Raw genomic sequence first — 115,343 nt, 5'->3', positions numbered from 1 at the left:
GAAGTGTGTTCTGTGCGTCGCCGTAAGCAGGATTAGCGCCAGTTGCACCAGCATACTCAAGTGCTTTGTTGTTTTCTGATGTTCCTGGGGTCTTTGAGGGCAATACGAGATCTAATACTCCACCAAGTAAGTCTCCTAAAAGTCCCGCTCTTGATGTGACGGCTCCAACTTGTGCTGCGGTTGGAGTTTTCCAAAGTCCAGCAGGATATACAAGTGCACAAGGATCTTTTTGCTTTTTAGGATCGTTAGACGCTAATGTCATTGGAAGATGTCCTTTAAAACTAAAATATGCTCTTGGATCTGCAATAGTGTTGAAATCGTTCGTAGGATTGAAACGATAAGGTGTCGCATCGCCCGCTTTATAATAGAGGTTCGATCTTGACCATTGTACACCATCGCGTGTCAATGCAGACTCTGTAAGTCCTAATAAAAGACGATGGTTTTTACCACGCTCAGGAGAGATTGCTTGCGTTTGACTTAATGTTGATGTTGTAAACACACGGTTTGTACCGTTATCAAGCTTAATGTTCAGGTCTTTAACAACAACTTTAATAGCCTGAGGAGTCTCGTCTGCAGTGTAATAATAAGCTATCTTTTGACTCGCGTCCCCTTCACTTGTATTGATAAATGAAGCAAAAGAAATTTCTGGAGTATGAGCGGCTTGTGCCAAAACTAAAGCTCCTGTTGTTAAATCAACTGTCGCCGTTTTTGTGCTATGACCAGTCACTGTCACTGTCGCAGAGTTCATTGGTCCGAACATACCTTTTGTGTTCAACTCGATGCCAATACGTGAAAATAAACGATTGAAAGTAATGTTAATTGGACTTGTGTTATCACCGATTGTTAAATCTGCTGTTGAAGAAGCAAAAAGAACATCTTTATTCTCTGGTAATAAAAGTTGATCGTCTGCTCCACGGTCTGCTACTACTTCTTTGTTGTTATAAGATAAAGCTACCCACTTATAGGAAACACCTTTTTTTACCTGAATTGGCGTTTCTTGCCCTACTGTAAACTCGTAAGAATTATCGTAAGTATATGTTGCCCCTTCTTTCTTATATAAGAATAATCGATAATTCGTACCTGCGGCCATGTTTGATGAGACTGATGTTCCGTTGGCGGCTCTTAAAGATGGAGTTTTGCTTGTTGAAGGAACTTGGTTATCAACGGCAACTACGGCGTCAAAACCATTTCCTGAAACCAATTCTATTGATTTTTCTGAAGAAGTTTTGTGATTTGAAGTGCTTGATTTTGATCCTTTTGAAGTATTGTTTTCGCCATCGCTAATGCCTGCAATGCGAACGATAATTTGACTGTTGCCGGCTGGAAGTTCTTGTCCAGATTCATTGTTGTCTTTGTTACAGCTTGTAACGGCTAGGGCGCCTAATGCAAAAAATGCAGCTAAGGCGAACTTACTAGCTAAGTTGTTCGTTTTTTTCATGATTTCTTTAATGTGGCTGATTTTGAAATTAAAAGCTATTTGTATCCCAACCAGAACTACCCTGGCCTTCTTCATACTCATTGACGCCGGGAGCGCCTGGTTGTGCGTTTCCTACTGAGGCCGCTGCGATACCTTGTTCTAATTCAATTACGTGTTCCATAATGCTGGGAGCCACATACATTTTTTTTTGTTTGTTATTCATTAATTTTAATTTAAATAATACTTATTTGTAATAATGTGTTATTGTTTTTTTTATTGCTCAATAGTTATCCGTCCTCCATTATTTTTTCTTATGGAAGATTATGAATGATTAATGTGTTGTTTAATGCTATTAGATAATAATTAGTTTATTATTTGTATTTTATTAGTTTAATTTTATTTGAAAAATTTGTGATTTTCTGATGCGTTAGTCGTGAATAGTGTACTGTAACAATTTTTTTAATTGTTATAAGATTAAGTATTTTTATTTTATTATTTAATTTGTGTCTATTTTATCTGTTGTTTGAAACTTTGGTCTTGTAATTATGTAACTTTTAGTTTAGTTGTGCAAATGTATGTCAAAAATTATTGTTTAGCAATATTTATATAAAATAGTGTTGTTATTTTGACATTAAGGAAATTTTTTTCTTTTACAATTTTTTGTTTTTTTATTTTTTTACGAGGTTTATTTTGTTGTTTTTCAATTTTTTGGACTATTTATATAGAGTGGAGGTGGATATGTGTGATGGTGGTAAAAATCTCTTCTTTATGGAGTTTCTTTTTTTTGTTTTGATTTTACTTTTTGGCGAGTATTGTGTGGAGGTAGTGATTATTGTTAGTTTTTTATTCGGTTGATTCTGGACATTTAAATTCATATTTTCTTACTTTAAAAAAGTAAGAAAATATGAATTTAAATGTGTGCTTTAATTATGTATTTCATTAGTTTTAAAAATTTTTGATCTATGCGGTGTTTGTTTGGAGCATATTGTAAAGGTAGTGTAAAAGGGCCTTCCTTGATTGGAAGGTCCTTTTGTGTTCGGAGAGGGCTTCGTGATTATAATAAAGAAACGTATTTTTGGTCTTATAATACTGGGTAGGGGTTGTAGTTTGCAGATGTGCTAGCTACAGCCCAGGATTCATCGCGTACACATCGGACATTCATAAATCCTGAAGCAACTAGGCCTGACCCTAAAAGATCAATATTTAAAAGGCCTGCACCTTTAGTTGCAATTCCTCTTTGAGGTTGGAAGAGGGACATTGATTTTGTTGAGCCTAAATATCCCCATGCTCCGACGCCAGTACTCAATTGATCTAATAATCCACCATCTAGTACGCGGTCGCTGGACCATATTCCTGCGGTGGCTCCCGCTTCTACTATATTCATGTTGATTAGTCCATTTGCTAAGATGACGCTGTTTTGTATGCCATTGTAATAAAACCGTAATCTATTTGTTCGCGACGTGGTGCCCCCGTAAGCTGGATTAAAACCCGCTGTAACGGGGTATTCAATATAAATGGTGCCGTAATTTGATCCTGGTGTTGCTGGCATAGTGCCCAGTAGGTCAAGGACGCTGCCAAGTGCACCGTCAAGTAATCCGCGGTTGGATGTTAGTGGGGTGATCTGGGCTTCGCTCGGTGTTTTCCAAAGTCCTGCTGGGTAAACAAGTGAACAGGGATCTTTTTGGTTAGCGGGATTTGCTGATGCTAATCTGCCGGGAAGGTGTCCTTTGAATGAAAAGAAGCTTTCTTGTTGATTGGGTAGGTAGGGGTTGTTGGCATAAAAGCGGTATGGGGTTGTTGCTCCTAATGCATCAGAAGTTCTATAGAAGAGGTTAGACCGTGCCCATTTCGTTGTGCCGAGTGTTAATGCGGATTCTGCAATGCCGACCAAGAAACGGTGGTTTTTGCCACGCTCTGGAGTGATAGGTTTGGTCTGTGTCAGTGTGCTGAGAAAGAAATTCCGTGTTGTGCCGTCGTCGAGTTTGATAATAAGGTCGGATAAGGTTATTGTCAGATCTTTAGTAGGTTGGCCGGCGGTGTAAAAATAAGCGACTTTTTGATAGGTTTGACCTGCTACTGGATTGATATCGGTAAAATCGTTCTGGGTTAGCGCTAAATCAGTTCCGGTGGTTAGGTTTCCTATAAATTCACCTGTTGTTAGGTCGATTGTTCCTGATTTAAGTAATTTATCTCCCGTGACAGTGATGGTCGGGGTGCTTGTCATTGGGCCGAAAAGGCCTATTGTGTTAATCTCAACGGCGACACGTGCGAAAACGCGGTTGAAATTGATTGCAATTGGGGTGTTAGCTCCTGTGATAATCAAGTCTGTGCTGGATGTGGCGTAGAGTACATCCTTATTTTCTGGTAAGGTAAAATTATTGTCAGAGCCGCGTTCTGGTACCTGATCTGTTTTTGAGTTGTAGGATACTGCTACCCATTTGTAGGTGCCATTGCTGAGTTGGATTGGGCTTTCAGTACCTGTGATAAGTTCAACGGATTTTGAATAATTGTAGGTGTTGTTATTTTTTTTGTATAAAAATAGGCGGTATAGTGTGCCAGCTTCCATTGGAGTTGCTGCTGCTCGGGTGTTATTTGCGGCTTTTACTGCTGTTTCTCTTGTTGCTGGGCTTTTGTTGTCTATAGCGATGACGGCATCAAAACCGTTCCCCTCTACTATATTGATGGTCTGTTTCTGGGGTATTGTGGGTTTGGAGGAGGTGGATTTTGTTCCGTTAATAATATTCAGATCCCCTTCGTTAATACTAGCGATGCGAACGGTAATCTGACTTTGGCCATTAGGGATTTCCTGCTCGGTTTGATTATTGTTTTTGTTGCAACTGCTGGTTGTGATTAGTGTGCAGTAGGTTAGCAACGATAGGAGTGTGCAATTGCTGATGCAGTTATTCTTGAATATCTTCATAAGATCGTAGTTAGGGTAAAACAAGAGCCGCTCCAGTTGGGGCGGCTCTTGTTGTTTTAATTGTAGTTTAACTAAACAAATTGTTGTTAAGCTGATATATTAGCTTCTTTATTAGTTCGGGTAAACTGGCATTGGATTGTAACTTGCTTGAGCGCTTTTTGCTGCCCAAGTTGCATCACGTACACAACGTATGTTCATTAATGGAGAGTTGATGACACTTACTGCGCCAAGAAGACCTGCGCTTAAAAGACTTGTTGTTCTGTAGGCTTTGTAATTACCACCTGTAGTATGTCCTAAGTGATATTTTACTCCAAGATTAATTAGCGGTGTGCCGATTAGGTTTTCGCTTGTCCAGAACGCATTGTAGCTACCGTAAGTATTTCCTAAATTAAGAGTGATTAAATTATTTAATGCTCCTAATGTGTTCATGTAACCATTATAGTTGAAGCGCAGTCTGTTTACAGATGAAGTCGCTGCGCCATATGCGCTGTTATTACCTGTAGTAGGAGTAAATTCAGAATACGTAGCAGTTGCTGTTGAGTTTACTACTCTTGCAGCTAATGCATCCTGAACAATAACTAGTGCATCAATTCCAGCAACGTTTGTTAAGCCAAGATCACCTAATAAACCGCCTAATAGGCCGACAGAGGTTACATTATTTAATTGTGCTCCAGTCGGTATTTTCCATAATCCCGCTGGATAAACCAACGCACAAGCATCTACCGCTGCATTTGCGCTTGCTAGTACGCGTGGGCGATGTGCTCCAAAGGAGAAGAAACTGTTAGGATCATTTGTCTGAGGATTGGTGTGGTAGAAGCGGTATGGTGTCGCATCATTTGGTTTGTAGTATAGATTTGATCTAGACCATTGTGCTGCGCCAGTGCCAGAGCCAAAAGATAAAGCTGATTCCGTAATACCTACTAAGAAACGGTGATTTTTACCGCGCTCAGGTGTGATTACTTTGCTTTGCGTGAGTGCTGTTGCACCAAAGTTTCGTTCTGTGCCGTTGTCCAGTTGGATTTTTAAATTTGATACAGAAACAGTTAAGCTCTGAGCTGTTTGGTCTGCAGTATAGTAATATGCTACCTTTCTGCTTGCGTTTCCATCAAGATCGGTGAAATTCACCTCTGTTAAGGCGGGTGTACCTCCAGATCCTGCTAGTGTAATTGCGCCGGATGTAAGATTAAAAGTTGCTGCTTTTGCATTTTGTCCTGTAACTGCTATTGTAGCCGAGTTTATTGGGGCAAACATACCTAGCGTGTTAATTTCAATGGCAATGCGGGCGTAAAGACGGTTAAAAGTTATGCTGAGTGGAGCTGTATTGCTATTAATAACAATGTCAGTAGCGCCTGAAGTTGCATAAAGTACATCTTTATTCTCAGGTAATACAAGGTTGTTTGATGCATCTGCCTCTGGTATGGCGTCTGTGTTGTTATATGATAATGCTACCCATTTGTACGATCCGTTTGGTATTTGGATCGGTGCTTCTGTTCCGGGTGTAAATTGCATTGATTTTGTGAAAGTATATGCACCGCCCTCATTTTTATATAAATATAAACGATAGGTCGTAGTTGATGTTAGCGGTGTAGATGCAGCCTTTAATCCGTTAGATGCTCTTAGACCTGCCTGAGAAAGTGGCGAAGCGTCTGCTGAAGGTGCGTTATTGTCTATTGCAACAACAGCATCGAAGCCGTTAGATTGAACTAGTTCTATGGAATTATTGCTGGATTTACTGGAAGATGTGCTGCTTTTGCTTGATTTTATAGCATTGCTTTCTCCGTCGCTGATGCCTGCGACACGGACGACTAGCTGGCTTTGGTCAGCAGGAGTTTCCTGTCCCTGGCTTTTGTCTTTGTTACAGCTCGTGACAGCTAAAGTGCCTAGTGCTAAGAATGCAGCAAGAGCAAACTTACTTGCTAAATTGTTATTGATTGTTTTCATAATGTTTTAATTGTTAGTTAGGATAAGTGATTAAAAGCCATCAACGTTCCAGCCGCTACCACCGGCACCTTCTTCTTCGTTAATAGCAGGTGCACCTGGTGATGCATTTCCTGATCCGGCAGCAATCCCTTGCTCTAGTTCAATTACGAGCTCCTCAATAGTTGGAGCAATGTACATTTTTTTGTTGTTCTTGTTCATAATGTTATTTATTTTAAAATACCATACTGTTGCCAGTGTAGTTGTTAAACTTTTTAGATAATTAAGTAATTTTTTTATTTAATATGTTGTAACATAGATTTTAAAAAGAGGGCAATTTGTTTTAATCACACATCCTGTTATAAATCAGTATTTTAAACAATGTTGATGATTTGTAATTAATTAATATATTTATTTCTGTATTGTGGTAACATATTTTCTTTTCGCGTTGTAATAATAAGAATTAATATCAACTTTAGCAAAATAAATGTTCAGGATATTTTGATTCTCCCAGTTTTAAAAATTGAAAATCAATTACCTAATTGTTTGTTGCAACACGTGTCTTTGCTATTTTTAGTAAAATAGTTGTTTAACTTATTTTATTTTTAAGGTTTTATGTAACTCTTTCTGTTTCTATTCAATAATAATGGCTTGTTAACTGTTGTTTAAGATAAAAATATAATGTTTCAACTGTAATTCCTATATGGTTCTTTCGAATTAATGAAAATTTAACAATTAGTTTTTATGTCTACTTGTTTTTGTTGTTGGTTATTAAATTAGTCTGTCTCACTTAACAAGTGTGATAGACTAATTGTTTTTAATAATTTAAATTTTTACATTTCTATTTACTTCGTAACTTAAAAATTCTAGTATTATTTATTCTCAATATGCTCTTGGGTAAAATTAGTCTATGTGGGCTTTTTTGTAATTTATGTATCACTGAGGTGATCAGTTGTATAGAAAATAAATAATTATGAAATATTTTGATTTCAAAATATGGATCAAAGTTTCTCCTCTAAAAATAAAGCCGCCGAACTCAATTTTTTAACGCATAAGTGCTAGCGGAGTAAAAACAATTTTATTGGTTGCGAATTATGAAAAGTTCGTAACAGGTCTTTTATTTTTTACAGAGAGTGGCTTCATGACGTTTGCTAAATAAAATTCGTCTTAATTTTTATACTGATTGGGCTTACTATATGATAATATCATCATCTATTTAAGTCTCACGTAAGATGATGTGGTGATCTGTCTACATAAAATAAAATTGCGACTCAATTAATTTGTTATTGCTTAGGTTAGCTATATCTTCGTTGCCATTATGTTGTGTAGCAAACTATTAAGATGTTTTAGGAAAAGACATTAAATGCTACGCTAAAAGAAAAATTTATAGCATATCGTTTTTTAACAATTTTAATGTAATGATTTCAAAAATGTATCAAAAATCAAGAAGTAAGGTTCTTCTAGCGATTGTCGCTTTCGTATGTATGACCGCTTATTCCTGTAAAGAAACTCAAGATAGTGTCGCGAATGGCGAAACTGTTGTAAAAGTAAATCTTCTTGGCGTAGCTAATCCTACTATAAGTAATGATAATGCAGTTTCCAAAAAAGGAAAGGTTGGGCAAGAGGCGACACAAAGTAAACAAGTGGGTACTGTGCCCTTTTCTAGTAGTGGTTCCTTTGAGGTGACATTAACTACAGATCCTCAATCACCTGCGTCTGATGAGTTGCAGTTGTCAGCTTCAAACCGAGCAACAACAACTACTGATCGTTCTCCGCTGGATGAAAATATTAAATATAAAGTATTGGTATATGATGTGGATGGTAATTATATAACAGAAAAGCTGTATACCAACGGAGTCGGTGATCAAGATGGTATCGCGTTAGATGCGGGAAAGACCTATTCATTTATTGCCTATTCGGTTAATAGTACAACGTCAGTACCTGCTGTAGTTGATGGAAGTAAACTGACTGAGGCTAGTCTAAAAGGAATTGATAGTGATCTGATGTATTTTTCAGGGAAAATGACTCTTACAGCCGGTGAGAATAACTTGGATGTGATTTTAAAACATCAATATAGCCAGATTGTCACCCGTATTAAAATGAGTCCGAATACAACTGGATCGATTACAAGTATTGTTACTCCGATAATAAATCCAACTCATGTAAGTGCAAACCTGAAACTTGCAGATGGTAGTTTGACCTATAATGGTTTAAACAAATCGGGTGTTAATGTTGTGTTTCCTGCTTTAGGGAAAGGTTTGCGTGAAGTGACAAGTCTTCCAACAATGCTGATTCATCCTAATGAATCTGCTGGGACATTAAAATTTGGAAGTATCACGATTGATGGTGAAACAAAATCAAATATTGTAGTACCGGATTTGAAAGTTATCCCGGGACAGCGTTACTATCTAGATCTTGAATTTAAAACTTGTACACAGAATGTGGAAGGTGGCTCCGGTATGAATTGGTCGTTTGCTGAAAGAAAGCAAGATGGAGTAGTGGGTATTGTTGCTGATGGTGTTTTTATCCCGAACGGAAAAGCGCTTGAGAAAACTTTTACAGCTCCAGGTGCTGATTACGGTTTTGTCTTCGATATTTTACAGTTAGACAATTCCTTTAATATGGAAGTTAACGGTGTGAAACTCGCCAAACAGGAAATTCAATTTCAAGTGGATGCAATTTCATCTCGTCAAAATATCAAGTTTGCTGATGGTAGTAGTTTTAGTGGAAAAAATACGGAAAATGGAGCGACTTTGTCTAGTATTTATGGCTTGAAAGGTACAGCGTTAGCTCCGCTTGTTAAGGTGGTTATTAGTCGTACAGGTGAGGTGACGATGTTTGCAAGTAAAAAATCGGGCGGTGCTTTATATCCATTGGTATTAAGCAATGGCAATTCATTTAATACTTTCCTTTGGGATGGTGCAAAAACAAATGTGGTTAAAGTTACGCAGTTAGTAGATGGTGAAACCATCATAAAAGGTGCAGGAAGCGGTGTGAAAAAAGTTTCTTGTAACCTGGTGAAATAGATAGTCTTTAATATATATAAAGTTGATAAAATGAGAACGGAATTGAAAAAAACATATTTAAGTCCACGAGTTGAAGCAACTCAAGTGGAATTAGAACAAGGTATCGCAGCAGGATCTGCTTGTGCTAATCCTGGAGATAATAGTAATACGGTACAACAGGAATGGACCGACGGTCCTAATGATTCCCGTACCCTAGATTGGTAATGTTATTTTATAAGTAAAGCACGCTCCCGACCATAAATCGGGAGCTTTTTTTATTTATCAATTATTTTTATATTTTTTTAAAAATTAAATTTTAAATCTGTAATTATTTATAATTACCAAATATATAAGTATTGTAGATGTTTGTCTACAAAATTATTGATTGTCATCTTTTTAATTTTTTAGTGGTTTTAAAGTCCCTACTTTCGCAATTGAATTTTATCACAAATGGGAAAATTTATTCTAAAAAGGGAAGTGTTGACAAAAATGGAATACGTCTTTTATCAACTTGATGGTAAATAAATCAATAAGGGGAACCTTTTTAAAGAGCTTTAATACTATATTTTTAATAATTAAATAAAATGATTTCACAATTTTATCAAAATTCTAGAACTAAAGTTCTAGTGGCGATTGTTGCGCTTTTCTGTTTAGTGTCTTATTCTTGTAAGGAGACTAAAGACAGTATTGATAGTAATAAGACTGTTGTAAAAGTAAATCTTTTGGGTGTTGCTAACCCTATTGCAGATGAGCCTGCGAAAAAAGGTAAAGCTACTGCGGGTTCTGATCAATCCGTACAGGTGAGTACTGTGCCTTTTTCAAACAGCGGCTCTTTCAAAGTAACTTTGACAGCTGCAGGCAATTCGTCAAATGGGTTACGTGCTTCGGGATCTAATCGTGCGGCAACAGGTGCTGTACATACTCCTTTGGATCAGAATGTACAATATAAAGTATTGGTTTATGATAGCAATGGCGATTATGTAACTGAAAAAGTTTATACTAATGGTGCTGATAACAGTATGGGTATTGAGCTGGATGCGGGTAAAACCTATTCATTTATTGCTTATTCGGTAAACAGTACAACAGCAGTGCCTGCGGTATCTGGAGCTAGTAAATTGTCGACAGCTACTTTAGCGAGTATTGATAGCGACTTGATGTACTTTTTTGGTACATTGAAACTTGCTGCAGGTGATAATAATCTCAATGTGATTTTGAAACATCAATATAGCCAGATTATAACACGTATTAAAATGAATCCGACAACTACGGGTTCAATCACCAATATCACTGCTTCTGTTATTAAACCTTCACATATCAGTGCAAACCTGAAACTTTCAGATGGTACACTGACATATAATGGTTTAAACCAAGCTGGTGTAAATGTTGTATTTCCAGCATTGGGTGCTGGACTTCGTGAAGTAACAAGTACACCAACAATGCTGATTCATGAAAAGGCGACATCTGGCGAACTTACTATAGGAAGTATAACCATTGATGGTGTTACTAAAAGTAATCTTAAAATTCCACAATTGAATATTATACCAGGACAACGCTACGTGCTTGATTTAGACTTTAATACCTGTACACAAGATGTGGTAGGTGGTGCAGACATGGATTGGAACTATCAAAATGTATCTCCAGGTGGTATTAACGTAAATGGAGTATTTAAGCCTAATGGAAGTATTCTTGAGACAAGTTTTACTGCTCCCGGAGCAGACTATGGTTTCGTTTTTGATATTCTGAAATTAGATAACTCTTTCAATATGGAGGTTAACGGAGTTAAGCTTGCTCAAAAAGAAATTCAATTTCAATCTGGTAACGCAACTTTGCCTCAAAATATCAAATTTGAAGATGGTAGTGAATTCAGCGGTAATAATACGCAAGGTGGAACTGTAACCCATATCTACAGTATGACTGGTACGGCTGCTGCACCACTAGTTAAAGTGGTGATAAGCCGTTTGGGTGAAGTGAAGATGTACGCGAGTAAAGTATCTGGCGGTCCATTATTTCCATTGGTTTTAAGCAATGGTAATGCTTTTAATAAATTTACATGGAATGGTGGGGCACAAAACAATGCGGTTAAATTAACACAGATGGTAATTGGAACTACTGCTTTAAAAGGATCAGGTAGTGGTGTAAAGAAGGTGTCTTGTAACCTAGTGAAATAATTAATTCAAAATAATCTATTAATAAAATGACAACTGATATAAGAAAAGCATATATAAGTCCAAGAGTTGAAGCAACTCAAGTGGAATTGGAGCAAGGTATCGCGGCGGGATCTGCTAGCACTCTTCCTGGAGATAATAGTAATTCGGTACAGCAAGAATGGACAAACGGTCCTGATGATTCACGTACCATAGACTGGTAATATTATCTTAATAGTTTAACAACTCCCGACTTCAAATCGGGAGTTTTTTTTTGCTTAAAATCTTCCTGTTTAGGTGAAAATTTTATGTTTGAATATCTTTTGTAGGTGCTCAGCTACAAAAGTCATTGTGCTTGTAATTGATCATCTACAAGATTAACTATTTAGATCAAAATCTGAGTTATGTAATTGATTATTATCTAGTTTTGCTCAAATTAAAATCTGAATATGCGTTTGTAATTGTCTCATAAACAGTGTTGTATTGTTCGTGTTGTCATTTCAGATTATGGATTTGTACTTAAAAATAAAGATAATAAAAATGAAAACTAACAATGTATTTTTGGCTAACTCTAAAGGCCAATTGAATTATGAATCTCCTCGTGTTGACATGCTGAAAGTTGAACTTGAGCATAGTATTGCAGCCGCTTCGGTAAATGGTGAAACCAATAATTCCATCAAAGAATCTTGGGGTACTGAAACGCAAGAACACGAAGTGGAGTGGTAATAACAAACCCTATTTTTTTAACATATTTAACATTTATAAATGAAAAATTTTAAAATTAAATTGGGCTTGGCTACTACATTGGCTCTTGCGCTATTTATATCTTCTTGTAGTAAAGAAGCAAATGAAGCGGTAACTGACGGTTCAACAATCCGTTTAAATATTGGTCAAACTTATGCTAAAGCAGCTCCAGCTAAAGTAGGTTCTGTAGGTCGTACTTTTACTGCAGGAGCACAGACTGTTGAAGTTGCCTATAATAATGAGTATACGTTAGTCGCAACATTAACACCTGTAACATCAGGTTCAAGCAATGATGTTTTGAAAGCATCTAATCGTGCGGCTACTACTAGTACGGGTAATTCTGAACAAGTTCTGAAGCAAGGAACGGTTTATTATGTTGCTATTTTTGATGCTACAGGCAAATATAAGGAAACAAAATCTTTTACTCAAGGGGCTGGTGCGCAGGATTTCGCGATTGATAAGGGTAAATATACCTTTGTGGTTTATGCTTCTGGTACAAATAAGTCTTTACCTACAATTGCCCCAAACGCAACTTTGAGTACTGTAAATTTTACAGGTCTTACAGCTGACAAAGATTTTATGTTAGATCAAGTTGAGTTTGAAGTAAAAGCAGGTCAAAACATTCTTAATGCAGATCTAGATCATTTATTTACACAAGTTACATTAAAATTTGATTCTTCTAAGATTGGTGCTGTTACTGCAATAGCGGGTGCAAATATCTCTCCTTCGAATACAAATGCAGATGTGATATTGTCTACAGCTGCTGTAACATATACAGGTAGTGCAACTGCTCCAGTGGCATTTAATTTGAAAAATACGACAGGTACAGTAATCGTGTCTGACTCTACATTCATTACAACCGCGCCAACAACAACCGGTATCGTAGAGTTAACGGGGCTTTCCATAAATAATAGTGTTGCAAAAGCCCTATCATTTAAAAACCTAACCTTGAATCCAGGGATTAAATATAACTTAGAACTTAAGGTGAAAGCGCCAACAACTGTGGAACTTGGTGGTAAAGTTTGGGCTTTAGGTAACTTAACGTATAGTAATGGTGTATATGGTTTTGCACAAACGAATGATTCATATGGTAATTATTGGTTTGCTGGATTCCAAATTCCCAAAGTATTAGATGGCAGTGTTAACAATCAAAAACCTTCAACAGCTATTAATGGTGGCGCTACAGATCCTTGCTCTTTGGTATTACCATTAAATACATGGAGATTACCTACCGCACAGGAGTTCAATACATTGATTACAAATACAAATGCAGGTGGTGTTGATAACCCTCAAAACATCAATAACTGGGATCCGGCACGTTGGGTGGATACTTATGATGGGACTGCAGGTACAAACTTAGGTATGTTCTTTGGTTCACAAGTGAATCCTGGTGCAGACCGCTATAAAGAATTTTATTTACCATACGGAGGTTCATATAATGACAATAATACAGGGGATTCATTTGGATCTCAAGGTTTATATTTATTAGCAAATAACCAACGTTTGCAAATGACAGGTTCTAAAAATACGCAGGGCTGGTCAATTAATACGGCTGCGGCGGATCCAAACTTTGCAATGCAGATCCGTTGTATTAAGAAAGGATTATAATAAATAAAAATTTTTAATCTACCTCTTTTTAAGAGCGCTTTCTATAGAAAGCGCTCTTTTTTTTAATCAGCTTATTTTTATAAATTTAGTGCATCCATCAAATTGGATGTTAACCTAAATGACGTTTCGTTATGATATTGGCCTTTTGCGGGCAATTGCAGTTTGTTTTGTTTTACTCTATCATTATAATTTTCCATTTTTTGAGGGAGGATATATAGGGGTTGACATATTTTTCGTGATATCAGGATTTTTGATGACTAAAATTATCTTAACAGAGATTAAAGGAGATCGTTTTTCTTATTTTTCATTTATTGAAAGAAGAATGAGGCGGATTGTGCCTGCACTGTTAGGTGTTTCGGTGATAATGTTGCTATTATTGCCTCTTTTGTATTTTGATGTCGATCTGAAACTTAATGCGAAGTATATTGCATTGAGTCTCGCATTTATGTCTAATATTTATTATGGAAGTTTATCTGGCGATTATTTTTCACCCGATGTCCAGGATAATTTGTTTTTACATAGCTGGTCCTTAGCTGTTGAATGGCAATTTTATATGATCTATCCACTTGCTTTATGGACACTTAAGGATCGGTACTTACATCATTTAAAACAATTTCGCTTCATTTTAATTGTTTTAACGGTACTTTCCCTTTCTCTTTGGCTTGGTATGGGAAGTCGTAACAGTTGGGCTTTTTATTTGATGCCGACGCGGATTTGGGAATTTTTAATTGGAGGTTTGGCTTTTTTGTACAGTCAAGAATTAAAAGTTAGGTTGAAACCATTCTTAACAGCATTAACCATTATGAGCTTAGTACTAATGCTTGTTTCCGCTCTATTTATTCGCGCAAATCATACATGGTCTTCGACATTAGTTGTAATTCCTGTTTTAGCAACTGCTGTTTTATTAGCTATAGATCATCAATTGGTATGGTTTCAAAATAGCGGAATTCAATTTTTAGGAAAAATTTCTTATTCATTGTATCTGTGGCATTGGCCATTTTATGTGCTCTATCGAAAATTTGATTTTATAATGCAATGGCGTTATAGCATTCTTATTCCTTTTTTTCTTTCTTTTATTTTTGCTATCCTATCTTTTTATCTGTTTGAGCGAAATAAAAATATAATTGGCGCTAAGATTTTAACAATTTCTGGATGTGTGGTTGCTTTACTAGCAACAATGCTCTTTGTAATTCCCAAGCATACATTCTGGGATAAAATTCGCCTTATTAATAATCAATATGTCAATTATTTTCAACAGGATGAACATCGGCATTTGAATCCATGTAATTGCTATATCACAAGAAGCCCGAATTATAATACCTATGATAAAGAAGAATGTTTGAAAATCGATGTGGGAAAAGAAAATATCTTACTGATCGGGGACAGTCATGCGGCGCAGCTTTCTACGGCTTTTAGAAATGCCTTGAAAGAAGATCAGCATCTGCTTGAGATGAGTCTAAGCCTAACTTTTCCTTTTCTAGAATCAAAAGGTTACGATAAGTCAGTTCAGTTATGGAAATATTTTTATACCGAGTTCCTGCCTAAAAATGAGAATAAAATCAATAAAGTGTTTATTTCTGTTCATTGGTTAATGAATACATATGAGGAAATGAACTATACACCTAAAGAAATAAAGCAAGGTTTAAGTCAGATGACTGCGCTCTTTGATAGTTATGGGCTACAGTATTATTTCATCGGACAAACCGAACTTTATCGGGTTCCTTACCGACAGGTTGCATTAAAGAAAATGTTTAACCCTGTTCTAGATGAGCAGCAATTTATTCTAGACGAAGGGAAACAAGTTAATGAATTTCTTAAACGAATTATCCCGGAGCAACATTATATTGATATTTATAAACATGGGGAAATAGAGCACAATTCTCAGGAAATGGGGATGTCTTATATGTTTGATAAACATCATCTTAGTGCATTTGGGGCCAGTCAGGTTGTGGATTATCTGAGGCGGAAGGAATATCTTTGATCGCATAAACCCTGTTAAGTAAAAGGAGCTTTATACACGTTAGTATAAAGCTCCTTTTTTATATGTTATTCAGATTATTTATCCGGCGATGATATGTTGCCCTTTGCCTGCATTGATATGATCAAGTAAGGTCGGATTTAAAATTGTACAGGTTTTCAACATTTCTCGTACAGGATATTTTTCAACAATATCTTTTAATGAACGGAGATGCTTATCATGGTGCAGGTCTGTTCCGACAAAATCGTACATACCCGATTTAACAAGTGTCATGGCAATGGCTTTTACATCGACACCATAATATCTGCTCAGAGATAAGAGGTTTAATTGCAAAAAACATCCAGCATCTTTTATCTGTTTGTAAATGTTGAAATTGCTGTGATAATAATTATAGCGTTCGGGATGTGCCAATATAGGTTTGTAACCTAATTTTTGAATATTCAATATCGTTTGAAATAAAGCCTTCGATTCGGAAAGGTATGACATTTCAATCAAAACATATCCTCCAGGCATTAAGCATAAATCATTGCTCTCAACCAGTGCATGAAGACCGTCGTCGATCATGTGTTCTGCGGCTGCAAAAATTTCCACATCGCTTCCTGAATTTTTTAACCCTTCGCTTAGCGCATGGTGAGCTTGTCCAATACTAAATTTAGTATTAGGATGTACACCCTCCATAATATGGGGAGTACAAATAAATTTTTTGAAACCAAGGCTGCTTAATTCCTTAATATAGCCTAATGATTGCTGCACTGATGTGCTACCATCATCAATGCCCGGTAGTAAATGATTATGCATGTCAACTTCAAGAAAATCCAATTGTGATATGGATCGAACCGAAGCGGCATTTTTATTTTTTGTGAATAGATTGCTAAAAAAAGACATCTGTGATTTTAGTAATAATTGTTTTTCGATAGTATAGATTAAAGTGCGCTGTGATCTGACAAATATTCATATATTAAGCAAAATTGAAATATGAGCTTAATGCCTGTTTTCACAACGTTATTTCCGCCAATTTATTGTAAATAAATGTTCTCAATTAGTGTGCCAACATTACTTGTGAGGAAATGTGTTTGAAAGGATGATAATATAACTGTTTAAACAGTTAAGGCCTTGATAAAGAAATTTTTTAGAATTTTATTTAGTAAAGTTTTTAAGTCAAAAACCTTTTTGTAAGATTTTTGTTATTAACCCTGCCACTTCGCTAGAAAGCATATTAAAAGTGAACCGGTTTTTATTAATAATTAATAAATATATGAAAATTTATATACTAGGATTGCCAATTTTTAAGTAAATTGGTGTTGTGAATTATAATATTGAATAGGAGCCATTTAAGGGTCGTCCAAATACCCCTTACTAACCATATCCTATTAATAAGAGTGAACTGTTAGCAATAATATTATGATAAGTTTTTTTGGAGATTTAAAAAGACATTTATATCGAGACCATCCGCGTTGGATTATTTTGATGATCGATATGTTTATTGTATTTGTCAGTTATATACTGTCTATTTATGTACTCTATGACTTGAAAGGGTTTGCTGATGTTTCGATGATGTTGAAAAAGCTAATCATTATTCTTTTCATATATTTTACTTTTTTTGTTAGCAACAGTACTTTTAAAGGGATTGTACGCCAGACGGGTATTCAAGATGCAATTAAAATATTTAAAACTACAGCAACTGCTTATATTGTGCTGATGCTATTTATGATTATCGTTAGGTCAGTTGTAGAGCGTGGAAGTGTGGTGTCAGATTACCTAAGATTGCCTTATGGACTGTTGACCATGCAGTTCTGTATGTTACTGGTATTCATGATCGGCTCTCGTGTGGTTTACCGTACGGTATTTGAATATCTCTCATTATCTGCCAGAAAGTTGGAAAACGTCTTGATTTTTGGTGCTTCTCGTCCCGGACTCTCAACTTACTCTCTTTTGAAAGAAGACCCTCAAGTGAAGTATCATGTAATTGCATTCGTAGAAGATCAGTTAAATCGTGTCGGTAAACGGCTTGCGGGCTTAAAAATCCTGGATATAACTGAAATTACATCAGATTTTATTAAAAGAAACCGTATTACGGATGTGATCATTGCAGTAGAAAATAATGATCCCGAACGTTTACAATATGTTTCGGACTGGTTCCATCAGCTTGGTCTTGAACTTAAAATAATGTCTCCTGCGCGTATTCTACCTAATTCAAGAGTGAATCGGGAGATTAGACCTTTACAAATTGATGATTTATTGGGACGTAAGCCTATCAAACTGGATCACCAGGAGATAGAAGCCGAGATGGAAGGTAAAGTAATTTTGGTGACAGGTGCAGCAGGATCAATTGGCTCAGAGCTTGCTCGGCAAATTGCCCGACGCTCTTATAAAAAATTGATTTTATTAGATCAAGCTGAATCTCCTTTGTATGATATACAACAATCAATAAAATGCAGCTATCCTGAACATTTACATTGTGTTGTTGGAGATGTGCGTAATTATTTTTTCATGCAAAAGATATTTGAAGAGTATCATCCGGATTTAGTATTTCATGCGGCGGCCTATAAACATGTGCCTTTGATGGAGGCTAATCCATACGAATCAATACAGACAAATGTATTAGGGAGTAAAAATGTTGTAGACCTCTCGATGAAATATGGGGTAAAAAAAATGGTCATGGTATCCACGGATAAAGCGGTCAACCCGACGAACATTATGGGAGCAACAAAGCGCATGGCTGAAATATATGTGAGCAGTTGCAGTGGAAAATCCGATACCCAATTTATCATTACCCGATTTGGTAATGTGCTAGGTTCTAATGGATCGGTAATTCCACTTTTTGAGAAACAGATGGAGCAAGGAGGGCCATTGACATTGACTCATCCTGATATCACCCGATTTTTTATGACGATTCCAGAAGCTTGTCAATTGGTCCAAGAAGCTGGAGTGATGGGAAAAGGGGGAGAGATTTTTGTGTTTGATATGGGTAAATCAATTCGTATCATCGATCTGGCAAAACGTATGATTAATTTGAAAGGTTATCGTTATCCAGAAGATATTGATATCAAAATCGTTGGGTTACGCCCCGGAGAGAAGATCTATGAAGAGCTTCTTGCGAATAATGAGAATACAATAAAGACTCACCATCCCAAAATAATGATAGCGAAGGTAAATCATGACGATTTGCATCAAAAAGTGGAGCGGATTAATTATTTGTGTCAACATATTGTAGGTCCGCATGCTATTTTACCCGATTTTATGAATCTCGTGAGACATATGAAAAAAATAGTTCCTGAATTTAAGTCGCAGAATTCAGAATTTGAAATACTGGATAATGAAGTTTTGGATATGGAAATTATGGATAAAATAGTACCAGAAGTACCGATCTATCCTATAGCTAGAAATGCTTAACGGGATATTCTTAATAAATAATTTCCTTGTTTAGGAGTACTATATTCCTTAATTAGAAAATTATTATTCGAAATTTAGATTGATGTAGCGAAGTAGCTACAAATTTATAAACAATCTATTTTTTATCTAACGATCTTCATAGGTGTACAGTTATAATAGTTATTATTGTTACTATTTTAATGCTCACATAATTTGATGTCAGCAAAATATGCTGCATGGAGTATCGATGCCTGCACTTGCCATACATCTGAAGAAAATATACGGAACTCTTGTCAACACTAAAAAATAAAAAAACATTTCTCCTTCGAGCTTTATTGATCGGAGCACTTATTGCTTCTTTTATATACTTAGGTGTTATTTTTATTTACCAGTATTATGAACAGCAAAAGGTAAAGGAACGTCTCGATGCTGCATATGCATCTTCATATCAAAAATCCTCTGGACTTGATCGATTATTCTCCGCATATAGTGAAGCCGAAAACCTTTTTAGGTTGTATACGGTGAATTTTGACAAGAATACTTTTCTTGCATACAAAAATAAATTGGATACGATTAGGTATTCCGTAGATTCATTGTCGAAATTGCCTTTGAAGGAAAATTTAATGCAGGTGAGTACAGAAGATATGGAGCAAAAGAAGGTGCTTTCACAAGAATTTGCAGTATTAAAGCAGACAGTAGATCAACTCATATTCTTTACAAAGGACTCCTTGTCGGTTTTATCTTCCTCCAGTAAAACATTATTAAGGGATCCGAAGTTTGAGCAGGTAGATTCTATTGTGAATAGGATAATGAGTGACACTTCCTTTAATACATTAACAAAAGATACGACGATCCGAAAAAAAGAAAATCTCTTTAAACGTATTTTTAAAGCTAAAAATGATACGCTTGTCGCTAAGACGATTACCCAGGATTTTAATACGTTGCAAAAAGATGTAATTTCCCGAAATATAGCCTACCTGATACAGCAAAATAAAAAAGTTTACCGTCAAAATTTAAAGAATCTTCAGGAAAAGTTTGTTGCTCTTCAAGAAAAAGAAAAGCAACTGGTGCTGACTAATAGAAGTTTACTGGATAATCTGAGGAAAGGAATTGATGTTATTAAAAGTCAGGAGTTAACGCTACTGCGAAAAGCAGAAGAAAAAGACTTGGCATTATACAAAGTTAGTTCACATAATTTTAGAAATCAGCTTATTGGGTCCTTTATCATTATTGGACTGTCAATTATTTTCATTTTCTTCTATCAATCGAATGCCGTTTCTTATGAACGCAAACTGCAAGAGGAGAAGGATTACGCATCACAGGTAGCGGCTGAGAAAACGACAATTTTAGCTAGTGTAAGTCATGAGGTACGATCGCCAATCAATGCATTGCAGGGTATAATCAATATATTAAGAAAGAATAACAGTGGTAATGTGATCCATCCTGAATACCTTAACTCTGCTTCGCACGAAATTGATGTAATCAATAGTACTGTAAATGACATATTAAATCTGAGTAAACTGGAAGCAGGGGCAATGGATGTGCAATATGATTATTTTGCACCGCACCAATTATTACTAAATATCCTCAATTTACACAATCATCAAGCCCAAAATAAAAATATTACTATTGTTAAAAAAATAGAGATAGACCCTACATTATTAATTTATAGCAGTGAGTTTAGAATGAAGCAGATCGTTTCTAATCTGATCAGTAATGCCATTAAATATACTTCTCAAGGGGAAGTCAGTATCACTGCTTCTCTGAAACTGAAAAATGGAAAAACAACGCTGTTTGTGGCTGTTCAGGATAGTGGTATTGGTATTCTAGAAGAAGAACAGGCGCTGGTATTTCGTCAGTACTATATGGCCGGAGCGAAGAAGCAAACAAGTAGTTTTGGGCTGGGGTTATATATATCAAAATTATTTGCCCAACAAATGGAGGGCAATATTGATTTGGTCAGCACATTAGGTAAAGGATCTACATTTACTCTGGTACTTCCTGTCGAAAAAACGAAGATATTGGAAACCACCGCTATACAGTATACATTGGAAGATCTTCCTCAAGAAATGAAGATTGTGATCATTGATGATAATAGGATCAATGTTCTTTACTTGAATCACTATTTTAAAGATTTTCCTAATGTACATATTTTTGAGCAAGGTCATGTTGCTCTTGCATATATGGATGAAAATGACGTTGATGTCGTAATCACAGATTTAAGGATGGCTGATCTTGACGGTTGGGGAATTTTAAATAAGATACGAGCAAAAAAAGAATGGGAACTAGTTAGGGTATTTGTTTTTACGGCAGATAGTATGTATCTCGAAGCTGCTGAACAAAAGCAGGTAAATCTTTTTGATGCAAAATTGAAAAAACCACTGGATGCTCATGACCTAATTTCCTCTATTAAGAGGTCAATGGGATAACTAATGATAATACAATCAGTGTGGCCAGTTAACTTCTAAAATAATATATAACGAAAGCTTATGTATTTCCCATCACATAAAGTTGTGTCAAATTTGGTGTTGGATTTCCACCCTTTGTTTCTAAAGTTATAGCAAAAGCTTGTGCTTTAGGTATTTGATTCATACTGGTGATGCGATCAGTATGATCCAAAGGAAATACACCAGCATCTACTGGTTTACCATCAACGATTGCCCAAAGTTGATACTGCATACCTTCTGGAGCAGGAGGTAAATTTTCTAGACTTAGATAAACATCTGTTGTATTGGTGTTCCAGAAAACATGTGCTTTGAGTTTTGGATGTTGCTCTACTCCGGCTAAAGTGATCGTTTTAATCGCAGGATCTTGCAACATAGCCCATTTTTCCTCTAAACTCAGCAATGCTTTTTGAGTAGATTCTTGTTTTGAAACTGATTGTTCCAGCAGATTTTGATTAACAGTAGTTTTATTGTGAAAATAGATATTAGCACCTATACTTAAAGCTAATAAGATAGACGCGGCAATACTCCAGTTTGACGTACTAAATTTGCGCACAGGGGACGGTAGAGCGGACTGTGGAATCAACTCTTCTGTCTTTTCAGCAGATACGATAGGATGATTAGCTTGATCGGATATTTTATTCCAGATTATCGATTTAAGCTCGGTGGGAGGAGACATAGCTTGGACAGTAGCAAAATCTTCTAAAGTTTCTTGTGCCTCTAGAATCGCTTGCTGTACTTCAGTGTTATGTTTACTTATGCACATCAAAACACTCACCTCTTCTTCGCTGGCGAGATTTAGCACATAAGCTTCGATAATTCCTGACGATATGTATTCTTTAATATCCACTAGTATTGGTATTCTTTAAGTATTTTTTTTAATTCTAAAAGTGCTCCTCGTGTACGAGTTTTTACTGTACCTAAAGGAATATTTAGTTTTTCTGCAATTTCCTGTTGTGTGTATCCTTCATAGTAGGCCATTTCAATAAGCTCTTTCCATTCTGCACGAAGTTCATTCAATACGTTTTTAAAACCAATATGATCTACCTGTGTAGAAACACTAAAATTATGTTTTTCTTTAGCATCTACGATATCTGGAAGAGATTGGTTTTTTTGTTCATTTTGGACGCCTTTTGATTTGATGTAATCAAGTGCAGCATTACGGGCTATATTAATGATCCAAGTGTACAGTTTGCCTCGAGCAGCATCGAATGAATCAATATGTTTCCATATTTTGATAAAAACATTTTGAAGTACTTCGTCAGCATATTCCTTGAGTGTAACGATACGAAGAACTAGACCATACAGTGCTCCCGCATAATGATCATAAAGATAATTAAAGGCGCGCTGATCCTTTTTCTGTAATAAGGAAATTAATGTATCTTCTTCTAAGTGGTGTATCGGGCTCAATTAATTAGTCTTTGAGTTCAAAGATATACAATAGGATTAAGAAATTCTATATTTATTTGAATTTTAATTGATTGTACTGGATTTATTGCACACAAACCTATTATTCATTTCTTAAATGAGTGCTCTTGACATAAAGTTGAGGTGACTTATGTTTTGAAATATTTTAATTAAATCAGCTCAGGACCAAGTTTTTTTTAATGATGTAGCATAAAATGGCGGTGAGATATTTTTAATTTCAAAACGCAATCCAATTGAAGCATTATTTCGTAAGTGATATAAATAGGGTAAATAAAATGATAACCACTAAAAAAAATAGGAAATGAAAAAGAAATTCACTTTTATGACACTCGGATTATTATTGATGGGTGTTATCTTTTGCGGAAATGTTGTAGCACAACATGCAAATAAAACTGTAATCGTAGGTGGAGCTGCAATGTATCCAACTAAAAATATTATTGAGAATGCGGTTAACTCAAAAGATCATACTACTTTGGTCGCTGCAGTGAAGGCTGCAGGTTTAGTAGAGACATTGTCTTCTAAAGGACCTTTTACTGTATTAGCTCCAACAAATGAAGCGTTTAATTTATTACCGAAGGGCACGGTTGAGAAATTATTAAAGCCTGAAAATAAAGGTATGTTAACGAAGGTGCTGACCTATCATGTATTGGCTGGAAAATTTGATGCCGCATCGATCTTAAAATCTGTTAAGGAAATGGGCGGTAAAGCTGATATGACTACAATAGAAGGTGGGAAGATTACTTTTTGGACGAAGGGTAAGGATCTTTATGTACGTGATGCTAAAGGAAAAGATGCAAAGGTTACGATTTCGGATGTTGTACAATCAAATGGTATAATTCATGTTATTGACCATGTATTGATGCCTTAGGTACTTTTTTAGATTGCTAAATGTTTTTGTAATCTTAAGTCTTTTCTGAAAATAAATTTTACGCTTTTTCAGTGATCTTGAGACTTTTGAATATCATTTTAAAAAAGGTGTTTCTAAATAAAAAACTGTAAATCTATTTTAATAGTAGTTTTACAGTTTTTTTTTTATTGAGGCCAATTTTGTACTATTGGTTTTAAAAGGGAATTAATTTTTGAAAAATTATTCCTTAAAACAACTTTGTTAGGGTAAAGTTTTAAAATATATTATCTGAGAATTTAAACAATATCAAAAAAATATTTAGAGTAATAATCAACTATATTTCAATATTAAATTTTAAAAATGTAAATTTATGAAAATAAATAGAATATTTTTATTCTATTTATTTATTCAATGTATAAATCATGAATTACAATTTATTAAGAGATACTATTGAACTACTTGAAAAGTTTGAAAAAAATAAGCAAGAAAGTGGAAAGTATAGTGAAGATAGTGCAGGCTTTCAGCAATTTATAGTTGATCATTACAAAGGTATAGTTCCTGCTGAGCCGGATTGGGAGGGAAAGGAAAACGGGCGAAATCCTGAGAGTGTTATTAATACACTGATCGTGCAGATGAACAGATTTGCAAAAAATTATTCTAAATCGGCCATCCACGAATCAAGTTTTTCTACACAAGAAGATTTTATTTATTTGATTAATCTGAAAGTTTTTGGACCAATGATAAAAATGGAACTTATAAAACGTAATATCCATGATAAACCTTTTGGTATGCAGATTATCAATAGGTTGATTCATCAAAAATGGGTATGCCAGGTCGACTCGATGGATGACAAAAGGAGTAAAGTCATTTCAATAACAGATGAGGGGCTACGTGTTCTCGAGAATCAAATGGATAAAATTAGGCAAGCAAGTCAAATTGTTACGGGGGATTTGACTCGTCCGGAAAAAATGGAATTGATACGTCTATTGCAAAAATTGGAAAAATTTCATCAACCAATTTATGATCAAAATATTGACGTTGCAGATTTACTTACTTCTGTTGCTGAAAACTATCCACTGTTGAACAATTAAGTGGGTGAATATTATTTTAAATAAGGAGAAAAATTTAAGATGTATTTTTAAATAAAAGTCTCTTATTACATTATATCCACAAATTTAAATGACCTTTTGGGACGCACATAATTTCGAGATGTTGATATGACCGTCCTTAACAATATGATGAAAGCTGCAATTGAATTGGATATCGAAAGTGAATTTAAGAAGGCGTTATTAGGAATAGAAAAGTTACCTAGTTCTTCCAAATTTGGAGTTTTTTTAGCATATAAGTATTATTGGCTATTATTGAGAAAGATAAATCAGGTACCAGCTCAGCGTATGTTAAAAGAACGTATCCGTATCCCGAATAGTCAGAAACTATCATTAATGATAAATAGGTACTTGCAATCTAAAATAGAGGTTGCGAGACCGTTTCGCATATTTGGTTTTTAATGAGGATATAAATATGAAAGCATCAATAAATCTAACTTAATAAAACGAAGTGTAAATAATTAAAAACTCATTAATATGATCTATTTATTGCAAAGCGAGCAGCAATTGAATTGTGATATGGAAACGGCATGGAACTTTTTTTCTTCGCCTCATAATCTGGCTAAAATTACACCGGATGATATGAATTTTATAATTGTCAATGAAATTCTAGATGTACCGATATATGAAGGTATGATCATTGATTATAAGATTTCGCCTTTATTTGGAATTACCATGAAATGGCGAACGAAAATAAAAAAGGTTAGACACCATTTAAGTTTTACTGATCAGCAATTAAAAGGCCCTTATAAACAATGGAGTCATTTTCATGAATTTATTCCTAATGAGCATGGTATTTTAATGAAAGATATTGTACGATATGAAATGCCTTTCGGTTTTTTTGGTAGACTTGTGCATAGATTGATCATACACAAAAAATTGGAGCACATTTTTAATTATCGCTATCAAGTTTTAGAAAAAGTGTTTAATACTGAAAAGAAATGATGGTGAATGTATAATTGTATTGTCTATCTTTTTTATAATGGAAGGAGCTACTTGGTTGATTCATAAGTATGTTGTGCATGGGTTTTTATGGATTTTGCATAGAGATCATCATGATCATAGTACTTAGGGGAATATGGGAAAAAATGATTATTTCTTTATTATTTTCGCTATTCCTGCGATTATTTTAATGTATTTCGGTGGTAGGCAGTGATTTAATTATTTTTTCACATTGATTTAGAAGTCACTCTATAATGGTATGGCATCCTTTTTTATACATAATATTTTTATACATCAACGCATTGGTTTTCTGAGTGTTACTAAGAATCCATATTTGTTGGCAATTAGAAGGGTACATAGACAACATAATAAACATTTAGGAAGAGAGAAGGGTGAATGTTTCGGATTCCTTTGAGTTCCGGTCAAGTATTTTAAATAGAATTATGCATGCAAAAATACACTTATGTACTGATCAATTTTCTGACAATTATTATTTGCTTTATTTTTTCTTTTGATCATCGAATACAGTTTTATAAACATTTTGCCACATTTTTTAAGGGAAGTATAGTAGTTGCTTATAAATACTATATCACTAAAGTGAGCTGGATTGGTAAGGGGTCTTTTGTTTATCTGTGCTTAATGCCTGGTTTTTTATGGTAAACGGTGTACTGATAGGAAACGGATTGGAGTCTCCAATAGTGAATTATAATATGGATCAAATACTCAATATTCGTATACTGACCATTCTAGTAGAAGATGCGGTGTATGGTTATACCCAGTTTATGCTCAATATCTATTTTTTTAAACAATTTCAAAAGGTAAATGATCGCAATTTAGATAATGATCGTCTTATCAGTGATAAAATAAAACAAATATGAAGGATAAAGTTGTTATATTTTGGTTTAGACGTGACCTACGTCTAGAAGATAATGTGGGCTTGCAACAGGCCATAATATCTGGCTATCCTGTACTTCCTATATTTATTTTTGATAGAGATATACTGGAAAAGCTGGAAGTAAAGGAAGACAGGCGGGTGGATTATATTCACCAAGCTTTGAGTTCGCTAAACAGAACCTTGCATAATTATGGGTCAACGTTGCGGACTTATCACGGTAAACCACTGGAGATTTTTGAGATTATTACTAAAATTTATGATATTCAAGGTGTATATTGTAATAGGGATTATGAACCACAGGCAATAAAAAGAGATGAGCTGATAGATTCGTACCTAAGAGAGCGAGGCATTCAATTTAATACTTATAAAGACCAGGTCATATTTGAAAAATCGGATATTGTTAAAGATGATAGTACGCCATACACTGTATACACGCCCTATTCGAAAAAATGGAAGAGCGTATTAGCTCCAGCAAATTATGCTCCTGTAAGAGTTCCTTTAGAACAATTTTATAAATCTAATCCGGTGAAAATTAAAGATTTGGAGGAGTTTGGCTTTCAAAAAACCGATATAGTATTTAAACAACCCAATTTAGATCTCGCGATTATAAAGGATTATGATAAAAAACGTGATTTTCCAGGACTAGACCATACTACACATCTGGGTATTGCATTAAGATTTGGAACAATATCAATAAGGTCTTGCGTAGCATTTGCTTTGAAACATAATGAAATTTGGCTTTCAGAATTAATTTGGCGAGAGTTTTTTATGCAAATCCTCTACCACTATCCACGCGTTGTAGCCGATAGCTTTAAAACAAAATATAATTCCATCGCTTGGCGCAATAACGAAACTGAATTTCAATTATGGTGTCTAGGTAAAACCGGTTATCCAATTGTCGATGCAGGAATGAGGCAACTTAATGAAACAGGGTTTATGCATAATAGGGTTCGGATGATTACAGCTAGTTTTCTTTGTAAACATTTACTAATTGACTGGCGGTGGGGTGAGGCTTATTTTGCGCAAAAATTATTAGATTATGATCTGGCGGCCAATAATGGCAACTGGCAGTGGGTGGCTGGATGTGGTTGTGATGCAGCCCCCTATTTCCGTATTTTTAATCCCACAGCGCAAACTTTAAAATTTGATGCTGATCTTTCTTATGTTAAAACCTGGAATCCTGATTATGAAAAAAATATTCAAATACCGATAGTGTCGCACGAGGAAGCACGTGAAAGAGCACTCAGAGTATATAAGCAAGCATTGTAAATTTATTGTCGGTAAAAAATATGAAAAGAAATAAAGTTATATTGGTAGATGAACAGGATCACGTATTAGGTGAAATGGACAAAATGGAGGCGCATGAAAAGGGAATTTTGCATCGCGCATTTTCTATTTTCATTTTTAACAGCAAAGGACAGATGCTAATTCATCAACGAGCGAATGAAAAATATCATGGTGGCGGATTGTGGACGAATGCATGTTGCTCGCATCCACAATTAGATGAAGATATTAAAGAGAGTGCCGAACAGCGCTTACAATTTGAAATGGGTCTGCAATGTGATCTAAAAAGAGTATTTGCATTTATTTACCATACTCCTGTTGAAAATGAACTTATCGAACACGAATATGACCATGTATTAGTAGGATATACCGATCAACAGCCTGTGCCGAATACTAATGAGGTACAGGCCTTTAAATGGATTGATAAGTTAGAATTGCTCCAAAAGATAAATGATCAACCAGATATTTTTACGTATTGGTTTAGAATGGCTTTACCTCAGCTTATCGGACAAATATAATTGGATCTCATTCTCATTTTTTTGAAAGTGAAACGCTTACTACAAGTTTATTTACGAATAAATAATGTTTTAATATACGAGAGTTAAATTATAAGTAACTATTAGATGTTGTGATTACTAATTTATTTAGATATCTAACATTTTGATGTGTAATATTACCTTTTTCACTTAAGATTCTCATTCAATAATTTTCCCTTGTGCGGTATAATATTGAGATTATACCGCATTTGTTTTGCATGTTCGTGCAAAATATATTTGACCCATATCTTTTCTACATCGTTTTCGTATGCAGTGCAATCGATTGCTTGATTTGAGCGATAGTATACGTGTTTTTTTTTTGTTTAGACTTGTTTCACTATAACCAAAAGTTACACGAATAAAAACCTAATACATTGAATATGGTTAAAAACAATTACTTAAAGAAGAAAGGCTGGTCACAATTATACTGTCATCTTGCACTTTTAACACCACTTTCACTTAGTGTATTGCCTAATCAGGCAACAGCAAGTATACTTTTCCCGGAAAGCCTGGTGTATGCTAAATTACGAACGCAACAAAACATTTCTGGTAAAGTGGTTGATGCAACTGGTAAAGCTGTCAGCGGCGTTACAGTAAGAGAAAAAGGTGGTAAAAACTCGACTTCAACAGATATTAATGGAAATTATAATTTAGCTGTAAGTACTCCCGACCCTATTTTAGTTTTTAGTTCAATTGGTTATATTGGCCAAGAAGTACTAGCTTCTGGTGCTGCAAAAGTAATTTTAAAGCAAACTGAAGATGTTCTTGATGAGGTTGTGGTAGTTGGATATGGTAATCAAAAGAAAACCAATTTAACAAGTGCAGTGTCACAGGTCGATGCAAAAGTATTAAAAGATAGACCATCACCTACTGTAGTCAATATGCTTCAGGGTGCAGCTCCTGGTTTAGTAATTAGTCGAAACTCGGGAAGACCAGGTGCCCAAGGTTTAAATATGGAAGTTCGTGGAGCTACTTCAGCGAATGGTGGCGTTGCGCCTTTGGTTGTTATCGATGGAGTTATAAGTTCTGAAGGTACATTCATGGCTTTAAATCCTAATGATATTGAGAATATTAGTATTCTGAAAGATGGTGGAGCTACAGCTATCTATGGAGCACAATCTGCAGGAGGAGTTCTCTTGGTTACCACGAAAAAGGGTGAAAAGGGTAAATCACGAATTTCATTGATGAGTAATATGGCCTGGCAAATGCCGGCTAATATTCCTGAAAGACTGTCTTTGATCGATGAAATGAACTATGTTAATACAGCAAGAGCAAATGCCGGATTAGCGCCAGAGTATAATGAAGAAGATCTGAATTATGCTATCAATGGTCCAACGTTTGTTCTAGGCTCTAACGGTCAGTGGAGAACATACAATCAGGAAAATTTGATTGATAAGGTGGTTAAAAAGTCTTATACAATGAATAATACGAATCTGCAGTTTTCCGGAGGAAATGAAAATGTAACTTATATGGCGTCATTGGGAAATATGAGCCAGGCAGGTATGTTTAAGATTGGAGAAGATCATTTTACGAGATGGAATGCACGTGCAAATATTTCTGCAAAAGTAAACGAATATATCAAGTTGGATATTGGTAGTGCATTTATCGATCAAGCTACAGATAATCCGCAGGATGGTGGATATGGTTTAGATGGAGGTGGAAATGGAATACTACGTCAATTTTTTTCTTCACGAATGCGGTTCCCTATTTTTAATGAAGACGGAACATATTATCGTAGCGGTACTTCATCTGCTTTTGGTTATGCTTTGTTGAAAGACGGAGGATTCAACCGAGATCGTAGCAGTACTTATTTTAACAATGCAACTGCAACGATACACAAGTTAGTAAAAGGGCTTGAAGTCAAATTAATGTATAGTCGAGAAGATATTACTAAGCAAAATCGAAACTTCAGACGTACCGTAACCTTCTATTCTGGACCTGAAGCTAATACTGCCAGTCAATTGAATAATCCAAATAATTATTCAATAATGGACTATAAAACCCTGAGTCAGAATTATCAGGCTGTAGCAGATTATGATTTTAAACTTGGTTCAGATCATAATTTCCATATCATGGGTGGATATCAGTTGTACTCATATGACTATCAAACTTTGGGAGCAACAACCAAAAATCTATATGTTAATGATAATCCGAGTTTGAATTTCACTTCAGATCCAGTGAATAAGTCAAATTCACAATCAGCTTTAACAGAGAAGATGCAATCATACTTCGGTCGTTTCAACTATAATTATAAAGAGAAATACTTATTTGAAGCAACGATAAGAAGTGATGAAAGCTCTCGATTAACTCCTGGACAACGAGTGAAGGTATTTCCATCATTTTCTGCAGGATGGAATATGTCTAAAGAATCTTGGTTTGATGGTATTTCCACTGTTGTTAATGAGCTAAAACCACGTATTTCTTGGGGTAAAGTTGGCTCGAAGGTAGGAATTGGATATTATGATTTTATAGCGCAATTACAAACAGGGTCCAATGTCTTATTAGGTGATAGTAGACAGACATATTTATATCAAAGTATGATTCCTGCTGTTAACCTTTCATGGGAAACAATAGAGACACAAAACTTTGGTTTGGATTTTAGCTTTTTGAATAGAAAGCTGAAAGGATCATTTGATTATTATAATAAATATAATAACAATATGCTTGTAAGAGTAAGTTTGCCCGCAACGATCGGGATTGATGTTCCCAAATCTAATGTTGGAAAAATGAAGACCTGGGGATGGGAACTGGCTTTAGGATATCAAGATAAGATCGGTGACGATATTACTTTTGGAGCATCATTTAATCTTGCAGATAATCAAAATAAGCTTCTGAAATATGGTGGCGCGGATAATATTATTTATTCTGGTGTTAATAATTTGGTAGAAGGGTATGCGCTTAATTCAATTTGGGCGTATAAAACCAACGGTTATTTTCAGACAGAAGAGGATCTAAAAAATGCACCAAGCTATGCTAAGTTGATAAATAAAGCGGGCGTACCTGGGTTAGGTGATATTCGTTATGTAGATCTAGATGGAAATGGTGAAATTTCGCCAGGAAAAAATATCGTTGGTGATGCTGGTGATTTGCAGTATCTGGGAGATATTAATCCACGCTATCAGTATGGGTTCAACTTTAATTTTGGGTATAAAAACTTAGATTTCAGTATGTTTGTTCAAGGGATTGGTAAGCGTAAGTTTAAACCAAGTAATGAATTAATTCAACCTCAATTATATTCGTATTATCTGCCAATGAATTTTCATATGGATTATTGGACTCCTGAGAACAGAGATGCAGCTTATCCGCGCCCTTATTTAGAAGGAACTCAAAACTTTCAAAATTCGGATAAATGGTTTATGAGTGGTGCATATGCACGATTGAAAAATATCCAGATTGGTTATTCTTTGACGCGGGAAACAGTTAAGAAATTACCATTTTCTCGTGTACGTATGTATGTTTCTGGAGAAGATTTATTGACAATTTCTAGATTGGGAATTTATAAGGGAGTGATCGATCCAGAGATGAAGCCTGAGGATGGTAAAGTATCTCCATATCCATTCGCAACTTCTATCTCTTTCGGTTTAAATATTGATTTATAATAAGAACAATGATTATGAAAAAAAGAATTTTATATCTATTATTAGCATCGGTCTCTTTTAGCTCTTTTATTTCTTGTGATATTAATGAAGTGCCAGAGACAACAATGAGTGATGCTAACTTTTGGAATACGGTGGCAGATATCAGGTTGGCGGCTAATTATTTTTATTCTACAATACCAGGACTAACATTAGCAGATGTAACTGTAGATAATTGGTCAACAGATGCTTACCCGAATACTTCATCAAATAATATAAGCGATGGTTCTCGCGCAACCCCGGCCACTAGTACAGATTATAATTATAATGGTATTTTTCAAGCTAATAAACTAATTGAAAAATCTGAAGAGGTTATTAAAAAGGGTGGTGATCTGACGCAAATAAATTGGTATGTGGGTGAGGCAAGGTTTTTTAGGGCTTGGTATTATTTTGAAATGTTTAAACGTTTTGGAGGAGTACCATTGATCACAAAAACGATGACTGTAGATGATCCTGATATTTTTAAAGTACGCGCTTCAAGGGAAGAACTTTTTCAATTCATCTTGGATGACCTGGACTATGCAATATCTGTTTTACGATCTGCAGATGAACTAAATACCGCAAAAGAATATGGCAGAATTTCTAAAACTGCAGCGCTAGCATTTAAATCTAGAGTAGCTCTGTTCGAAGGAACGCGAGAAAAGTTTCATAATTATGGTGAGCAAAAGAAACATTTAACCATCGCCAAGCAGGCTGCCGAAGCCGTTATTACCTCTGGCGCACATACTTTGTTTACTGCATCGGCTGTAGGAAGTCACGGTGAAGTTATTAATAATGCTTATTTTAATTTATTCCAAGAGGCTGGTGAAGGCCGATCGAATAAAGAAAATATAATAGTAAAGACATATGGGATTAATCGCGATAATAGTGTGATTTCTACTCCAGTACAGCGCTATTATGAAGGAAATTCTGTAGTCCCAACTCAAAATTTTGTTGATAACTATTTGATGGCAGATGGCTTACCAATTGAAAAATCACCATTATATCAGAAACCTGATAAATCAATGACTCACGCTCAATATTTCAGTAAAAAAGATCCGCGTATGAGTTTCAGTATCTTTAAAAGGGGAGATGAGTTTATTTCCAGTAGTAATTACACGATACCGAATCCTAGTTATCAAAGAAGTGGATACGGTATACGAAAATATGCTAAAAAAGATTTTTGGACACTTCAAGCATCTTATATAGACCGACCTGTCATTCGTTATGCTGAAGTGCTTTTAAATTATGCTGAGGCAGTGTATGAGTTGGATGGAACAATCAGTGATATGGTATTGGATCAAACGATCAATGCACTTCGAGGCCGATTGCCACAAGTGAATATTGGTACAGATGCTGCACCAAATTATGTTGCAATGCCTAAATTAACCAATGCTTTTGTAAATAGTAATGGACTAAATATGAGGACGGAAATTCGACGTGAAAGAAAAGTTGAGCTGGCCTTTGAAGGGCATGGATATTGGGATTTGATTCGATGGAAAACAGCAGAAATTGAGTTGCCAAAAGCATTGTTAGGTAGTTATTTATTTACAGAATATCTAACAGCTACAGGTGACAAATGGTCGGATAAGACACTAGTAAACGATCAGAATTATATAATTTTGCAACCTGCTACATTACGTAGATTTGATAAGGATCGAGATTATCTATGGCCATTGCCAACTTCTGAACTTGCTAAAAATGTAAAGTTAGAACAGAACCCTAACTGGTAGTATTGAAAAAAAGCACGGGATTTAATTCCGTGCTTTTTTACTTTTAGTGATACCCATTTAAATTCTTAACAGAGTAAAATCTGTTACCTTGCTTAGCAAGGATAGTATGACGATATCATATGTCATACAGTTTCTCAAGTAAATGTATTTTTTCTTTTATACTATTGTAGTCTTATCATTATCAGAAGAAAGATTGGAATTTAGACAAGATGAATTGCTAAAACCTTTATTATGAAGTGAGGTGTGAACATTAGTTGAAAATTCAAATATTCTAATAGCTTAAAAATTTTATACTTAAGTATTATGATTTATTATTACTTTAGATGGGAATTGCTATCCATTCAATTTTATAAACCAAAGCCATAATAAATACATGAAACTACTGCGCTTCATTACCTTTTTTAATTTAATTTCTCTTAGTCTTTTTACACAGGCACAATCAATCTCCAAAATAGCAATTCACTTGGATCGAACCGAGTATTTTCCTGGGGATACAATCTTGTTTAAGGGATATGTAGTGACAGATGGTGTTTTGGATAGTGCTACACGAAATGTCTATATTGATTGGGCTGATGGAGAGGGGGCGGTACTGGAAAATAATGTTTATGTTGTGGTTGATGGAGTTTTTGCAGCTCAATATTTGGTGCCTAAAAACTATACAGAACATCGGATTTTATTGAATGCTTTTACAAAAAACACATTTGATTTTCCTAATCTGATTTATGATAAAAGTATTGCAATTTATCAAAAAGAGGAGAAAATTGTATTGAATGATGGAATGAGTCAAATACCCGAATTGATCGTTTATCCGAAAATAAAACAGATGCTGCTCCATGAACCAGTTGGATTCCTTTTTAAAAATCCAGCAAATACTTCTTTTAAGGGGCAAATCAAAACAGCCGATGGAAAAGTGGTAGAAGAATTTGAAAGCGATAAAAATGGAGAAGTCAATGTATTCCTAACTCCTGAGGCCAACGAATATATTTTGGAATGGCAGATGGTAGGTGGTGAAAAAATTAAAACAGTATTACCTAACGTTGTTGATCATGGTTATAAGATAACTGTAGGAGAAAGTGCAGATAAATATAAACTGACGGTTTCTAAAGTTGGAAAAATAAACGATGAAGTTATTGTTCAAGCTTATCTCGATCACCAAAAATTATTTGATGAAAAAGTAATCATACAGGATGGGCAAGATGTAAAAACACTTGTATTGCCAAAGGATGGATTAGTAAATGGTGTTCTCCAGTTTTTGTTGTACGATAGTAATGGAAATCTATTACAAAAAGAAGGTTTGATCACTAAAAGTCAAGAAACTTTTATAACGCCAGATGTTAGCTTTGTCAATCGTTCTTCGGAACCATTGGGGAAAAATTTGTTACGTGTTCAATTGCCAGAAGGTGAGCTGGCGAATGTTTCAGTTTCTATTATTGATGGAATTTTTCCATTAGATAGCACTGCTACGATGATATCAGATCTCTTATTTAAAAATATAGCAAAAAAGCCATTTGAAAATCAATTTGTTCAAGACATTACTAAAGATGAGCGATACATTGCAGCGTTATCCAAAGATGAATTTATTATTCCAGATAATGGTAAAAGGAAACCAGATGATATATTACTATTACATGGTAAAATGGAGTTAAAAGAAAAGGGTAAGAAAAAAATAGAAAAGACTTTAGACAACTTAGCTGAGGATGGAAAAGCGAAGCGTGGTATTTCATTTGGGTATCAAGGTGAACTGGACCCGGTTATGCGTTATATGGAAGTACCTTTTGATGGCGAGAATAGTTTTAAAATAACGGACTATGTTCCATTTGACACCGTACAGTTACGGGTCACGCAGGTGGAGGATAAAATGAGGTTCATACCTTTTAAAGTGAATTATACTTTTTATGATATGTCCAAGGTAGATACTTTGAGAAATATACCATATGCAGGATCGTTATGGATAAACCCGGAAGTAGAAAAAAATCCGTTACTTGATAATTTTAGAGCTCGGTATATGGCGACTTTGTTGAAAAGGGATATAACCAAACTTGATACAGTAAAGATTAGCGGCAAAATAGTAAATGAACAAAGGGTAAAAGATTTGAATAATAAATATGCTAAAAGTGGACTATTTTCAAAAGATGGAAGGGGCATAGATATTCAGGGCGACAAAGAGTCCAAAGGTAGTTTTAACCTGTTTACTTATCTACAGCTGGGTAAGATTGCGGGATTACAGATTATTAGTCAACCCATGACAAATGTGCCAATCGTGAAATTTAAAAGTGATGTTGTCGCATATTATATCAATGAGATCGAAACAACTGCGGAGGAAGTAAGCTACCTGGCTATGAATGAAATTGCTTATGTGAAGGTAATTGAAGGACCTACGCCAACGGTTAGTCGTGGACCTGTGGTCGCCGTTTATACGCTCCCGTCCTCTGAAGTGGTACGAGATAGGGGAAGGTTAGTTGATTTGCAGAAAGTTAAAGGATATACATCACTCCGCCCTTTTCAGAGTGTAAATGAAAATTTAAATTTAAGCGGTTTTGGAGATCGTATTACATTGTACTGGAATCCCATACTGGTTTACTATAAGAACGTTGCAGCAAAAGAGATCGAATTTTTAAATAATAATCGAGCCGGAAAGGTACAGGTAACTATCCAAGGTATCACAAAATCGGGAAAACTCGTGTATTTTCAAAAAGTAATGTAGATGGATAAGTAAAGACTAATAGGAGAACGTTTGAAAATTTGTCTTCAAAATAAAATAGGGTAGTGCATCAACTCATTGCAATGCACTACCCTATTTTATTTTGAACGTTATGAGAGGTCGTATCTATTTAACCTGTGAATGATTGGCTAGTAAGAAATCTCTTTTGACTAAAGCAACATCACATTCCATCATTTCTTTTACTAAACCTGCAAGATCGTATTTCGGCTTCCACCCTAATTGTGTGTTTGATTTAGTTGGGTCACCTACCAATAAATCGACTTCAGTAGGTCTGTAATATTGTGGATCAACTTTTACAACAACTTTCCCGATTTCTAATTGATAATCGGGGTGATTACAGGCTTTTACTTTTGCAACTTCAGCAGCTTCACTGCCTTCAAATTCGAGTTCTATACCTATTTCAGCAAATGCCATACGTACAAACTCACGAACAGAAGTGGTTACCCCTGTTGCGATGACAAAATCTTCGGCTACATCTTGTTGCAAGATAAGCCACATGGCTTCCACATAGTCTTTTGCATGCCCCCAATCGCGCTGTGCATTGAGATTACCTAAGTATAAGCATTCTTGTTTGCCGTGTGCAATGGCAGCTGTAGCCATCGTAATCTTGCGAGTAACAAAAGTTTCACCTCTTCGTGGCGATTCGTGGTTGAAAAGAATACCATTGCAAGCATACATCTTATATGCTTCACGATAGTTTTTCGTAATCCAAAAACCATAAATCTTTGCGACTCCATAAGGTGATCTCGGATAAAATGGTGTAGTTTCTTTCTGAGGAACTTCTTGAACCAAACCGTATAATTCGGAAGTAGATGCTTGATAAATCCGTGTTTTTTTCTCTAGACCTAAGATGCGTACAGCTTCAAGAATACGTAATGTTCCGATACCGTCGACATTCGCTACATATTCTGGTGAATCAAAAGATACTTTAACATGTGACATCGCCCCCAGATTGTAAATTTCATCAGGTTGTACTTCTTGAATGATACGGATGATATTAGTTGAATCGGTCAAATCTCCATAATGCAACTTAAAATTGACATGGTTTTCATGTTGGTCCATATAAATATGGTCAATACGCTGTGTGTTGAAAGAGGATGCTCTGCGTTTGATACCATGAACCATATAGCCTTTTTCTAATAATAGTTCTGCTAAATATGAGCCATCCTGACCGGTTACACCAGTGATTAATGCAATTTTCATCTTAATTATATGCTTAATTTAAGTAGTATTGAATACTTATAATTTTACTTCTTTGTAGTTATCCTGATTTTCTAAAAACCATTGATAGGTAGTCTGAATACCATCCTTTAATTCAATTTGATGTTTCCATCCCAATTCATGCATCTTACTGACGTCCATAAGTTTGCGTGGAGTTCCATCGGGTTTACTGCTGTCCCAGTTAATTTCTCCTTGGTGACCGACAACAGATTGAATGAGAGTGGCTAAATCTTTGATACTAAGATCTATTCCTGTACCGACATTATATAGGTACTCAGGAAGCTTATTTTCTAACGCAAATGCAACAGCTCGAGCTAAATCATCCACAAATAAAAATTCGCGCATCGGACTTCCAGATCCCCATAAGTTGACTGTGGTATGTCCTTCTAATTTCGCTTCGTGAAATTTTCGAATCATCGCTGGCAGGACATGTGAGCTTGTGAGATCAAAATTGTCATGTGTGCCATATAAATTTGTAGGCATAAGGCTAACATAATCTTTTCCAAATTGATTACGTATCGCCTGACATGCTTTAACCCCCGCAATCTTTGCCAAGGCATACCATTCGTTTGTTGGCTCTAGACTATCCGTCAATAAACTGGATTCTTGTAAAGGTTGAGGTGCAAATTTGGGATAAATACAAGAAGAACCTAGGAAAATAAACTTTTCAACATCGTTTTTTAATGACTCGTTTATAAGGTTGTTTTGAATTTGCATGTTATCCATCAAGAACTGATAAGGATAATTGTTATTGGCTAATATACCTCCTACTTTTGCAGCAGCATCAATTACAATGGCTGGCTTTTCATTCCTGAAAAATTCCTGTACTTCGGACTGGTTTCTTAAATCCAGTTCAGCAGAACTTCGTAAAACGAAATTATGGTAACCTAAGTTCTCTAAATTTCTTTTGACTGCTGAACCAACCATACCACGATGACCTGCTATATATATTTTTTTGTCTTTCATCTTTGTTCTTACTCTATTTACAGACTGGATGATATGAAAAAGGAAATCAGTATTGCTACATAATGGCTCATTATATTGAACTCTTTGAGTACATATAAATTTGACTACCGGATTCTCATCCAAAATACTTGAATCGAATGAATTTATTTTTTATAAATAGCAATCCGATGAAGAATTCGATGGCAAATTACGAAAGAATAATTGGAATTGTATGAGAAATAAATGTATTAAAATATTTGAAGAGAGCCTTTAGAGATGGGTAAATTCATTGTGAAACAAACAGGAGATTAAGACAGCGACTGTACATCTTTTATTCACAGATATAAAACTCAAAAAAAATAACCCACCTATATATAGTAAAGCGGGTTATTTATTGTTTTGTAACGATATTTATTTATCGAATATTAAGTGTTTAAAATAACTTTTTCTTCAAGATGGTCATCCAAATCTTTAAATATCGAATTCTGTGACTTAAATTCTGGAACAATTTTCTTAAGCTGTAGCACTAGTTGCATGTCATTGATATCACTTTTGTCAAACGAAGTAATGTCACGGCTCAACTGCTCAATTAGATGACATTTTTCAGCTATGTCTTCTCGATTTACTTGAGCGATCATAATTTTAGGATGATGCGTTTTTTGTGTATTTTCATCATTCGCTAATAATTCCTCAAATATTTTCTCGCCTGGTCTTAAGCCTACTATCTTAATATCAATATCTTCAGGATAGCGGTAACCTTTCAGCTTGATCATGCGCTTGGCCAAATCTATAATTTTGACAGATTTACCCATATCAAAAACAAAGATTTCTCCACCATTGCCCATAACACCAGCTTCTTGAACTAATAGACAAGCTTCTGGTATAGTCATAAAATATCGTGTGATGTCTTCATGTGTCAGTGTCAATGGCCCACCTTGCTCCATTTGTTTTTCAAATAATGGAATAACAGATCCATTTGACCCTAATACATTCCCAAATCGTGTCACAATGAAATTGGTTTTTCCTAATGCGCTACAGCTGTTGACATATATCTCAGCCGCCCGCTTTGTTGCTCCCATGACATTAGTTGGGTTGACAGCTTTATCTGTAGACACCATGACAAACTTATGGATACCATATGCGACAGCCAAATCCGCCATATTTTTACTGCCAATTAAATTGGTCCAGATAGCTTCATATGGGTTTTGTTCCATTAAAGGAACATGTTTATACGCCGCCGCATGAAAAATCATCTGTGGGCGATAACGTTTAAAGATCCGTTCCAAAAATAGCTTATCACGAACGTCACCAACAATACACTTAACGCGATCGGGATGAGAAGCTTTTAGCGATTGTTGAAGATCGTAAAGTGGTGATTCGGCTTGATCCAATAAAATAAGGTGACGGTAATTGCGTTGTGAAATCTGACGGGATAATTCTCCTCCGATCGAACCGGCAGCACCAGTTATCAAAATTACTTTATTGTCCAATTCTGCATCAATTCCCGGATTTTCAATCTTAATCGCTTTTCTTCCTAATAAGTCCTCAATCTTTAGTGGACGAATCTCACGTTTGGCACCAGAATTTAACATAACCCGTGAATTCGGCATGATTTTCAGTTCAAGATTAAGTTGTTGAAAATGGTCTGTTACTTGTACTAACCTTTCTGGATCATTGTTTTCCACTGCAATAATAACTTCTGATATATTGAATTGGTCAATGAAGGCTTGATCTATTTTTTCCAGATAGAGTATACGTAATCCCGTAATACGTTTACCTACACGTGAAACTTTATCTTCGACAAACGCAACAACATGATTTTTGATACGGCGGTCTTCACGTAAAAGTGAATAAGCTACTAATCCAGGTCTGGAAGCTCCAAAAATTAATACATTTCGATTTTTCCGATTGGGAAGAAAAAGCATGTCATAAATGCTTCTGTAAGTTACACGTGCTGCAACCAACATCACCATGGTGAAAAAGCTATGCATAAAAAGTATGATGTACGAGAGGCGTAAGAAATCGCCAGCAATGGTTCCTTTTGGAATATAGTAACGAATAGCAATCGTTGGTATTGCTAACAACATAAATGCCAACCAGACCGTTTTAAATATTTTTATAGCATCTTGAATACCAGTTTGACGAATAATGCCTTTATAGGTCCCCATTATCGAGAAAGCAAAGCTATATACCAGTAAAATAAGAATACTTTTCTTCAGCATCATGGCCGTCGAATATTGTTCATGCATGCTGTTAAAAATGAAATTAGAAATAGCATAACAGACAAATACGATAAACAAATCAATTAAAAGAATAACCCATCTTGGATTGTCTTTTCGAAATTTTCTCTTTAGCAGCGTAAGGTTAATCATGAAACATGTTTCAAATAGTAGGTGATTTTATTACAATAACTTTGATATAAGATAGATGTTGAAACAACTACCTAATTTTAAAAATTGTTGGTTTTTGTCGTCAGTAATACCCTATTCAAATTTCCCATCATGAAGTAAAAATCGTGCCAAGATATTCATGATAATAAAATATAATTGATAAAAGGAATACTGATTACAGCTAATTTGGCCGTTGGTCTACTAAATAAGTAAAAGGAATAAAAGATATTAAAAACTGATCTGTTCCAATTTATTCGAGTTCTTTTCTTTCATCATTTATTGTAAAATGATATATTCATTGTCCAATGGCTTGTAGCTACAAATCTACATAAATTTAATTGTTACAGTGATTTTTTTTCTCTTTCAAGGGATAATTTTTGTTAAATAATCGAGGAATAACTGAAAAATAATTCATTATACTAATTTAAATGGTTCAGTATTTTAGTAAACAATTTATATGTTACTGAGGTGTTCTTTGATTTTATGTTTGTATGTACAGTTTTATATTCATGGATTAATAATGATACTAACCTAGATTTTGCACAGTTTTTCTTGCAAATACTTGAATTACTGCATTTTTTTATGCTAGCTTTGCGCCAGAATAGGAAATCGATCATGAAAGATAAAATAAAACTGTACAGTTATTTTAAGCTCATGATAGGCAGTATTATTGTTGCTGTGCTATCTGGACTTTTGGCGTATACACTCAAACACCTCACTACCTATTGGCAAGATTATCTGTTCGAGCATGTGTCGAAAATCAATCATTATCTCTATATTATCTTTCCGTCCATAGGTATTACTATCATTTATTTTTTGCGGAAATACGTATTTCGAAATAAGAAGAATAAAGGCATTCGTGAAATTTACCGTTCTCTGGATACACGTCAAGATCATCTTCCGTTTTATAAAATTCCATCACATTTTATTAACGGCCTTCTTACGGTTATTTTTGGAGGATCCACGGGTATAGAGGTTTCTACAGTTGTCGCTACCGCTTCATTGGGCAATCAAATGAGTAAAAAAGGCTGGGCACCGATGAAATATAAGCGCGAACTAATTTGTGCTGGCGTGACAGCGGGTGTCGCCGTGTTGTTTGGAACTGTTTTAGGCGGTTGGTTTTTTGCTATTGAGGTGATCGCTCGAGGATTAAAGAAAACTGTTTTATTGAGCTGTACAATAGCTGGAATTGTCGCTTATGTAGGGATACATTTTTTTGAAAAAGAACCATTGTTATCCTTTCCAGTTGTGGAGTGGCATTGGTATGGACTGCCGTTTATGATGTTGGTCGCTGTATTCGGAGCAGTATTGGCTAATTATTTTATGAAACTGGTCTTGACTTCTAAAAAACTTTTTGCTCGAATAAATAGTAATTTTTTGAGAGTTAATATTGGTGCAATTACCGTAGGAAGCTTTATTTTGTTCTTTCCTGCCTTGTACGGAGATAGTTATCACGGTCTTCAGCAAATGATCAAATTGTCTACAGCATCAGAGGGAGTAGTGATGATTCCGATATCATTACTGATTTTGGTCATGTTGAAACCCTTGGTCGCATCCCTTACTTTGGGCGCCGGTGGTGATGGTGGAGTATTTGCGCCAAGTATTGTTGCTGGGGCTTTTTTGGGTATGACAGTTGCATTGTTTTGCAATATGATTTTTGGTTTAGATTTATTGATTTTAAATTTTGCCTTGGTAGGTGCCGCTTCGACATTAGCAGCTGCTATTCATGGTCGTTTCACTGCCTTGTTCTTGATCTGCAGTATGGCTCCGGGTGCATATATCCTACTATTTCCAGTAGCAATTGCAGTATTGATCGCTTATACCGTAGCAAAAAAGATAAACCCTTATAATGTCTATACGTATCCTGAAATAGCAAAGTAGTGGCTGTATTTCTTGCTTGTGTTATAAGTTTTTAAATAAAAGATGGAAAAGTCTTTTATTATTTTTATCTTTGTGAGACTTAGAGATGAGTTTATTTATTTTAAGTTTATCATATAAAATGATTAATTATAGCAATTAGCCACGTTTCTAGTACTTTGTTTCATAAAGCATTTTTTTACAACAATAAAAGATGTAATTATCTTTTATTTTTATTGATATAACATGACAGCAGATCAAAAACAATTAGTAAAGGCTACTGTGCCAATTTTAAAAGAGCATGGTGTGTTATTGACAACACATTTTTATAAACGTATGTTTGAGCATAACCCTGAATTGAAACATGTGTTCAACATGGGCAACCAGCAGAATAATAAACAGCAGACAGCGCTAGCAATGGCCGTACTGGCGTACGCAGAACATATCGAAAACCCAGGTGTATTGATGCCGGTTGTCAATGGTATCGGTCATAAGCATACCAGTTTATCTATCCGTCCGGAACATTACATAATTGTGGGCAATCACTTAATTGCATCCATTGCTGAGGTTCTAGGCGATGCTGCTTCAGTGGAACTGTTAGAGGCTTGGACTCTGGCTTATGGGCAACTTGCTTCTCTGATGTCTGGTCACGAGCAGTCACTCTATAGCAAGCAAACAGCCAAAGTCGGAGGTTGGTCTGGTTGGAGACCTTTTGTTGTAAAGCAAAAAATTAAAGAATCGGAAGAGATAACCTCATTTTATCTATATCCCAGTGATCGCGGAGCAGTGGCTGATTTTTTGCCAGGCCAGTATATAAGCCTACGTTTATTCTTACCAGAATTGGATCTGTTGCAACCGCGACAGTATAGTATTTCATGTGCCCCAAATGGAAAATACTACCGTATTTCTGTGAAACGAGAAATCGGAACTAAACATCCTGACGGGATGATCAGTAACCATCTTCATAATCATGTGGAAATAGGTGACTTGGTCGATTTATCTGCACCGGCGGGAACATTTGTGCTCCAACTAGAAAATCAAAACCCAAAAGTATTTATAAGTGGCGGAGTCGGACAAACTCCTTTGATGGCGATGCTTGAAGAATTGGTAAAAGATAAAGTAGAGTCACCTATTCCAATTACCTGGATACACGGTTGTAGAAATGAGTCGGTGCATGCATTCAAGGATAGGCTTGCAGAAATCGCTAGAGATAATAAGATCGATCGCCATATTTTTTATGATCATATTGAGGAAACAGCAGCATTTGAGTATAAAGGCTGGGTAGAGCTTGCGCAAATAAAAAATGTGGTATTGCAACCGGAAGCAGAATATTTTATTTGTGGTCCAGCTCCCTTCATTTCAAAACATTATCATTTTTTATTGGAACATGGAGTCGAGAAGTCAGCCATTTATTTTGAAGAATTTGGACCAGCATCATTACAGTTGAATTAATCAAAAAATATTTATTACATCAGTGATTCTTTTCAAATCAAAAAGATAATAATCGATATTAAAAAAGACCAAGTTTCATTATGAAGCTTGGTCTTTTCTATTCAACATAATTTAACCTATTATATTAAAGGCGATATTTCCCACCAGCTTATTGCTTATTATCTTTCCTTTTATATTTTATCGAAATCGATTGCGATAATTTCAACATTTTTAATGTTGAAATACCTTATCTTAGAAATTTAAAAGTAGGTAAATCCCACTCAAGGATATTCTTAATATAGTTTCAAATTATGATTAATACAAAATATTCCGTTTAAATCTTATTGTTATGATGGTACACTTTTTAATTTCAAATTTGGCATCAACAGATATGATGACTCTTTTTATCAAGAAAAGTGAATACAGCATTTTAATGCTGGTGGCGAGCTACTAGAGGAGTTAAATTGAGTGAATACATGAATAGGGTTATTTCCAAATTTATATCAACATAGATCTTATGAAAAAGTTATTGATGTGCTTATTGCTTTTACAAATTTGTTTTTTTGCAGTGATAAAGGCAGATGAACTAAATTTATTAAGCGGAAAATTTAATCCAGCAGATCTCCAACGAGATCTGCTTCCGACTAAGCAATGGGTTCCATTCCCAGAGTATCAGGATCGAGCAGCTTGGTCTGAGTTGACGAAAACAATAGCTGGTACTTTATTAAATAAAGGAAATAGTGATCTAGATTATCAATGGCAGGTTGTGAAAGCCTCAGATTATCTGGCCTATGAGCGAACAGGGTCACGTGTGATCATGGAGAAGCCGATGAATGAAAATGCGATCGCATTGAGCAACTTGTTTTTAGCCGAATTGGCTGAAGGAAAAGGCCGTTACTTAGATCAGATTATCAATGGCATCTGGTATTTTACCGAGATGAGTACGTGGTCATTATCTGCACATCTACCCGCTTTTCAATCTTCAAAACGTACGCTACCACAAGAAGGTACGCACGTCGTAGATCTAGTCGCAGGCGATATGGGATCCATGCTTTCTTGGATATACTATTACCTGCATCCTGAAATGGACAAGATTAATCCCGAGATTAGTAGACGTCTAAAAAAATCAGTTCAGGATCGAGTTATTACACCCTATTTGAACCGCAATGATATGTGGTGGCAAGCACTTGCGGGAAAACCGAATCAGATGGTCAATAATTGGAATCCTTGGTGTAATTTTAATATACTGACCTGTTTATTGCTCATCGAAGATGACGTCGAGAAACAGCGCGCCGGTATATATAAAACGATGCAATCTGTCGATATGTTTATGAACTATGTCAAAGCAGATGGAGCTTGTGAAGAAGGGCCTTCTTATTGGGGGCATGCAGCAGGTAAGCTCTATGATTACCTCAAGATCTTGGCAGATGCAACAGGTAATAAAATTAATATTTTCAATCAACCCGTGGTTCGAAATATGGGAGAGTATATTGCGCAGTCATATATCGGCGGAGATAATTGGGTTGTAAATTTTGCCGATGCTTCTGCAAAAGGCGGTGGTGACCCGTATTTGATATACCGTTATGGAAAAGCTGTCAACAGTACAGAAATGATCGATTTTGCACGTTATCTGCAAAATAAAAGAAAACCTTCTTTTAAATCAGATCGTGATATCTTCAGAAGTCTCGAAGATCTATTGAGTTTGAACGAAATTGAAAATGGGTCGGGAAAACTTCCAACAAATAGCTACAAGTGGTATCCGCAAACAGAATTCTTATACATGAAAGATGACGATTTATTTTTTGCTGCGAAAGGCGGTTATAATAATGAAAGTCATAATCATAATGACATCGGAACATTTATTCTATATCGTGCTGAAAAACCTATTTTTATCGATGCCGGTGTTGGTACATATAATAAGAAGACCTTTAGCAGTGAACGTTACGACATCTGGTCCATGCAAAGTGGTTATCACAACCTGCCACAGATCAATGGTCATGATCAAGTATTCGGAGCTTCATATAAGGCGCAAGATGTATCATTTGATCCGAAGAAAAAGTTGTTTAAACTGAATATTGCAGGAGCTTATTCAAGTCAGGCTGCGATCAATTCATGGAATCGTAGTTATCAATTAAAAAACGGGGTGCTGGAAATAATAGATAAATTTGATCTTAAAACACCTACATTATCTAATGTAATTCATTTTTTATTGGCAGAAAAACCGGTTGTTTCCGGGGGAAAGATTGCGTTGAATGGAGGAAAATATCATCTAGAATATAATGTTGCTGAATTTGATGCTGAATTTGAAGCTATTCCTCAGTCTGATATCAGACTAAGTCAGGTCTGGGGTGATGCTATCTTTAGATTATCATTGAAAGCGAAAAAAATAAAAGAGAAAGGTACTTATATATTTACCGTCAAATAATTTTGAATGACTAGTATCCTTTGTGTTATTCTCAAAAATAGATAGCACAGATTATATTGAGATGCTATTTAATAAAGAGATTTTATGTGTTTACTATTTATATTATGAAGATTCTTATGAAAAGAAAAATATTGATTCCTTTATTGGGGCTTACAGTGGCAGGTTTAACACTAAGTTTTATACCTAATAAATTGCCATTTATCAAGAAAAGTTTTGAAGCTTCGGAAAAGCAATATACATATTTAGCAAAGCAAGCTGATAAATTGAAAAATTTTCCAAGAACAATAAATAAGAAAGGTGAGTTGGTCGTGACGAGTGAGTGGGATTGGACAGGAGGTTTCTTTCCTGGATCGCTTTGGTACATATACAACAAAACAGGTGACGAAGGAATAAAGAACGAGGCGATAAAGTGGACCGAGGCTTTAGAGAAAGCGAAAAACCTTGACCAGCACCATGATATTGGTTTTGTGATGTACTGTTCTTATGGTAATGCGATCAAATATCTCAAAGATCCAAAAAAGGTAGAAGCTTATAAAGATATTATTATTCACTCAGCTAATACTGCTTTAAAACGATATAACCCAAAAGTAGGATTGATTAAATCATGGAATCAAAAGAAGTCATGGGACGGCAAAACAACTTGGCAGTATCCTGTTATTATTGATAATATGCTGAATTTGGAGATGTTGTGTTATGTTTCGGATATTACAGGAGATCCTAAATTTAGAAATGTTGCGATCAGCCATGCAACCAAAACAATGCAGAATCATTTCCGTCCGGATCACAGTACCTACCATGTTGTGGATTATGATGAAAATGGTAAGGCCATCCATAGGCAAACAAATCAAGGTTATGCTGATAATTCGACTTGGGCGAGAGGTCAGGCCTGGGCAATCTATGGTTTTACGATGATGTATAAAGAAACCAAAAAGAAAGAGTTTCTGGAGACAGCCAAAGCTGCAGCAAGTTTTTATATGAATCATAAGAACTTACCCAAGGATAAGATTCCTTACTGGGATTTTAATGCACAGCAGGAAGGGTATAAGTCAGATCTTGACTTTGCCTACTTGAAGCTTGATTATATACCGAGAGATGCTTCGGCGGCGGCGGTTGTTGCATCAGCATTGGTCGACCTATCTACTTTTACTACAGGGAAAGAGAGTAGATCTTATTTAGAATTTGCTAAGTCAACTCTAAAAACATTATCTGGACCAGCTTATTTTGCTGACTATGGGACAAATGGAGGCTTTTTATTAAAACATAGTGTTGGAAGTATACCTCACAACTCGGAGATTGATGTGCCACTGGCTTATGCAGATTATTATTATTTGGAAGGTTTGACAAGATTGTCCGAATTGAAATAAGAAAATCTGTAAAGGAAAATATATTTTATATCGTATAGTTATGCTCAAGGATTTAAGTGTTCTTGAGCATATTTATGTTAGCATTTTTTACGGTAGAAAAGAACCGTTAAAGAATCTTTTATGCTGGAGTTAAAAGATCGTATATCTGGATTTGAGTTTTTGCTGTTTGTAACAAAAAAAAAGCAGCTTCCTGTGAGGAAGCTGCTTTTGCAAGAAAATATAATAGTAATTAGTTTATTCTTACATTAACAGCATTTAAGCCTTTTTTTCCGTTTTCAATTTCGTAGCTAACGCTATCGCCTTCTCTAACTTGGTCTTTTAAGCCTGAAATGTGTACAAATACATCGTCTCCACCATTTTCAGGGGTAATAAAACCAAATCCTTTAGTTTCATTGAAAAACTTTACAGTTCCTTTATTCATTTTATTTAAAAATTATATTGATACAAGGATAGGCTAAATATGTGATAATTTCCCAAAGGTGAGTAAAAAAGACTTTCAGATGACATTTCTGTTTTTTGTTATACCTCCTTTGTAATAAAGAAGATAGGATTTGCGAATTGCTGTAAATTTTATTTTTATTTATTGCTAAAAGGTTTTATCTTTAATCTCGTTAAATCAATTATTTCTTCGCTATGATGTTGAAATACCCAATTTATGTCAATTTAACTTACCACATATGATTTTTAAAACCCTAAAATGGGGGATAGCATGGAGTTTAAGCCTATCCTTATTTTGTACGAATACTGTTTCTGCCCAGAAATTAAATGGCAAAGCTGTTGATCCTGTTGATTTGGTCAACCCGCTTATGGGAACAGATTCAAAACCTTCGCTGTCAAACGGAAATACATATCCTGCAATCGGATTACCTTGGGGTATGAACATGTGGACTCCTCAGACCGGGAAAAATGGCGATGGCTGGCAATATACCTATGCCGCAGATAAAATAAGAGGATTGAAGCAGACGCATCAGCCGTCTCCATGGATGAATGACTACGGACAGTTTTCTTTAATGCCAGTAACCGGTAAAGCCGCTTTTGATCAAGAAGAAAGAGCCAGTTGGTTTTCACATAAAGCTGAAAAAGCAACTCCTTACTATTATTCCGTGTATTTAGCGGATCATGATGTAACAGCAGAATTAACACCGACAGAGCGTGCCGCTTATTTTAAATTTTCTTTTAATAAGACAGATTCAGCATTTGTTGTCCTTGATGCCTTCGATAAGGGATCTGAAGTACAGATTATTCCTGAAAAGAATATGGTTATCGGTTATTCTACACGATACTCTCGTGGAAAATTGACAAATTTTAAGAATTATTTTGTCTTAATATTTGATCAACCTTTTGATAATTACTCAACATGGGAAGGTAAGGAACGTTTTAAAGGTAAATTAAAATCCACGGCAGATCAGACCGGAGCAATTTTAGGTTTTAAAGTAAAAGATAAATCTAAACCTGTTCAAGTTCGTGTAGCTTCTTCATTTATCAGTGCAGAGCAAGCACTGCTCAATCTCAATGAATTAGGTAACCGTACTTTTGATCAAGTAAAGGCTGATGGAAGAGCAATCTGGAATGAAAAGCTAGGTCGATTAGCTGTAGAAGGTGATAATATCGATCAGATGCGTACTTTCTATTCGACCTTATACCGTACGTTATTCTTTCCAAATAAATTATATGAAATCAATGCCTCTGGAGAAAAGGTACATTACAGTCCTTATAATGGAAAAATATTACCAGGATATTTATACGGTGGTACAGGTTTTTGGGACACGTTTAGAGCGCTGTATCCATTCTTGAATCTCATGTATCCATCCATCAATGTTGAAATGCAAGAAGGATTGAAAAATGCGTATTTAGAAGGTGGATTTCTTCCAGAGTGGAGTAGTCCGGGTTTTGCAGATATCATGGTGGGTAATAACTCTGCTTCAGTAGTGGCTGATGCCTATATTAAAGGACTGAGAGGATACGATATCAATACACTTTATGAGGCTTTGAAGCATGGGGCTAACAATGAGGGACCAATGACTGCAGTAGGCCGTAAAGGAGTTGAGTACTATAACAAATTAGGTTATGTGCCTTATGATGTAGGAATCAATGAAAACGCAGCACGTACACTGGAGTATGCGTATGATGATTTTACAATTTATCAATTAGCCAAAGCATTAAAAAAACCGAAAGCAGATATTGAACTATACGCAAAAAGAGCACAAAATTATCGTCATCTATTTGATCCATCAACAAACTTAATGCGCGGAAAGAATAAAGATGGCAAATTTCAGAGCCCATTCAATCCATTGAAATGGGGTGATGCATTTACCGAAGGCAATAGCTGGCATTACTCGTGGAGTGTTTTCCACGATATAGAAGGATTAATCGGTTTGATGGGGGGTAATAAACAATTTAACACCATGTTAGATAGTGTATTTACACAGCCACCAGCTTTCGATGATAGTTACTACGGTGGTACGATCCATGAAATTCGTGAAATGCAGATCGCGAATATGGGACAGTATGCGCATGGTAATCAACCCATCCAGCACATGATCTACTTGTATAATTATAGTGCTCAACCTTGGAAAACACAATATTGGGTTCGTCAGGTCTTAGATCGTATGTATCAAGCTACTCCCGATGGCTATTGTGGAGATGAAGATAATGGTCAAACTTCGGCTTGGTATGTTTTCTCTTCACTTGGATTTTATCCGGTTTGTCCTGCTACCGATGAATACGTATTGGGGGCACCACTTTTCGCAAAAACAACATTAAAACTGGAAAATGGTAAAACAGTTGAAATCCTCGGAAATCAAGCTAGTGCACAGAATTTCTATGTCAATGACTTAAAAGTTAATGGAAAATCCTACACTAAGAATTGGTTAAGCCACCAAGAATTAGTGAAAGGTGGAACACTATCCTTTGATATGACTTCTAAACCAAACTACAACCGCGGAGCTACATTAGACGCAGCCCCTTATTCGATGAGTACGGAATTAAAGACAGTTTTTAAAAAATAATGACAAATGAAATTTAGTCAGATAGTTGGTTGTGTAATAGGGTTGATTGCTTGTCAATCAGCCCTTGCTCAAGATAACTGGAACCATACAGAACATGATCGTAAGGTAGCAGTTGATACGGATAGTATTACAAAGAATGGTTACACATTGATTTGGATAAATAAGGATAAAGATTTTAGCCCTGTTTTGAAAGAAAAATTGATCCATACTTTTTTTGTCAATTACCCTAAGTTGGCAAAAACGTATAACAAAAAGACAATGAAAAAAGTATCTTTTGTGATCGATCCCGATTATAAAGGAGTAGCCGCAACAGCCGGTGGGATAGTAAGGTATAGTCCTGAATGGTTTGCGAAGAATCCAGGAGATATAGATGTCGTAACCCATGAAGTGATGCATATCGTGCAAGGCTACCCCAATGGATCTGGACCTTGGTGGATTACAGAAGGAATCGCTGATTATGTCCGTTTTGCCGATGGTATAGACAATGCTGGTGCAAATTGGAAATTACCAGAATGGAATTCAAGCCAAAAGTATACAGAGTCTTATCGTGTAACCGCCCGTTTTTTCTTTTGGATAGAGAAAAAGGTAAAAAAAGGATTTGTTAAAAATCTAGATTTGGCAATGCGGAATAAAACCTTTACAGATGGATTTTGGGAAAAGCAAACAGGAAAGACACTAGATGAGTTATGGAAAAACTATAGCCAGGCTCCAAGTCTTTAAAAATCTAAACTTATGAAAAGTAAACAACTCCTATATTTAGGATTGTTCCTGTTTCCTAACCTGCTACAGGCGCAGTCCAATTTAATACAATACGTAAAACCTTTAATTGGTACAGCCCGCATGGGGCATACATTTCCAGGAGCAACAGTACCATTTGGGGCCGTACAGCTAAGTCCTGATACAGACACCATTCCATATGCTATGAATGGTAAATATAATGGTGATGTCTACAAGTATTGTGCAGGGTACCAATATGATGACCCGACCATCGTTGGGTTCAGCCATACTCATTTTAGTGGCACAGGACATTCAGATCTGGGTGACATCTTAGTTATGCCCACACAGGGTAAAGTTCAGTTGAATCCAGGTACTGCCGATAGACCACAGGATGGATATCGTTCACCATATTCACACAGTAATGAGGTTGCAGAAGCAAATTATTATAAGGTACTCTTAGACAAACATCAGATTAAAGCAGAGATGACGACCACAAGTCGTGTAGGCATACATCGGTATACATTTCCAAAATCTGATGCTTCACACTTGATCTTAGATTTAACCGCCGGTATTTATAATTACGAAGCTAAAAATGTTTGGACTGTAGTACGTGTTTTGAATGACTCGACGATCGTAGGTTATCGTCAAACAAATGGATGGGCTCGTACAAGGACAGTTTATTTTGCGATTAAAACTTCGAAAGCATTTAAAAATTATGGAGCTAAGTATGAAGATGCAAAACAAGTGTATGCGGGATTTTGGCGAAAATTTGATCAAAAAAATAATTTTCCGGATTTAGCGGCACATCAGATCAAAATGAATCTGGATTTTGACACGAAGGATGGTGAGGAGGTTTTGATGAAGGTAGCACTAAGTCCCGTAAGTATGAAGAATGCGCTTGCGAATATGGAACACGAAGCACCAGATTGGAACTTTGAAAATTATGTGAAAGCGGGTCAAAAATCGTGGGAGCAGGAACTGAACAAAGTACAGGTGGATATGCTGAACAAAGAAGATCTGATTAATTTCTACACCGCCATGTACCATGCCAGTCTGATGCCGACAGTGTATATGGATGTGAATGGAGAATACAAAGGTTTGGATCAAGAAGTGCATCAGGCAAAAGGATTTACCAATTACACCTCTTTTTCGTTATGGGATACTTTTAGGGCATTCCATCCATTAATGAATTTAATCAATCCTACGCGCAATGCCGATATGGTGTCATCCATGATGGCACACTATGATCAAAGTGTCTTGAAAATGTTGCCTATTTGGTCGCATTATGCCAATGATAATTGGTGCATGAGCGGGTATCATTCAGTCTCGGTGGTGGTAGATGCAATTTTGAAAGGAGTTTACAAAGGAGATGCCGAAGCCGCGTTGGCAGCATGCGTTCAAACAGCAAATGCGCGTAAATATGAAGGAATAGGATCCTATATCGATTTAGGATATGTACAAGATGAAATTTCTGGGACTTCAGTTTCCAATACTCTGGAGTATGCTTATGATGATTGGTGTATCGCGCAACTTGCTAAAAAATTAGGTAAAGACGACATTTACAAAGATTTTATTAAAAGAGCATCTAATTGGAAAAATGTTTATGACCATTCTATCGGCTTTATGAGACCTAAAGATGCAAAAGGAATATTTAGATCCAAATTCGATGCTTTGGAGACCCATGGTCAAGGATTCATAGAGGGGAATACTTGGAATTACAGTTTATATGTACCACATCAGCCAGTGGCTATGATGGAAATGATGGGGGGACCCAAAAAATTAGAAAACTATCTGGATTCCTTGTTTACCATGGAATTACCAGATAAATATTTCGAACATACAGAAGATATCACCCGCGATGGGATTATTGGTAACTATGTACATGGTAATGAACCATCGCACCATGTCGCATATTTATATAATCAAACCGCTAGCCCTTGGAAAACACAAGCTCGTGTACGTCAGATCATCCGTAATCAATATCATAATGGACATGCAGGCTTAGGTGGAAATGATGACTGTGGGCAGATGTCTGCATGGTATTTATTTACTGCTTTGGGCTTTTATCCAGTTGCACCTGGAGATGATGCTTATTGGATAGGGAGTCCATTGGTCAAATCGGCAAAGATTAACCTAGAAAATGGGAAAACGATTACAATAGATGTGAAAAATCAATCCGAAAAAAATGTCTATGTAAAAAAAGTAAGCTTAAATGGTCAACCGTTAGCTGGTTTGAAACTTTCTTATGCTGCCATTATGAATGGAGGGGCACTGCAATTTGAGATGACTGATAAGCCAGGGAAATAGATTTTTATATTGACCTATCATGTAAATAAATCAAGTTTCATAAAAGCATAGATCACATCGTTTATTGTGGATCTGTCAATGATAAAGTTTATGAATAAGAAGATGAGTAAAATTAAGATCATTCAAGCAGTAGCCATTACCAGCTTTGTGGTCTTAATTTTACTTCAATTGAGACTGATATCGAGCGTTTATAAAATTGAACAGCTTGAGTTCCTGAAAAATGAAAAAGCAGAGATCAAATTAGCATATGAGGAGTCTATCATCAATGACAAGTTGTATCCAGGAGGGCAGGCAATTATTGATTCGATCTTGGTTCCGCAGTACGGAACATTACAAAAGCTGTATCATGAAGATCCAAAGCTTTTTCGCCGTAAATTAAAAGATCTGGGAAATGAAATTTTGGTAGAATTAAAAAAGAAAGCAGATTTTGAGGTTCAGTTTCACAATATCATTCGAAACCTAAAACTAGACTTGACCGAATATGATTATGCTTTGTATTTGGATAAGCTTGCGCTAACGTTTGACGGTAAAATCTATTACTCATTGTTTGAAGTTAATTCGACAGATCAAGATGGATTAATCGATGGAAATTTTGATGTCGTTCGTCCTCAAAATATTGTCTCTGCCATTACGGTTACACTTCCTTCTAATAATTCTAGCTTAATTGCTTTTAAGTTATATGCTAGTAAGCACAATCAGGTAAAAAATATAGTTTTGGCTATTGCCCCATTGCTACTTTTGTCTAGCAGTAGTATTGTCGTTATTGTTTTTTTATTTTTCATCACCATGAGGAATTGGATAAGACAAAAAAAATTGAATGAGATTTCAGCCGATTTTTTTAATCATGTAACGCACGAATTTAAGACACCCTTAACAACCATACAGGTCTCTGTCAAAAATTTAAAAACAGACCTGGAAGATAAAAAATGGGAAGGTGGTTACAGAAGTGTAGATGTCATCACTAGGCAGACCCAAAGATTAGATAAACTGATCAATCAAGCATTGGAGGTGTCAGCTTTTGATCCACAGGCTGCACAATTTCAAAAACATCTTTTAGTAAAAGATCTCAATGATATTATTCTTGATAGTCAAATTAAATGGAAAAAAGAAGCAACTGTAGTATTGAATTTTGAACCTCATACAGTTGACTTATATGTTTATTACGATCATTTTATGTTAACCACTTTAATCACCAATTTAGTGGAAAATGGATTAAAATACAACGTAAGTGAGTACAAGAGAGTACAAGTAAATGTTTTATATATTTCCCCAAAATCGTTAATGATTGAAATTGGCGACAATGGGTTTGGAATTGATAAACAGGATCGAAGTCGCATATTTAATAAGTTCCAAAGAGGTCGGCAGATCAGATCCTCAACAGGATTAGGGTTGGGTTTATATTTTGTTTATAATATTGTTGCGGTACATAAATGGAAACTCGACCTGGAGACTTTTCAAGATCAGGGGACTATTTTTAGAATAATAATTCCAATTAGTAAATAGGATATGGAAGGAAAAATATTACTTATAGAAGATGATGCAGATCTTGGAGTAGAGGTGCAATGGTATCTGGAAAGAAGTGGATTTCATGTACAGCTAGTCGATGATGGGGATAAAGCTTTAATGTTGAGTAAAAAACAAAATTTCGATTTATTGCTAGTCGATGTTCAACTGCCATCATTTGATGGCTTTGAATTGGTGAAGCGGATAAAGGTTTTGAAACCTGAATTTCGTTTCTTGTTTTTAACAGCACGCAATGCAAAGGAAAGCTGTATTGCAGGACTCAAACTAGGAGCAGAAGATTACGTTACTAAACCATTTGATACCGAAGAGCTCTTATGGCGCATGAACAATATTTTAGCACGTGGCAAAGAGAAAAAGATAGAAGAACTACAAATTGCAGATGTTGTTTTGTATTGCAGTGCTATGGAAGTACGTGTTAATGGAGGAAAAACATTACGTTTGACTGCACGTGAATTTGAAGTCTGGAAATATCTATTGCAAAATTTAGATCGCGTACTGACCAGAGAAGAAATACTCAATAAACTATGGGGGGAAAGTGACTATTTTATGGGACGCAGTCTAGATGTCTTTATTTCTAAAATACGGAAAGTGCTCTTAGATTCTAATCAATTAAAAATTGAAACAATCTATAAAGTTGGCTTTATCACCCGTTTGATCAGCAATTAATAGAAAAAGAATGATGTTAACAATTGATTAACAAGTTTTTGAAATAGGCTTCTCTATATTAGAGTACTAATTCGTTTTAGTATAACTAATTAAGCCTATTATGAACAAACTAACCAGATCTAGGCGACTATTGCTTTTCGTGGGCATGCTGTTGTCTTTTAGTGCTTGTCAAAAAACAGAAGTCAAGCATTATGAATTATTACCCCCAGAAACTGAGCCTGAAATGGACATCACGATTTATGGTAAACTCACTGTTAACCATGAAAATAGTGGTGGTTCAGGTGCTGGTGAGGGCTCTCCAAAAGTAGTCGATGACGACTATTCAACAAAATTTCTAATTAATCCCTATGTGAATGATCTTTTTCTACAATTAACTTTCCCCGGCGGAATTGCCGTGACTTCTTATGTATTAGCCTCTGCCAATGATGCTCCTGGAAGAGACCCTAAAAATTGGGATCTAGTTGCCTCAAACGATGGAGAAACCTGGACAACATTGGAAAGTAAGACTGGGTACACTTTCCCAGATCGAAATTTTAAGGTACGCTTTGACATCTCCAATACAACCAAATACAAGTTTTACAGACTGAATATCAAGGAAATTGCTGGTGGAACAGGTCTGTTTCAAATGGCCGAATGGCGATTGATCTCGGATCCTCAAAAAAGTGCTAACCAATAATAAACCTATTAGATGATGAAAAATATAATCAGAACAATATTTGTTCTTATAGCTTTTTGTAGTTGCTACTGGGGCAATGAAACTTTTGCACAGCAAGCAGGGCAGGTTCTTGTAAAAGGAATTGTGCGTGATGAGATGAATGTAAATCTGGCAGGAGTAACAGTGACCAATTTAATGACAAAAAACTCTGCTGCAACCAAAGAAAATGGACAATTTGAAATACTTGCAAGTCGAGGTGATTCTTTGACCATAACCAATATCGGATATGAAACTTTCCGCACAGTTATCAATAATGCAATTACGATAAATGTTATTTTAAAAGCAACAAGTAATGGTATTAATGAAGTTGTGGTTGTGGGCTACGGTCAACAAAAGAAAATTTCAGTAGTCGGTGCCCAATCAAGCGTAAATGTTGAAGACCTTAAACTTCCGGTAGCTAACCTAAGTACCATGTTAGCAGGAAGAATTTCTGGACTGGTTGGAGTACAGCGCTCAGGACTTCCGGGTGCAGATGGGGCCGACTTGTGGATTAGAGGTATCTCAAGTATGTCTGGAAATACAGGGCCATTAGTAGTAGTTGATGGAGTACAAGGGCGTGATATTAACGGTCTTGATCCAGAAGATATTTCCTCACTGACTATTTTGAAAGATGCTTCGGCTACTGCTGTATACGGTGTTGCAGGAGCCAATGGGGTGATCTTAATCAGTACAAAAAAAGGAATCACGGGCAAGCCATCATTAATGTTTAATTACAATCAAGGTTTTACATCATTTACAAAAAGACCTGAATTAACAGATGGAGTAACCTATATGTTGTTGCGTAATGAAGCACGATTAGCTACAGGAATGCAAAAGGAATATTCAAATAATTATATCAACAATACCATCTTAGGACAAGATCCTTATCTGTACCCAAATGTGAACTGGATGGATCAACTTTTTAAGAATTCAGCAAGCAATCGTCGTGCAAACTTTAGTGCCCGTGGTGGGTCAGAATTCGCAAGCTATTATGTTTCTGGAGCTTATTATGATGAATCGAGTTTGCTTAGAACTGATGCGCTACAAAAGTATGATGCTACAACCCGATTTAAGCGCTACAATTTTACTTCAAATATCTCGATGAATTGGACGACAACAACAAAATTCGAATTGGGAGTACAGGGAAATATCGGAAATATCAATTATCCCGGAGTAAAACCCGAGGAAGCTTTTGGCAATGTTATGCAGACTAATCCAGTCTTATATCCAGCCATGTATCCAGGTAACTTTGTTCCTGGCGTTAGTTCAGCAGGTGCACAACCAAATCCATATGGACAAATAACGCAAACAGGTTACCAAAATATTTTTAACAATCGAGTGATGTCAAATGCTAGACTGACACAAGATTTGTCATTTTGGTTAAAAGGACTGAATTTTTCAGCTTTATATTCATTTGATATCTGGAATGAACATACCATCAATCGTACCCGAAATCGGAGTACTTATTTGATAAATCGTTTGTTTCCATATGACGATCAAGGTAATCCCATCTTAAATATTATTTCGCAGGGTGCTGATGATTTGGCATTCTCTAAATCAAATAATGCCAATAGACAGTTTTACACCGAAGCTGCTTTAAATTATAATACTGTGATTGCAGACAAGCATCAAATCTCAGCTATGTTATTGTATAATCAGCGTGAAATCGTAGAAGCATTTGCAGATAATGTCACATCGTCATTGCCTTTTCGTAACATGGGAACAGCTGGACGTTTAACATATTCTTATGATGATAAGTACTTTGTGGAAGGTAATTTTGGATATAATGGTTCTGAAAACTTTGCTCCTGGAATGAAGTTTGGTTTCTTCCCTTCTTTTGGGGTCGGCTGGGTAGTTTCGAATGAGAGATTTTTTGAACCAGTGAAAAATGGAATTAACTTTTTAAAATTACGTTATTCTGATGGTAAAGTTGGAGATGGCAGTAATGGTGGTACTCGTCGTTTTGGTTATCTGACTTTAGTCAATACGGATGCGGGAGGTTATACTTTTGGTAACGGTCTTAGTAATACGGGGTATGGAGGTACAGCGATTTCAGACTATGGAACAAATGTACAGTGGGCGGAATCTCACAAACAAAATCTAGGTTTAGAAATAAAAACACTAAAAAGTAAATTATCATTAACAGTTGATTTTTTTAAAGAAAAAAGAACAGGTGTATTTTTACAGAGAGCCTCGCTTCCTGACTATGTTGGATTGACCAATAATCCTTGGGCTAACTTGGGAATTATTGAAAATAAAGGTATTGATGGAACATTAGAATTAGCACCATTTCCAGTTGGAAATGTTCATGTAGATCTACGCGCTACTTTCACTTATAATAAAGATAAGATTCTTGAAAATGATCAACCAAGACAGCCTTTTCCATATATGGAAAGAAGAGGTAACAACGTATTGGGAATATATGGATATCAGGCCGATGGTTTATTTCAGTCGGAAGATGAAATCAAAAATCATGCAGATCAAAGTGCTTTAGGAGCGCAGCGTGTAGGAGATATTCGTTATAAAGATTTAAATGGTGATGGTCTGGTTGATGCTAATGATGTGAGCTGGATAGGTCATGGAGATGTACCCAACTCAGTCTTTGGTTTTGGAGTTAATGTTTCCTATAAGCAGTTTTATTTTGGCGCATTTTTTCAAGGCACTTCAGGAGCTCAACGCCTAATAGGTGGAGACGGTATTATTCCTTTTAATAACAGTACCGGTGCCGAAAGAAGCAATCTTTATGCGATTGCAGAAGACCGTTGGACAGAAGAAAATCCATTGGAAAATCCATTCTACCCACGACTGGCTTATGGAAATGCAGCTAATAAGAATAATTCAGCCGCTTCAACATGGTGGGTGAAAGATGTAGATTTTCTTCGCTTAAAAACAATGGATGTTGGCTATAATTTTAAAAAGGACTTTTTGGAAAGGATCAATGTGAAGAATGCACGTATCTATGTCCAAGGTGTCAATTTACTTTATTGGAGCAAATTTAAGCTTTGGGATCCTGAATTGAATACCGGAAATGGCACACGTTATCCGAATGTTAGAACAATCTCAATGGGAATACAAGCAACATTTTAACTTTTAATCTTACAAAAATGAAAATAAATAAATTTAGCTGGATGATAATTGCAGCTTTAGCTTTGACATCTTTCAATGGTTGTAAAAATTATTTGGATCAAGTACCTGATGATGTGATTACCGTAGAGGATATTTTCAAATCCAAAACGAATACAGATAAGTTTCTAGCCAATATATACAGTGTTATTCCTAACGAACTGGTACAACGATTTACAAATTCGGGTAATGCAGGTCCATGGACTGCGGCCTCCGATGAAGCCAAATATACCTGGGATTTTAATTATGCAAATAACATGATTTCAAGTGTATGGAGCAATACTGATGGTGTTGTTGCTGGATTTTGGAATAGCTACTATGAAGGTATCCGAAATGCATCATACTTTATTCAAAATATTGATAATGCAAATCCTGTTGAAGTGACATCAGTCATGAAATCAACATACAAAGCAGAGGCACGAGCACTTCGGGCACTCTATTATTATTATTTAGTAAAAACATATGGGGCTGTACCCTTGATTGGTGAAGAGATACTCGATATCAATGCACCTCTTTCTGACCTTAAACTTGCAAGAACTCCTTTTGATGCCTGTATTGATTATATCGTTGACGAATTAGATGAAGCATATAAAGAATTACCATATCGTCCTAATAATAATGAATACGGAAGGATTACAAAGGGAGTCGTTAAGGCATATAAATCAGAAGCACTCTTATTAAAGGCAAGTCCTTTATACAATGGAAATGCAGACTTTGCATCACTGAAAAATCCAGATGGAACAGCTTTATTTAGTGCGACAGAAGATAAGCAGAAGTGGCAGATTGCTGCAACGGCTTCCAAGGAGTTTATAGATGAATTTGTACCAACTTATTATGATCTCTATCAGGAAACAAATGCAGACCCTTTCGTTGCAGCATATTTATCATGCCGTAATGTAATGACTATAGATTGGAATAAGGAGTGGATATTTGCTCGATCAAATAGTGGAAATAATGCACAATATGACCGTACACCAAAACATGTCGGTTTCCCATCAGCAGCACAAGGGGGAGGAGCTCTTGGAGCAACGCAGGCAATGGTAGACGCTTATTTTATGAAAAATGGATTAGCGGTTACCGATTCAAAATCTGAATATTCTGAAGTAGGATTTGTTAACTATAAGGCTCCCTATGATGTTGCAGATCGTACAACATTTAAAATGTATGTAAACCGTGAACCACGTTTTTACGTAGGAATTACTTATAGTGGAAGTTATTGGCTTAATCAAGCAAATAGTAGTACACCTGTCATCTCATGGTTCAATTATAGTGGAAATTCAGGCCGATCACAAAGCACATCGGATGTAACGCCTACCGGTTATACAGTGAGAAAGAATGTCGGAACAAACGGAAATAATCGAGGAGCTTTGTTGTTAAGATTAGCGAATATTTATCTCAACTATGCAGAAGCATTGAATGAATCTTCTCCAGGAAATGCAGATATTCTAAAGTATGTCAATTTGATCCGAAAACGCGCTGGTGTACCAGGATATGGCGAAGGAGATGTTGCTATTCCTGCAGGACAGGCGGCAATGCGCGAGGCAATTAGAAAAGAGCGTCAAGTAGAACTGGCTTTTGAAAATGTCCGTTATTTTGATACTCGTCGTTGGAAAATTGCTGAAAATGTAAGTGGAGGACCAGTGTATGGAATGAATCTGAATGCCGATGGAAATGATTTCTTTAAGAGAACGGTAATCGAAACAAGAATCTTTAAAAAGCGGGATTATCTATTTCCAATTCCGAATAATGAAGTACTGAAAAATGAGAAACTAATTCAAAATGTAGGTTGGTAGTGTTTGTTTGTAATCAAATCGAGGTCTTTTTAAGACCTTGATTTGTTTTATGCCCTTTAACCTAAAATTTTTGTAATTATAACAGTATCATATATTAAGTTAATGCAGGGATACGTAAATTTAACAAAATTTAAATATTAAGATTGAAACCTTGCTTCCTGCGGTTTCAATCAAAATGAAAAATACAATAATGAATTTTAAAAAACATTTAGGAGCATTAGTTTTACTACTCTCTGTTCAGTTGAGCAAAGCACAGTCATTTAGTCCTGTCGATTATGTCAACCCATTGATCGGGACACAGTCTAAGTACGAATTGTCAAATGGGAATACCTATCCAGCTATTGCAATGCCATGGGGCATGAATTTCTGGACACCACAAACAGGGAATATGGGTGATGGCTGGGTCTATACATATACGGCCGATAAAATCAAAGGTTTTAAACAAACCCATCAGCCAAGTCCTTGGAATAATGATTATGGACAGTTTTCTATTATGCCAACAATTGGAGAACCAGTCTTTGACCAAGAAAAGCGTGCGAGCTGGTTTTCCCATAAAGCAGAAGTCGTAAAACCGTATTTCTATAGTGTATATCTTGCAGATCATGACGTTACTACAGAATTAACACCATCGGAGCGAGGGGCAATATTTCGTTTTACCTTTCCAAAAACTGCAGCAGCTCAAGTGGTTATTGATGCTTTCGATAAAGGATCATACATTAAAGTAATTCCAGAAGAAAATAAGATAATTGGGTATAACACCCGGAATAGTGGTGGAGTGCCAGATAACTTTAAAAACTATTTTGTCATTATTTTTGATCGTTCTTTTGATTTTAAAGCAGCTGTAAAGAGTGGCGATATCAAAAATAATGTATTAGAAATGAAGGATAACCATGCAGGTGCTATCGTAGGATTTAAAAATCTGAAACGAGGTGAGCAGGTTATCGCTCGTGTTGCATCATCATTCATCAGTTTTGAACAAGCGGAGCTAAACCTTAAAGAAGTTAAAGGCAAAACATTTGATGAGATAGTTGCGGTTGGAAAAGCGAAATGGAATGAAGTATTGGGACGTGTTGAGGTGAAAGATCCAGATATTGATCGTTTAAAAACTTTTTATTCCTGTTTGTATCGTTCGACCTTATTTCCGCGAGATTTCTCAGAAATAGATGCACAAGGAAAAAGGGTGCATTATAGTCCTTATAACGGACAGGTTCTACCAGGAGAAATGTTTACAGATACCGGATTTTGGGATACATTTAGAAGCTTATTTCCCTTATTGAATTTCATCTACCCTGAAATGAACGATCGTATGCAGGCTGGACTGGTAAATGCATATAAGGAAAGTGGATTTTTACCTGAATGGGCTTCCCCAGGGCATCGCGAGTCAATGATTGGTAATAATTCGGCCTCAGTGGTGGCAGATGCTTTTGCAACAGGAAGAAAAGGATATGATGCTGATCTATTATGGGACGCTGTCGTGCATGGGGCAAATAACGCTCATCCTAAAATTTCAGCAACAGGAAGGTTCGGTCATGAGGTGTATAATACATTAGGGTTTATACCTACTGATAAGAATATCAATCAAAATGTCGCCAGAACTTTGGAATATGCCTATAATGATTGGAGTATCTATCAATTTGGAAAAGCATTAGGAAAACCAAATTCAGAAATTTCAATTTATGCAAAGCGTGCCATGAATTATAAAAATATTTATGATGCTGAGACAAAATTGATGCGTGGAAAAAAATCTGATGGTACCTTTGTTACACCTTTTGATCCAAGTGCTTGGTCTAAAGAGTATACCGAAGGAAATGCGTGGCACTGGAGTTTTTGTGTCTTCCATGATCCGCAAGGTCTGATTGATTTAATGGGTAGTAAACAGGCTTTCAATGCAATGCTTGATACCATATTTGTGATACCAAGCTACGAGGGTATGAAGAGCAGAAGTATGATCCACGAAATGAGAGAAATGCAAATCATGAACATGGGCCAATATGCACATGGTAATCAGCCAATTCAGCACATGCCATATCTCTATAATTATGCCGCTGAGCCTTGGAAAGCACAATATTGGGTGCGCCAAATCATGGATAAGCTTTATCTCCCAACTCCCGATGGTTATTGTGGTGATGAAGATAATGGACAAACATCAGCTTGGTATGTTTTCTCAGCTTTGGGATTCTATCCCGTAGCTCCAGCTTCGGGTGAGTATGTATTGGGATCACCACAATTTCAATCCGTCAAATTAAATCTACAAAATGGGAAAACACTGAAGATCGACGCGACTAATCAAAATAAAGATAACGTATACGTCAATGAAGTAAAGATTAATGGGAAAATGTATACCAAGAATTTCTTTCAATATAAGGAGCTAATCAAAGGGGGGGAGTTGCAATTTGATATGGCTGATAAACCGAACAAAAAAAGAGGAATTAAAGATACTGATGCACCCTACTCATTCAGTAAAATGAAATTGTAGCAATAAATCAATTTTGAATGTACTAACGAAAATTTTTAAAAGAGATCTTTAATGCCAACAATGATTGTTATTAGGCTATTAAACAGGGGAAGACAATTTTTTGTCTGTCCCCTGTTTGTTTTTTATAGCTAAAATATGATATATTTATCTTCAACCATTGGGGAATTTAAATAATGACGAAACGTTTTATTACTCTTTTATTATTCTATTTTTTCATTTTAACAGTCTTTGCGCAAGATTTGAGCGATAGTATAAGTCTATATCGCAAGCTTGATTATGTTATGGAAAATCAAGAACTCTATGTGAAAAAAAGAGAAGATCATATTGCTAAACTTAAACAGGAAGCCTCATTGGTAAAAAAAGATGATCATGAATACCTAAAAAAAAATTACGAAATATTTAAAAACTATAAAAAGTTTCAATCCGACTCAGCATTGCATTATATTATGCTATGTCGACGATTAGCTTTAAAAAATTCAGATTCGTCATCAATAGCTGTAAGTCTAGATCTGGCTTGGATCTATTCTTCAATAGGTAGGTATATTGAGGCAGAACATGTATTGCAACAGTTAAATCCCACGACACTATCAAGTACATTATTACCGCAATATTATGAAACTTATAGCGCTTTTTACAGTCATTATGGTCAAAGCAACAATCATGAAAAATACTACCAGGCAAGTGAGCGTTACCGAGACTCCTTGTTAATGGTTCTTGATCCACAGTCTTCTCAGTTTAAAAGTGCAACAGCGATTAAAATCCTATTTCAAGGACAGCGAGAAGAGGCTAAGACCTTATTTAAAGCCATGTGGAAGGAAAACAAAGAAGATTTAGAACAAAGAGCACTTATTGCCTATTTCATAGGACTAATCTATAAGCAGGAAAAAAATATAACCGCACAGCGGTATTACTTTGCGCAGTCAGCAATTGCTGATATTGAAATTGCTAATCGTGATAATGCCTCATTGCAAGATCTGGCATTGACTTATTATGAGCTCCGCGACTTTGATCATGCATTTAAATTTATTGAAAAAGCGATCGATGACGCAATGGGTTGTAATGTTCGTTATCGTATAGTAGAAGGCACATCTTTTTATCCGATTATTAACGCAGCTTATCAGAAGAAAATCAATACCCAGAATAGACAGTTACAAGTGATGTTAATTGTCATTAGCTTTTTATCATTGATCTTGATTATCGGTTTGGTATTTATCTTTAGGCAGGTACAACGATTAAGGTTAACACGTGAAGAGCTTTCGATGACCAACAGCAATTTACGTAAATTGAATGAAGAGATCAATGATAAAAACATGCAGCTCTTTGAATCAAATCACATCAAAGAAGAATATATTGCCCAATTTTTTGATCTCTGTTCCAATTATATTGATAAGATGGAAGACATCCGGAAAGCACTTCTTAAGAAAGCAAGTGCCCAGCAATGGGATGCCATCAAAGATCAACTGAAATCCACACAGATGGTCGAACGGGAAGTGCAGCAGTTATATATTAATTTTGACCGCATTTTCTTAAATCTATATCCTTCATTTGTTGCAGATTTCAATAAACTGCTTGCTCCAGATGAGCAAATCCTACCCAAGAAAGGCGAGTTTCTAAATACTGAGCTCCGTATTTTTGCCTTGATTCGTCTGGGCATTTCAGACAGTGTTAAGATCGCGAGTTTCTTACGCTACTCCCTTCGGACAGTCTATAACTATCGGACCAAAGTCCGCAATAAAGCCGTTGGAAATCGAGATGATTTTGAAGATCAAGTCCGACAAATTGCAGTAATTGATCGCTCTTAACGGTCAATCTAGTACTTTTTAACTCCTTTAGTTTTATTTAACTAGCTTGTTTTAAGTGGTTTAAAAAATATGATTAGTACTTTTTGGATTTAGACCCTTTTATCCCGCTCAGCGTTCTAGTAGCTTTGTTTTTGTTATAGAGCTGGGGAATTCTATGGCTATTTGAGTAGTTCTCAAACTAAATTATTGAAACCATTTTATAAATGCTTATGATTTTCTTTACTAAGAAAGCAACTCTTTTTATGTGGGTAATTTATTTCTTTGCGATAGTGGGTACATCTGTCGCTCAGGATAAAATACAGATCAGTGGACGTGTACTTGATGTCCAAGATCAAAAGCCACTAGGAGGAGTTACAATTGTTCAAAAAGGAACAGTCAATGGCGTATCTTCTCAAGAAGATGGACGCTTTCAAATCTCGGTTCCATCCGGAACAACTTTGTTATTTACCTACGTTGGTTATGATAGAAAGGAAGTGGTGGTCAATTCCAGTAATCTGACAGTACAGTTAAGCTCTTCTGCCAATGTACTGGAAGATGTAGTTGTGATTGGTTACGGTAGCGTAAAACGAAAAGATGTAACCACAGCAATCTCATCGGTATCAACAAAAGATCTTGAAAAAAGACCAATTGTCAATGTCGGTCAAGCAATTCAAGGAAAAGCTGCAGGAGTTGCGGTAATACAGCCGAATGGTGCACCAGGAGGTCAGATGAACATTCGTGTGCGAGGAACAACTTCTTTCAATGGGAGTAATGATCCGCTTTATGTTGTCGACGGTGTACCGGTAGATAATATCAAATTTCTGTCGCCCAATGATGTGACCGATATTCAGATTCTGAAAGATGCATCTTCTGCGGCTATTTATGGTTCAAGAGCCGCTAATGGTGTAGTTTTAATAACGACTAAAACCGGGAAAGTTGGCGAAGGAAAAATTACATTTGGTGCGCAACTTACATCCAATATTGTGAATAACACCGTCAATGTGCTAAACACCGCGCAATATCGAGATCTTCAGAATGAAATTGGAATGGTTAATTTACCTGCTGGATTGACAGATCAAACAGATTGGTTTAAGGAAACCTATAAAACAGGGGTTCAACAGAACTATCAACTGACAATTTCAGACGGTACAGAAAAATTAAGATATTATCTTTCTGGAGGATTTACAGATGATAAAGGAACATTAAAAGGTTCGTTTTTCAAACGATATAATTTTAAAGCAAATATCGATAATCAAGTCCGTAAATGGTTAAAAGTTAATGCAAATATCACCTATTCTGACTATAATGATAATGGTATTACTTCAGGCTTAGGTTCCAATAGAGGCGGAGTCGTTACAGCTGTGATTACAACACCAACATATGCTCCAATATGGGATCCAACAGATCCAGATCGCTATTATAACAATTTCTATGGAATCAATAATATTACCAGTCCGATTGAGAACTTAGCGAGAACAAAATATAACAACAATCGCGAAAATAGAATATTAGCATCAGGAAGTGCCTTAATCACCTTTAATCCTGATCTGAATTTTAAATCTTCATTCACTTTAGATAGAAGAAACGGTTTATTGACAACTTTTCTAGATCCCTTAACAACAACATGGGGTAGAAATCAATACGGTGAAGCATCAGATATCCGTAATATGAATACGGTGTTGACATGGGATAATGTTTTGACCTATAATAAAAGATTTGGAAAGCATAATATCGAAGCAATGGGCGGTTCGTCTTGGACCGATTCAAAGTATACCAATAGCTATATCAATGGATCAAATTACGCAAATGGTCTTATCCAAACTTTGAATGCCGCAAACAAAATTTCTTGGAATGGTACAGGTTCTGGAGCATCGAATTGGGGGATAATGTCTTATTTCGCAAGAGCAATGTATAACTATGATGGTAAATACCTGTTAACTGCCAATATGCGTGCTGATGGATCTTCCAAATTAAATCCAAACGATCGTTGGGGTTATTTTCCTTCTTTATCAGCAGCATGGAGACTTTCATCAGAAAATTTCTTAAAAGATGTGGAATGGATCAATGACTTAAAGGTTAGAGGAGGCTGGGGACAAACGGGAAACCAGTCAGGTCTTGGTGATTATTCTTATCTCGCATTCAACGGAATAGAGCGGATAGAATGGTTTAAGGTCGGACAAGAACATGCAGTACCTAATATTACCCAATCGAATACATTAAGAGCAACGGATTTAACTTGGGAAACGACTACACAATCCAACGTAGGCTTGGATGTTGCGGCCTTTCAGAATAGGATAACATTGACCTTAGATTATTATCATAAGAAAACAACAAATATGTTGATGGAAGTTTCCCTTCCAGCAGGTTCGGCAGCAGCAAACGTGATCAAGCGTAATGAAGGCAAAATGACCAATAAAGGAGTAGAAATTGCTGTAGGTTCGAAAAATTTAATTGGAGCTTTTACCTGGGGTACAGATTTTAATATCTCATTTAATAAAAATCGTCTGGATAAACTCGTGTTAAGTCAGCTTTATAATGATGCAATGACCAACGACAATGTGCATGATTATGCAGTTCGAAACCAACCCGGACGTGCTTTGGGTGGTTTCTTCGGTTATATCAGCGATGGAGTTAATCCAGAGACCGGTCAATTGATGTATCGTGATTTGAATGGTGATCAAAAAATATCATCTTCAGATAGAACATATATTGGCGATCCAAATCCCAAATTTACTTACGGTATGACCAATAGTTTTTCTTGGAAAAACTTTGATCTAAGCATATTTATTCAAGGGACATATGGCAATGATATCTTTAATGCAAGCCGTATGGAAACAGAGGGGATGTATGATGGTCGTAATCAATCCACAGTGGTATTAGACCGTTGGCGTGTACCAGGACAGATTACAGATGTACCTAAAGCGGGATTTGATATGAAAAATTCAACATATTTTGTGGAAGATGGAAGTTATTTGAGATTGAAAAATATTTCATTTGGTTATTCCATTGCTCCAGAGCGATTGAAAAGAATTGGTATTCAAAAAATACAACCTTATTTATCTGCTAGTAATTTGTTGACTTGGACCAAATATTCTGGTATGGATCCTGAAGTAAACCAATACGGAAACTCAGGACGTGTACAGGGAATAGATTGGGGAACTTATCCGCAAAGTAGATCATTTGTAGTTGGAGTAAATGTCGAATTTTAATGGAATAATCATGAAAACAATAGCTATAAAAATATTTTTCAACTTGGTTATCATATCTATTTTAGCCACTTCTTGTTCTTTGAACAGGGACCCATTGGACGGTTATTCAGATGATAGTCAGGGGAAAACCGAATCAGGAACTCAGATTGTTTTTAAGAACAAGAGTGAAGTGGACAATTTTTTAACGGGTATTTATCAACAGATGCGTGACAGACAAGAACATTGGTATGTTGACTTATTACTCATCTCCGAATCGCATGCCGACAATGCATATGCAGGTACAACAGGAGCAGAAGTATTACCCTTTGAGAACAATTCCATTGAAGGGTCCAACTCTGTTGTCGATCGGGATTGGGGTCGTTATTTAGAAGATATAGCACGTGCTAACCGTTTAATTATTAATATCGATAGCGTAGCAGATAAATCTGTAAATGATACGGATATTAAATCATATAAAGCACAAGCCAAGATCTTCCGAGCATTAGCAATGTTTGATATGGTAAGAATTTTCGGATCCATTCCCGTTATCACGACGCAAGCTGCAGATATTACAGCTGAAAATATTGAAGAAGTGTATCCGCAGTATTTCCCATTTCAAAGCACAGAAGAAGAAGCATATCGTCAGATTGAAAAAGATTTAGTGGAAGCATTAGCTGATGCACCTAATGGATCTGGGACTGATAAAACAAGGTTTACAAAATCTGTTGCCAAAGCTATGTTAGCTAAAATTTATGCTGAAAAACCGATTCGAGACTATGCGAAAGTAATCCAATATGTAGATGCACTTACAGCTGATGGTTTCGAATTGAATACCAATTATGCCGATATCTATGCAATGAATGCAGGGAATACGGATTTAGTACAGCGTAATACACGTGAATCAATTTTAGAAGCACAATTTATGCCGGGGGCTGGTAACTGGGCAACTTGGATGTTTGGTCGTGATCTTTCTAATTATGAAAATAGCTTTACATGGGCTAAGTGGATCACACCATCTCGAGATTTGATTCAGACCTATCAAAATGAAGGTGATAAAATAAGGATGGATCAGTCAATTGTGTATTATGTAGCCAAATGGAGTAATTACTATCCGGCATCCCATTACCCCTTTATGTTCAAATTGAGATCGTCTATGAGTAGTATGGTTAAACTAAGATACGCCGATTTATTATTACTAAAAGCCGAAGCTCTAATTATGCAGTCTAGCCCTAATTTGAGTGCTGCTGCAGACATCATTGATCGTGTTCGTGAAAGAGTAAAACTTCCGAAATTAGATAATTCCATACGTGCAGGTAAAGATCGTATGTTGGATGCATTATTGAAAGAGCGACGTTTAGAATTAGCTTTTGAAGGACAGCGTTGGTTTGATTTAGTAAGATTAGATCGAGTCGAGGCTGTAATGAATGCGGTATATGCGAAAGATTCAGGACGCAAATCTCAGGTCTATCCATTTAATCAGTATTCATACCGCCTGCCGATTCCACAAGCAAAGATCGATCAGAATCCAAATTTAGTGCAAAATCTAGGGTACTAATTAATTGAAAATTTTATGAAACGCAAAAATAATAACACTATGATATATACACTACTGTTGTCCTGTTTAATTACAGCAACATCATGTAACCGAGATAGCTATAAGCCTTCAGCTTCAGATAACATAAAAGACAAAGGCGATGTAACGATTTATACAACAACCAATACACGTTCCCAAGATTTTACAAAAGGATATATAGATTTCAGTACGAAATTTAATATGTCACCAAACACGATCACATTAGATCCGAACCAAAAGTTTCAAAAGATGGACGGTTTTGGTGCCGCTATTACAGGATCTACTTGTTATAATTTGATGAAGATGAGCAAGGAAGATCGTACTAAGTTTTTAACAGAAACTTTTTCAGATGAAAAAGGTATGGGAATGAATTATATTAGAATTGCTATTGGATGTTCTGATTTCTCTTTAAGCGAGTATACTTGTTGGGATAAAGAAGGGAAAGAAAATTTTGCCTTGCAGTTCGAAGAGAAGCAATACATCCTACCTGTGCTAAAAGAAATACTGGCAATCAATCCATCAATCAAAATCATGGGTTCTCCATGGACACCGCCTAAATGGATGAAAGTAAATAATTTGACAGATTTGAAACCTTTCGATTCTTGGACGAGTGGTCAGTTGAACCCTAAGCATTACCAAGACTATGGATGGTACTTTGTACAGTGGTTGCAGGCAATGAAAAAAGAAGGTGTCACGGTATCTTCGATTACAGTTCAAAACGAACCTTTAAACCGTGGCAATTCAGCTTCGTTGTACATGACATGGCAAGAACAACAGGCTTTTATTAAACAAGCATTAGGTCCGCAATTGAAAGCAGCTGCGTTAGAAACTAAAATTTATGCCTTCGATCATAATTACAACTATGATAATATTGCTGATCAAAATGACTATCCTGTGAAAATTTATAACGATGCAGGAGCAGCTTCCTATATAGCTGGAGCCGCATTTCACAATTATGGCGGTGACAAAGCTGAATTATTGGATATTCATAATCAACGTCCAGATAAAGAACTGGTCTTTACAGAAACATCTATTGGAGAGTGGAATGAAGGTCGAAATCTTGAAAAGAGATTAATGGAAGATATGCGTGAAGTAGCGTTAGGAACGGTCAATAATTGGAGTAGAGCAGTTATAGTTTGGAATCTGATGTTAGATACCGATAAAGGGCCAAATCGTGAAGGAGGATGTCAGACCTGTTACGGTGCTGTTGATATCAGTAAATCTAATTTTAAGAATATTACACGCAATTCGCACTACTACATTGTAGGACACCTTTCGTCAGTCGTAAAATCAGGTGCAGTTCGTATTGGAGCGAAAGGATATACAGCAGAAGGGCTAGTGTACACTGCATTTCAAAATAAAGATGGGTCTTATGCAATTGTATTGCTGAATGATGCCGAAGAAAATAGAAAGATTACAATAAGTGATTCAAAAAATCATTTTAGCTATGAGGTGCCAGCTAAATCAGTCGTTTCTTATCGTTGGGCCAATTAAAATCTAAAAAATATGAAAAGACCTATTTTAAATTTCCTATTAGGAACTGTCGCAGTTGCGGCGCTGTATTCCTGTAAAAAGGATGAAAAATATGTGTATCAAATAGGTGAGCCCAAATTGGAAGTGAAATCAGATATTTCAGCAGCTCACTTTGGAGACAGTTTAGTATTTCAAGTGCATGCGTCGGATCAAGAGATTGCTTTATCGACTGTAAAAGTACAGTTGTTTTTTACAGATGACCAAGTGTCGGAAACCACTATACGAACAAAGGAAAACGGAGACTATTCTGGAAAGATCTTTATACCCTTTTATAAGAATGTGCCAAATGGTAAGGCAACGTTAAAATTCATTCTACAGAATATAAGTCAGAAAATGACGGAACAGTCTTATGAAATTGATTTGACTAGACCAGATTTTCCTTATTTGAATTTAGTAACAGAGTCTAAATCCTATAAGATGGAGAAAATAGGAACGAATGAATATGCGGTTACAGAAAGTTTTCCATCTTCAGTAAAGGGTTATATCCAGGCTCCAAAAGTAGGTGAGCAAGGAAATCCAATGAATTTTGGTTGGGTCAACAATACTGTTGAAATTGGATCTACGACCGAAATTCCTTTTACCAATTTAACTTCCGGTGTATATAGCATAAAGTTTAATACATTGACGTATGAAGCATCGCCATTTATAAATATTTATTTGAATGGTAATTTATTAAGTCGCGTTGATGATGATTATTTTAAAGGAGAGTTTGAGTTGAAAAATGGAGAACAGGTTACATTTGATGGTATCGACGATGTAAAAAACTGGTGGATTGATCCGGATTATTTCATCCAAAAGTCAGATGGATCCATCAATTTTAACGGTATTAATGGAAAGTATCGTATAACGGTAGATTTTAAATTGAAGTATTTTCTTGTAGAAGCCATGGATGGAGCAAACCTGGCATCACTGAAAGCCGATGGTACAGGAGCTATCTGGATCATTGGAGAAGGTATTGGTAAGCCGGGCATTGCAACTAACCAAGTCGGTTGGAGCCCAGAGAAGGCTTTGTGTATGATGCCGATCGGAAACAAAAAATATCAAATTACCTTGAAGGCCGGAGAATCTATTCATGCAAGTAATATCAACTTCAAATTTTTCCATCAAAAAAATTGGGGGGGTGAGTTTGGAGCAACAAGTATCAGTACAGATAATGATATGATTTTTATTGGCGATGGAACCAATGGCCGAGATTCGGGAAATTTAGGAATAGTTTCTGGTAAATCCCTTACTTTAGGAACTAGCTATATTTTGACAGTAGATTTGGGTCAGGGTAATAGCAAAGCTATTCTGACAGTCGTGAAAAAATAAACAAATTAAAGAAGTATTTGTAAGCCTTTACTCATAATTGAGTAAAGGCTTTTTTATTGAATAGGTAAGATAAAAATCATGATAGGGTAAAAAAATCCTATCAAAATGATAGTCTGCTATCATTTTGATATTGATATACAGTCTTTTGATTTTTTTATAATTCACTTAAACTGTTGTTTTATTGTTTGTTCTGTCTATTATGATTATTTGGCACAAATTTCGTGTATCAATAGCAAAAAGAGAAAGCGCTTTTAGTGAATAAGAAGTTTTTGGTTAGCTAATTATTGTTTTGAAAGTGATTGTTGGAATCATATAACAAAACAGTGACAAAAATATGTAGAAACTGATCAATATTTTAAGAGTTTTGATCGTTTTTCATATGTTGACAAGACGATTTTCAAGAAATTTAACAAGAAGATATAAATAAAAAAGGAATGGATACAATTAATGAAAATATAGCTACAGATTATATAACTGCTCATTACAAAGAAATAAATAATGAAATACGTCACTTGTCCAATCATAAAAATTTCGCAGGGATTCTTCAGGCAGTCGTGAATTTTTTAAAGTCGCAACTAACAAATGGACAAATACAAAAAATAGGTGACCGTATAAAAGTGATGGGCTGGCTTCATAAACGTGGGAATGATTATGTGCGGTTTATTATTGAGAACTTATTTGTGCGTTCTTTTGACAGTATGAAAAAAAGCTGTACACCGCCACAATGGGAGGATTTATATAGAAAATTTCCTCTGGATCTAAAAAAAGTTTATGCAGCACAAAAAGCAATGGCATACAGGTAAAATCTACTCTTTAATAATAGAGAGGAATAATCAGATGCTTTACGGGTTGCATGGACTAAATATTTTGGATTGATTTAAAGATATACTAAAAATTGGGAATGTAATAGAATGCATTCCCAATCTTATTTCCTAAGTTGTTCTCATATTTACAGATGTAAATTCCAATTTCTATTTATTCAAGTTCATATTTTGTGAGAAGAAGAACATTTTTATGCCGTGATATAGGACTTTAGGTCTTTCAATTGTTTGCGGTATGACCAACTAACAGCAGATTCTGTCAGAATAAATAAAATTAATACAAAAACAAGACAAACGATAAATAAGTTTACTTGACCAGGGAATAATAATTCCATTCTATTTAGGGCTGGAATAATACTTACCTTATTAAAATAACAATATAAAATGCCAAACCCCGATGCGATAAATGTAGTGATGTAATGAAAGCTTTTATAATTTGCTAGTTCTAATCGTAGCTCATGATAGAACCATCTTACATCTTGAATATTTTGAACATTGATGGTATTACATATTTTATAAAAAAAATAAAACCGGCTGAAGTAATAGCTGGTAAAAATGAACAAAATACTATAAAAGAAATAGTATATCAATGCTAGTTCTTTTGTAAATCCAAAATAAGTCGGCAAAAAAGCAAGTAAGAACATAGCCAGAATTTGTACCGAAAATTCCATTTTCATTTTTGATTTGATAGATTGAATGATGCTTGACGTTTCCATATTTTTGGTTTTAAATTGTTATTGTTTAATTATTATACAGTAAGTAAGAGAAAATTCTAAACGTTACACTTTTTTTTATTTCTTTTAAAACCTTGATATATAGGAGGCCTATTTTCGTCTTAAATTGTAAACTGCCATTGCTTTTATGAATTTATTCAGACAGTTCTATCGTATCATTATTCTTGTATCTTCTTGCTAATTCATACCTTTGTCCTTGAAAATGGAGAAAAGTAGATTTTTTATAGAAGTAGCTTATTTTGGGAAAAATTACCATGGCTGGCAGGTTCAAAATAATGCAATTTCTGTTCAAGAGCGATTGAATGATGCTTTAGCAATTCTATTGCGTGTGCCAACAGAAACGATTGGAGCAGGTAGAACTGATACCGGTGTTCATGCCAAACAATTATTTGTTCATTTTGATGCAGATTCCACTGGAATATTAGCAAATCCAGATCGTTTTCTACATGCTTTGAATGGTTTATTACCTCATGATATTGCAGTTAAATCTGTTTTACCTGTTCATCAAGAAGCACATGCCCGTTTTGATGCAGTGCGTCGTTCTTATGAATATCATCTTCATTTTGAAAAAGATCCTTTTATATATGCATACTCTTCATTTTTAAGAGATATTCCCGATGTAGAAAAGATGAATAAAGCGGCTGAATTTTTGTTAGGAAAACAAGATTTTAGTTGTTTTAGTAAATCTAATACACAAGTTTTTACCAATATCTGCACAGTCTCAAGAGCCGAATGGATATGGGAAAGTGAAGGGAAACTTGTTTTTCACATTACAGCAGATCGATTCTTACGTAATATGGTACGAGCTGTTGTTGGGACCCTGTTAGAGATCGGAATAAAAGGTAAACCAATTTCATTTATGGAAGAAGTCATTGCTAGTCAAAATCGTTCAATGGCTGGTACATCTGTACCAGCTCAAGGTTTGTATTTGACTGAAGTGGCCTACCCTTACCCTGTAAAATAGAAAAAGTGAGTCAAGAGAAAATAGTAGGAAAAACATATGACGTCAATCTGTTACGTCGGATGGTTAAGTATATGAAACCTTACGGAAACATATTCTGGATCTCCGTGGTATTGACCATCTTATTAGCAGCGGTTGCTCCAGCACTGCCTATATTAATCCAATATACCCTGGATAAATATATATTACAGTTTAATACATCGGGACTCAGTTTGATGTTTATTCTGATGATTGTATTGCTTATTGTACAAACATTGGTCCGCTACTATCATACCCTTATGACTAATACGCTTGGACAATCGGTAATTCGTGACATACGTATTGAAGTTTTTAATCATATTACCAAACTTAGATTAAAATATTTCGATCAGACGCCATTAGGAAAGTTGATAACACGAACCATTTCAGATCTGGAAACCATCTCCAATATTTTTTCTGAAGGATTGATCCAAATTATTGGTGATCTATTGCAGCTCGTAGTTATACTCGGGGTCATGTTTTATACCGACTGGAAATTGACCTTGATTGTTCTCGTGCCGATGCCACTGATGATAGCTGCCACTTATATATTTAAAGAGGCTATGAAATCCGCTTTTCAGGATGTTCGAAAATGGGTTTCCAATTTAAATACCTTTTTGCAGGAGCATATCTCTGGGATGGGCATTATCAAGTACTTTGCCCGTGAAGAGCAGGAGATGAATAAATTTAAAGATATCAATGGTCACCATCGGAATGCCCATATCCGTGCCAATTGGTATTTTTCAATATTTTTTCCAGTTTTGGAGATTATCATGGCTATTTCTTTGGGTTTATTGGTCTGGTTTGGAGCCAAGCAGATTTTAGGTGATGTCATCTCTGCGGGGGTAGTGGTGGCTTTTATCATGTATATCAATATGATCTTTCGCCCAATTCGCGAGCTAATCGATAAATTCAATACCCTACAGATGGGTATGGTGAGTGCGGAACGTATTTTTGAAGTTCTAGATACAGACGAACATACACCTAATGACGGAAATTTAACACCAAATCATATCCGTGGAGAAATCGAATTTAAAAATGTATGGTTCGCTTATAACGATGAAAATTGGGTTTTACGTGATGTTAGTTTTAAAGTAGCACCTGGAGAGACTTTAGCATTAGTTGGGGCTACAGGAGCAGGAAAATCATCTACTATTAATATTCTGAGCCGATTCTATGAAATCAATAAAGGTCAGATTTTACTCGATGGTATTGATATTAGGGAGTATGAATTGAATTTTCTACGGAAAACAATTGCAACAGTGCTTCAGGATGTTTTCTTATTTTCAGATTCTATCTTACATAATATAGATTTGCATGACCAACATATCACACGCGAATCCATCATTTCTGCAGCGAAACAAGTCGGGGCACATGATTTTATTATGAGATTACCAGGTGGGTACGATTATCAAGTGCAGGAAAGAGGGGCTACACTGTCGTCAGGACAAGCACAACTGATTTCTTTTATAAGAGCTTTAGTACATGATCCACGAATTTTGGTATTGGATGAAGCAACTTCATCAGTCGATACAGAAACAGAAGAACTTATTCAACATGCAATTGATAATTTAATGGTGGGAAGAACAGCAATTGTGATTGCACATCGATTATCGACAATTCAAAAAGCAAATAAGATCATCGTCTTAGAAAAAGGTGAGATCATGGAAGTAGGTACACACCATGAGCTACTAAATATCGATGGCTATTATAAAAAATTGTATGATCTGCAATTTCATTCTGCAGGAATTTAAAACAGTAAGACCAAAGTAAGGGAAGCTTTCCATACTTTGGTCTTACTATTTAATAGATGTTTCGCTTCCTCGTGTAAAAATCACCAAAAGAAGACACTTATTGTACAGACATTATATAACTGTTTTTTTCGATTGTCTCTTCCGCACTGATATGTATATTAGCACTTATTTCAGAACCACTTCCAATTAAAACATTACTTCCAATACTGCTATTAGGGCCAATTGTAACAAAATCTTCAACAATAGTATTGCTTGCAATCACTGCGTTACTACCAATAACACAATGGTTACCAATTTGAACATCAGGAGCAATGGATGCTCCAGGTAAAATAAGAGTACCTTTGCCGATATCCGCTCTTTTAGAGACATGCGCTTTAGGATGTATCAGTGAACAGTATTTCCAAAAACAGTTTTCGGAAACAATTCTTTTTCGTAATCCCGAATCGAGAACAGCTACAAATACCATATCTTCTTCCTGATTTATCTCCTGGTGAAGTTCAACCGGATAATCAAAGACATCAGTAATAAGCAATGATTTATCAATAAGACCTGCAATATCCAATTTAAGCTCTTCTGCAGTTTCGACAGCAACTTTAGCGTGTGCTGTAGCGCCATAAATATATAACATCTCGCAAAAGTAAAAAATACCAAATCAAAAGCTGGAATTAATTGTTATTGTTATGTAATGTGTTATTTTTAAATTAGCAGTTCGCGAATATAGTAGTGCAAGTGACCGTTAAGTCTAGTATAATCACATTGCAACACATTTGATTGTAACCCAAACAAAGACAATTTTCAATCTTATCTCCAGCTACAAAAGGGTGTTTGTATCGGAAATGTATTGTGTTTGCAATCAAATTTATCTAAGTTTGTCATCAATCAATTTATATAAAAAATGATTCAACGTATTCAAACCATTTATTTGCTGGTAGCCGGACTTGTTTTGTTTGGCTTATTTCTGTTTCCATATGTTCATTATAATGATCTTGTAGGCCTTGGAAAAGATGTAAAAGTAACAGGTATTTATGGAACGTCGGCTGGTTTGCCAACACATGAAACCGGTTTTTATTATATCTTACAGATCATTGCGACGGTAGTAATTGGCCTGTTACCTCTATATACCATCTTCAAATTTAAGAATCGCAAAACTCAGATAAAATTGATTCTTCTGAATATTGTATTGATCATTTTATTAGGCATATGGTTATATGCAAGTGCAAGTGGTCATTTAGTAACGGTAAATCAGTTTTTAGGAGCAGGGACAATTGGTGTCGGCTTCTTTTTATTGCCGATATCCATTATTTTTCTATCCTTAGCATTAGGAGCAATTCGTAAAGATGAAAAATTGATTAAGTCTGCAGATCGATTACGTTAATAAGAAAAACAAGATTTAATATAGGAAGCTATGTATTCAGTACATAGCTTTTTTTAATTTTTAAAAATGAAACCAGCATCTGCATATCGATCACAAATAGTAGTGAATATGCTCATGTTAACTTTACTGCCGTTAAAAACAGCTTATAGTCCAATGAAAATAATAATAAAAGACTTCGTTATCATATGCATGTTTCTCTTATTTGGCCAATTTGTGTATGCACAGTCCGATAAGATAGAAAAGGAACCATTAGTAGTAGATGAGATTCAAATTGATGTTAAAAGCGTCCAAATTGACGCTAAATTAAAGATTGCAACCGTAGAGCTTTTTCTTACCTCTTACAATAGAAATGAACGCGAACTTAAATTAAACACTTATGGTACGCAATTGGTGGATGTAAAAGGTAAAAAATATCTATTCGGAACGCTAAGTCTAGGGAAAATTCTGGTAAAATTAGAGGACAAGCAAAACTACATTAACTATTTAATGAAAATGGATGAACCTGTATTGTTGACCCTAAAAGTTGCAAACTGGGGAAAAGAAAAACCAAAAGAATTGATCCTTGTCTTTGAAGACAGTGAAGAAGAAGGTCACTATATAGAAACGGCTGTTCAATTATAATTGAACAGCCGTTTCTATATAAATTTAGTAACTTATCTGCTGTAACGGATTTGTTGACGATCCATCATACCCATTTGATCTTTCATCATTTTGATTTGATCGGCCAATAATTTACTCTTATCTGCTTTTTTAGCTTCCTGTAAATATTTCTCTGCCTCACGCTTATTACGTTTTGCCATTGCAATACCTGCTAAACTAAGTTTTGCTAGTGCAATATTGTGATCCATATGAAGACCTAATGTCAATGCCTTTTTAAAATATTTCTCAGCTTGCATAGGAGCACGTTGCGATTCGATCAGGCCGATTAACATATTGTAATAGCCATATTGAGCAGGAATTAACTGCTTTTCATAGTTTGTGATTTTATTTAACCATTTTTCAGCTTTTGGCATATCTTGCTTGCGAAGAAACCATTGCGCCAATAACATATATTCATGGAAGAATACTGTTACAAATCCGATTATTGTTAAGAATATTCCTAAAATACCCCATCCCCATTGGCCAATCCAAAATAAAGCAACTGTTCCGATTAATAGCACACTGCTAATAATAATTCTTACAAGATTTGACATAAGTCTATATTTAATGTAAATGTATACCGAGTTTAATTTTGCAAATATCCGTTAAATTGTGCGCTAAAGCAACTTGTTTTAGTTGTTATTTTGTAAAATTGTATATTTAGAATATGGGAAAACGTTTTGATAAATCTTGGGAACCGATTTTGGGCCCGCTTTTAGGTCAGTCTTATATGGTTGATCTATCTTTTTTTGTGCAACAAGCAAGAGATAATGGACAAGTATTTCCTCCGCAAGATCTAGTATTCAATGCATTTCGATTAACAACTTTTGATTCGCTTAAAGTAGTGATTCTGGGACAGGACCCTTATCACAACGATGGTCAAGCTCACGGTCTGGCATTTTCGGTTCCTGAGGGCATTGCATTACCGCCATCCTTAAAGAATATTTTTAAAGAATTGGAAACAGATATTTCGGAATTTAAAATTCCGAAATCAGGAGATTTATCGTATTGGGCCAAGCAGGGAGTTTTATTATTGAATGCTACACTTACAGTCAATGCACATCAAGCTGGATCACATCAGAAAAAAGGTTGGGAAAAGTTTACTGATCAGGTTATTCAGGCAATTTCAGAAAATAAAAAAGCTGTAGTCTTTTTGTTATGGGGAGCATATGCACAGAAAAAAGCGACCCTAATAAACGCTCAGAAACATTTGGTTTTGACAGCAGTACATCCATCGCCCTTATCTGTTTATCGTGGATTTTTTGGATGCAGGCATTTTTCTCAGACAAATGTCTTCTTACAGCAGCATGGAGAAAAACCGATTGACTGGAAATTGATCTAGTTAACCATCTCAAGCAGTCATTACTTCCGCTAGTAACGATTGTAGTTCTTGAGTAGAAATATGATGGAGATGGTTAATTTTGATTTTTCGTTGCTTATAAAGCACATGTGTCATTTGAAGATGGCTGTCATAAGTTATTTTTAGATCTTGCAAACACGTTATTCTTTCTTCAATCTCACCGATGATCGCATATTCAAAAGTGCCGATTATGGTAAACCGCTGTATGAGCAACTGATTGTTTCTAAGCAACGATAGATCAAACCAAGCTCCTTCACCAACGCCACCGAGATATTGAGAACTCTCTGGGATATGAAGCGGTTTATGTTTAGATAACATGCTTCCAATACTGATGTCTTCAGGGAGTAAAGCAGCTTGTTTGCTGTATACGTTTTCACTTAGCTTTTTAATTAAGAATAAGAGTGATTGAATTCGAGACATTCTGAAATTTTGTAATCCATATGCTGGAGAATAGCGGTAAATCATTTTGTTCTCAGCAGAATTGACAATATTGCTGATCGGACTAGCTTTAATAGTTTCCGGAAAATTAATTGGATGGGACCAGCAAAATTGGCGTGAAGAAGCAAACAGTAGCCGCGTAATGAAACGAGAGCAGTTATTGTTTCCTTTTGCCACTGCTCCGTAAGGATAGGAACCTTTCTGTACCCATTTATCTGCAAATGCTTTTGCATGGTCAAAGTTAAGTCCTTTGACGATAGAGAAGAAAAGTTCACCACTTCCCTGCATAGCAGGTTTCATATCTTCAAAATGAGCAACGATAGCCTCTAAATTTGAAATCTCCCCATTGTTGAACGCCGCTTTGATACTGATTGATAAAAGAGGGTCTGATTCCTTTGATCTGGTTCGTCCATAACCTCGTGGAGAGATATATCTGCCAAAATCATAATAAAACAAATCGCCTGTTTTTGAGGAAATGATAACAACACCAGTATGTCCAACCTTAAAATTTAAATTCTTAACGATCCCTATCTTTTTGAAAAACATCATCCATTTTTCATCACCTCTTATTGTGGCATCTGGCCAAGAAAGAATGAGTGCAAAATCAGGATATGGTGTAATACTATTTGTCATAACTGTCTTGTAAAGATAATAAATATAATTTATTGCCTTCTCTAATGCTGTCACATGCAAAAAATAGTAATTATGAATAACTATTTTTTCACACTTTTATTGACTGTAAATTCATTATCATCAAGCAATCTTGATCTACTTTTATCAATCAAGTGTATTAGAAATAATATGGTATGTCAATTAAAGTACTTATTAAGTAATGAATGGAAAGCAAAATAATTGGTGCTAAAATCGAGCCGATTTTTAAGTAGGACAGCAGATTGTCCGCTAAATTGAAAATCTTTAAGATAGATTATAAAGGAAATTAATCCAAAATAGGGATATATATTCGAGGAAGTACATTGCCCATCCTCAGTAAGCAAAATGGACAATGTATTTATTTTATTAATATTCCAATGGAATAATAGGTTCTTTTTTACTTGTGGACATAATCATCATGGTCTGGAAAGTTTTTACAAACGGAATCTTAGCTATTTTTTCCATAATTACAGCTTCATATGCTTTAATATCCTTAACATATACTTTAAGCATGAAATCACAGCTTCCTGTTACGTGATGACATTCAGTTACTTCGGGAATCATTTTAACTGCTGCTACAAATTCTGGGATAGCATTGTGTGTATGAAAATCCAACGATATTTGTATGAAAGATTTGATTCCTAATCCTAATTTTTCTTCATCAACAAATGCGTGGTAACTCTTTATAAATCCCGAATTTTCAAGTTTTCGTACTCGTTCCAATGTTGGAGCGGGCGAAAGTCCGATGCTTGAAGCTAGTTGCAGGTTGGTGATACGTCCGTTCTCCTGTAATAATTTTAGGATTTTTAAATCTGTTTTATCTGGCAAAAATGGCATATTCAACTATTTTTATTGGTGATATTCTGTAAATATACACAATTGTTCCAAATTTAATTTGGTGTTGTAGTGTGTTTTTGATTTTTAATTTTTTGTATAATCAAAAACAATATTTTCAACAATATGATATAGATTTTTATTATGGTAAATCATTTGTTTGTAAAAAAAGAGGTACCTGTTAAGCTTAGAGTGCGTAAAAAGTGACATTCGTCACTTTTTTTATCAAAATGGGCGCTTAAACTACTAAAAGTAACGTTTTATTGGCATGTAAATCGTAACTTTGTCGTTCAGAAGATTGTGGGTTTTACCTGAATGCAATTTTTTAAACCGTGAGAGCGAACTATGAGTACTAAAGACGACGATTTACTAAAAGAGCTGGAGCTCGAAGAATATAAATACGGGTTCACAACAGACATCGAAATGGAATTTGCGCCGATTGGTCTTACAGAAGACACCGTGCGTTTTATTTCAGCTAAGAAAAACGAGCCTGAATGGTTATTGGAATGGAGATTAAAAGCATTCCGTCATTTTCAGACCTTAAAAATGCCGAAATGGCAAAATTTCGAAACACCAGAGGTTGATTTTCAAGGTATTTCCTATTATGCGGCGCCAAAGGCAAAACCGCAATTAAACAGTTTAGATGAAGTAGACCCTGAATTATTGTCTACATTCGCTAAGCTTGGAATTCCTTTGGACGAGCAGAAAATTTTGGCAGGTGTAGTAGCCGTAGATGCTGTATTTGATTCAGTATCTGTGAAAACAACTTTCCGTGAAAAATTAAAAGAACAAGGTGTTATCTTTTGTTCTTTTGGAGAAGCTGTTCAAGAGCACCCTGAATTGGTTAAAAAATATTTAGGATCAGTTGTTCCTCAAACAGATAATATTTACGCCGCATTAAATTCAGCAGTATTCTCTGATGGATCTTTCGTGTACATTCCGAAAGGCGTTCGTTGTCCAATGGAATTGTCTACTTATTTCCGTATCAATGCACAAAATACAGGTCAATTTGAACGTACATTAATTGTTGCTGAAGAAGGCGCCTATGTCTCCTATTTAGAAGGTTGTACAGCTCCTATGCGTGATGAAAATCAATTGCACGCAGCAGTAGTCGAATTAATTGCAGAAAAAGACGCTGAAATAAAATATTCTACCGTTCAAAACTGGTATCCTGGTGACAAAGACGGTAAAGGTGGTATCTTCAACTTCGTTACAAAACGTGGTATTTGTAAAGGTGATAATAGTAAAATTTCCTGGACACAAGTAGAAACTGGGTCAGCAATTACATGGAAATATCCAGGTGTCATCTTAAAAGGCGATAATTCAGTTGGTGAATTTTATTCGGTAGCAATGACCCGTAATATGCAAGTCGCAGATACAGGTACCAAGATGATTCACATCGGAAAAAATACCAAATCAAAGATTATTTCTAAAGGTATATCTGCAGGCAAAAGCCACAACAGTTACAGAGGTTTGGTGAAAATCGGACCAAATGCAGATAATGCAAGAAACTTTACACAATGTGACTCCTTACTAATCGGAGACCGTTGTGGTGCACATACGTTCCCTTATATTGAAAATCGTAATAATACAGCAACTTTAGAACATGAGGCTACCACTTCAAAAATAGGAGAAGATCAAGTCTTTTACCTAAATCAACGTGGTATCGATTCGGAGAAGGCAGTAGGGTTAATTGTCAATGGTTACGCAAAGGAAGTATTAAACCAGTTACCGATGGAATTTGCTGTTGAAGCACAGAAGTTGTTGGCGATTTCGTTAGAAGGTTCAGTAGGATAGATAAAAAAATAGTTGCAACCAGAGTACTTGTTGAAAGTACCATGCGCAATACACAATACTAATAAAGAAATGTTAAGTATAAAAAATTTACACGCGTCTGTAGACGGCAAACAAATTTTAAAAGGTTTAAATCTTGAAGTAAAAGCAGGTGAGATTCATGCAATCATGGGGCCCAATGGTGCTGGTAAAAGTACTTTAGGAAATGTTTTAGCTGGTCGTGATGCGTACGAAGTGACAGAAGGTGAAGCTTTATTGGACAACGTTGATCTATTGGATTTATCTCCAGAAGATCGTGCTCGTGAAGGGCTGTTCTTAGCTTTCCAATATCCAATTGAAATACCAGGAGTATCGAACATAAACTTCTTGAAAACAGCAGTTAACGATATTCGTGCATATAAAGGTCTGCCTCCGATGGAAGCAAAAGAATTCTTAAAAACAGTGAAAGAAAAGCAACAGTTGGTAGAATTCTCTGCTAACTTGGCTAACCGCTCATTGAATGAAGGATTCTCAGGTGGTGAGAAAAAAAGAAATGAGATCTTCCAGCTGGCAATGTTAAATCCTAAATTATCTATTTTGGATGAAACAGATTCAGGTTTGGATATTGATGCTTTACGTATCGTCGCAAATGGTGTTAATCAATTGCGTTCTAAAGATAATGCTTTTGTAGTTATCACGCATTACCAACGTCTTTTAGATTATATCGTGCCAGATGTAGTTCACGTATTATACAACGGACGTATTGTAAAATCTGGTCCTAAAGAATTAGCTTTAGAATTAGAAGAAAAAGGTTACGATTGGTTAAAAGAATTAGACGCACAAAACGCATAATTACACAAATCTTGTGAAAGAATAGAGGTGTTAATTAGCGATTTGATTAAAATATAAAATGAATACATTAGTTTCAGAATCATTACTTCAACAAGTGTTGAGCAATTTTCAAGAGCAAGTAGCGGAGCCTGCTTTTTTGTCGGCAATACGTCAGCAAGCTTTTGATCGCTTCTCAGCAGTTGGCTTTCCAACGGTGAAAGACGAAGAATGGAAATATACCAATATTCATAAGCTTATCGATCAATCATATGTATTGAATTCGGATGTGGATATTGAAGGATTAGATTTTAGTGCTGGTGAAATTCCAAATCTGGATGCACACCGCATTGTGTTGGTTAATGGTCAATACATGCTGTCATTCTCTTCTTTGGAAGAAGAAAAAGGCCTTATCGTGAAAACGATGGAGGATGCTGTAGAAGAACCTGCTTTTCAAGCACATTTTGCACAACATGCAGACAAAACTAGTAATCCTTTCGTAGCATTGAATACAGCTGGTTATACAAATGGTGTTTTTATTGCACTTGCAAAAAATACCATATTAGCTAAACCGATCCATATTATCCATGTTGCGACAGGTACAGAAGATTTCTTTTCACAGACACGTAATTTAATCGTGCTGGAAGCAAATGCTGAAGCAGAGATTATCGAGTCTTATATGACTGTTGCTGGTGCCGCTAAAAACATTCAAAATAAAGTATCAGAGATCATTGTCAAAGAAAACGCTAAAATGCAACATTATTATTTGCAAGTAGCGGAATCTGCCAGTAATTATTTCAATCATACGGAAGTATATCAAGAGAAATATAGCTTATACAATAACTATAACTGTAATTTTCCTGGAGCAGCTTTTATAAGAAATAATATCAACGTACGTCTTGACGCTGAAAATGTGGAAAGCCACTTATACGGTATCAACTTGACAGATGATAAACAGTTGGTTGATAACCACACAGAAGTGGATCATATGAAACCACATTGTGAATCTTACGAATGGTATAAAAATATTACACAGGGAGAATCTGCAGCTGTTTTTAATGGTAAGATTTTCGTACGTGAGGATGCTCAAAAAACAAATGCATTTCAACAAAATAATAACTTGTTGATTTCTGATAAATCTGCAGTTTATACCAAGCCGCAACTTGAAATTTTTGCTGATGATGTGAAATGTTCACATGGATGTACGATTGGACAATTTGATAACGATGCCTTATTCTATTTAAGAGCTAGAGGTATTGGTGAAGAAGCCGCTCGTATCTTATTGGTACATGCATTTGCATTTGATGTAACAACTCGTTTCTCGAATGAGGTTGTTCGTCAATATGTTGAAGAATTAGTTGAAGAGAGTTTATCCAGTTAATAGGTAATACGATCTATTGTAATAAAATAAAAGCGTTTGAGCTCTAATTCAAACGCTTTTATTTCTAAATAATTTCAAAATCTGGATTTATTTCTAATAAGTCTCGAATAAATGAATCCGTTGAACGTGGATTTATAAAGACATCATCATACTTATTGAAATGTATAACCAAACCCTTCTGGTAAGGATTTAAAATAGGGTAAATTCCTCTGATTTGGTTTCGCTCAATTTTTCTAATCTCATGAATAGAGATTGTTTTTTTTCTAAAAAATTACTGAGTAGCAGAGAATCACCTGCAATTTGGTATTTCGGAAAAATAAAAATAACGTGCCAGATTAATCCGAGAAATAGAGTTGATATTAGTGCACCTAGAAAAAGTCCTTTATTGATATTTTCATAGTAATTGAAAGTAAGTAAGGTGATGATGCTAAGTAACCAAACGTAGGCTCCTTTACCAATTTTCGCGCTGTAACTCTTCATAATTAAGTGTTTTCTGGTTCAATTACTTTTAATATAATGAATTTTTCATTTTAATACAAGTGTGTGTGTTTAAGTTTGGTAAGCTACTAAATTCTTTTTGTTGATGAATAAATACATAACTTCATTTTCTTTAAAGCGTAATCGATTTATAATCTTAGGATTATCGCTATTTGTGGTTGTCTCGATCTACGTCTTGATGTTTCGTGTCATTGACCATAGGTTACACACATTAAACAAAAGGATTTTAAAAGAGATGTCATTTGAGAAATCACAATTAGTTCAAAAAGAATTCGATGATTTTGATCGTGTTTTTCATTTGATGGGGCTTGCTGCTGATGAAGGACAGCAAAAATTTATGAATAAACTGATTGATCAAGACAGTGTTCGACAGTTTCTCATTGCCTACACGTATTGGAGATCTGATGGTCTTCATTTTTCAAAAAATCTGGAATGGTATGCCGATCCGAAGGCTATAGATCCCGTGATTCAGAGTACAATATTGCCAGAAGATTTCAGAAAAACAAAATTTATTAAAAGTGAAAAGGGGATGTATTTACATGTTTATGTCCCAACCGATAAGGGAGTTCTTCAGTTGACGTTAGATCTGCATAAATTGAACGCTTATTTTTGGGCTGGAAATCTAGGTACCCGCGCATATTTTGAAGTATATGATGCCAATGGAATATGTTTGATTTATCCTGATGAAAAAGAAATAGGAAAAAAAAGAATAAAGAGTTGGAAGCAATATCCTGTGAAAAATAATTTGGTCATGTCAGACTATATTCTGATGGAAGTTCTGTTGGACGAATATAAATTCAAAGGAACATTTGAAAATAATAGATTATTTGTGAATGTACTATTGATGCTGACAGAAGATGATGTGCGTGATATTGGTAACAAAACATTTCTACTAGGTGCTATAGGCATTGCTTCCATGTTATTTTTTATGTTTTTGCTTGACATTGAAAATAGAAAGGCGAAGCGATTGCGGTTAAAAAATCTGGAATATCAAAAAGAAGATGCTTTGCTTCGTTTTGAAAATTTGAAACGGAAAGTAGATCCACATTTTCTGTTTAATGCTTTGGGATCCCTGCAGCAATTAATTGGCAAAGACACGGCTCAAGCAAAAGTTTTCGTTGGAAACATGGCAAAAGTATATCGGAAGTTTTTAAGTGGTGATGAATCAGGTCTAGCACCGATAAAAGAAGAATTGGCACTTGCTGAGGAATATTTTTTCATGCAAAAAATTCGCTTTGTAGATACCTTAAATCCATTGAAAATCAACGTTACTCCAGAGGTCATGCCCTTATTTATTCCGAAATTCAGTTTGCAGATTTTAATTGAAAATGCCATCAAACACAATGAACTTAGTAAAGAGCAACCATTATCAATTACGATTGAAGAGCAGGAAGGAAGATTGGTCGTGCGCAATACTGTGTTGTTCAAAAATCCGGATATGGACGCGGCAGGTTATGGAACCAAAATGATTGCACATGTTTACGATTTTTATCAGGTACAAGGATTTGAAATCCAGCATCATGATGCTGATTTTACTGTATATCTACCATTCATCCATATTGACAGTCGATAAAGATAAAATAATAATTTAAGAGCACTGGACTATTTCTTCCAGTAATACTGCGGATTCACTCCTGAAATTGACGCCTTCACTCTGATTCGCTTTTTGGAACCATAATATATTGGCATCTTCACCACCCTATATCTATGAGTCCTATTTTAATTTAAACAAATGAATAATCTGCCTTTCAAAAGAAATTCAGCATTAGCAAGCTTTGGTTTCTTTTCTATTTTCATTCTCAATTCTTGTCAGTTGCTTAGTCCTCTAGGCTTAGGTAAAAAGAAAGAAGTTGTCGCTGATTCCACAAAAAAGGATTCTGCTTTAGTTTACGACAAGTTTCTAAAAAATGCCAAAATTGATAGCGGAATTTTTAATGTGATCAATAAAGAGAAAGATTTCTTTTTCGAAATACCTGTTGAGAAACTGGACAAAGACTTTTTGTTGATCAATAAAATTTCTTCTGTGCCTTTAGCTTTGAATGAAGCAGGCTTGAATAAGGGCATGAATTATGAAAATAAAGTAATACGTTTCTCCCTAAAAAAAGCGCGTAAAGAGATTTGGGCAAGTGAAATTAAACCTCAGGTAGAAGTACCTAAAGAAGATGCGATAGCACGCTCAGTCGCCGATAATTTTACAGCTTCATTTATTGAATCATTCAAAATTGAAGGCTATAATAAAGATTCATCGTCAGTAATTATCAAGATAAATAAAGTATTTGATGGAACTGAGAAAAGTTTCAACGATGTATTTACCAATATTGGATTGGGTACTTCTCCTAAAACAGCATTATCATTGATTGATCAGATGAAATCATTTGATAACAATATCGTGGTTCGTTCCATATTATCTACACGTGTTACCGAAGGGAATGAATCGATTCCAATTAGTTTAACCATCACTAGTAATATATTAGAATTACCTAAAGATGCAATGAAGCCACGTTTCTCAGATCCTAGAGTAGGTTATTTTACTACTCCACGCTGGTATTTTTCAGATAAGCAGCAAGAGATGGAGAAAAGAGAACTGGTAACACGCTGGCGATTAGAGCCACGCGAAGAAGATGTGGAACGTTATTTAGCAGGCGAACTGGTTGTTCCAAAAAAACCAATAGTTTTCTACATTGATCCAGCTACTCCGCAGCAATGGCGTAAACAAATTATCGAAGGAGTGCACGATTGGCAAAAAGCCTTTGAAGAAGCTGGTTTTAAAGATGCCATCATTGCAAAAGAAGTTCCTAAAGGAATGGACTTTGATATCGATGATGCAAATACATCAGCCATCACTTATGCAGCTTCTCCACAGGCCAATGCGATGGGACCATCAGTTGTTGATCCACGTACCGGTGAGATTTTAGAAGCAGACGTGATCTGGTGGCATAATGTAATGACTGCACTAAATACCTGGATGCGTGTACAGACAGGAACGATCGATCCAACTGTTCGCGGTAACGTGTTCTCCGATGAGAAAATGGCACATGCCATCCGCTTTGTATCATCACACGAGATTGGACATACATTAGGATTGAAACATAATATGGGATCATCTTTTAGCTTCCCTGTAGATTCATTGCGTTCAGCTTCCTTTACACAGAAGATGGGAGGGACAGCAACATCCATTATGGATTATGCCCGTTTTAATTATGTGGCACAACCAGAAGATCAAGTACAAGCTATTACGCCAGTGATTGGTTTATATGATAAATATGCAATTGCCTGGGCCTACCGTTGGTATCCAAATAAGACTGCCTGGGAAGAACTTCCATTGCTAAAAAAAGAAATTGAATCGAAGCAGGACAATCCTTACTATTGGTACGGAGAACAACAGGATCCTAAAAATACAGTTGATCCAAGATCACAGTCAGAAGATTTAGGCGATAACGCCATGCTCGCTGGTACATATGGTTTGAAAAATCTGAAACGTATCATGCCACAGATCATTAACTGGACGACTACTTCAGGTCAGGATTACTATAAAGCAGGTAAATTATATATGGCTGTTATTGGTCAGTGGTATGCTTATGCAGATCATGTTTCCAACAATATCGGTGGTATCTATCTCAATAACCCTGTTTTAGGTGACGGTAAAGACGCATATGCACCAGTTCCTCGCCAGAAACAAGAAGAAGCATTAGCGTACTTAAAAGAAAACGTTTTTACTTTGCCAGAGTGGTTGTTCCGAAAAGAATTGATGACCAAAACATTTCCATTAAAAGATAGTCCAGTAGGTTCTTTCGAATATGCTCCTTATACATTAAAAAGAGAATTTCAATACAGCTTATTATATAATTTACTTCAAGATCAGCGCTTATTGCGTATGACAGAGATGGAATTACTTTTCGGACGTGCTCAAGCGTGGAGTGTAGAGGAATTTTTGAAAACATTACGTCAAGAGATATTTGCAAAAACTTTAAAAAAGCAAAATTTAGATATTAATGCCCGTATGTTGCAGCAGAACTATATCGATATATTATTGGTAACCAATAATAAAAGTATGGATAAGTTGAATACGAAGAAATTGTCTTTTGTAGATCAATTTATGAAAGCTGCTAAACCAGCATTCTGTCCGGTACATGCAACAGCACATACTAATTCTGATGAACATGATTTACGCAATGTACATGTTTCAGGTATGAGCAGAACATCTGAAATGCTGACCGTGAAGCGAGCGGAATTAATCCAGATACAGAAGTTGTTGAAAGCAGCGCAGTCTTCAGGAGATTTCACCACTCAAGCACATTATCAGGACCTGTTAATGCGGATCAATAGTTCGTTAAATGTGAATAATTAACAAAAATCTATATATAAAAAACAAATGAACAAATTCTTACTCTTTGTCGTCTTTTCTTGCGTGCAACTTACTTCGTATGCACAAGAAACGATAACCCTAAAGGGAAAAGTGTTGGATAGCAAAACGCAATCACCGATATTAGGTGCTACCGTTTTTATTGAAAGCACTGCAGTTGGAGAATCTACAGGGGTAGTTGGTCAAATACAACAATCTGCATTGGGAGCAGTGACCGACAACGCTGGTAATTTTACCCTAACTGTACCGACGGACGTTAAATATTTTACAGTTTCCTTTGTTGGATACCAGAATAAGCAAGTCCAGGTAGCGAAGGTATACAACACGATTTTTTTGGAAGCAACAGATAATGCGCTCGAAGAAGTGATCGTAACAGGGTATACCAATATCAGTAAGGTCAAAAACACGACAGCTTACAATAAGCTGAAATTAGACGATATCAAGCAAACAGGGGTGTCTAGTGTTGATCAATTATTGGAAGGACAGGTAGCGGGTTTACAGTTAAGTAACCTGAACGGGGGGCCGAACAGTGCTCCAAAGATTCGTATCCGTGGTACTGTATCTTTAAACGGAACTCAAGATCCTTTATGGGTAATCGATGGTTTGCCGATCGAAGGAACAGCATTGCCAAATACTTTTGATAAAGATAATTTGAACAATCTGTCTAACTTACCGATTGCCGGTATCAATCCCGATGATATTGCGGATATCACCGTATTAAAAGATGCAGCAGCAACTTCAATTTATGGTGCTAGAGCAGCAAATGGTGTTATCGTGATTACAACTAAAAAAGGAAAAAAAGGACCTACGCAGGTTTCCGTATCGGCAAATAGTTTCGTTACGCAGAAACCTGATTTTACGAAACTCAACCTGATGAACGCATCAGAGAAGGTTGATTTTGAATTAGGAATGGCCAATCGCTCTGATCTGACTTATCGAGCAGATCGTGGTGCTATTGCACGTTTATTGAGTACCAATAATGAATTAGATGCTTATCGTCAATATGGATTGACAGGTCTTTCTAAAACAACACAAGACGCCATCAGTCAATTGCGCAATCAAAATCATAATTGGGGCGATGAGTTGTATCGTACAGCATTAAATCAACAATATACAGCAGCGATATCTGGTGGATCTGATGGACACGATTTTTACTTGTCAGGAGGATTTTACGATGAAAAAGCAACAACAAAAGGAGTTGATATGCGTCGTTATTCACTGACTTTAAATAATAACTTTAAAATCAGTAATAAATTAAAAGCAGGTATCAATTTATTAGGATCATCTACAGATCGTAATAACTTCATTCAAGATCGTGATGCTTTTACGAATCCCAACACCTACGCGCGTACCGTAAATCCGTATTTAATGCCTAGAGATGCACAAGGAAACTATGTGTATGATCCCGATATCGAAGGCTACGCAAAAGACACCTATGTGCCTTTTAATGCGCTTGAGGAACGTGCAAATACAAGCTATAATTTAAATAACAAAAGTTTAAAAGCAATAGCAAATGTCACCTATCAGGTGCTGCCTTCTTTATCGCTACGTACTGAACTAGGTTTACAGTTTGAGGAATCGGGTACAGAGCGTTTTGCTGATAAAGAAAGCTATAACACAAGAAAGTTTAGAGAACAAACTCGTTATTACGATAGTGTCTCCAAAAAATATAAATATTTCCTGCCTGATGGCGGAACTGTCCAAAATGATAAGAATAGTATTTTTCAATACAACTGGAAATCTTTTGCACAGTTTAGCCGTAACTTTAATGATCACCATGACATAGAGATCATGGCAGGTACAGAATTGAGGAGATCAAAAAATACAGGCATAATGACACGTGGTTTTGGTTTTAATCCAAAAACCCTAACGAATGAAAATATTATTTTCCCTAATAATACTTATTTTAATGATAATAGATTTAGGCAATATTCAAAAGCAATAGGAGAGAATTCTTATGCCTCTTTTTATGCCAATGCCTCTTACAGTTACGATCGTAAATACAATGTGCATGGTAGTATCCGTTACGACGGTTCAAATATGTTCGGTGTGGATCCGAAATATAGATTCTTGCCAATATGGTCCTTATCAGGTTCATGGAATGCAAAAGAAGAAAATTTCTTGAAAGATCAGGAATGGATCTCGAATCTGAAATTCCGTGGATCATATGGAATACAAGGAAACATTGATCGAAATACCTACCCTTTTATTATTGGTGTATATGGTAATGGTAGTCTTTTACCGGGAACAAGCGAAGAAAATATTGTGGTCAATGCTCCTGCTAATGATAAATTACGTTGGGAGCGTACACAGTCGTGGAATGCTGGTTTTGATTTTGGAATCTTAAAGAATAGAGTTCAATTTACGGTAGATTACTATAATCGTACTTCAACAGATTTGATCGGTACTAGCGATTTGCCCCTAGAAAATGGATTCCCTAATGTATCCCGGAATTGGGCATCAGTAAATAATGATGGTATAGAATTATCAATCAGCAGTCAAAATATTGTTCGTGATCGTTTTAGCTGGTCAACAGATTTTAATATTGCACAGAACCGCAATAAGTTGAAGCGTGTAATGGCTAATCCAAAAGCCTATAATGTAGACGCGCGTGCCGGTTACCCGATAAATGCTATGTATGTCATTGAGACTGCAGGTTTAGATGCCGATGGATTGCCACAGTTTTACAATGACCAGGGGGCTGTTGTGTCGTATGAAGATTTTTATCAACTATATGACCCTTATGCCGATTTTATGCCAGGTTATCTCGTATCATCGCCACTTACAAATAGCGAGTTTCAGAATAAATTCAAATATAAAGGTAGTCTTGATCCCAAATTTGTGGGGGGGATGACCAACAGGTTTCGTTATGCTAATTTCGATCTAGCGGTGTCTGTCGTTTTCAATATCGATCAGTGGATGCGTCGTAGTCCAACTTACAATCCAGCTATTGTAGATAGAGGTTCAAATTATACCAAAGATGTCTTGCAGGCATTAACTCCAGGTTCGAAAGAATTTATTGCAATCGGATCGACTAATGCTGAAGTTACAGACCGTTGGATGGCTTACAGCTGGATGAATGATAACGATCCATCTAATTCTTTTAAATATTTAGATATCTGGTCTAAAAAGATGAGTTATTTACGTGTCAACAGTATTCGTTTGGGTTATACTTTACCGAAGTCAGTTGCTAGTAAAGTTCAGGCATCAAATATTCGCTTTAATATAGAAGGACGTAACCTGTTCGTTTTTGGTAATAACTACGATGGGTATTTTGATCCGGAAACGTATGGTAATAATTATGCGCAACCGATCTCAAAATCATTTGCATTTGGTTTAACAGCATCATTTTAAGTAGAAAACCATGAAAAAAAAATTAATATATATCGCATTGCTAGCTGTAGGTTTAACAGCTGTTTCTTGCAACAAATATTTAGATATACAACCAGTGGGAACAGTAGTCCCTACTACTGAAGCAGACTTTAGAGCTTTGATGGTAAGTGCATATCAAGCTTACCCTGCTCATAAGGCATTATTAAACTTACGCACAGACGAATTATTTTTAGATGAATATTCTACAGATGTTGCTCAGATAAAAGATCTGTATCTATGGAAAGATCAAAATTCTGATCAAAATACTTTGCCAATGGCGTGGGAGACGATATACAAAAGTATCTTTTATACCAACCACGTAATTGCCGAAGCAAAAAATAAAGCCGGTGATACAGATGGTGTAAAACAAATCCTGGCAGAAGCGTATCTATTACGTGCATATGCACACTTCGAACTGTTGAATACCTATGCAGCTAACTTTAATGCAGCTACAGCTTCAACAGATCGCGGTGTCCCGATTTCGATAAAAGTAGACTTAGAGCAGTTGTTTACCCCGGCAACAGTAGAAAAAGTGTATGCGCAAATATTGGAAGATATGAATCAGGGAACTGCTTTAATGCAAGTTTCAGATCAAGAGACCAAAGTAAAATACAGATTTAGTCGTCGTGCTTATGAAGCTTTTGAAGCACGATTAAGATTATATCGTGGCGAATGGGAACTTGCTGCAAAAGCTGCCGATAGAGGTTTAGCCATCAATGCAAACTTAGAGAATCTGAATGATGTGACTTCTAAATTGCCAAATGACTTTGAATCCAAAGAAATGATCCAAGCGTTGGAAGAGGTCGGGAAAACAAATGTTTCCCGTTCAACCTATATTAATCCATCTTTTCTGGCTAGATTTAAAGAAGGAGACTTACGAGTTAATCGTTATTTTCAAAAATCTGGAGGAGACTATGTATCAAAAAAAGGGGGAGATAATCGTTTTAACGTTACCTTTAGAAATGCAGAATTGTATTTGATCAAAGCAGAAGCTACAGCAAGATTGGGGCAAAAGGAACAAGCTATTGCTGCGTTGACTACACTATTAAAAAACAGATTAACTGCAACTGCTTTTACAACAGCTCAAGCAAAATTAGCAATACTTTCAAATGCAGATCTAATTACTTATATCTTAGATGAACGTGCGCGAGAACTTGCTTTGGAAGGATTGCGTTGGTACGATTTAAAACGTACAACAAGACCGGAGATTATACATAGCTATCAGTCTCAGATGTTCAAGTTGAATGAAAATGATCCACGTTATGTGATTCGTTATCCAAAAGAAGCAATATCAAACAATCCGGATTTATAAAATTAGAGCAATCTCATAAATTCCCATCCCCATTCTCAAAAGAATGGGGATTTTTTTTTAAATTCAGCACATGTTTAAAAAGATATTGATCGTAGAAGATGAAAACTGGGCTTCGGAAAGTCTATTGGAGAAATTAGACCAATTGATTGCCACCAAATTTCAATCTAAGATTATAACAACAGTGCGTGAAGCTACCGATTGGTTGCTTAAAAATGAAGTCGATCTCATTTTTATGGATGTGCAGCTCGGTGATGGATTGAGTTTCGAAATATTTGACCAAGTCAAAGTACAGGCACCTGTTATTTTTACAACAGCGTTTGAAGATTACGCCTTAAAAGCTTTTCAGAATCAAGGTTATGCCTATTTGTTGAAGCCGTATGACGACGACGAGTTGCAACAAGCATTTGATAAAGTCGCTCCGTTTATCGTCCAGGAGACCAAGGAGATTCAATACAAAACTCGTTTTCTAGTACGGTATGGTATGCGGTTAAAATCGATACCGACAACAGAAATTGCTTATTTTATGGCTGAAGATAAAATATTGTACGGCTACACAAAAGAAGGAGATCAATTTATTGTCGACGATACCATAACAGGTCTTGTATCACGCCTTGATCCAGAATTCTTTTTTCAAGTCAATCGCAAATTCATTATTCATATAGATTCGATTGTAGATATGTTGAAAGTAGCTCGTAATCGTATACGGCTCCAGTTACAACCGGCGTTGCCAGCTGGTATAGAAGTTATCGTGAGTGAAGATAAATCATCCGATTTTCAGATGTGGTTGGACCGCTGATTAAGCTGATCGTACGATTTTAATAGCAGGACTGTATTGCAGTAATTCATTTACAAAATTATCATTTCCGTCTGGGCTAATGTATATTTCTTCGTACCTGTTATAGTGTATGATTAAACCTTTGCGGGCAGCTGCTGGTTTAAAACCCACCCATAAAGTCTTTCCAACCTCTATTTTGTGAATTTTGTCAATGGCAATCTTTCCTCTAAAGATACCCGATCGATAAGAAAAGTACTCACTGTCTATTATATACCTCGGTCTTGGTAATAATAATATGGCCATGAAGAATGTCGGAAGACCTATTATAGTCACAAATTCTATAAAAGTAGCTTCTTCAGTACGCAGTGTAACGATCATCATGACTATCATGGATAATATAAGGCCAATGATCATGGCATCCATCAAAGGGTCCTGCCTGCTTCTGAAAACTTTCATAATTTATAGGATGTTGCTAATCTTAAAGTTAACAAATTTTTGTAAATTTGCATCGTTATGAAAGTCGCTTTATATACAACGTTTTATTTTATTCCTTGACGATTTTAGCTCAGTCAAGTAAATAGTTTTTTTAGTAAATGATATTTCGCATCATTTAAGGTTGTATTTTACTTTATTATTTTATGGAAAAGAAAAATTGGTTTCAAACCTATATGTATATTTGGATTGGACAATTTGTGTCGCTATTGACGAGCTCTGCTGTCAATTTTGCTGTGATTGTCTGGTTAAGTTTAACGCATAAGTCGGCCGAGGTATTGGCTTTGGCAGGTATTGCAGGCTTATTGCCACAAGCACTTATTGGACCCTTTGTAGGTGTTTTAATAGATCGCTGGGACCGGAAAAAGGTAATGATTTTTGCAGATGCATTTATTGCCTTATGTACCTTGATGATGACATTTGTACTGCAGGAGGCTGCAGTAGGGCTATCGCTGATCTATCTGCTTTTAACCTGTCGTTCCATAGGGGCAGCTTTTCATGCACCAGCGATGCAGGCAATAGCGCCGCTGATGGTGCCCGAGGATAAATTGTTGCGTGTATCAGGAATAAATCAGATGCTTCAGTCCGTCAGTAGTATCGCCGGACCTGCATTAGGAACATTGGCGATTACTTATTTTTCAATCGCTCAAGTGCTTTATCTCGATGTTATAGGTGCGGCAGTTGCAATAGTATCGTTATTCTTTGTCACCATTCCTCATTTAAAGGTTGAATCTAAATTATCCTTTGGACAGGCATGGGGTGATCTGAAACAAGGTATGCAGGCCATCTACCACAATCGTGGTTTGAGCCTATTGTTTTTGTACGCCATGATCGCTACTTTTTGTGTTATGCCGATTGCTATTATGTTTCCACTTTTGACAATCGATCACTTTAATGGCGGTAAATGGGAGATGAGTGTCATTGAAATTATATGGGGAGTAGGCATGTTACTTGGAGGAGGCCTATTAGGAGCATTTAAAGTGAACTTCTCGAAAGTAATCATGATCAATACCATGCATATTGTACTGGGATTGACATTTGCTTTTTCAGGTTGGTTCCCATCCACTTGGTTCATTCCATTTGTAATTGTGACTGGCATAGGTGGTGTATCCATGTCGCTGTTTTCAGCCTCTTTTATGACGACCATACAAGAAGAAGTCGCACCCCAAATGTTAGGTCGCGTATTTTCGCTCTATTTTAGTCTTGCTATTCTGCCAAGTGTCATCGGATTGCTTTTTACGGGTATGATAGCAGATGTAATTGGAGTAGCCAACGCTTTTGTGATCGCAGGATTATTGATGATGATTGTAGGTGTATTCTCCTTTTTTACACCAGCTGTCATGCGGCTGGGAAAAAAAGTGCCCCATAACGAAACAGTATAAAATAAAAAAGCTTCCAAATTTTGGAAGCTTTTTTATTTTGAGCGAAAGACGAGATTCGAACTCGCGACCCCAACCTTGGCAAGGTTGTGCTCTACCAACTGAGCTACTTTCGCGTTGGTCTTACAAAAATACGGCTTTATTTGAATTTTTGCAAGACCAATTTAATATTTTATCAATTTAATTGATCGCATTGGCACAGTTCATACCATCAATAGCAGCAGAAATAATACCCCCAGCATAACCTGCCCCTTCAGCACAAGGGTAAAGACCTTTAATTTCAGGATGTTGTAAAGATAACTTATCACGGGGAATACGGACGGGTGAAGAAGTGCGGGATTCTACAGCAACAAGGATAGCCTCATTGGTATAGTAACCTTTCATCTTTTTACCGAAGATAGGCAGTGCACCGCGTAATGCTTCGTACACAAATTTTGGTAACACCTGAGTTAAATCAGCAGAAACCGTACCCGGTTTATAAGAGTTGTCCGGAAGATCTTTGGATATCCGCCCCTCAACAAAATCAATCATCCGTTGCGCAGGAGCCACCATTTTTCCACCGCCAGCTTCAAAAGCACGTTTTTCTATTTCACGTTGGAAGTTCAACAAAGCAAATGGATCGCTTTCAGATCCCGGAACATCCTCCAGGTTGATTTGGATAACAGTACCCGAATTGGCGTGCGGATTATTACGTTTCGATGGCGACCAGCCATTCACAACGATTTCATTGTCTGCAGTAGAACAAGGAGCAATGACCCCACCTGGGCACATACAGAACGAAAAAACCCCACGGCCATTTACCTGTTCCACAAGACTATAATAAGCAGGTGGAAGATGCTCGCTCCGGACTTCACAATGATACTGTGCTTGATCAATAATCTCCTGCGGATGCTCAATACGAACACCCAGAGCAAAAGCTTTAGCTTCAAGCAACCAGTTTTTAGTACGGAAGAGTTCGAAAATATCACGTGCCGAATGTCCTGTAGCAACAATGACATGATTTGCTTTCAACTGTCTTCCGCCTGCAAGCGTAACACCTGTAACCTGATTATTTTCTGTAGTAATATCAACCACACGTTGTTCAAAAATAACCTCGCCACCATGGGCAATGATCGTTTCTCGGATGTCCTGAATAATATGAGGTAACTTGTTCGTTCCAATATGAGGGCGCGCATTGACCAAAATATCTTCATTAGCACCATGGGCAACAAAAAGTTGAAGTACTTTCTCAACATCACCCCTTTTATCCGAGCGGGTATATAACTTTCCATCAGAATATGTCCCGGCACCACCTTCACCAAAACAATAATTGGAATCTTCATCAACAATACCTTCGCGGTTTAACTTCGCAAGGTCACGACGGCGGTCCTGGACAGCTTTACCACGTTCAACGATGATAGGTTTAAGCCCTTTTTCCAAACATTGTAGCGCTGCAAATAAACCTGCAGGACCAGCACCGATAATTAACACCGGTTGTGCATCATGGACCGAGTGAAAGTTCGTTTCAAAAACTTCATTAATAGGTTCTTCGTCGATAAAAAATATAATACGAGCTCTAAAAACGACATGTCGGCTACGGGCATCAATAGAACGCTTGCGAATTTTAAATCCTTTAATACGCTCACCATTTATTTTCAAGGCTTTAGAGCCTTGAGTTAGAATATAATTATCGTCCTCAATTCTTTCCGGAGCGATAGCCAGTTCAATTTCTTTTTGCATAAATTTCTTGCTGGGTTTTTATCCCAAAAACAGCCCAAAGTTAAGGATAACTGCTGTATTTTTTTAGTTATAAATACCTAACGCCTAAAATTATTCTTATATTCGTAGGAGTGGTATGAGCTTTGTAGTAAGCTTTCCATCAAAATTTAATTTGAAATATATTAATTCAACAAAAAATGAAAAGATTATTAGTCGCATTCTTTGGTTTAATGGTCGCATTATCTTTCAGTTCATGCGGATACAATACAATGGTATCGCAAGATGAAAATGTAAAAGGAAAATGGGCTCAAGTTGAAAATGCATATCAGAGACGTGCAGATTTAGTTCCGAATTTGGTAAATACCGTAAAAGGAGCAGCAAAGCACGAAGAAAGTACATTAACAGCTGTTGTTGAAGCACGTGCCAAGGCGACTTCTATCACGGTAGATCCTACCAATTTGAATGAAGAAACAATTGCACAATATCAAAAAGTACAGGACCAGTTTTCAGGTTCGTTAAGTAAGTTGATGGCTACAGTAGAAGCTTACCCAGATTTGAAAGCAAATCAAAACTTTTTAGAATTGCAAGCGCAATTAGAAGGTACTGAAAATAGAATTTCAACCGAACGTAGAGCTTACAATGAAGCGGTACAGCAGTTCAATACAACTGTGAGAAGTTTTCCTAACAATTTGATGGCTGGCATGTTTGGCTTTAAAGCAAAAGGAACTTTCACAGCACAAGAAGGTGCGGATAAAGCGCCAGCAGTATCTTTCTAAATACAGCGTATTAGTTTACTAGAAAAGATGAATGATGGCCGAAATTTGTGCACGCATTCATCTTTTTTTATTTAAAAAAGACTTTAGTAATGGGAACATTTTCATCAGAAGAGCAGGAAAAAGTAGTACATGCGATCAGTATCGCGGAAAATAAAACTTCCGGTGAGATCCGTGTGGTTGTTGAGAAACACTGTCCTGGAGAAGTTTTCGAACGTGCAACCCACTATTTTGAAAAGTTGGATATGCATAAGACCGCTTTAAGAAATGGAGTTTTAATCTACTTAGCACACGAAGACCATAAATTTTCCGTTATAGGAGATGCAGGAATTCACAAGAAAGTTGGGGACGATTTCTGGGAGAAAACGAAAGAAATTATGGTTCAGGAATTTCGGAATGCACAATATGTGAATGGTTTGATCCAAGGCATTGAGCATGCAGGCGAACAACTGGCGAAATTTTATCCACGAGAAGACGATGATATTAATGAATTACCGAATGATATTGTTTTTGGCGATAAATAAAAAATGGATAAACGAAAAGAAAATAGGTCATTGACCAAAATTAGATTGTCAGCCATACGTATTTTTGTCATGACGGCAGTCGCAGTACTATTTAGTATTGCAGGTGTATTTGCACAGGACGATTTTCCGGCGACATCCAACAGATTGGTCAACGATTATACAAACACATTATCGCCCACTCAAGTACAGCAGTTAGAGCAAAAACTACTGGCTTTTGAAGACTCTACCTCCATACAGATTGCGGTAGTGTTGATGAATTCAACAGGATCTTATGATATCAGTGATTATGCCGTAAGACTAGCTCAAAAGTGGGGCGTAGGAAATAAAAAGTACAACACAGGTATACTGTTGCTTGCCGCAATTGGAGATCGTGCTGTCACTATTCAGACAGGGTATGGTATAGAAGGTGCTGTTCCTGATGCGATCGCACATCGTATCATTGAAAACGAAATAAAGCCAGCTTTCCGTGCGCAGGATTATTTTTCAGGAGTTAATAAGGCAACAGATGCTCTTATTTCCTATACCAAAGGAGAGTATAAAGCAGATCCTAAGCAACCCCAAGGAAAAGGAGGCACTTCAAAGATGTTGATCGTGATTGTTATTGTGATCATTGTCATCGCAGTGATTTCTAGAAAAGGAGGAAACGGTGGAAATGGTGGTGGTAAAGTCATGAATGGTACAGGAACTTCCGATCTGTTTTGGTGGACACTCTTAAATACACTTGGACGAGGCGGTTCCGGAGGTGGCGGCTTTGGTGGCGGGGGAGATAGTGGTGGTTTCGGAGGTTTTGGTGGCGGTGGCTTCGGTGGTGGCGGTGCCAGCGGCAGATGGTAATCCAACCCCTATATATGAAGTAAAAAATATCAAATTATATACAGATGAAAAAAGGAATATTATTAGGATTAGGACTTATCCCGACTTTAATTTTTGCACAAGAGAATTTTACCGTAACAGGTAAAATACAAGGAGCGACAGATAAAGCCAAAGTGTTTATGCAATATGCTGAAAACAATGCGCGCAAAATAGATTCAACAACAGTAACAGGCGGACAGTTTAAATTTAACGGTACAGTTGCTGGACCTGTTAAAGCTTACTTAATTCTTTCAGCAGACGGAACTAGCATCAAAGAAATACAAAATCCTGATTTGACGCAAGTATACTTGTCAAATGGAGTGATCAAAGTAGAATCTACTGGTGAGATGAAAAATGCAGTTATTTCGGGTAATGCGATCAATAATGATTTTGCAAAATACCAAACTGCTGTTAAGCCTTTCTCAGAGGGATTTCAGGCTTTAAATAAGCGTTATTCAGAAGCTACTGAAGAACAGCGTAATGACCAGACTTTTATTGCAGGTCTGCAGAAAGAAGCTGGAGAAATCAATGAGAAACAAGAATTGGTGGACGAGCAGTTTATTAAAAATAATAAATCAAGTTTCATTACATTGGATTTATTAGGAGATAAATTAGATGCTGAAAATGTCAATTCATTGATTATTCCAAGTTATCAAGCGTTATCAGCAGAGCTAAAAAATAGTAAAAAAGGTAAAGAATTAGCAACAAGAATTGAAAAGTTAAAAGCAGTAGCTATCGGAGCAGTAGCACCGGACTTTACATTGCCTGATACTGCAGGCAATCAAGTTTCTCTTTCTTCTTTAAGAGGTAAATATGTATTATTAGACTTCTGGGCAAGCTGGTGCGGGCCATGTCGCCAAGAGAACCCCAATGTTGTAGCGGCATTTAATAAATTTAAAGACAAGAACTTTACTGTATTTGGAGTTTCTTTAGATAATCCAGGTAAAAAAGACGCCTGGTTGAAAGCGATTGCAGACGATCAATTAGGACAGTGGCCGCAAGTATCAGATCTGCAAGGCTGGAAATCTGCGCCAGTAGGATTATATGAAGTGCGTGGTATTCCACAGAACTTTTTAATCGATCCGACAGGAAAGATTGTTGCCTCTAATTTAAGAGGTGAAGCTTTAGAAGCTAAATTAGCAGAATTACTAAAGTAATAGCAGTGTAAGGATATCTTAAAAAGGGCTTTTCAATTCGTTGAAAAGCCCTTTTTATTTTTACTATTGTACATGCGTACTTTTTTAACCCTTATCGTAGCGACCGTGTTAATGGTCAGTTGCCAAAACAAACAAGAAGCGGGAGTACCCGTTCTGAACCTTGCCTCATTAGCGGCAATCCCACTAGACAAGCCTATCGATACTTTAGCGAAAGGCAAAGCCTTTATAGATGTTAAATTGCCTCCTGGAGCTCGAATTGAAGAATTGTCGAAAGAAGATTTAGGACTATTAAAAGCCGCTGCTTATCGTTTTTTTGGACAAGTTAAATTGGTCGACAATCAATATATCGCAAGTATCAAAGAAGGAAAAGAAATTGCGGTTTCGGATGCTGTGGTTGTAGCTTATTTGAAAGCAATAGCCAATACCAATGCATTTGCAGACTCCTTAAAAAAAGAAGGGCAAGAAATCCAATTGCCGGCTATAACAGATGAATACCGTAATGCTTTATTAAAATAATAAAAAAGCCGATTATATACTAATCGGCTTTCTTTTTGTCATATTTTGAAACCAGTACTGTATAACTTTTTATTGTTGCCGCGTTACTTCTTGATTTGTACTATATAGATGAGTTTTTTGGGTACTTCTTATGTTAGATGGTTCACTCTCATTTTTCATTCGGTCCAGTGCCGTCACCATATAATAGTACTGTTGATGTATATCCAGGTCACTATCATCAAATTGAAGGTCATCCTCATTGTAAGAAATATGGATGATATTCTTACTATTATTCAAATCAGGTTGTTCGCCCTCTTTAAATCGGTAGACAATATAACCATAAGCAGATTGACCATCAGAAGCACGATCAGGTTTTTGCCAGACTAGATGATTTAATTTTGTGTTTTCCGAAGACCTCAACTGTAATCCAAAAGGTGCATTGGGCGGGATACTGTCGATCCACGGCATCGTCGGAGGCAAAGCCGATGTTTTATACAGATTACGTTGCAAAGAATCCTGAAGACCGGCAAGATTGTCCGTTAAAGATTTTGAACTAAAGAAAATACTTCCCTGTACATTCTGTTGTTCACGTAAAAAACGGATCTGACGCGGAATTTGGCTTCGGTCAGTCCATCCGGGTTTTTGCTCATTCACGCGATAAGCGCCATGACCAATATAAAAGTGTCTGCCATAAGTATGATGTTGCCACCATTCAACTAGAATTTCATAAGCGGCAGCACGGTTTTGGAAAGGAAAATAAATCTGGGGATTGATGTAGTCTATCCAACCCTCTTTGATCCATTTCACGCCATCCGCAAATAAAGTCCGGTAACCACTTAAACCATGTGTATTAGAACCGTCACGGTTTGCATCCTTATTATCCCAGATACCAAAAGGACTGACACCGTATTTTACATAAGGTTTTTTAGCTTTTATCGCAACGCCCAGATCGTGAATAAGCACATCGACATTATTTCTGCGCCAATCCTCTATGTTTGAAAAGTTGTTGCTGTATTGGCCAAACGTTAGGCGGTCCGGAATAGCAGTGTTGCGGCTGTCGGGGTAAGGATAAAAATAATCATCAAAATGAACACCATCAATATCATAATTGCTCACGACATCCATGATGACATCGATGATATATTGACGTACCTCCGGTATTCCCGGATTAAATAATTTTTTTCCAGCGTAGGTAAAAAACCATTCGGGTTTCTTTTTCGTGATATGATCTTCTGAAAAATGGTTCGGATTTAAAGTTGTCGAAGCACGGTAAGGATTAATCCAGGCATGCAGTTCCATCCCTCTTTTATGGCATTCAGCGATAATGAAATCCAAAGGATCATAAAAAGGTTCAGGAGCCTTTCCTTGTTTTCCCGTTAAATAACGGCTCCACCCTTCTCTACCACGACCATAGAAAGCGTCTGCCGCAGGTCGAATCTGGAAAAGAATAGTATTCATACCCGACTTTTTGTGCTGGTCAAGTATTTGTATCAGCTCTTGTTTCTGTTTTTCAACATTAGTGCCAGTGGCGACTGTTGGCCAGTCAATATTACCTATAGTGGCAATCCAAACACCGCGAACTTCTCTTTTGGGGCTAGGTTGAGCGAACGAAAGTTGTGCTGTTGATGCTATTAAAAAAAATACTCCAAGTAAGTGCAGAACGTGTTTAATTCTCATTTGTTTAATGATAAGTTAACAAAGATAATTAAGCTTTGTTGATAAAGTATTAAATCTTTGTAAGAACTTTGTGGTTGTTTTATATTCTGTAAATTGCAATGTTTTTGGACTGTCCTAAAAACATTATTTTTATAGCGCTTTTATTAGTATAGCATGAGCAAAGAGCAAATTTCCGTTTTTGATATGTTTAAAATAGGTATTGGACCCTCCAGTTCACATACCTTAGGTCCCTGGCGTGCGGCACAGCAGTTCACAAAAGTACTGCAGGATAAGGATGTACTTAATAACGTCGAATCTGTTAAGATATTATTATATGGATCTTTAGCCAAAACAGGTACAGGACACGGAACTGATATTGCTGTTATGTTGGGCTTAAGCGGAGATGATCCTGTAACTTTTGATGTCAACCAAGTAACACCGAAAGTTGAACATATCAAATCTGTAAATCAGTTGCGCCTGGCTGGTACACATACAATTCCGTTTACATACAAAGAAGACTTGCTTTTTTTATATAGTGAAAGCTTACCCTTTCATCCCAATGCAGTTACTTTTCAGGCATTTTTGAATAATGGAAAAGCTCTTAGTGAAACCTATTATTCAATTGGTGGTGGATTTGTTGTTCAGGAAAATGATGAGAGCAGTTCTTCAACAGAGGTCGATCTACCTTTTCCGGTAGATACCGCGCAGGATTTATTGCATTGGTGCCGTAAGACTGGTTTGAAAATCTCAGAACTCGTATTAGAAAATGAACATGCTTGGCGTGAAGAAGAAGAAACGCGCGCCGGCGTATTAAATATCTATAAAACCATATACGAATGTATATATCGTGGGTGCCATACAGCGGGAACACTACCAGGAGGACTTAATGTTGAAAGAAGAGCTGCAAAACTGAATCAGCGATTGCTTAAAAACCGAAGCTATCACGATTATGAAAGCTGGATCGCAGCAATAAAAGCAGGAGGAGAAAATTTTCAATATATCCTGGATTGGGTCAGTTGTTTTGCTTTGGCCGTTAATGAAGAAAATGCTTCATTTGGAAGAGTCGTTACCGCGCCAACAAATGGAGCGTCTGGTGTTATTCCTGCCGTATTGCAATATTTTATTACCTTCCATAATGGAGATTCAGAAGATAAAATCATTCAGTTTATTCTGACAGCTTCCGAAATCGGTTCCATATTTAAAAAAGGAGCAACTATTTCTGCCGCTATGGGCGGATGTCAGGCTGAGATTGGAGTATCATCAGCAATGGCAGCTGGAGCATTGACCGAATGTCTCGGCGGATCGCAAAGACAGGTTCTCATGGCCGCTGAAATTGCGATGGAGCATCACCTGGGTCTAACGTGTGATCCTATTGGAGGTTTGGTGCAGATACCATGTATTGAGCGGAACACCATGGGCGCTATAAAGGCCATCACAGCAGCGCAATTGGCCCTGCAATCTAATCCGGATAAAGCCAAAGTCAGTCTCGATACAGTCGTGAAAACCATGTGGCAGACCGCGTTAGATATGAACGTTAAATATAAAGAAACGGCAGATGGTGGTTTGGCCGTGCAGATTCCGTTAAGTTTACCAGAATGTTAACTTATGACAACCTGTTGTCATAAAAATATTTATGTTGCATGAATTAGGTAGGATCATGCAACATAAATGTCAATAAAGAATAAATGAAATAGATATGAAGTATTGTGCTATTGCCTCAGGCAGTAATGGAAATTGTTATTATATCGCGAAAGGAGATACAGCTATTTTGGTAGATGCAGGTATTAATAATAAGCACATTCATCTCCGTATGTATAATCTTGGTATAATTCCAACTCAGATCAAGGCCGTATTTATTACCCATGAACATACAGATCATATTCGGGGTTTATCTGTTTTTGTCAAAAAATATAATATACCGGTGTATATCACTCAGGGCAGTTACGATGGAACAAGATTGCATCTTCCCGGTCACTTGGTGCACATCATTACCCCAGATGCCGTCACCGAGATTGGAGAGATGAAGATTTATGGTATACCTAAATATCACGATGCAAAAGAACCATGCAGCTTTTTGATTTCTGATGGAACGCATAATATTGGCGTGTTGACCGATATAGGCCGTCCGTGTTCAAATGTGCAGCATGTCATCAAACATGCAGATGTGCTATTGCTAGAATCCAATTTCGATGAAGAGATGCTTAGAAATGGTCGATATTCCTATTTTCTAAAAAATAGAATCAGCAGCGGCTGGGGCCATCTCTCCAATGCAGTTGCGTTAGAATTATTCAACAAATACCGAACATCCCGTCTCAAACACTTAATGCTAACGCACCTTTCAGGCGAAAATAACACCGTGGAACTGGTGCATGAAACATTTAGAGTTCATTGTGAAGACATTCTTCTTTCAGTCGCGACGCGATATAAAGAGACAGAAATTTTTGATGTTTTAGACCTCCAGATACAACAAGATAGACACGTTATTAGTCAGTGCGGATAAAAAAATGGTATAATTTCTTAAAGTAACAAACAAGAACGCTAAAGTTTACAACTTTGGCGTTTTTGTTCTTATATTGAAATTCTTAATGAGCTAAAATTCAGAGGTATTGTTTTTGGAGGTGTAAATTGATAAAGGTAGAATGTTTAATATTTGTAAAAGTGATGATTTTTTAAACACTTAAATTTAGTTGCATAGTATATTAATATTTTATTTCATAAAAAAACAGCTTAATTATTCCGAAACAATAAATGATGAAATAATCCTAAAAACGGGAAAAATTAAACGTTATCAATATGTTAAATAATGTAAAAATTTCCCTAATTCAGGAAAAAAAATCGTAACGATTGCGCATACGATTGCGTGAAAATAGAACAATCGTTTGCGATTCAACGAAGTTAATTGTTTTGCTTAGTATGAAAATTAAGCCAATGTAAAATTTGAGTTACCATTTCAATTGCTGTAAATTAACCTAAAATTTACTAACCAAATCAATTGTTATGAAGAAAATTTTACCAATTTTTCTCTTCTTTTTGATGTCGTGTAATTTATTGTTTGCACAAGTAACTAATATTACTGGAACAATAAAAGACGACAAAGGAGGGGTACTCCCTGGGATAACAGTATCCGAGAAAGGAACCACCAACCAAGCCGCCACCGGGAGTGATGGCGTATTTACACTTAAAGTTCAAAAATTGCCAACAACCATCGTGGTCAGAGGTATTGGTTTTAAGTCCAAAGAGCAGCAAGTTCAATCTGAAAAAGGGATCAGTATTGTATTAGCTACTGATAATTCAGCATTGGATGAGGTTGTAGTAGTCGGATACCAAAAGCAATCAGCAAAAAAATCCACTGGTGCAGTTCAGGTTATTTCTGGAAAAACTATCGAAGATCTACCTGCACCAAGTTTTGAGAGTTTATTACAAGGCCGTGTGGCAGGGGTAAACATTCAGAACTTTACAGGTGAGCCTGGTGCACGTAATACATTTACGGTCAGAGGTAACTCAACCATCTCACCAGATTTAAATGCAGAAATTGATCTCGCGAATACCATGAGTTCACCTTTGTATATCATTGATGGTATGCCACTTTCAGTTACCGATTTAGCAAACTCTGGTGCTACAGGAACGAATTATGTGGCAGGTATCAATGTCAATGATATTGAAAGCATCGTCATTCAAAAGGATGCAGCAGGAACTGCGGTTTGGGGATCTCGTGGAGCCAATGGTGTTATTGTGATCAGGACAAAAAGAGGTCTTTCAGGTAAGCCACAGGCACGTGTTTCGTATTACAAAGGAATCACAGAACGCCCGCAATTGCAACGTACTTTAGGTGGAGCAACAGAACGTCGTGCTAAAATGGATATTTTATCACAATACGCCAATTGGTCTCAAATGAGAGGATTCAATCAACCTTTGACAGATAGTTTAAATCCGAGCTATAACAATGCAACCGATTGGCAAGATTTGTTTTACACAACAGGAAATATTGATAATGCAGATGCAAGTATTTCAGGTGGAAACGAGGTCGTAAATTACCGCTTATCAGCAGGGTATTACAATGAAGATGGTGTTGTTCGCAATACGGGTTTCAAACGCTATTCATTACGTGGTAACTTTGGTTTTACTATATCACCAATCATAAAATCTGATTTTATGGTTTCGGCAGCCCGTATCAATAGAAAACGCGGTTTAGGAAGAGGAATTGATGAAGTAGTTCCAGTCAATCAAGGTGCGATGCCTTCTTCATTTGTTGGATTAGGTCAGTCAGATTATGATTTCTATTATGGTCAATTCGATAAATTGAAAGATGATAACCAGACGGATAACTTGAATATTTTCTCAAAGACCTATGTCGATATTATCAAAGGTTTGCAATATTCACTTGAAGCCTCTGCTCAGGTCAACTTAGATAAGCGTACACAATTTCAGCCTAGAGAGTTAAATAATGGGGTGAATTATGCAGCATCTAATGGCCGTAATGCATACACTTACAACTTAGCGAATATCTTAAACTACAATAAAACGTTTAATGAAACGCATAGTATTATCTTAACAGCGATGCAGTCTTTTCAGTACGATAAGCAGATGACAGATAATATCACGGCTTACAATTTGCCAACAGATGATATAAAAGTCATCCAAGGTGTGGCGCAAAAGGATCTGTATGCTAATTCTAACATTCTTGAGTCCGGTCTTTTATCTTACATGGGGCAAGTTTCTTACGATTATAAATCCAAATATATCGTAAATGCTTCATGGAGAGCAGACGCTTCATCACGTTTTGGTAAAGATACGAAATGGGGTTATTTCCCAGCAATTTCAGGTGCTTGGATAGTGTCAGATGAGAACTTCTTGAAAAATACCTCTTGGATTAATTTATTAAAATTAAGAGGTAGTTGGGGCTTATCAGGTACTTTACCGACAGATTTCTATGCACCATTTAATATGTGGGCAACATCTTCCAATACGTATAATGGGGAAACATTTTCTTATCCATCATTTACAAAGCCTTTGACTCTAAATACATTAACATGGAATAAATCGGAGCAAACGAATATCGGTTTTGATTTATTTACTTTCGATAACCGCTTGAATATTACATTCGATGCATATCGTAAGATTACAAAGGATCCAATTATGGCATTCCCATTTCCTTACTACACCGGTTATACATCATTATCATTTAATGTTCCGCTAACCGTGTATAATGAAGGAATTGATTTGACAATTGCCACACATAACCTTTCGAAAGAAAGTAAGTTACAATGGAATACTAACTTCAATTTAACCTACAACAGAAATCGTATTGGTTCCTTACCTTTCAATGACCGTAGTTTCTATGCTGATTCAAGAGGCTACAATCAGCAATTGATGTACACAGTAGGTAGTCCAATTTATCAATGGGCACAAATGAAGTATCAAGGTGTGTATGAAAACCAGGATCAGATCCCTGTTAACCCGGTTACAGGAAAACCCCTTACTTACTTTAAAGGAAACTATGTAGTAAAACCAGGTTATCCAGTATGGAATGATGTCAACCAAGATTGGGATGTTTGGAGTGATGAAGACAAAGGAGCGGCAGATGGTGATTTAGTCCTTACTGGTAATCCAAATCCGAAATTTACGGGAGGATTGTACAATGAGTTTATTTACAAAAACTTCTCATTCAGTATGTTGAATACCTTTACGATCGGTAGAGATATCATCAACAATCTAAAAAGTAATCAGTTTAACACAATCGGTGGTAGTCTCACGAACTTTACAAACAATCGTTTACCTGATCTGGAAGGAGTGAACTATTGGACACCGGAGAAAGCGAAAGATCCAAATTATGTAGCAGACTTTCCTTCTATAGCACCATTTGGAGGATATTTCTACCAGTTCTTACCATTTAGTACCATGTTCAATGAAAATGGATCATACTTTAAGATTAAGACACTTTCAATGGGATATATAGTTCCAAAGAAAATTGTGGATCGGATGAAAATTGGAGCACGTGTGATTCGCTTTTATGCGATGTTGGATAATGTGCATACTTTCCAGAAAGCTTCTGTGCCTGATGCTGAATTGGTATCACCACAAGGAGAATACAGTGGTGGTGCATATCCACTTCCTAAGAAGTACACTATCGGTCTAGAAGTTAACTTTTAAAATCTTGAAACATGAAATTTAAACATATATTATCAGTTATTGGAATTTCTAGCGCATTAATGCTAGGATCTTCCTGTGGAAAATACCTCAACCTGTCTCCACAAGGGAGTACTTACGATGAGGTGTTTTGGATAGATGGCGCAAATGTGCAAAAGGCAACTTTAGGTGCGTATGCATTGTTACGTGATGGGATTCGTAATGAAAGATCATATTTTATTTTTGGAGATATTGCTTCAGGAGTATTGAAAACTGGAGGAGATTATTGGAATTATACTGATCTTTCAAAAGGGGGAGGGTATAAGTTTAGTTATGCTCCATATTTAGAAGGAAGCTTATGGAATTGGACACGTTTTTACAAAATCATCAATCAATGTAATTTGATTATTGAACACACGTCCGAGATGGACGTAAGTTTATTCGAAAATGGTGAAGATGAAAAAAAACAATATATAAGCGCAGCGAGATTTTTGCGCGCATATACCTACTTCTACATGCAACGTGTTTGGGGTGATGTACTTTTGGTAAAAGAAACCTTTAAAGATCCGCAGAATATACCGGATATGCCAAGGAGTCCACAAAGTGAAACCTTAGCATTATGTAAAGAAGATTTAATTTATGCATCGACAAACTTAGAGCAAGGAGCTATTAAGAGCTTTGCATCTAAAGGTGCAGCCAATGCACTTTTAGCACAAGTCTACGCTTGGGAACATGACTACGTAAATACAGAGAAATATATTGCGGAGGCCTTAAAGGGAGGTTATGCATTAGAAGATATAAAAGATTATAAAAAAATCTGGAAAGGAGATTCCAAAGAATCAATTTTTGAAATCAATATGGCGTACAGTCAAAGTGGTGGAGAATGGCTGAATGATTTCTTCAATGTGTATTTAACAAGTGCAAATGTACCGGGTAAAGGAAGTGCATCTGTATGGGAAATTGATCCAGAATTCCTAGCAGATCAGGAAGAGGGATTCAAGGATGGATCGGTGCGTTATGATACGATAACAGCTCCATTCCCGGACAATGCGGCTAAAAGAGTGATAACGAAGTATAGCAACCTTGAACATTATAATCCTAATGATGAAGATCTGTATGCTGTAAGTAACAATTTGGTATTGATCAGATTGGCTGATATCATTTTATTACGTGCAGAGGCTTATTATAAAAATGGTAAACAAAATCTGGCATTAGAGGATTTGAATACAATTAGAAGAAGAGCTGGTTTACAAAATATAACATTATCAGGCAATGATCTTTTTAAAGAAATTTTTCTAGAAAGAAGAAGGGAATTAATTGGCGAGGGTACGATTCAGTTCGATTTAATTCGAATGAATCTATTTACAGCATTTGATGATTATTCGGCCTACTATACTGAAGAAAGAATCGCTAAACAAGGTTATTACTGGCCATTAAATATGCGTGCTCTTTTACCTCAAAACGAAAAATTAACACAAAATCCGTATTGGATGAACCATTAATTTGACAAGTCATGAAAAAAATAATTTTAAATATAGGTATCCTTCTTGGGATTATAATAGGAATAAGTTCTTGTAAAAAAGATGATTATTTTGTAGGTGGCGATTTGCATAATCCCAAAATCAATATGACCACTTACGATTGGATGAAAAGTAATAAATATGGTGTTTTTGACACCGTGTTAATGTTAATTGATAAAGCAGGTGTTAAAGATAAAATCAATGCACCTGGTATTACTTTTTTCGCACCCACAGATTATGATGTCTACAATTACGTACAGGCTAGAAGTATTGCAATACAAAAAGTAGACCCCAAGAAGATGTGGACGGTAGATTCCATTATCAAATATGAACTGAATAGATTTAAAGACTCTATAGATATTTATATAGCTAAAGAAAGCCTGTTGAATGGATCGCTAACAGAAAAAGGTAAAAAATATAAAAATGCTAAAGGTGGAGAGTTCATTATCTCTTACGAAGAAACAAGAGATCCTGCATTAGGTTATAACCCCAATTCAACTGTAATTCCGAGAGTGGTTATGTTTACGCATTTGTTTAAGCCAGTTGCTGACGACGTTAATGTTACGAGTATCGTTCCTCCGGTAGGTAGTCGAGTACTGGTACAGACTTCAAATGCGCAAACAACAACAGGAGTTGTACATGTTTTAAATAACTCCCATACTTTATTCTTTTATAGATAATCAATATGAAAAAGAATTTAATATATTCACTAGCTATCGCATTATTAGCAGTGACGGCATGTAAAAAATTGCCAGATGGAAATTTAAGTGATATCATACGTTATGAAGTTTTGCCCATGCA

At 36.1% G+C, this 115,343-nt stretch carries 85 protein-coding genes and 1 tRNA gene (2 of these 86 cut by a window edge); 63 read left to right on the top strand and 23 right to left on the bottom strand.

The window, feature by feature from the left end; genetic code table 11:
• The 5 genes from ACFS6I_RS17465 to ACFS6I_RS17445 form a co-directional block, all read right to left on the bottom strand.
• On the bottom strand, positions 1-1,438 hold the 5' portion of the coding sequence (locus tag ACFS6I_RS17465; protein WP_380922500.1) for a hypothetical protein. It extends 347 nt beyond the left edge of the window; only the first 1,438 of its 1,785 coding nucleotides appear in the window; the start codon lies at positions 1,436-1,438; its stop codon lies beyond the left edge, outside the window.
• 28 nt (positions 1,439-1,466) lie between these two features.
• Positions 1,467-1,598, bottom strand: a complete 132-nt coding sequence (locus tag ACFS6I_RS17460; RefSeq protein ID WP_315401338.1) for a hypothetical protein — start codon at positions 1,596-1,598, stop codon at positions 1,467-1,469.
• Positions 1,599-2,498: 900 nt separating this feature from the next.
• Positions 2,499-4,337: a hypothetical protein gene (locus ACFS6I_RS17455; protein WP_380922498.1), complete on the bottom strand. Its 1,839-nt coding sequence runs from the start codon at positions 4,335-4,337 to the stop codon at positions 2,499-2,501.
• Positions 4,338-4,448: 111 nt separating this feature from the next.
• Positions 4,449-6,278: a hypothetical protein gene (locus ACFS6I_RS17450; RefSeq protein ID WP_380922496.1), complete on the bottom strand. Its 1,830-nt coding sequence runs from the start codon at positions 6,276-6,278 to the stop codon at positions 4,449-4,451.
• A 30-nt stretch (positions 6,279-6,308) separates the two neighbouring features.
• Positions 6,309-6,476 carry a hypothetical protein gene (locus tag ACFS6I_RS17445; protein ID WP_183917660.1) on the bottom strand — a complete coding sequence of 56 codons (168 nt, stop codon included), beginning with the start codon at positions 6,474-6,476 and terminating at the stop codon, positions 6,309-6,311.
• A gap of 1,208 nt (positions 6,477-7,684) precedes the next feature.
• Here ACFS6I_RS17445 and ACFS6I_RS17440 point away from each other — a divergent pair.
• The 7 genes from ACFS6I_RS17440 to ACFS6I_RS17410 all read left to right on the top strand — a co-directional run bounded on the left by ACFS6I_RS17440 (position 7,685) and on the right by ACFS6I_RS17410 (position 15,736).
• Positions 7,685-9,280, top strand: a complete 1,596-nt coding sequence (locus ACFS6I_RS17440) for a fimbrillin family protein (RefSeq protein WP_380922494.1) — start codon at positions 7,685-7,687, stop codon at positions 9,278-9,280.
• Between the two features lie 30 nt (positions 9,281-9,310).
• A complete protein-coding gene (locus ACFS6I_RS17435; RefSeq protein WP_380922492.1) occupies positions 9,311-9,484 on the top strand; it encodes a hypothetical protein in 174 nt (57 codons plus the stop codon).
• 359 nt (positions 9,485-9,843) lie between these two features.
• Positions 9,844-11,427: a hypothetical protein gene (locus tag ACFS6I_RS17430; protein ID WP_380922490.1), complete on the top strand. Its 1,584-nt coding sequence runs from the start codon at positions 9,844-9,846 to the stop codon at positions 11,425-11,427.
• A 26-nt stretch (positions 11,428-11,453) separates the two neighbouring features.
• A complete protein-coding gene (locus ACFS6I_RS17425) occupies positions 11,454-11,627 on the top strand; it encodes a hypothetical protein (protein WP_165902362.1) in 174 nt (57 codons plus the stop codon).
• Positions 11,628-11,943: 316 nt separating this feature from the next.
• Positions 11,944-12,129, top strand: a complete 186-nt coding sequence (locus ACFS6I_RS17420) for a hypothetical protein (protein WP_183917652.1) — start codon at positions 11,944-11,946, stop codon at positions 12,127-12,129.
• 39 nt (positions 12,130-12,168) lie between these two features.
• Positions 12,169-13,755 (top strand): hypothetical protein, encoded by a 1,587-nt coding sequence (locus ACFS6I_RS17415; RefSeq protein WP_380922487.1) that lies wholly within the window; start codon positions 12,169-12,171, stop codon positions 13,753-13,755.
• A 118-nt stretch (positions 13,756-13,873) separates the two neighbouring features.
• Positions 13,874-15,736, top strand: a complete 1,863-nt coding sequence (locus ACFS6I_RS17410) for an acyltransferase family protein (RefSeq protein WP_380922485.1) — start codon at positions 13,874-13,876, stop codon at positions 15,734-15,736.
• A 78-nt stretch (positions 15,737-15,814) separates the two neighbouring features.
• On the opposite strand, the gene ACFS6I_RS17405 is transcribed toward ACFS6I_RS17410, so the two are convergent.
• Positions 15,815-16,618, bottom strand: coding sequence for a tyrosine-protein phosphatase (locus tag ACFS6I_RS17405; protein ID WP_380922483.1), 804 nt, complete (start codon positions 16,616-16,618; stop codon positions 15,815-15,817).
• A gap of 516 nt (positions 16,619-17,134) precedes the next feature.
• Between ACFS6I_RS17405 and ACFS6I_RS17400 the strand changes: the two genes are divergently transcribed.
• Entirely contained in the window at positions 17,135-19,126 is a 1,992-nt protein-coding gene (locus ACFS6I_RS17400) for an SDR family NAD(P)-dependent oxidoreductase (RefSeq protein WP_380922481.1), read from the top strand.
• Between the two features lie 269 nt (positions 19,127-19,395).
• Positions 19,396-21,534, top strand: a complete 2,139-nt coding sequence (locus ACFS6I_RS17395; RefSeq protein WP_380922479.1) for an ATP-binding response regulator — start codon at positions 19,396-19,398, stop codon at positions 21,532-21,534.
• 58 nt (positions 21,535-21,592) lie between these two features.
• Here ACFS6I_RS17395 and ACFS6I_RS17390 read toward each other — a convergent pair whose 3' ends face one another.
• Both ACFS6I_RS17390 and ACFS6I_RS17385 read right to left on the bottom strand, forming a co-directional pair.
• Positions 21,593-22,399, bottom strand: a complete 807-nt coding sequence (locus tag ACFS6I_RS17390) for an anti-sigma factor (RefSeq protein WP_380922477.1) — start codon at positions 22,397-22,399, stop codon at positions 21,593-21,595.
• Positions 22,399-22,959, bottom strand: a complete 561-nt coding sequence (locus ACFS6I_RS17385; protein ID WP_380922475.1) for an RNA polymerase sigma factor — start codon at positions 22,957-22,959, stop codon at positions 22,399-22,401. The genes ACFS6I_RS17390 and ACFS6I_RS17385 overlap by 1 nt, the downstream gene beginning before the upstream one ends.
• A gap of 319 nt (positions 22,960-23,278) precedes the next feature.
• Here ACFS6I_RS17385 and ACFS6I_RS17380 point away from each other — a divergent pair, with 319 nt between their 5' ends.
• The 10 genes from ACFS6I_RS17380 to ACFS6I_RS17335 all read left to right on the top strand — a co-directional run bounded on the left by ACFS6I_RS17380 (position 23,279) and on the right by ACFS6I_RS17335 (position 36,638).
• Positions 23,279-23,845 carry a fasciclin domain-containing protein gene (locus tag ACFS6I_RS17380; RefSeq protein ID WP_380922473.1) on the top strand — a complete coding sequence of 189 codons (567 nt, stop codon included), beginning with the start codon at positions 23,279-23,281 and terminating at the stop codon, positions 23,843-23,845.
• 401 nt (positions 23,846-24,246) lie between these two features.
• Positions 24,247-24,915: a MarR family winged helix-turn-helix transcriptional regulator gene (locus ACFS6I_RS17375; protein ID WP_380922471.1), complete on the top strand. Its 669-nt coding sequence runs from the start codon at positions 24,247-24,249 to the stop codon at positions 24,913-24,915.
• 144 nt (positions 24,916-25,059) lie between these two features.
• On the top strand, positions 25,060-25,332 hold the full coding sequence (locus tag ACFS6I_RS17370) for a hypothetical protein (RefSeq protein ID WP_380922469.1): 273 nt from the start codon (positions 25,060-25,062) through the stop codon (positions 25,330-25,332).
• Between the two features lie 75 nt (positions 25,333-25,407).
• Positions 25,408-25,875: an SRPBCC family protein gene (locus tag ACFS6I_RS17365; protein WP_380922467.1), complete on the top strand. Its 468-nt coding sequence runs from the start codon at positions 25,408-25,410 to the stop codon at positions 25,873-25,875.
• A gap of 650 nt (positions 25,876-26,525) precedes the next feature.
• Positions 26,526-26,750, top strand: coding sequence for a lycopene cyclase domain-containing protein (locus ACFS6I_RS17360; protein WP_380922465.1), 225 nt, complete (start codon positions 26,526-26,528; stop codon positions 26,748-26,750).
• On the top strand, positions 26,747-28,036 hold the full coding sequence (locus ACFS6I_RS17355; protein ID WP_380922463.1) for a cryptochrome/photolyase family protein: 1,290 nt from the start codon (positions 26,747-26,749) through the stop codon (positions 28,034-28,036). Before ACFS6I_RS17360 ends, ACFS6I_RS17355 begins: the two co-directional genes overlap by 4 nt.
• Positions 28,037-28,056: 20 nt before the next feature.
• A complete protein-coding gene (idi, locus tag ACFS6I_RS17350; protein ID WP_380922461.1) occupies positions 28,057-28,569 on the top strand; it encodes an isopentenyl-diphosphate Delta-isomerase in 513 nt (170 codons plus the stop codon).
• A 398-nt stretch (positions 28,570-28,967) separates the two neighbouring features.
• Positions 28,968-32,186 (top strand): SusC/RagA family TonB-linked outer membrane protein, encoded by a 3,219-nt coding sequence (locus ACFS6I_RS17345; RefSeq protein WP_380922459.1) that lies wholly within the window; start codon positions 28,968-28,970, stop codon positions 32,184-32,186.
• A 14-nt stretch (positions 32,187-32,200) separates the two neighbouring features.
• Positions 32,201-33,934 (top strand): RagB/SusD family nutrient uptake outer membrane protein, encoded by a 1,734-nt coding sequence (locus tag ACFS6I_RS17340; protein ID WP_380922457.1) that lies wholly within the window; start codon positions 32,201-32,203, stop codon positions 33,932-33,934.
• Positions 33,935-34,307: 373 nt separating this feature from the next.
• Complete coding sequence (locus tag ACFS6I_RS17335; RefSeq protein WP_380922455.1) at positions 34,308-36,638, top strand: hypothetical protein; 2,331 nt, start codon at positions 34,308-34,310, stop codon at positions 36,636-36,638.
• 123 nt (positions 36,639-36,761) lie between these two features.
• Here ACFS6I_RS17335 and gmd read toward each other — a convergent pair whose 3' ends face one another.
• The 3 genes from gmd to ACFS6I_RS17320 all read right to left on the bottom strand — a co-directional run bounded on the left by gmd (position 36,762) and on the right by ACFS6I_RS17320 (position 41,194).
• Positions 36,762-37,859 (bottom strand): GDP-mannose 4,6-dehydratase, encoded by a 1,098-nt coding sequence (gene gmd, locus ACFS6I_RS17330; RefSeq protein ID WP_021190041.1) that lies wholly within the window; start codon positions 37,857-37,859, stop codon positions 36,762-36,764.
• 36 nt (positions 37,860-37,895) lie between these two features.
• Entirely contained in the window at positions 37,896-38,843 is a 948-nt protein-coding gene (locus tag ACFS6I_RS17325) for a GDP-L-fucose synthase family protein (protein WP_380922453.1), read from the bottom strand.
• Positions 38,844-39,247: 404 nt separating this feature from the next.
• Positions 39,248-41,194 carry a polysaccharide biosynthesis protein gene (locus ACFS6I_RS17320; RefSeq protein WP_132840825.1) on the bottom strand — a complete coding sequence of 649 codons (1,947 nt, stop codon included), beginning with the start codon at positions 41,192-41,194 and terminating at the stop codon, positions 39,248-39,250.
• 633 nt (positions 41,195-41,827) lie between these two features.
• Between ACFS6I_RS17320 and ACFS6I_RS17315 the strand changes: the two genes are divergently transcribed.
• The 4 genes from ACFS6I_RS17315 to ACFS6I_RS17300 all read left to right on the top strand — a co-directional run bounded on the left by ACFS6I_RS17315 (position 41,828) and on the right by ACFS6I_RS17300 (position 48,289).
• Positions 41,828-43,093: a chloride channel protein gene (locus ACFS6I_RS17315; RefSeq protein WP_380922450.1), complete on the top strand. Its 1,266-nt coding sequence runs from the start codon at positions 41,828-41,830 to the stop codon at positions 43,091-43,093.
• A 222-nt stretch (positions 43,094-43,315) separates the two neighbouring features.
• On the top strand, positions 43,316-44,521 hold the full coding sequence (gene hmpA / locus ACFS6I_RS17310) for an NO-inducible flavohemoprotein (RefSeq protein ID WP_380922448.1): 1,206 nt from the start codon (positions 43,316-43,318) through the stop codon (positions 44,519-44,521).
• Positions 44,522-45,017: 496 nt separating this feature from the next.
• Positions 45,018-46,925, top strand: a complete 1,908-nt coding sequence (locus ACFS6I_RS17305; RefSeq protein ID WP_380922446.1) for a heparinase II/III domain-containing protein — start codon at positions 45,018-45,020, stop codon at positions 46,923-46,925.
• Between the two features lie 116 nt (positions 46,926-47,041).
• A complete protein-coding gene (locus ACFS6I_RS17300) occupies positions 47,042-48,289 on the top strand; it encodes a glycoside hydrolase family 88 protein (protein WP_380922444.1) in 1,248 nt (415 codons plus the stop codon).
• A gap of 229 nt (positions 48,290-48,518) precedes the next feature.
• On the opposite strand, the gene ACFS6I_RS17295 is transcribed toward ACFS6I_RS17300, so the two are convergent.
• The gene (locus ACFS6I_RS17295) at positions 48,519-48,710 is read right to left on the bottom strand and encodes a cold-shock protein (protein WP_021190047.1); all 192 of its coding nucleotides are present in this window, start codon (positions 48,708-48,710) and stop codon (positions 48,519-48,521) included.
• Between the two features lie 256 nt (positions 48,711-48,966).
• Between ACFS6I_RS17295 and ACFS6I_RS17290 the strand changes: the two genes are divergently transcribed.
• The 15 genes from ACFS6I_RS17290 (at position 48,967) to ACFS6I_RS17220 (ending at position 74,786) form a co-directional block, all read left to right on the top strand.
• Entirely contained in the window at positions 48,967-51,297 is a 2,331-nt protein-coding gene (locus ACFS6I_RS17290; RefSeq protein ID WP_380922442.1) for a GH92 family glycosyl hydrolase, read from the top strand.
• Between the two features lie 6 nt (positions 51,298-51,303).
• Positions 51,304-52,017 carry a basic secretory protein-like protein gene (locus ACFS6I_RS17285; protein ID WP_380922440.1) on the top strand — a complete coding sequence of 238 codons (714 nt, stop codon included), beginning with the start codon at positions 51,304-51,306 and terminating at the stop codon, positions 52,015-52,017.
• A gap of 12 nt (positions 52,018-52,029) precedes the next feature.
• Entirely contained in the window at positions 52,030-54,321 is a 2,292-nt protein-coding gene (locus ACFS6I_RS17280) for a GH92 family glycosyl hydrolase (protein WP_380922438.1), read from the top strand.
• A 102-nt stretch (positions 54,322-54,423) separates the two neighbouring features.
• Entirely contained in the window at positions 54,424-55,824 is a 1,401-nt protein-coding gene (locus tag ACFS6I_RS17275; protein WP_380922436.1) for a sensor histidine kinase, read from the top strand.
• Positions 55,825-55,827: 3 nt separating this feature from the next.
• Positions 55,828-56,511, top strand: coding sequence for a response regulator transcription factor (locus ACFS6I_RS17270; protein WP_380922434.1), 684 nt, complete (start codon positions 55,828-55,830; stop codon positions 56,509-56,511).
• Positions 56,512-56,611: 100 nt separating this feature from the next.
• Positions 56,612-57,187 (top strand): discoidin domain-containing protein, encoded by a 576-nt coding sequence (locus tag ACFS6I_RS17265; RefSeq protein WP_168127653.1) that lies wholly within the window; start codon positions 56,612-56,614, stop codon positions 57,185-57,187.
• A gap of 12 nt (positions 57,188-57,199) precedes the next feature.
• A complete protein-coding gene (locus tag ACFS6I_RS17260; RefSeq protein WP_380922432.1) occupies positions 57,200-60,292 on the top strand; it encodes a SusC/RagA family TonB-linked outer membrane protein in 3,093 nt (1,030 codons plus the stop codon).
• 17 nt (positions 60,293-60,309) lie between these two features.
• Positions 60,310-62,121: a RagB/SusD family nutrient uptake outer membrane protein gene (locus tag ACFS6I_RS17255; protein WP_380922430.1), complete on the top strand. Its 1,812-nt coding sequence runs from the start codon at positions 60,310-60,312 to the stop codon at positions 62,119-62,121.
• A gap of 190 nt (positions 62,122-62,311) precedes the next feature.
• Positions 62,312-64,597, top strand: coding sequence for a GH92 family glycosyl hydrolase (locus tag ACFS6I_RS17250; RefSeq protein WP_380922428.1), 2,286 nt, complete (start codon positions 62,312-62,314; stop codon positions 64,595-64,597).
• Positions 64,598-64,878: 281 nt separating this feature from the next.
• Positions 64,879-66,399 (top strand): DUF6377 domain-containing protein, encoded by a 1,521-nt coding sequence (locus ACFS6I_RS17245; RefSeq protein WP_380922426.1) that lies wholly within the window; start codon positions 64,879-64,881, stop codon positions 66,397-66,399.
• A gap of 242 nt (positions 66,400-66,641) precedes the next feature.
• Positions 66,642-69,587 (top strand): SusC/RagA family TonB-linked outer membrane protein, encoded by a 2,946-nt coding sequence (locus ACFS6I_RS17240; RefSeq protein ID WP_380922424.1) that lies wholly within the window; start codon positions 66,642-66,644, stop codon positions 69,585-69,587.
• A 10-nt stretch (positions 69,588-69,597) separates the two neighbouring features.
• Entirely contained in the window at positions 69,598-71,121 is a 1,524-nt protein-coding gene (locus ACFS6I_RS17235; protein ID WP_132769463.1) for a RagB/SusD family nutrient uptake outer membrane protein, read from the top strand.
• A gap of 39 nt (positions 71,122-71,160) precedes the next feature.
• On the top strand, positions 71,161-72,633 hold the full coding sequence (locus ACFS6I_RS17230; protein WP_380922422.1) for a glycoside hydrolase family 30 protein: 1,473 nt from the start codon (positions 71,161-71,163) through the stop codon (positions 72,631-72,633).
• A gap of 12 nt (positions 72,634-72,645) precedes the next feature.
• Positions 72,646-73,983, top strand: coding sequence for a DUF5125 domain-containing protein (locus tag ACFS6I_RS17225; protein ID WP_380922420.1), 1,338 nt, complete (start codon positions 72,646-72,648; stop codon positions 73,981-73,983).
• Positions 73,984-74,417: 434 nt separating this feature from the next.
• Positions 74,418-74,786, top strand: coding sequence for a DUF7674 family protein (locus tag ACFS6I_RS17220; protein ID WP_380922418.1), 369 nt, complete (start codon positions 74,418-74,420; stop codon positions 74,784-74,786).
• Positions 74,787-74,995: 209 nt separating this feature from the next.
• Here ACFS6I_RS17220 and ACFS6I_RS17215 read toward each other — a convergent pair whose 3' ends face one another.
• On the bottom strand, positions 74,996-75,520 hold the full coding sequence (locus ACFS6I_RS17215; protein WP_380922415.1) for a hypothetical protein: 525 nt from the start codon (positions 75,518-75,520) through the stop codon (positions 74,996-74,998).
• 220 nt (positions 75,521-75,740) lie between these two features.
• Between ACFS6I_RS17215 and truA the strand changes: the two genes are divergently transcribed.
• Together truA and ACFS6I_RS17205 are read left to right on the top strand one after the other, a co-directional pair.
• The gene (truA, locus tag ACFS6I_RS17210; protein WP_380922413.1) at positions 75,741-76,502 is read left to right on the top strand and encodes a tRNA pseudouridine(38-40) synthase TruA; all 762 of its coding nucleotides are present in this window, start codon (positions 75,741-75,743) and stop codon (positions 76,500-76,502) included.
• A gap of 5 nt (positions 76,503-76,507) precedes the next feature.
• Entirely contained in the window at positions 76,508-78,271 is a 1,764-nt protein-coding gene (locus ACFS6I_RS17205; protein ID WP_380922411.1) for an ABC transporter ATP-binding protein, read from the top strand.
• Between the two features lie 97 nt (positions 78,272-78,368).
• Here the strand turns inward: ACFS6I_RS17205 and ACFS6I_RS17200 are convergent, their stop codons facing one another.
• Positions 78,369-78,899 (bottom strand): PglD-related sugar-binding protein, encoded by a 531-nt coding sequence (locus tag ACFS6I_RS17200; RefSeq protein ID WP_380922409.1) that lies wholly within the window; start codon positions 78,897-78,899, stop codon positions 78,369-78,371.
• A 267-nt stretch (positions 78,900-79,166) separates the two neighbouring features.
• Here ACFS6I_RS17200 and ACFS6I_RS17195 point away from each other — a divergent pair, with 267 nt between their 5' ends.
• Entirely contained in the window at positions 79,167-79,646 is a 480-nt protein-coding gene (locus ACFS6I_RS17195) for a DUF4293 domain-containing protein (protein WP_168127641.1), read from the top strand.
• 66 nt (positions 79,647-79,712) lie between these two features.
• The gene (locus tag ACFS6I_RS17190) at positions 79,713-80,267 is read left to right on the top strand and encodes a hypothetical protein (protein ID WP_380922407.1); all 555 of its coding nucleotides are present in this window, start codon (positions 79,713-79,715) and stop codon (positions 80,265-80,267) included.
• Positions 80,268-80,299: 32 nt separating this feature from the next.
• Here ACFS6I_RS17190 and ACFS6I_RS17185 read toward each other — a convergent pair whose 3' ends face one another.
• Positions 80,300-80,839 (bottom strand): tetratricopeptide repeat protein, encoded by a 540-nt coding sequence (locus ACFS6I_RS17185; RefSeq protein ID WP_021192435.1) that lies wholly within the window; start codon positions 80,837-80,839, stop codon positions 80,300-80,302.
• 113 nt (positions 80,840-80,952) lie between these two features.
• Between ACFS6I_RS17185 and ung the strand changes: the two genes are divergently transcribed.
• Positions 80,953-81,627: a uracil-DNA glycosylase gene (gene ung, locus ACFS6I_RS17180; protein WP_346588576.1), complete on the top strand. Its 675-nt coding sequence runs from the start codon at positions 80,953-80,955 to the stop codon at positions 81,625-81,627.
• A gap of 9 nt (positions 81,628-81,636) precedes the next feature.
• Here the strand turns inward: ung and ACFS6I_RS17175 are convergent, their stop codons facing one another.
• Both ACFS6I_RS17175 and ACFS6I_RS17170 read right to left on the bottom strand, forming a co-directional pair.
• Positions 81,637-82,716 carry a DUF6695 family protein gene (locus ACFS6I_RS17175; RefSeq protein ID WP_380922404.1) on the bottom strand — a complete coding sequence of 360 codons (1,080 nt, stop codon included), beginning with the start codon at positions 82,714-82,716 and terminating at the stop codon, positions 81,637-81,639.
• Between the two features lie 384 nt (positions 82,717-83,100).
• Positions 83,101-83,571, bottom strand: a complete 471-nt coding sequence (locus tag ACFS6I_RS17170) for an Lrp/AsnC family transcriptional regulator (protein WP_021192431.1) — start codon at positions 83,569-83,571, stop codon at positions 83,101-83,103.
• A 342-nt stretch (positions 83,572-83,913) separates the two neighbouring features.
• On the opposite strand from ACFS6I_RS17170, the gene sufB reads away from it, so the two are divergent.
• From sufB to sufD, 3 genes are all read left to right on the top strand, one after another.
• Positions 83,914-85,365 carry a Fe-S cluster assembly protein SufB gene (gene sufB, locus ACFS6I_RS17165; RefSeq protein WP_021192430.1) on the top strand — a complete coding sequence of 484 codons (1,452 nt, stop codon included), beginning with the start codon at positions 83,914-83,916 and terminating at the stop codon, positions 85,363-85,365.
• A 69-nt stretch (positions 85,366-85,434) separates the two neighbouring features.
• Positions 85,435-86,193, top strand: a complete 759-nt coding sequence (gene sufC / locus ACFS6I_RS17160; RefSeq protein ID WP_021192429.1) for a Fe-S cluster assembly ATPase SufC — start codon at positions 85,435-85,437, stop codon at positions 86,191-86,193.
• Positions 86,194-86,251: 58 nt separating this feature from the next.
• Positions 86,252-87,550, top strand: a complete 1,299-nt coding sequence (gene sufD, locus ACFS6I_RS17155; protein ID WP_132840862.1) for a Fe-S cluster assembly protein SufD — start codon at positions 86,252-86,254, stop codon at positions 87,548-87,550.
• A 64-nt stretch (positions 87,551-87,614) separates the two neighbouring features.
• Here the strand turns inward: sufD and ACFS6I_RS17150 are convergent, their stop codons facing one another.
• On the bottom strand, positions 87,615-87,764 hold the full coding sequence (locus tag ACFS6I_RS17150) for a PH domain-containing protein (RefSeq protein WP_380923069.1): 150 nt from the start codon (positions 87,762-87,764) through the stop codon (positions 87,615-87,617).
• Positions 87,740-88,030: a hypothetical protein gene (locus ACFS6I_RS17145; RefSeq protein WP_380922401.1), complete on the bottom strand. Its 291-nt coding sequence runs from the start codon at positions 88,028-88,030 to the stop codon at positions 87,740-87,742. The genes ACFS6I_RS17150 and ACFS6I_RS17145 overlap by 25 nt, the downstream gene beginning before the upstream one ends.
• Before the next feature lie 103 nt (positions 88,031-88,133).
• On the opposite strand from ACFS6I_RS17145, the gene ACFS6I_RS17140 reads away from it, so the two are divergent.
• The 5 genes from ACFS6I_RS17140 (at position 88,134) to ACFS6I_RS17120 (ending at position 97,891) form a co-directional block, all read left to right on the top strand.
• Complete coding sequence (locus ACFS6I_RS17140) at positions 88,134-89,621, top strand: sensor histidine kinase (RefSeq protein WP_380922399.1); 1,488 nt, start codon at positions 88,134-88,136, stop codon at positions 89,619-89,621.
• Between the two features lie 159 nt (positions 89,622-89,780).
• Positions 89,781-92,396: a zinc-dependent metalloprotease gene (locus tag ACFS6I_RS17135; protein WP_380922397.1), complete on the top strand. Its 2,616-nt coding sequence runs from the start codon at positions 89,781-89,783 to the stop codon at positions 92,394-92,396.
• Positions 92,397-92,420: 24 nt separating this feature from the next.
• Positions 92,421-95,765 carry a SusC/RagA family TonB-linked outer membrane protein gene (locus ACFS6I_RS17130; protein ID WP_380922395.1) on the top strand — a complete coding sequence of 1,115 codons (3,345 nt, stop codon included), beginning with the start codon at positions 92,421-92,423 and terminating at the stop codon, positions 95,763-95,765.
• Positions 95,766-95,775: 10 nt separating this feature from the next.
• Complete coding sequence (locus ACFS6I_RS17125) at positions 95,776-97,095, top strand: RagB/SusD family nutrient uptake outer membrane protein (RefSeq protein WP_380922393.1); 1,320 nt, start codon at positions 95,776-95,778, stop codon at positions 97,093-97,095.
• Between the two features lie 70 nt (positions 97,096-97,165).
• Positions 97,166-97,891 (top strand): LytR/AlgR family response regulator transcription factor, encoded by a 726-nt coding sequence (locus ACFS6I_RS17120; protein ID WP_380922391.1) that lies wholly within the window; start codon positions 97,166-97,168, stop codon positions 97,889-97,891.
• Here ACFS6I_RS17120 and ACFS6I_RS17115 read toward each other — a convergent pair whose 3' ends face one another.
• The gene (locus ACFS6I_RS17115; protein WP_380922389.1) at positions 97,892-98,326 is read right to left on the bottom strand and encodes a PH domain-containing protein; all 435 of its coding nucleotides are present in this window, start codon (positions 98,324-98,326) and stop codon (positions 97,892-97,894) included.
• A gap of 182 nt (positions 98,327-98,508) precedes the next feature.
• Between ACFS6I_RS17115 and ACFS6I_RS17110 the strand changes: the two genes are divergently transcribed.
• The gene (locus ACFS6I_RS17110; RefSeq protein WP_380922387.1) at positions 98,509-99,744 is read left to right on the top strand and encodes an MFS transporter; all 1,236 of its coding nucleotides are present in this window, start codon (positions 98,509-98,511) and stop codon (positions 99,742-99,744) included.
• Positions 99,745-99,784: 40 nt separating this feature from the next.
• Here the strand turns inward: ACFS6I_RS17110 and ACFS6I_RS17105 are convergent.
• Positions 99,785-99,857, bottom strand: a tRNA-Gly gene (locus ACFS6I_RS17105).
• A gap of 64 nt (positions 99,858-99,921) precedes the next feature.
• Positions 99,922-101,460, bottom strand: coding sequence for an NAD(P)/FAD-dependent oxidoreductase (locus tag ACFS6I_RS17100; protein WP_380922385.1), 1,539 nt, complete (start codon positions 101,458-101,460; stop codon positions 99,922-99,924).
• Between the two features lie 176 nt (positions 101,461-101,636).
• Here ACFS6I_RS17100 and ACFS6I_RS17095 point away from each other — a divergent pair, with 176 nt between their 5' ends.
• The 5 genes from ACFS6I_RS17095 to ACFS6I_RS17075 all read left to right on the top strand — a co-directional run bounded on the left by ACFS6I_RS17095 (position 101,637) and on the right by ACFS6I_RS17075 (position 105,261).
• Positions 101,637-102,215: a LemA family protein gene (locus ACFS6I_RS17095; protein WP_021188860.1), complete on the top strand. Its 579-nt coding sequence runs from the start codon at positions 101,637-101,639 to the stop codon at positions 102,213-102,215.
• 89 nt (positions 102,216-102,304) lie between these two features.
• Positions 102,305-102,736, top strand: a complete 432-nt coding sequence (locus ACFS6I_RS17090) for a TPM domain-containing protein (protein ID WP_183917566.1) — start codon at positions 102,305-102,307, stop codon at positions 102,734-102,736.
• A 69-nt stretch (positions 102,737-102,805) separates the two neighbouring features.
• Positions 102,806-103,570, top strand: coding sequence for a TPM domain-containing protein (locus tag ACFS6I_RS17085; RefSeq protein WP_132770060.1), 765 nt, complete (start codon positions 102,806-102,808; stop codon positions 103,568-103,570).
• Positions 103,571-103,614: 44 nt separating this feature from the next.
• The gene (locus ACFS6I_RS17080) at positions 103,615-104,745 is read left to right on the top strand and encodes a TlpA disulfide reductase family protein (RefSeq protein ID WP_208701292.1); all 1,131 of its coding nucleotides are present in this window, start codon (positions 103,615-103,617) and stop codon (positions 104,743-104,745) included.
• A gap of 72 nt (positions 104,746-104,817) precedes the next feature.
• Positions 104,818-105,261 carry a hypothetical protein gene (locus ACFS6I_RS17075; protein ID WP_380922382.1) on the top strand — a complete coding sequence of 148 codons (444 nt, stop codon included), beginning with the start codon at positions 104,818-104,820 and terminating at the stop codon, positions 105,259-105,261.
• A 69-nt stretch (positions 105,262-105,330) separates the two neighbouring features.
• Here the strand turns inward: ACFS6I_RS17075 and ACFS6I_RS17070 are convergent, their stop codons facing one another.
• Entirely contained in the window at positions 105,331-106,917 is a 1,587-nt protein-coding gene (locus ACFS6I_RS17070) for a glycoside hydrolase family 10 protein (RefSeq protein ID WP_380922380.1), read from the bottom strand.
• 153 nt (positions 106,918-107,070) lie between these two features.
• Here ACFS6I_RS17070 and ACFS6I_RS17065 point away from each other — a divergent pair, with 153 nt between their 5' ends.
• The 6 genes from ACFS6I_RS17065 to ACFS6I_RS17040 all read left to right on the top strand — a co-directional run.
• A complete protein-coding gene (locus ACFS6I_RS17065) occupies positions 107,071-108,498 on the top strand; it encodes an L-serine ammonia-lyase (protein ID WP_021191985.1) in 1,428 nt (475 codons plus the stop codon).
• Between the two features lie 94 nt (positions 108,499-108,592).
• Positions 108,593-109,396 (top strand): MBL fold metallo-hydrolase, encoded by an 804-nt coding sequence (locus ACFS6I_RS17060; protein WP_380922378.1) that lies wholly within the window; start codon positions 108,593-108,595, stop codon positions 109,394-109,396.
• A 497-nt stretch (positions 109,397-109,893) separates the two neighbouring features.
• On the top strand, positions 109,894-113,046 hold the full coding sequence (locus tag ACFS6I_RS17055; RefSeq protein WP_380922376.1) for a SusC/RagA family TonB-linked outer membrane protein: 3,153 nt from the start codon (positions 109,894-109,896) through the stop codon (positions 113,044-113,046).
• 11 nt (positions 113,047-113,057) lie between these two features.
• A complete protein-coding gene (locus tag ACFS6I_RS17050) occupies positions 113,058-114,524 on the top strand; it encodes a RagB/SusD family nutrient uptake outer membrane protein (protein ID WP_380922375.1) in 1,467 nt (488 codons plus the stop codon).
• 11 nt (positions 114,525-114,535) lie between these two features.
• A complete protein-coding gene (locus ACFS6I_RS17045) occupies positions 114,536-115,222 on the top strand; it encodes a hypothetical protein (RefSeq protein WP_183917550.1) in 687 nt (228 codons plus the stop codon).
• 5 nt (positions 115,223-115,227) lie between these two features.
• On the top strand, positions 115,228-115,343 hold the start of the coding sequence (locus ACFS6I_RS17040) for a DUF5007 domain-containing protein (RefSeq protein WP_380922372.1). 874 nt of this gene lie beyond the right edge of the window; 116 of the gene's 990 nt are visible here — the first part of the coding sequence; it begins with the start codon at positions 115,228-115,230; its stop codon lies off the right edge, out of view.

Source organism: Sphingobacterium anhuiense (assembly GCF_042686355.1).
GTDB classification, from domain to species: domain Bacteria; phylum Bacteroidota; class Bacteroidia; order Sphingobacteriales; family Sphingobacteriaceae; genus Sphingobacterium; species Sphingobacterium anhuiense.
The sequence above is the reverse complement of the archived record's forward strand: the minus strand, read 5'-3'. Positions and strand labels throughout refer to the sequence as shown.

What these genes read in the sequence shown, in the direction of transcription:
- ACFS6I_RS17335 (WP_380922455.1), top strand. Translation starts at nt 34,308, where the DNA reads ATGAAACTACTGCGCTTCATTACCTTTTTTAATTTAATTTCTCTTAGT.
- ACFS6I_RS17220 (WP_380922418.1), top strand. Translation starts at nt 74,418, where the DNA reads ATGGATACAATTAATGAAAATATAGCTACAGATTATATAACTGCTCAT.
- ACFS6I_RS17375 (WP_380922471.1), top strand. Translation starts at nt 24,247, where the DNA reads ATGAATTACAATTTATTAAGAGATACTATTGAACTACTTGAAAAGTTT.
- ACFS6I_RS17200 (WP_380922409.1), bottom strand. Translation starts at nt 78,899, where the DNA reads ATGTTATATATTTATGGCGCTACAGCACACGCTAAAGTTGCTGTCGAA.
- gmd (WP_021190041.1), bottom strand. Translation starts at nt 37,859, where the DNA reads ATGAAAATTGCATTAATCACTGGTGTAACCGGTCAGGATGGCTCATAT.
- sufC (WP_021192429.1), top strand. Translation starts at nt 85,435, where the DNA reads ATGTTAAGTATAAAAAATTTACACGCGTCTGTAGACGGCAAACAAATT.
- hmpA (WP_380922448.1), top strand. Translation starts at nt 43,316, where the DNA reads ATGACAGCAGATCAAAAACAATTAGTAAAGGCTACTGTGCCAATTTTA.
- ACFS6I_RS17125 (WP_380922393.1), top strand. Translation starts at nt 95,776, where the DNA reads ATGAAAAAAAAATTAATATATATCGCATTGCTAGCTGTAGGTTTAACA.
- sufB (WP_021192430.1), top strand. Translation starts at nt 83,914, where the DNA reads ATGAGTACTAAAGACGACGATTTACTAAAAGAGCTGGAGCTCGAAGAA.
- ACFS6I_RS17315 (WP_380922450.1), top strand. Translation starts at nt 41,828, where the DNA reads ATGAAAGATAAAATAAAACTGTACAGTTATTTTAAGCTCATGATAGGC.
- ACFS6I_RS17265 (WP_168127653.1), top strand. Translation starts at nt 56,612, where the DNA reads ATGAACAAACTAACCAGATCTAGGCGACTATTGCTTTTCGTGGGCATG.
- ACFS6I_RS17170 (WP_021192431.1), bottom strand. Translation starts at nt 83,571, where the DNA reads ATGCCATTTTTGCCAGATAAAACAGATTTAAAAATCCTAAAATTATTA.
- ACFS6I_RS17445 (WP_183917660.1), bottom strand. Translation starts at nt 6,476, where the DNA reads ATGAACAAGAACAACAAAAAAATGTACATTGCTCCAACTATTGAGGAG.
- ACFS6I_RS17305 (WP_380922446.1), top strand. Translation starts at nt 45,018, where the DNA reads ATGAAAAAGTTATTGATGTGCTTATTGCTTTTACAAATTTGTTTTTTT.
- ACFS6I_RS17270 (WP_380922434.1), top strand. Translation starts at nt 55,828, where the DNA reads ATGGAAGGAAAAATATTACTTATAGAAGATGATGCAGATCTTGGAGTA.
- truA (WP_380922413.1), top strand. Translation starts at nt 75,741, where the DNA reads ATGGAGAAAAGTAGATTTTTTATAGAAGTAGCTTATTTTGGGAAAAAT.
- ACFS6I_RS17325 (WP_380922453.1), bottom strand. Translation starts at nt 38,843, where the DNA reads ATGAAAGACAAAAAAATATATATAGCAGGTCATCGTGGTATGGTTGGT.
- ACFS6I_RS17215 (WP_380922415.1), bottom strand. Translation starts at nt 75,520, where the DNA reads ATGGAAACGTCAAGCATCATTCAATCTATCAAATCAAAAATGAAAATG.
- ACFS6I_RS17145 (WP_380922401.1), bottom strand. Translation starts at nt 88,030, where the DNA reads ATGAAGAGTTACAGCGCGAAAATTGGTAAAGGAGCCTACGTTTGGTTA.
- ACFS6I_RS17130 (WP_380922395.1), top strand. Translation starts at nt 92,421, where the DNA reads ATGAACAAATTCTTACTCTTTGTCGTCTTTTCTTGCGTGCAACTTACT.
- ACFS6I_RS17410 (WP_380922485.1), top strand. Translation starts at nt 13,874, where the DNA reads ATGACGTTTCGTTATGATATTGGCCTTTTGCGGGCAATTGCAGTTTGT.
- ACFS6I_RS17365 (WP_380922467.1), top strand. Translation starts at nt 25,408, where the DNA reads ATGATCTATTTATTGCAAAGCGAGCAGCAATTGAATTGTGATATGGAA.
- ACFS6I_RS17295 (WP_021190047.1), bottom strand. Translation starts at nt 48,710, where the DNA reads ATGAATAAAGGAACTGTAAAGTTTTTCAATGAAACTAAAGGATTTGGT.
- ACFS6I_RS17080 (WP_208701292.1), top strand. Translation starts at nt 103,615, where the DNA reads ATGAAAAAAGGAATATTATTAGGATTAGGACTTATCCCGACTTTAATT.
- ACFS6I_RS17360 (WP_380922465.1), top strand. Translation starts at nt 26,526, where the DNA reads ATGGTAAACGGTGTACTGATAGGAAACGGATTGGAGTCTCCAATAGTG.
- ACFS6I_RS17355 (WP_380922463.1), top strand. Translation starts at nt 26,747, where the DNA reads ATGAAGGATAAAGTTGTTATATTTTGGTTTAGACGTGACCTACGTCTA.
- ACFS6I_RS17185 (WP_021192435.1), bottom strand. Translation starts at nt 80,839, where the DNA reads ATGTCAAATCTTGTAAGAATTATTATTAGCAGTGTGCTATTAATCGGA.
- idi (WP_380922461.1), top strand. Translation starts at nt 28,057, where the DNA reads ATGAAAAGAAATAAAGTTATATTGGTAGATGAACAGGATCACGTATTA.
- ACFS6I_RS17450 (WP_380922496.1), bottom strand. Translation starts at nt 6,278, where the DNA reads ATGAAAACAATCAATAACAATTTAGCAAGTAAGTTTGCTCTTGCTGCA.
- ACFS6I_RS17440 (WP_380922494.1), top strand. Translation starts at nt 7,685, where the DNA reads ATGTATCAAAAATCAAGAAGTAAGGTTCTTCTAGCGATTGTCGCTTTC.
- ACFS6I_RS17135 (WP_380922397.1), top strand. Translation starts at nt 89,781, where the DNA reads ATGAATAATCTGCCTTTCAAAAGAAATTCAGCATTAGCAAGCTTTGGT.
- ACFS6I_RS17100 (WP_380922385.1), bottom strand. Translation starts at nt 101,460, where the DNA reads ATGCAAAAAGAAATTGAACTGGCTATCGCTCCGGAAAGAATTGAGGAC.
- ACFS6I_RS17250 (WP_380922428.1), top strand. Translation starts at nt 62,312, where the DNA reads ATGAATTTTAAAAAACATTTAGGAGCATTAGTTTTACTACTCTCTGTT.
- ACFS6I_RS17055 (WP_380922376.1), top strand. Translation starts at nt 109,894, where the DNA reads ATGAAGAAAATTTTACCAATTTTTCTCTTCTTTTTGATGTCGTGTAAT.
- ACFS6I_RS17400 (WP_380922481.1), top strand. Translation starts at nt 17,135, where the DNA reads ATGATAAGTTTTTTTGGAGATTTAAAAAGACATTTATATCGAGACCAT.
- ACFS6I_RS17195 (WP_168127641.1), top strand. Translation starts at nt 79,167, where the DNA reads ATGATTCAACGTATTCAAACCATTTATTTGCTGGTAGCCGGACTTGTT.
- ACFS6I_RS17280 (WP_380922438.1), top strand. Translation starts at nt 52,030, where the DNA reads ATGAAAAGTAAACAACTCCTATATTTAGGATTGTTCCTGTTTCCTAAC.
- ACFS6I_RS17255 (WP_380922430.1), top strand. Translation starts at nt 60,310, where the DNA reads ATGAAAATAAATAAATTTAGCTGGATGATAATTGCAGCTTTAGCTTTG.
- ACFS6I_RS17285 (WP_380922440.1), top strand. Translation starts at nt 51,304, where the DNA reads ATGAAATTTAGTCAGATAGTTGGTTGTGTAATAGGGTTGATTGCTTGT.
- ACFS6I_RS17065 (WP_021191985.1), top strand. Translation starts at nt 107,071, where the DNA reads ATGAGCAAAGAGCAAATTTCCGTTTTTGATATGTTTAAAATAGGTATT.
- ACFS6I_RS17460 (WP_315401338.1), bottom strand. Translation starts at nt 1,598, where the DNA reads ATGGAACACGTAATTGAATTAGAACAAGGTATCGCAGCGGCCTCAGTA.
- ACFS6I_RS17240 (WP_380922424.1), top strand. Translation starts at nt 66,642, where the DNA reads ATGTGGGTAATTTATTTCTTTGCGATAGTGGGTACATCTGTCGCTCAG.
- ACFS6I_RS17345 (WP_380922459.1), top strand. Translation starts at nt 28,968, where the DNA reads ATGGTTAAAAACAATTACTTAAAGAAGAAAGGCTGGTCACAATTATAC.
- ACFS6I_RS17050 (WP_380922375.1), top strand. Translation starts at nt 113,058, where the DNA reads ATGAAATTTAAACATATATTATCAGTTATTGGAATTTCTAGCGCATTA.
- ACFS6I_RS17380 (WP_380922473.1), top strand. Translation starts at nt 23,279, where the DNA reads ATGAAAAAGAAATTCACTTTTATGACACTCGGATTATTATTGATGGGT.
- ung (WP_346588576.1), top strand. Translation starts at nt 80,953, where the DNA reads ATGGGAAAACGTTTTGATAAATCTTGGGAACCGATTTTGGGCCCGCTT.
- ACFS6I_RS17230 (WP_380922422.1), top strand. Translation starts at nt 71,161, where the DNA reads ATGATATATACACTACTGTTGTCCTGTTTAATTACAGCAACATCATGT.
- ACFS6I_RS17095 (WP_021188860.1), top strand. Translation starts at nt 101,637, where the DNA reads ATGAAAAGATTATTAGTCGCATTCTTTGGTTTAATGGTCGCATTATCT.
- ACFS6I_RS17260 (WP_380922432.1), top strand. Translation starts at nt 57,200, where the DNA reads ATGATGAAAAATATAATCAGAACAATATTTGTTCTTATAGCTTTTTGT.
- ACFS6I_RS17140 (WP_380922399.1), top strand. Translation starts at nt 88,134, where the DNA reads ATGAATAAATACATAACTTCATTTTCTTTAAAGCGTAATCGATTTATA.
- ACFS6I_RS17290 (WP_380922442.1), top strand. Translation starts at nt 48,967, where the DNA reads ATGATTTTTAAAACCCTAAAATGGGGGATAGCATGGAGTTTAAGCCTA.
- ACFS6I_RS17370 (WP_380922469.1), top strand. Translation starts at nt 25,060, where the DNA reads ATGATGAAAGCTGCAATTGAATTGGATATCGAAAGTGAATTTAAGAAG.
- ACFS6I_RS17120 (WP_380922391.1), top strand. Translation starts at nt 97,166, where the DNA reads ATGTTTAAAAAGATATTGATCGTAGAAGATGAAAACTGGGCTTCGGAA.
- ACFS6I_RS17060 (WP_380922378.1), top strand. Translation starts at nt 108,593, where the DNA reads ATGAAGTATTGTGCTATTGCCTCAGGCAGTAATGGAAATTGTTATTAT.
- ACFS6I_RS17300 (WP_380922444.1), top strand. Translation starts at nt 47,042, where the DNA reads ATGAAAAGAAAAATATTGATTCCTTTATTGGGGCTTACAGTGGCAGGT.
- ACFS6I_RS17190 (WP_380922407.1), top strand. Translation starts at nt 79,713, where the DNA reads ATGAAACCAGCATCTGCATATCGATCACAAATAGTAGTGAATATGCTC.
- ACFS6I_RS17340 (WP_380922457.1), top strand. Translation starts at nt 32,201, where the DNA reads ATGAAAAAAAGAATTTTATATCTATTATTAGCATCGGTCTCTTTTAGC.
- ACFS6I_RS17175 (WP_380922404.1), bottom strand. Translation starts at nt 82,716, where the DNA reads ATGACAAATAGTATTACACCATATCCTGATTTTGCACTCATTCTTTCT.
- ACFS6I_RS17320 (WP_132840825.1), bottom strand. Translation starts at nt 41,194, where the DNA reads ATGATTAACCTTACGCTGCTAAAGAGAAAATTTCGAAAAGACAATCCA.
- ACFS6I_RS17085 (WP_132770060.1), top strand. Translation starts at nt 102,806, where the DNA reads ATGACGGCAGTCGCAGTACTATTTAGTATTGCAGGTGTATTTGCACAG.
- ACFS6I_RS17070 (WP_380922380.1), bottom strand. Translation starts at nt 106,917, where the DNA reads ATGAGAATTAAACACGTTCTGCACTTACTTGGAGTATTTTTTTTAATA.
- ACFS6I_RS17405 (WP_380922483.1), bottom strand. Translation starts at nt 16,618, where the DNA reads ATGTCTTTTTTTAGCAATCTATTCACAAAAAATAAAAATGCCGCTTCG.
- ACFS6I_RS17275 (WP_380922436.1), top strand. Translation starts at nt 54,424, where the DNA reads ATGAGTAAAATTAAGATCATTCAAGCAGTAGCCATTACCAGCTTTGTG.
- ACFS6I_RS17425 (WP_165902362.1), top strand. Translation starts at nt 11,454, where the DNA reads ATGACAACTGATATAAGAAAAGCATATATAAGTCCAAGAGTTGAAGCA.
- ACFS6I_RS17415 (WP_380922487.1), top strand. Translation starts at nt 12,169, where the DNA reads ATGAAAAATTTTAAAATTAAATTGGGCTTGGCTACTACATTGGCTCTT.
- ACFS6I_RS17235 (WP_132769463.1), top strand. Translation starts at nt 69,598, where the DNA reads ATGAAAACAATAGCTATAAAAATATTTTTCAACTTGGTTATCATATCT.
- ACFS6I_RS17115 (WP_380922389.1), bottom strand. Translation starts at nt 98,326, where the DNA reads ATGAAAGTTTTCAGAAGCAGGCAGGACCCTTTGATGGATGCCATGATC.
- ACFS6I_RS17430 (WP_380922490.1), top strand. Translation starts at nt 9,844, where the DNA reads ATGATTTCACAATTTTATCAAAATTCTAGAACTAAAGTTCTAGTGGCG.
- ACFS6I_RS17045 (WP_183917550.1), top strand. Translation starts at nt 114,536, where the DNA reads ATGAAAAAAATAATTTTAAATATAGGTATCCTTCTTGGGATTATAATA.
- ACFS6I_RS17420 (WP_183917652.1), top strand. Translation starts at nt 11,944, where the DNA reads ATGAAAACTAACAATGTATTTTTGGCTAACTCTAAAGGCCAATTGAAT.
- ACFS6I_RS17225 (WP_380922420.1), top strand. Translation starts at nt 72,646, where the DNA reads ATGAAAAGACCTATTTTAAATTTCCTATTAGGAACTGTCGCAGTTGCG.
- ACFS6I_RS17455 (WP_380922498.1), bottom strand. Translation starts at nt 4,337, where the DNA reads ATGAAGATATTCAAGAATAACTGCATCAGCAATTGCACACTCCTATCG.
- sufD (WP_132840862.1), top strand. Translation starts at nt 86,252, where the DNA reads ATGAATACATTAGTTTCAGAATCATTACTTCAACAAGTGTTGAGCAAT.
- ACFS6I_RS17110 (WP_380922387.1), top strand. Translation starts at nt 98,509, where the DNA reads ATGGAAAAGAAAAATTGGTTTCAAACCTATATGTATATTTGGATTGGA.
- ACFS6I_RS17245 (WP_380922426.1), top strand. Translation starts at nt 64,879, where the DNA reads ATGGAAAATCAAGAACTCTATGTGAAAAAAAGAGAAGATCATATTGCT.
- ACFS6I_RS17075 (WP_380922382.1), top strand. Translation starts at nt 104,818, where the DNA reads ATGCGTACTTTTTTAACCCTTATCGTAGCGACCGTGTTAATGGTCAGT.
- ACFS6I_RS17090 (WP_183917566.1), top strand. Translation starts at nt 102,305, where the DNA reads ATGGGAACATTTTCATCAGAAGAGCAGGAAAAAGTAGTACATGCGATC.
- ACFS6I_RS17435 (WP_380922492.1), top strand. Translation starts at nt 9,311, where the DNA reads ATGAGAACGGAATTGAAAAAAACATATTTAAGTCCACGAGTTGAAGCA.